This window comes from Rhodospirillaceae bacterium, assembly GCA_002746255.1.
GTDB lineage: Bacteria > Pseudomonadota > Alphaproteobacteria.
This window is the reverse complement of the sequence record NVWO01000001.1, coordinates 57672-173014: the sequence shown is the minus strand read 5'-3', so window position 1 is coordinate 173014 and position 115343 is coordinate 57672. Positions and strand designations below refer to the sequence as shown.

The window sequence follows — 115343 nt, the reverse complement described above, 5'->3', positions numbered from 1 at the left end:
AGCGTTTGCCGCCATTTAGCACGGCATAGCGCATCGCCTCGTAAACGCGCCTTTCCGGCCCGCTGCTGGTCGGAAGCAGGCGCTCAAGCAACACCACCACCGAAGCGGCCATTTCCGCCATAACCGCTTCCAGGGAACGCGTGTCCGGATCAGTCAACGTCCGCGTCTTTCAGACCTGTGGGACCATCGGGCCCAAGCTGTATTTGGCTCACCTTCGCCTGGGCTTCCCGAAGCTTGGCTTCGCAATGCCGCTTCAGCGCCGCGCCACGCTCGTAAGAGCCAATCGCTTCATCCAGCTTCCCTTTGCCGGATTCAAGCCTTTCGACAATTTCCTCAAGGGCCGCCAACGCCTGCTCGAAGCTCATCGCTGGGATGTCCGTGGAAATTTCCTGTTTTATCGTCGCCTGCTTTGCCATCTGCTTTGCCGTGAGATCCATCCGTTTAAAGGAAATTTCAAGGTAGTCCAGGCGGTTCCCCAAAGGCAAGAGAGGCCGCCAGAACCAATTTAATTGCAAAAAAGCATTTAAAACTGCACAGAAACCGGTTAATCTTCGGGCCTTATCGGTGCCCCCCGCCAAGGCCAAAACTCACCACCTCTAGAGTCAGGAAATCGGACGTGTCTGTGGCTTTCTTTTTTTCCCTACCCATCGGCACGGCCCCGTTGCGGGCGTCGCGCACGAACCGAAACCAATKGGACAAAASCAARACRARCKKYCTGKCCGCRCTGCRAKGGGSWGGYCTCCTTCTTTTYCTTGGMTTGGSAARYRCCGSCGYCTCGGCSCAGGAAMGMCCCCCCGCCCCCGTCGYCGTCGACRAGGTGCGCACCGAAMAAATGGCGCAGACCATGCCGGTCATTGGCCGCCTCGTTGCGCTGCGCGCCGGCGACGTCGCAACCCGGATCGACGGTCGCGTCGACCGCTTTCGCGTCGAGGTCGGTGATCGCGTCAAAAAGGGCGACGTGCTGGCCCACCTCGATAGCGACCGGTTGCAGCGTGAACATGCGCGCCGCGTGGCGTCCATAGCCGAAAGCCGGGCCTCGATGGAAAGCGAGAAGGCCTCCCTTGCCATCGACAAACAAGAACTGCGCCGGCTTGAATCCTTGCGCCAATCGGCCATTTTTCCGAAAGCGCGTTACGAGGACAAACAAAAAGAAGTGCTGCGCGCACACACCCGGGTAAGCCGGGCCGAGGCGATTTTGGAAAACACGACCGCCCTGTTCCAGCTTGCCGAACTTGACCTTGCCGACGCAAAAATTCTTGCCCCCTATGACGGGGTCGTCACCACTCGCCATACGGAAGTCGGCGCCTATGTAAAGAAGGGCGATGCCGTCGTCGCAATGGTGAACGATAAAAAYCTGGAGATCGAAGCGGACGTCCCGGCCCAACGCCTGTCCGGCATCAAAYCGGGCATCGTCGTGAAAATCGAACTCGATAAACAAAAAAGTTAYTTTGCAGTCGTCCGCGCCATCGTGCCGGAAGAAAATCCACTGACGCGCACGCGCCGTGTCCGCTTCGTTCCAACATTCGATGCSAAAGCGGGGRAYCTGGCCGCTAACCAGAGCGTCACCATCCAGATTCCCATTGGCGCCGCGCGCCAGGTGGTTACCGTTCACAAGGACGCCGTCATCAAACGCGGCGGCGCGTCCCTTGTCTTCGTGGCCGCCGATGGCGCGGTCCAAATCCGTCCCGTTGCCCTTGGAGAGGCCATCGGCACACGCTTTCAGGTCTTAAGCGGACTAAAACCCGGCGAGCTTGTCGTAACGCGCGGCAATGAGCGGCTCTTCCCGGGTCAGAAAGTCCGCTACCAAGAGACGCCTTGAAGATGGATCTGATCCGTCTTTCCCTGGACCGCCCGACCGCTGTTATCGCGGCGGTGTTGATGATTCTGCTGTTCGGCTTTGTCGCCTTGCAGCTTATTCCCATTCAACTGATTCCAGACCTTCGCAAGCCGATCATCACCATCACCACGCAATGGCCGGGCGCCGCCCCCGCCGAAGTTGAACGTGAAATCATCATTCAGCAGGAAGAAAAACTGAAGGGCCTCGAAGGACTCGAGGAAATGGTCAGCAAGTCCAAGGATGGCATCGGTGAAATCACCTTGGAATTTCACGTCAACCGCAACATGGACCAGGCCCTCCTTCTGGTTGCGAACCGGCTGGACCGGATCGAATCCTATCCGGAAGAAGTGGACAAACCCAGTCTGAAAACCTCCTCGGCCGAAGACAGCCCGATTGCCTGGTTCATTCTCAGCCACCTTCCCGGCAACACAACGCCAATCGCAAGCTATGGCAACTTCGTCGAGGACTTTATCCAGGACCGGCTGGAACGCGTACCCGGCGTCTCCCGCAGCAATGTCTTTGGCGGCAGCGAACGGGAACTTCAGATTATCGTCGATCCGGAAAAAATGGCCCGCTACGGGTTAACGGTACCGGAAATTACCGACAGGCTTCGCCGCGAGAACGCCTCGATTTCGGCCGGGGATATCGATGAAGGCAAACGACGTTACGTCGTTCGCACGGAAGGCGAACTCGTCACGATCCCGCGCATCCGGTCGATCGTTCTGCGCACGCAAACCGACCTGATCTCACAAAGACTGGGCCGAGTGACGATTGGCGACATTGGTGACGTAACCTTCTCGCATCGCAAACCCGTCGCCTATATCCGCCACATGGGAAAACCAGCCATCGCAATCAACGCCATTCGCGAGAAGGGCGCCAATGTTATTGAAACGATGGAACAAATCCGCGCAGTTGTCACCGAACTGAAGCAGGACGTGCTACCAACGCAGCGGCTTTCCCTGACCCAGGTCTATGACGAAACCGTCTATATCAATTCGGCCATCAATCTTGTCACCCAGAATATTTATATCGGCGGCGTCTTTGCCATCATCATCCTGATGCTGTTCCTGCGTTCCGCCATGGCGACGCTGATTATCGCACTGGCCATTCCGGTTTCTGTCATTGGCGCCTTTGTCGCCATGGCGGCAATGGGGCGAACGATCAACGTCGTCTCCCTGGCCGGGATCGCCTTTGCCATCGGCATGGTTGTCGACGCGGCGATTGTCGTGCTGGAAAATATTTTTCGACTCCGGCAAAGCGGCATGAACGCGCGAGATGCCGCCTATCGTGGCGCAAAACAGGTGTGGGGTGCCATTTTTGTTTCCGCACTGACCACCGTTCTTGTCTTCATGCCCATTCTCATCATGGACCTTGAGATCGGGCAGCTTTTCCGCGATATCGCCGTCGCCATTTCCGTTGCCGTCCTGCTTTCGCTGCTGGTCGCCATCACCCTCATTCCAGCCCTCGCAAACTGGCTGCTAAAGGAAATTCCGGACGTCAAAAGCCGGCGCATCCCGCCCCTGGACCGCTTCGCACGACGCTTCGTCACCATCTTCGTCAAGGCCGCCCGGCGCGTCCTGGACCGAAAAGGCCGCGCCCTGGCTGTCATCAGTGGAATTTGCGGCATTGCGTTGACCACCACTTTCCTGCTGCTGCCAAAGCTTGAATATCTACCGGAGGGCAACCGCAATCTTATCTTCGGCATTATGCTGCCACCGCCCGGCTACAATCTCGACACGATGATAAAAATCGCCGCGCGCATTGAAGAACAGATGAAACCCCTTTGGAGCCATTCCCTATGGGAGGACACGGCCTCCGAAAAAGCGCCTGCGGCAGGTGAGAACGCGCCTGCGGCAGGTGAGAACGCGCCTGCGGCAGGTGAGAACGCGCCGACGACGACTGCGATGCCCGAAGCATTCGGCGACGTTCCAAAAATCCGCGATTTCTTTTTCGTCGCCATGCCATCGCAGACTTTCCTGGCCGCCATCAGCGATGAACCAAGCCGCGTGCGTGAATTGATGCCCGTGCTGCAACGCCCAATGCTTCAGGAACCGGGAACCTTTGGGCTGGTGACACAGCCTTCGCTTTTCGGGCGCGGCATCAGCGGCGGGCGATCGATTAATCTCGACATTTCCGGACCAGACCTCGACCAGATTCTCGCCGTTGCCAACCAGGCGACCGGCCTCATCATGCAGGCCCTGCCGATAAGCGAAGGGAACCAGTTCCGCCCCATCCCCGGCCTGGAACAGGGCGCGCCGGAAGTGCGGCTCTATCCAGACCCGGTGCGCCTGGCCGATAGCGGCCTGACGACGCGCGATCTGGGCATGACAATCGATGCCTTCAACGATGGCCTGCGCGTTGCCGAGGTCACCATCGAAGGCCGCCGCGTCGATCTCATGCTGAAGGGACCGGAAAACATTGTTTCGCAAACCCAGGGCATTCGCAATCTGCCGGTCGTCACCGCGTCCGGCATGATCCTGCCGGCAAGCTCGCTGGCCAATATCGAAATCACGACCGGTCCGACGGAAATTCGTCACCTTGAACGCAATCGCACGGTGACCCTGGAAATACGTCCAACGCCCCACCTGCCCCTCGAAGCCGCGCTGGATGTTCTGCAAAAAGACGTCATCGATACCTTGCAGGCCCAGGGCATTCCAAAAGGCATCAAGCTTGGCCTTTCCGGCACGGCCGACAAATTGACGCAGACCTGGAAGGCGATGTCCTGGAATCTCCTGCTTGCGGTGGCCATTGTCTATCTGGTGATGGCCGTCCTTTTCGAAAGTTTCATCTACCCGCTGTTGATTATCTTTTCGGTCCCGCTGGCAACGGCGGGCGGTGTGCTTGGGCTCGCCTTTCTCAATCTTTTTACCTATCAGGCCCTCGACATGCTGACGCTGCTTGGCTTCGTCATTCTGATCGGGATTGTCGTCAACAATGCGATCCTCCTTGTGCACCAAACGCTGCATCATCAGCGCCAGGACGGCATGCGCGCCCGCCACGCCATCCTGCGCGCCACCCAGAACCGCATTCGCCCCATCTTCATGTCAACGCTGACATCGGTTTTCGGAATGCTGCCGCTGGTGCTCTTTCCTGGCGCCGGCTCCGAGCTTTACCGTGGGCTTGGCTCGGTCGTCGTCGGTGGCCTGGCACTTTCAGCCGTGCTGACTCTGGCGATTATTCCGCCATTGCTGGCCCTTGCCGCGCGGGACGAAAAGCCGACCGCCTCAGCCTGACCGGCTTGCTTTTCAAGGCCTTTGCCCTTGAAAAGACTTGGCATGCGCGAATTTTTCCCTTAGAAAGCGCATCAAATCTGCTTAACAAATAAACGAATGCACCATTGTGCATAAAATTTAGGCATACCCCGAGGAAGGATAAGAAGCAGCATCCATTGGATGCTTTTCAAGAAAAAGGCTAACACCTTAATTTTATTGATTTTTTTGAAAATAGATGATTTGGGCTGGATGGCACAACTCTTGCGACAAAGATAAAGCAAATGCAAACGCGCCGGTCGCGCTATGCCATACCGTCTGGAAGGAAAAAATATGTATAGAAAACACCTAATCGCACTCACCGCCTTCTGCATGGCAGCCACCTCGGGTGCCGCCATCGCACAGGAAGACGCGGCAATGGCCGAAGAAACGAAGGCATACAGCCTGTCCGCCAACGTTGCCCTGACCTCGGATTACATGTTCCGCGGCCTGTCCCAAGTGGATGGCGAGCCGACCGTTCAAGGCGGCATCGACTTTGGCTATGACCTGGACGGCCCGGCCGATATTTACCTCGGCATCTGGGGTTCCGGCGTGGACTTCACGGACGCGACAGAAGAATTCGACATTTATGGCGGCCTGACCGGCGAGATCGAAGGCATCTCCTGGGATGCGGGTTTCATCTGGTACCTCTATCCCGGTGCCGACAGCGCCCTCAACTATGACTTCGTGGAAGCCGCCTTCAGCCTTGGCTACGACTTTGGGCCCTACGCGGTTTCCGCAGGCCTCAACTATTCGCCGGAATATTTCGGTGACAGCGGCGATGCCTTTTACTGGGCCGGTGGCGTTGATGTGCCCCTGCCGGAAGGTTTTGGCCTTGGTGTCCACGTCGGCTATCAGAGCATCGACAAAAATGCCAATTTCGGTCAGCCAGATTATCTGGACTGGAGCGTGACGGTCTCGAAGGAATTTGAGGGCCTGGACTTCAGCCTTGCCTACATCGACACAGACATTTCCGAAGGCGCCTGTGGTGACGTCTGCGACACGAAGGTCGTCGGAACGATCTCCAAATCCTTCTAAGTCCCAAAGACCAGGGGGGCACCCCCCCAGGCTGTGGGCCGTAAATAGCAAAACCCCGTCACCCAATCCGGTGGCGGGGTTTTTTGCGCGCCTGTTTCAGCCTTTAAAAACCGACAAACTTCGTAAACTCGGGAACCGGAGCACGTTCCGTCTGCAACTGGTTTTCAGGTGCCGTTTCATCGATGTAGCCAAGGGACATCCCGCAAATGACGGCCTCGTCCTCGGGAATGTTCAAATGCTTGCGAAGGATGTTGTGATAGGAGGCCCATGCCGCCTGCGGACAGCTCTGAATGCCTTTTACCAGCGCCATCAGCATGATGTTCTCGATAAACATGCCGTAATCAAGCCAGCTGCCGATTTCGAGGCGCTTGTCGATCGTAAAGAACAGGCCGACGGGCGCTCCAAAAAATTCATAATTGCGTCCCTGCTGCGCCCGCATACCCGTTTTGTTTTCTTTCTCCAGCCCCAGAATGCCATATAGGTCGATTCCGATCTTTTTGCGCCGCGACAGATAGGGTTCCGGCCAGTCGTCCGGATAATATTTATGTTCCGGCACATGCCGTTCATTTTCCGTATCGCGGCAATGGAGGGTTTCCCGGGTCAGCGCCTCTTTCTTTTCGCCGCTGACCACATAGACTTTCCAGGGCTGCATATTCGTCCCGCTTGGTGCCCGTGCCGAAAGGTCCAGAATCTCGGCGATTGTTTCTTTTGCAATCGGCGTTGGAAGAAACGCGCGCACCGACCGCCTGGTCAAAATTGCTTCAATCACATCCATCTTCAAAATTCCCCGTCTTATTCAGGCCACCTAAACCGTACCCGCCAAAAGCCGGGGGCCAACCGCCCCATCGGTTCTGGCTTCCAGGACTAGCGAATTTTGCGTTTATGGAGCGTGCAGGAAAAGGACGCAAGGGTGATGGCCCGTTTGCCTTCATTCCCTTAAAGTAGCCGGACAAACGCAACCGATGCGCCATGGCAGCAAGGCTCCGTGGCAGCGAGGCGCCATGAACGTTTTTTTCTTCGTCGTCGTCCTCATCTCTTTTCTGGTCGCCGCCTGGCGGGAAGTGGGCTGGACGTCCGCTGTGCCGGATGCCCTTTCCCCAATGGCCACCCTGGCCGCCGGCATGATCGAAAAAGCGGCGGACGCGGTCACCCTCTCAATCGGCCTCGTCGGCGTCATGGCGCTTTTCCTTGGGCTGATGAAAGTCGCCGAGGAAGGCGGCTTGCTGGCCATCATCGCGCGCACGGTGCGGCCCCTGATGGTGCATCTTTTTCCCGATGTGCCCGCCAACCACCCGGCAATGGGGGCGATGATCCTGAACATGTCGGCGAACGCGCTGGGCCTTGGCAATGCCGCCACCCCCTTTGGCATTCGCGCCATGCAGGAACTGGACAAGCTCAACCCCCACAAGGGCACGGCGACAAACGCCATGGCACTTTTTCTTGCCATCAACACGTCCAGCGTGACGCTTCTGCCAACCGGCGTGATTGCGCTTCGCGCCGCCGCAGGCTCGACCGACCCGGCCGGTATCCTGCCGACAACCCTGGTGGCGACCATCTGTTCGACGACAATTGCCATCCTGGCGGCAAAGCTCTACCAGCGCTTTTCCGCAATCCCGGCACCGACGGCCCTGCAAGACCCGGCACCTGAGGCAACGCCTGCGGCAACGCCCGAAGTACTGCCGGAAATGGCGGACGACTCCTATCCCGGATGGGTCTCTGCCCTTGTGCTGGTCGGCATCGCCGGACTTGTGCCCCTGACCATTATCTGGGGCAAGGCGATCTCACCCTGGATTATCCCGGGGCTGATGGTGCTGCTGCTTGGTTTTGGCTTCCTACGCGGCGTGCGTATTTACGAAGCCTTCGTCGATGGCGCGCGGGATGGGTTCAAGGTCGCCGTGCGCATCATCCCCTATCTCGTCGCCATCCTGGTCGCCGTCGGCATGTTGCAGGCCAGCGGCACGATGGCGCTGCTGGTCGACGCCGCCGGCCCCATCACTGCGGCCTTCGGCCTGCCCCCCGAGGCTCTGCCGATGGCAGTGCTGCGCCCGCTTTCCGGATCCGGTGCTTATGGTATCCTAGCGGCGATCATTCAGGACCCGGCCATCGGGCCGGACAGCTACACAGGCTATCTGGTCAGCACCTTCCAGGGCTCGACGGAAACAACCTTCTATGTGCTGGCCGTCTATTTCGGCGCCGTCCAGATACGCCGCGTGCGCCACGCCCTGGCGGCAGCGCTGACAGCCGATATCGCCGGCATCGCCGCTGCCATTGCCATCTGCCTGCTACTTTTCGGATAATCAAGCAAACGACACAGAAAGGAAAAAATCATGTTGCAGACAATCGGGCAAATTCTACCCACAAGCGCTGCGCGTTTCGGCGACAAGACGGCGCTGATCTTCGAGGGCCGATCGTTCAGCTACAACGAACTGGAACAGCTCTCGAACCGGCTTGCAAACGGCTTGCGCGACCTTGGCATCGGCGCGCGCGACTGCGTTTCGATCTATGGCCCGAATTGCTGGGAATGGCTGGTCGCCTACCACGCCATCGCCAAGATCGGCGCCGTGCTGAACCCCATCAACGTCATGCTGACTCCAGAAGAAGTCGTCTTTGTCGTCAATGACTGCAAGGCACGCGCGTTGATCGCGTCCGCCGACAAGGGCGAAGCCGTCCTAGACAAAAAAGGTGCGACACCCCTCGACAATGTCATCCTGTTCGGCGGCAAGGGAAAGGCCCCCGCCGGCACGCTTTGTTTCGAGGACATGATCGCCCAGGGCAAGCCGGATTTCGAGCCCGTCCTCGTCGCCCCGGAGGCACTTTCAACCATCGGCTACACGTCTGGCACCACCGGCCATCCAAAGGGTGCCATGCAAAGCCACCGTTCCGTGCTGATGAACTTGGCCCTGACCGCAAACATGCACGTCAAGACGGCGGCCGATACGGTGGTAACGGCCCTTCCCTGCCCGCATGTTTACGGAAACATCGTTGTCAACGGCGCATTTTTTACCGGCATGACGGTGGTTCTGCTGTCGCGCTTCGATGAAAAAGAAACCCTCGATGCGATTCAGACCCACAAGGCCACCCTGTTTGAGGGCGTGCCGACGATGTACATGTACATGCTGAACAGCCCCGAACTGGCAAAGCACGATGTTTCTTCCCTCACGCGCTGCACGGTCGGCGGCCAGACGATGCCGGTCGCAAAAATGGAAGAAGTCGAGGAACACTTCGGCTGTCCGCTGCTTGAACTCTGGGGCATGACCGAACTTGCCGGGGCGGCCACCACAAATACTTTCTATGGCGAAAACCGCCACGGTTCGATCGGGCTGCCGCTGCCGGGCACCCAAGTCCGCATCGCCGACGTCGAAGACGCCACCAAAAGCCTTGGCCCGGGCGAGGTAGGCGAACTAATGGTCAAGGGGCCGCTCGTCATGCTGGGCTATTATGGGAATGCGCAAGCGACGAAAGACGCCATCGAACCGGACGGTTGGATGCACACCGGCGACGTCGGCAAGATGGATGAAGGCGGCTATCTCTATATCGTCGATCGCCGCAAGGATATGATCCTGACGGGCGGGTTTAACATCTACCCAGCCGAACTCGAACGTGTGATCGCCGCCCACCCCGCCGTCGCCATGGTCGCCGTCGGCGGCCAACCGGACGCGACGAAAGGCGAAATCGCAAAGGCCTATATCGTGCTGCGTGACGGCGTGCAGGCCGATGCCGACGCGATCCGTGCCTATTGCCGCGAGCACATGGCCGCCTACAAGGTGCCAAAACGCGTGCAATTCGTCGATGATTTTCCAAAAACAAGCACCGGCAAGATCATGCGGCGCAAGCTAAAGACCCTCGACCCGCCCGAGGAACGGGAAAGCACCAGCTAGCGAGGCTACCCGCTAACGGGATGAATTCGCCGGACCCACCGGAATTTTCAAGTAAGAAACGCCGTTCGCTTCCTTTGGCGGAAAGTCGCCCGCGCGCATATTGATCTGAATTGCAGGAATCATCAGCCTTGGTGCCGCCAGCGTCTTGTCGCGCGTCTGCCGAAGTTTCACGAAAGCATCCTTCGAGACGCCTTCGCGAATATGGATGTTCTTCTTGCGTTGCTCTGCCAGGGACGTCTCCCAGACAAAATCCTTCCGTCCGGGCGCACCGTAATCGTGGCACAGGAACAGGCGCGTCTCCGGCGGCAGCTCCGTATAAAGACGATGGATTGAATCGTAAAGCGCGCCGGCGTCCCCGCCTGGAAAATCCGTTCGCGCAGTTCCGTAATCCGTCATGAACAGCGTGTCGCCAACAAACGCGGCATCGCCAACGACGTAGGTGATGCAGGCCAGCGTATGGCCCGGCGTGGCAAGGAYRCRGSCTTCCATTTCACCAATCTGAAAAAYCTCGCCATCCTTGAACAGRYGGTCGAATTGCGAGCCGTCCGYCTTGAATTCKGCCTCGGCRTTGTAAAARCCCTTRAAGAAAGCCTGCACTTTCACCGTGCCTTCGCCGATGCCTATCGGGGCGTTTAACTGCTCTTGGAGATAGGCGCTGGCCGTCAGGTGATCGGCGTGGACATGCGTCTCCAATATCCACGCCACCTTCAGGTTCTTTTCGCGGACAAAGGCAAGAATTTTGTCAGCCGAAAGAGTTGAATATTTCCCGAAATCCGGATCGTAATCCAGAACCGGATCGAGGATCGCGGCCCCGCCGGTTTGTGGGTCCGAAATAACGTAAGAGACCGTATAGGTCGCGTCATCGAAGAAGCCCTTGATGTCCGCTTTCATGGCGATCCCCTCTCCGTTTTGTTAGCATTCCCTAAATTAGCAAGGTTGAATATAAAGAAGCCAGAAGTCGCCGCCAACGATATGCTACGGGGCTACTGGGCTACGGACCCTTGGGTCGAAAAGGAGGCAAATCGTGCCGCAAACGAAAGATGAACGCATCAAGGAAATTGACGCTGCAACGATAAAAGCATGGCTTGAAAAAGGCGAAGCAGTGCTGGTTGACGTCCGTGAGGCAGGGGAACATGCGCAAGCCTGCATTCCCGGCGCCGTTCTTCACCCCCTTTCCAGCTTCAATCCCTTTCAACTGCCAAGCCATGAAGAAAAAACACTGGTTCTTCATTGCGCTGCCGGCGTGCGTTCCCTGCAGGCGGCCGAGCTTTGCCTCGCGGCCGGCTTTGAGAAAATCACCCATGTGAAGGGTGGTATCAAAGCCTGGCAGGAAGCCGGTTTCGAAACCGAAAAAGGCTCAAAAACGTAAATAGGACGGCAAGATGCGGGATATCGCGATCCTCCTTCCGATATGGCTACCCCTTTGCCTGCTTTTGCTGGCTCTGGCGTTGCCTTTGCAGCAACGGTTTTTTTCCCAGCCTCCGGCGGCAACGTCCCATGTGACCGCCTTTCCGGTCGCCAGCCTTGGCCTTTTGCTGGCCATCCTTGCCGTCCTCGCTGTGACCTTCAGCCTATGGGCGAGCGGACGCAGCCACCCCAATCTCATCGGCGGGTCGCTTCCATGGAACGATGCCGCGAGCTATTTTCGCGGGGCAAATGCCCTGCTGGACAGCGGCGAGCTTACATCCTGGAGCCAACGCCGCCCGATCTACACGTCGCTTCTCGCCGGCTTTCTTTCCCTTAGCGGACGAGATTTGCAGCTTGCCCTTCTTTTACAAGGCGCGCTTGTGGGTGCGGTGGCCTTTTTTACGGCCCGCGTCGCCACACGCCAGATGGGCGTCGTCGCGGGCCTGCTTGTTTTCGCCCTGCTCTTTTCCTTTGCCCACGAGCATGCACCAATCACGATGACCGAGAACGCGGGCTTTCTTTTCGGTGCTCTTGGAATTGCCTTTCTCTGGATGGCCATTGAAAAAAAGCATGCCGGCTGGTTTGCGGCGGCGGGCCTGCTGTTGATGACAGGCCTGATGGCGCGGGCAGGCGCCTTTCTGGTGATCCCGTTTCTTTTCCTTGCGATCGGCTTTGCCTTTCGACACCAGCGCCGAACGGCCATCACCTGCGCGCTTGGATTTCTCGTCGGCATTCTCCTCGCGATCCTCCTGAACCAGGCAATTTATTGGTATGCCGGTAGCAACGAAACCATGCCCTTTTCGAATTTCAGCTATACCCTCTATGGCCTTGCCGTGGGCGGCAAAGGCTGGCAACAGATCTACACCGACTACCCAGCCATTTTTCAGAGCGGTGAAGGCATTGTATCCCAGAAAATTTATATGCTTACCTTCGAACATATGGTTGAAAACCCCCTCGATTTCGTCATCGGCTATGCAAAAGGCTTGCCGCACATGGCCCAGGTTCTTTTCGGTTTTGTGCCTTATTCCCTGCCCGTGCCGAAGCCATTTGCCATATTTTTTATCCTCCTCTGGCTAACCGGCCTATGGACTGCTTTTCGCAATCGCCAGAAACCCCACGCGCTTTTCCTGCTTGCCGCAACGGCAGGTGCCGTTCTATCGGCACCCTTCCTTGCCGATGTCGATAGCCGTATCTATGCCGCAACGATCCCTTTTGATGCGTTTCTTGTCTGCCTTGGCTTCTCGACAATCGCCGCGTGGCAGATGCGAAATCAAAAAAGAACGCCCCCGATACCAGCAGCAACGCCCGGCCTTTCCGCCCAGTTGATCGGCATGGCGGGCATCTTGCTGGCACTCACCCTTGCCGGCACCTTCCTGTTTCCAAAGCTGAAGGCCGAAGCCCTGCCGGGCCTGACATGCGGCAAGGCGGAAATACCGATCGTGCTTCGCCTGGGCAGCGAATCTCCCCTTGTTGCCCTGCGCGCCAATCCCCCCCTAACCTTTTTTCCACCACAGCCACGCCATCAGGATTTCACAGCCCTGCTTCGTCGCGAGGTCCACCTTTGGGAAAAGCTGAAGCAATTGCCACCAGAAACCATCCTCATTGAAGGCTACGAAAAACAGCGGAAAGGCCATAGCGGCTCCGCCTGGATCGCCTGGCAGACAGAAGACCTGCCGCCACGGGGCAGCCTTGTCGGCTTCTGCCTGAAACCAGGGCCGCATCCACTGCTTGGCCCGACCTTTCGTGAACCGGCAAGCGTCCGGGTGCTGGAGTAAAAACGAAAGCCGTCCCTACGCCAGCGAAAAGCCACACGGGATTTCCCCCGGACAGTCGGATGGTCTAAAATTACCGGATGAGGCAAAATCGGCGCATTGGGCCTGGTGTCTTTCTTCTCTGCTACGCATTCTTGCTTGCAACTTCCGTCGCCACCGCCGAGGAAGATCGCGGCACTTACAACCTTCTGATCGAAAACGACCGCTTCGTAAACACGGACCGGCATTACACGCACGGCACGCGCCTTTCCTGGCTTTCGCCCGCTAATGACGTTCCGGAATGGTCGCGGAAAATCGCCGGACACCTGCCCCTTTTTGCCACATCCGGCACGTTGCGCATCGGCTATGGGCTGGGACAAAGTATCTTTACACCCGAAGACACGAACGCCCGATCGCTTATCCCGGGGGATCGCCCCTATGCGGGCTGGCTTTATGCCTCGCTCTCCCTCGTCTCCGATACGGGTCAACGGCTGGACAGCATCGAACTTGACCTCGGCATGGTAGGGCCGGCGTCCCTGGGACGGCACGTTCAAAACAGCTTCCACGAGTTGATCGGCGTCAGCCGTTCGAATGGCTGGGACAATCAACTCGGCAACGAACCCGGCGTCGTCCTCTATTTCGAGCGCAAGTGGCGGAAACTGAAAGAATTTTCCGCCCACGGCCTGGGCATCGACCTAACACCCCATGTTGGGGGAAGCGTCGGCAACGTGTTTACCTATTTGGCCAGCGGCTTCGCGATCCGCCTTGGCGAAAACCTGCCAAGCGATTATGGCCCGCCCCGCATTCGCCCTTCCCTGCCCGGCACCGGCTTCTTCGTGCCCCAGGATGGGTTCGGCTGGTATCTTTTTGCTGGTGCCGAAACCCGCCTGATCGCGCGCAACATCTTTCTTGATGGCAACAGCTTTTCCAACAGCCACGACGTTTCCAAGAAAACCCTGGTCGGCGATTTCCAGATCGGGGTGGCGCTTACCTTTCGCAGGGCTCGCATTACCTTCAGCCAAATCTTCCGCACGCGTGAGTTTCACGGCCAGTCCCAGGCGGACCGGTTCGGCGCCATCAGCCTTTCGGTGACGTTTTAAAATGTGTCGATGCCACTACTATTTCTGTTTCCACGCGCTAAATATAAGGTGCATGCCTTAGCAATCCCGTATTCTCATAGAAGGTGGTACAATTATCTAAATCTGCCCCAACACAACAGGCCCCGTCTCGTTAAGACATTTTTTGGAGGAAAGAACGCATGGAACTTCCGTTGCAGATTACCTTTCGAAACATGGACCCATCGGAATCGGTGGAAACAAACGTCCGGGAAAAAGCCATAAAGCTCGAACGTTTATCCGATCGCATTACAAGCTGCCGCGTCGTCATCGAAGCGCCGCATCGCCACCATCAAAAGGGCAAGCTCTACAATGTGCGAATCGATATCTCCATTCCCGGCAAGGAACTTGTCGTCAATCATAATGGGCCAAAAAATCATGCGCATGAGGACGTTTATGTCGCAATCCGGGACGCCTTCAGCGCAGCGGTCCGGCAATTGGAGGACCATGTGCAAAAAAACAACCCGAAAAAACAGAAATCGCACACCGCTTCTTGAACCTCGCCGCAATCTAGCGGAAACCGCCTGCGCTTAAGCGTCAGGTGGTGGCGTCAAAATTCGCTGCTCGTTTGGAAGGCCTATCTTGCCAAAATGGCTCAGAAGCTTGTCTGAAGGCTGAAGAAAAACCGCATGCTGTTGTCGCCCTCGGTGAAGACACGTCGCGTCAGCGGTAGCGCAACCTCGAAATTCGCCGTCATGGTTTCATAAATCCATGTCCGGACCCCGGCCCCAGCCGAACTCAGCGAACGCTGGCGCCCATCATTGTCCCAAACCGCCCCAAGGTCATAGAAGCCATAGAGCTGATATCTCTTCACAATATTCCACGCAACGGAGCGGCCATATTGAAGCTCCAAGATGCCCCCCACGCCATCAACCCCGGTCAATTCGGATGGATCATAGGCGCGGCCAAAACGGGTGCCGCCGAGGCGGAATTCTTCGGCTGAGAGAAGGGCATGGGCGGATTTCTGGCCAGCGACGAAGAGGCTCAAGCCCCATCTGTTCGTGATTTTTTGATAACGGTACATGTCCGCCGTTATCTTCGTAAAATCACTGCGTCCGCGAAACCGCGAAAGATTAAGCGCGCCTTCTTTCGATTCGTCAAAGATTTTAAGCCCCTGGCTAAACTCCAGACCGATTTGGTTCGTGCCCCCGTGTTCGCTCCCGAGAAGCGTGTCGCCAAAGTAATAGCGCCCGCCAAGTCGAAGCACCCGAAGATGATCGTCAAAGGTCTCAACGCCCAGCTGTTCCTCGTCAGCGTTCAGATAGTCAAACCGCCCATGAATATAGAGGCTTTCCGCCCGCGAACGGATCAAGGGATGCTGCACTTCGATGCTTAGGCGCGTGCCGGTGCTTTCCAGGCCAAAGATTTCAAGATCGGCACCAGAATCAACAAAACTTTGCGACCCCGAAAGAATGACCTTCGTCCCTTGGGAACCAATCGACTGTTCATGGCGGATCGCGAAATAAAGAAGCTCCTCCGGCGTATCCGGAATCGTATAAAAGGTAAGCTGCGTCCGTTCGAGCAAACCAAAAATCGAGTTGAGATCCACGGTGACGTAGCCCTGCAATCGCCCGACATCTGGCGTGCCTCGATTGTCAAGACCGGCATAGCCCTCCACCGGGTTGTGGTGAAGGGTTAGGTGGAGTTCGTAGGTTCCCGCTTCCTCATCCAGCGGGCGTAAGGCGGAACGCATCCACAACCCCGGCAGATCGTTCAGAAGAAGGATTGTACGTTCAAGCGCCGAAAGGGTCGTGGGGCGAACGTCTGTCAGGTTCGCCGCATGGCGCGCAAGCAAGGCCTCGCCGCCCGGCGCGTCTCCATCAAAGACAACGCGCTCGACATAGCCTTCGATAATACGGACGCGCAGGACACCTTCATCCAGACTTTGGGGAGGGGCCACCGCCCGGGAAAGCACATAGCCCGCCTTGTGATATTTTTCCGTAATCGCCGCAAGAAGGGCTTCGACATCGCCAAGCGAAATCGCGCGCGCCAGGCTGTCCGCGTACAGTTCCGCAAATTCCGAGGGCTCAAACACGGTTGCGCCTGTAACTTCAATTTTTTCAAGAACAAAGGTGTCCACCCCCTCCGCAGGCGCAGGTGCCACCACGATCTCCGGCGTTTCGATCGCATCGATTTCAGTCGGCAGCCGTTTGGGCAGAACCAGCCGTTTTTCGATCTGGCCCACCTCGGAGGAAGGCCGGCTCTGCTGTGCCAGCGCCCCGACAGGCGCAATCAGCACTGCCAAAATGCAAAAAGCGATCAGGCAGCGAGAAAAAAATGATTTTTCTCTGTTAACGAAACATCGCCCATTTTTCCCGGCTTGGTTAACACGCGTTCGCTCCTTGCAGACTTTTCAATGAATTCCAGTCACTAGATATTAACTAGAATTAAAAAAACATTAATAGAAACATTTTTAAATAAATTAGCGAAAAAACACAAATAAATCCGAAACGAAACCTATTGAAACTTTCTCTTAATTCGACGGTTATTGGAGCCAGTGTAAAAGAGATGGAAGTTTAGAGGAATAGGACGATGCAAAATCCGGGACAAAATTCAGGCAAAAAATTCGCGCGCTTCGCCTTCTTGGCGGCCTTCGTATTTGCCGGTTTTGGTGCCATGTCGGGAATTGCTGCCGCTGGCGATCAAAACACCGAAAATCGTGAAGGCGCCCCCACCACCCAGGCGGAGAATATCGCCGGCTTGGCAGGAAGCAATTGGCAAGGACATCTCAAATCCTCCGCGAACGCGGCTCTCGAGAAGGCCGGGCAGATCACGCTCGCCTCCCTGAATGCGCGCCGTGATCCGAACGCGTCGCAGCCAAAAGCCTGGTCGATCACAAATTACATCGGCGATGTCCGGGTTCGAATCGCCACCGGCGCGACCTGGAAACCGCTGGCGAAAACAACAACCCGCATCGCCCCCGGCATGCAGGTGAAAACCGGCGCCAATGGCCGGTTTGTCCTGAAACAGGGCAAGGACGTGATCACCGTTTCGTCGAACAGTGAAATCGAAATTCCGACGAAGGGAAGCGACAGCATTTTCCAATCCCTTGGCAAGGTGCTGTTCGACATGGATCGGCGGCCGGAACGGCGTTTTTCCGTCGGCACCCCTTATCTCGCAGCCGTCATCAAAGGCACCATCTTTACGGTAAATGTCGACGCGCTGGGTAGTTCCGTCGACGTGCACGAAGGGGCCGTACAGGTCGCCTCGTTGAAAGGCGGCAATATCACGATCATTCGTCCCGGCCAAAGGGCGACTGTCGATTCAAAAGGCCGTGGCCAGATTACCGTTGGAAAAGGCAAAGGCAAAATTCATCGAATTAAATCGACGCTCGGGGCCAAACGGATTGACGCTGCTTTCGTAACCGCGGGACTCGTTGCCAATTGGAACCCGAAGGGCGGCTCCGGAAATAGCCGCTCCAGCAAAGGCAGCAAAGGGAAAGGCAACAACGTCAATAGTGGCAAGAACGGCCTCAGCAATAACAATGCCGGCGGCGGCAATCCCGGCGGTGGCAATCCCGGCGGCGGCAATCCCAGTGGTGGAAACGCTGGTGGTGGAAATGCCGGTGGTGGAAATGCCGGTGGTGGAAATGCCGGTGGTGGAAACGCTGGTGGTGGAAACGGAAACGGAAATGGCAAAGGATAAACTTTACGCTGTTGCCTCGTCAGGCAACCCATCTTCCCTTAAGAGCCGGAGGGGGCCTTCATCGCCAAACCCCCTCCGGATTTTTTTCCTGACATCCATGCGTACGCACTTGCAAAAGTGAGAACACAGATGAAACGACGCCTGCCACATCTTCTGGTCTTTGCCCTGGTGGCCCTCGTCTATCTCATAGGCGCCCTCGCGCCGGTTGAAAATGCCCTCATGGACCTTCGGTTTCGCATGCTCCCCAAAGAAGCGAGCGGCGAGCTCATCGTCGTCGAAATCGATGCCAAAAGTCTGGCTACGCTCGACACCTGGCCATGGCCGCGAAGCTATTATGCCACGGTCATTGATCGCCTGTTCAAAGCCGGCGCAAGCACAATCGCCCTCGATATCGATTTAAGCTCCAGCGCAGACCCGGCGGGGGATAAGGCGCTTGCAGCCGCCCTGGAACGGGCAAAGGATCGCGTCATCCTGCCGGTCTTCGAACAGCCCGCCTCACAAGGCATTTTAGAAGCCGACCTTCTTCAAACGATGCCGCTTGAAATCTTTCGGCGGCATGCCCGATTGGGCTCCGTAAACATGTTCCCCGATTCCGATAGCCGTGTTCGTACCCATTCGAGCGTCGAGCCGTGGAACGATTCGTTCCTCGCAACCATGCCGGCACTTCTGGCAGGCGCAGCGCTATCGCCCACCGGCCTGTACTACCTGGATTACGGCATCCGGCCGGCGACCTTGCCCCGTCTTCACTTTGCCGATGTGCTCAAAGGAAATTTCGACCCGAAAGCCGTCGCCGGCAAGAAAATCATTATCGGCACGACCTCCATCCAACTGGGTGACCTCATCCCGACCCCGGTTTACCGGACCCTGCCGGGTCCCATCGTTCAGGCGATCGCCTTCGAATCGATTGTCCAGGGCCGGGCCCTTTACCACAGCACACCGCTGCTTGCCCTTGGCCTGACCTTGCTGCTGGTGCTCCTGCTGGGCCCGAAACTGGCGAAGTGGTCCTGGCGCCAAGGGTTGGGTGTTGTCGTCGGGTCAAGTTGCGGGATCTTCCTGATTTCCCTAATCGTACAGGGAAATTTTCCCTTTAGCCTGGACACGACGCCGCTCATTTTGGGAACGATAGCTTCCTACCTCGTGAGTTTCTTCCGGGAATTCGACAAGCAGGCATTCCGTCTTTTCGAACAACGCATGACGATCCTGCAACGCAACGCCATGATGAAATGCGTCGTCGAAGACAGTTTTGACGGCATCGTGATTGTCGATAAGGAAGGACGCATCGAGATGCTCAATTCCTGTGCGGCAAAGTTGATCGGCTGCAAAGCCGATGCGATGCAGAAGCAACAGATTTATTCGGTCATTCCAGAGCTGAAAGCGATCGATATCACGGGCGGAAAAACAAATCTCCAGGGAGCGATTTTAAGCATCGACCATCTCTCCGGACCTTACGAACTGACCCTTCGCCGCAAGGATGACACCCAGGTCGAAGTCGAAGTCGTCGTTAGCAAATCAAACCTGAGAGTCAATTCATCACTTTTCGGACGTCCGTGCGAAACCCGTGCAGTTTACGTCTACACCTTCCGGGACATTAGCGAACGCAAGAAAACACAAGAGGCTCAGCAACAGGCGATGGAGGAAGCCCTTTCCGCCAACCGCGCAAAATCCGAATTCCTGGCGAATATGAGCCACGAATTGCGCACGCCATTAAACGCCATCATCGGATTTTCAGAAATTCTCAAGAACGAGATGTTCGGCCCCCACGAGGTTTCCCAGTACAAGGAATATTCCGACGACATTTACCGCAGCGGCGAACATCTGTTGGACCTGATCAACGACATCCTGGATGTCTCAAAAATTGAATCAAACCAATTCGAGCTTCGCGAGCAGGCATGCTCGCTTCTCCCGATCCTGAACAGTTCTCTGAAGATCGTCGGTCGCCGTGAGGAATCAGACAAACTGACCATCGAAAAAGTCATTGCACCGGACTTCCCGGAACTGATGATCGATATGCGCGTTTTCCGGCAAATTCTCATCAACCTGCTGGGCAATGCCGTTAAATTTACGGAGCCCGGCGGAACGATTACCGCCGAGGCAAAACTGGACGCGAACGGTGCGCCGGTCATTCGCATCATCGACACCGGAATCGGCATTCCGGAAGAAGCAATCCCCCATCTGACAGAAGCGTTCTATCAGGCGGATGGGGCGCTCGACCGCAACCATGAGGGAACAGGACTTGGCCTGCACCTTGTCAAAAAGTTCATCGGGATGCTTGGCGGAACGATCGACATTCAAAGCCGCCTTGGCAACGGCACGACCGTGACGATAACGCTGCCGAAGGAGCGGGCCATCAAAGGCGAAAACGTCGTGGCCCTGCCAGAGAAACGACGGAAAAGCGCCTAAGCCACGACCGGACCCGTCCTGGAACCAGGCCGTGCATGCATCAAGATGGGCTTTTCAGGCCCCTGCCAATTGGCCTAGAATTTCAGTGAAAGTCCACATTTCCAGAGGAAGGAAAGGCCATGAACCGTATCGCACGCGTCATGATCGTTACACTCGCCCTTATGCTTGGAGGCTTGCTCGAAATATCAACAGCCCAGGCCGAACCGTTGGGACCGAAGGCGACCGTCGAGAAACATCTCACGGCGTTGCAGGATTATCTCTTTGAAGAGGCCTTCGATTACATCTCAAAGGATTTTATAGACGGCAAAACCAGGCAGGAATGGGCCGACACCACCCGCGAGCTTTATTCCAGCGCCAGCGTCAAGGTCATCAAATTCACCCTTTACCCTGCAAAAATCAAAGGGGACAAAGCCATCGTTCCGAACATTCTGAACGCCCGGGACATCTTCAACAAGGACAGCAGCATCGAGCATGAGCTTTACCACCTTGTCAAAGAAGACGGCGTCTGGAAGGTGGACCGTCAACAGCTTCTCTTCGATGACAGCGAGATGCGTATCTGGTTCCCAAGCCTGAAAAATTAGTCGGGGCCGGAACAAAAGACGGCGGAATAAGAAAAGCCTCTACTCAACAGGCAGGCAGGACGCACAGCGGTCCTTGATTGAATCAAGGTTCAGCTTCGCCGGGTCAATCGCAAGGTTGAAGCGCAACCGATTGTCGGTGATAAAGACCGTCGCGTGATTGCGCCGAAAATCGATGATCGTCTGCCATGTCGGCCAGACAATGGCCCGTTCCGGGTCACCCTTCACAGGAAAGGCGCGATACCCCAACACGCTTGCCTTCCAGAACGTCCCACTTCGGGCATAGAACTCGCCGAGATAGGGAATCCAGCTTTTCGCGTCGATGTAGAGGATTTTTCGCCCATACGGGTGAAGCGCCGGCGGCGTCGCTTCAATGACAAAGACCTCGCGCGGTTCCCATTCATCGACCGGGTTCCAGTGAGGCGGATTTTCAAGATCGGTGCCGGGAAACTTTTCGCGAGCCGTCTTCCCGTCCGGGTTCCAGAAGGGATGCACGCTGTTCGCAACAACCAGAACTTTTTTCTTCGCAAGAATTTTAAAATTCGCATACCAGGTTGGGTAGGCATTGAACAAAAACACGTCATCGCCGACAAAATCCGTCATGCCGAGCTGATCCATCCAGTAGCCGCCCTTCCAGCGGACGACTTTTTTTGCCTCATGGGAATAGGTGGTGAGGAATTCATCCTCACCCGTGTCGTAACGGATAAGAACGGCCCCGCTGCCGGGCGCGCCGGTCCCAGGAACATCATCCGGCCCATTGGCAAGGATGAGGCTTTTCTCAAAAAGTCGCCCGCTCCCCAACACCGGCGCATCTTTACCGGTCAGGCGTCCTTTCAGGAAGACCCGGAAAATCTTTTGCCGGCTTAGCGTCTCAAATCCCCGTTCGCCATGAATGCGCGCCGTCGCCACCATCGGAAAAAACTGGGAATCGCCGCGTGGCCGTCCATAGGTCAGGTTCCACATCACCTTCCAGGCGGCCTTGGCATCGCCGCGTTCCACATCTGGGAACGGCACACCCGCCTGCCAGCCGAAAACCAGGCCACTTTCCGGGTCGATGGCAAGACGCCCGCGCGCGCGCGCCGTCGCCGCCATCAATCGCACGTCTCTGGGATGGGCTTTGCTATGGGCGAGCTTGATACGAAGGCCTTTCTCGCGGATCTGCCATTGGAAACGTTCGGGCAGAAGGCTCGAAATAGCCGTCCCCTCGAAGCGGTCTTCAAGATGTTTTTCCAGATTGGCCGCATCTAAAACCATGCCCGCCGCCAGGTCTGCGGCCGCCGCTGGCCAGGAAAGAACCGCCAGCAGGCTGATCGCTGCCACCATCCGGTTCATGCGCCCGCCGCCGTTCCCCAATAATTGAAGCTGACCGGCTTCCACCCGGGAATGTACATGCGGTCCAGATGCGTCATATGGAACCCGCCCTCGGCAATCAGTTCCGGAATTTTCCGGGTCAGGTGGCACCCCCCGGCAAGCCGTTTCCAATAGGGCTCAACACGGGCTTGTGTGCGCCGCACATTTTCATCGGGCGCCAGGCCATGCTCGCTAAAGACCAGGGCACCGCCGGGCTTCAGAACGCGCCGCATTTCCCGCAACGCTTTGACCGGATCGGGGATCGTGCACAGCGTATAGGTCATGACAACCGTATCGACGCTTGCGTTTTCCAGGGGAATGTCTTCCCCGGAAAGACCGATGAACTCAACCGGGAAAGGCATCGCACGCGCAGCTTTCTCGGCGATGCGGCGCATTTCGGCAGAGGGATCAAGCCCGATGACCCGCGCAACCTTCCGTGGGTCGTAAAACGGCAGGTTCAGGCCGCTGCCGATCCCGATTTCAAGCACGCGCCCATGGGCCAGCGGCACAACCTTCTTCCGCTGATAGCGAATGGGCTTCACCCCGCAGGCAAAATGAATGCCCCACGGCAGAATGTATTTCGCATAAAAGCCCATGATCCGCCCCCTTCTTGCACCCGTACCCAAGCCTAACGAAAAGCGCCCCCTCCTTGGAAGCCTAAACCCGTTTCCGGACTGGCACGCACGCGCCCATCCGCTATCATGGCCCCACACATTTAATAGAGGGGGCTTCCATGGGACGGGGATTGAAAATCGCGGGCGGCGTTTTCGCTACATTGGCCATTTTAACCATTGTCGTCATTTACATCGGTGGGTCGATCGATTCCATCGTCGAAAGCGGCATCGAAAAATATGGTTCGGAGATTTTAAAAGCCCGCGTGCGGGTGGACTCGGTTGAAATATCACCACAAAACGGCAAAGGCACCTTGCGCGGTGTGTTTATTGGCAATCCCGATGGGTTCGAGACGGAAAGCGCCTTCGAACTCGGCGAGGTCACGATCACGCTTGACCTCGGCACGGTCACAGGGAACCCGATCGTCATCAAAGAAATCCGCGTGATCGCTCCCCAGCTGACCTATGAGGTGAATGAAAACGGCAACAATCTGGAAGCCCTTCAGAAAAACATCGCCGCCTATACCGGTGGCGGCACATCCAAGGACACCGCAGCGGCCAAAGGCGGCTCGGACGAGGAAGATGCGCGAAAACTCATCATTGAAAAACTGACGATACAGAACGGCACCATCGGTGTCCGCGCGTCCAGCCTCCAGAGCGGAACGACCGAGGTGCCCCTGCCCAATCTGGAATTCAAGAACATCGGCAAGGAAAAAGACGGCGCGACGCCAGGCGACGTCGCGGCAAAACTTCTTGAAGCCGTGACCCAACAAGTCGTTGTGGCCACCGCCGGTCTCGGCCTCAAAGCGGTCCAGGATGCGGCCGAGGAAAGCCTGAAAGGCGTTGGCGACATCCTTGAAGGCGGTGCCGAGGGCATCGGCGATGCGCTCGAAAGTCTCTTTTAACGATTGGCATGGGCAAAACACGGGAAAAAAAGACGCAAATACTTGGCACCGTCGAAGAAATGGCGGCCCGTTGGGGCGTAAAGGAACGGCTTGCCCAGGCCCTTCCTTTAGGCAAGGCCTATGTGGCCTGCCTGGCCGCCACGGTTGCAACAAGCCCGAGGTCAAAGGTGCAGGCAGGGTCCGCCAACACCGCCCTTCGAAAAATCACCTTGAATCTTGCCCTGCTTGAACCCGGTCGCGAAGCGGACCGGAACGCGACCCTGCTGCACGAATGCGCCCATATTCTTGCCGACCTCGCCCACCGCCAAAATTGCCGGCACGGCAAACGGTGGAAACAGGTGATGGAACTTTTGGGCGAAGAACCGCTGGTCAATCACGACCTTGCCTATCTTTCGCCAAAACTGCACGCCCGCGTCACCTGGGCCTGCATGGCATGCGGCCAGGAATACCATTATGTCCGCAAGCCGCGCCGACGCCCCCAGGATTGCTGTTGCCGCTATTGCGGGCCACGCCGGGGCCGCCTTCGCGTCGTCGAGGTGCCGGTGCAACTCGATCTTGGCTTTCCGGTCGCGCCCGAAATTCAGAAAAACAAAAGACAGAGAAAATCAGCCTGAATTTCAGGCCTCGTCCTCGCCCCCGATTTTCGGGTCCATCGGATAGCGCGCGTAAAAAATCGTTGCCGTCGTTTCCGTTTCCAACTCGAATTCTGTGCCGGCAGGCACCCAAAAGACGTCCCCCGGATTTGCCTCATATTCCACACCCTCCGAACGGGACCGATACTGCCCGTCCAGCACAACGATCACTTCGTCGAAATCATTCGACGAGACAATGGTCTGTTTTTCCATCGTCAGTACCCCGGCCCCGATGGTCTCGCTTTCCCGCGTCCCCACCAGACGGCGGATGCGGGTTCCCTTCAGGCCTCGCCATGCCTGCCATGTGCCTTCGCCTTTGCAAAAAAACTTCATACCCGACATGTTTGCCTCCTTAATCGCGGTAAAATGGCACCTTTTCCCGGCACGCACACACCCCCGGCTTCTTCACCGAGTTGTGACCCGTTGTTATTCGCATAACCGGATAATTGCGCCCAGATTATGGTTCAGGCATCTCTTCCGGTCTTCCTGTTTCTAGCCGGGCCAGGCTTTGCCCATCGCTGCCGGTCGATTGCCGCGACTCGTATACCCCCACCAAGGGCTTTTTGAGAGGATTTGGAATGTTGAAATTAAGCAAGGTTCTACAGGCTGGCGCATTTGTTGTTGCGCTTGGTTTTGTGGGCGGCGCAGCGTTTGCGGAGGAAGTTCCTGAGGGGACGGTCCTGAACGCGTCAAACATCACGAAGTTGATGAAAAGCGGCACGTTCAATGGCGTCCCGATCAAGGACATGCTGACGGAGCGCATGCCGGACATGATCAAGACGTATTCGATGACCTATCCGCTTGGTAAGCCGCTTGAGATGCGGTTTGACAAGGGCTGGGTTGCGGAGACGGCTCGCAACAAGGACGTGCTGAAATATGATGCGTCTGCGAAGGATGTTTACGGCAAGGACTGCAACTGCGTTGAAGAGTGGAAGGGTGGCATGCCTTTCTCGGACATCAAGCTGGATGACCCCAATGGCGGGGAGAAGTTCATCTGGAACATTTATCTTGGTGAGCCCAGCGGCAACATCACTTATTACAACAAATTCGCCTTCATCTGGATGAACAACAAAGGCGTTGAGCGTATTCAGCATTGGCAGTGGCTTCGTTGGTACAGCTCTGGCCGGTTTGACGGTCTTGCCATTCCACGTGGCAACATCCGGTACAAGACGATCATCAACTCACGCTTTCCGAAAGACGTGAAGGGAACGGGCGTTTACTTCGTCCGTTACGACCAGAACGGCAAATACGATGACACCTATGCGTACATTCGCTCGGCGCGTCGTGTCCGTCGTCTTTCTGGTGGTGCGTGGATGGACCCGATTGGTGGTTCCGACTGGCTGAACAGCGATGCGGAAAACATCAACGTGCATCCGTCCTGGTACAAATCGTACAAACTGTTGAAGCGTCAGCAGATCATCCAGGTCATTCATAGTAATGCGCTTGGTAGCTGGAAGCTGAACCAGTCGGGAACGCGGTTTGAACATTTCCCTTATTTCGCACTGGCGAATACGCCGCCATGGGATTTCTCGACCGGCATGCCGGGCATGGATCTCTATGCGCCGTATGAATCCTACGTCGTCGAGGCGATTTCTTACGAAGATCATCCTTACAGCCGGATGAAATGGTACGCACCGGTTGCTTTCCCGCGTGCCCAGTTTGTCGAGGCCTATGACCGCAAGGGTGAATGGTGGAAGTTCTCGGACTACCATCTCGGCAACATCCCGGGTGAGGATGGCGAATATGTGATGTCTTCGATGGTTGGCCATTTCTGTGACGTGCAGAACCTGCATTGCACGGGGTTCTACATGAACGAAGGCATTCGCTTTAATCCGCTTGGGGTTAAAGAGAACGACATCTCGGTTGCGCGTCTTGAGAAGGGCGGCGACTGAACCCAAACGTTTTGGGTGACGAAAAGAACGCTGGCGGGGCTTTCGGGCCCCGCCAGTTTTTTATGCGCCAAGGCCAAAAACCCCGGCAGCTTATTTGGAAGGATGCCCCTCTTCCATAGGCGTAACCACGCCTTTACCGTGATGCGCGCACAACTTATCGCCATGCTGGCCATGCATCCAGCCGCCCATATGCCCACGCATCATGCCCGTCCCATGACCAGAGACGACCATGTACCCACCGGCAAGCACCGGCAGGGCTGCCAGTACAAAAAGCCAGATGGCCAGAACCTTGCCGAATTTCTGCAAGCCCCCTTCTGCCTTTCCAGCGACGACAAGAACAAAATAACCAGCCAACATGGCCAGAGTGGCAAAGATCACTATACAAAGGAGAAACATCGGTCCCGCTCCTCTAAAGAAGAATTCCAGAGAATATTTATAACTTGATCAGGTTTATCAGAAAACTGCCGACGATGATATGCGGATGCCGGATAGCCGACGGCAGGACAACCTGCAATATTTTAACCAAAAAGCTACTTTGAAGGCGCAATTTTCTGAAGGATGTTACCCTTACACGCGTTTTTCAGCCCACCCGGCAGGACACACAACCCAGCGCATAAAATTTCACGACACCATTCGGAGATCTCGAAATGAAGACCATCGAAATTACAGAACTGTTGGGGGACGGGATTGGGCCGGAACTGGCCCAATCCATCCACCGCGTCGCCGATGCTTTGCCGACTGATTTTAACTTTCACCAGATCGACTGGTCGCTGGAAACCCGCGAACGCGATGGGGATGCCGCCATCGACCGTGCCGAAGCCTCGATGAAAGAAACCCGCCTGGCGCTCAAATATCCGACCGTCACGCGCACCCGCAGTCCGAATCAGATGATCCGGCGCCGCTGTAATTTCAGCGTCATCTATCGGCCGACAATTTCAATCAAGGGCATTGATTCAAACTTTAAGGAAAACATCAATTTGCACATCGTGCGGATCGCGACGGGCGGAACCTATGACGACCCGGGTCAGCTGGTTGGTAAAAATGCCGCCGTTTCCCTTCGCATGGTTGAACGGGAACCCTGCGAACAGGCGGCGCGTTTTGCCTTTGAACTTGCGCGCACACAAAGTGCCACCAACGGAAACAAGCCCTGCACGGTCACGTCCGCGTCCAAGCACACCATCCAGAAAGTCACCGACGGCCTGTTTGAATCCGTGGTCGCCGACATTGCACAGGAATATTCCGACGTGCCGCATAAGCTGGAATTGTTCGACGCACTTCTGGCCAAGATCATCATGAAACCGAAAGACTTTGAAGTGGTCCTGGTGCTCAACGAATATGGCGACTTTCTATCGGACATGGCCGCCGGTCTGGTGGGCAGCCTGGGCACGGGCGCCAGCGGCAATTATTCCTTCGATAAAAATCAAAAGATCGACATCGCCATGTTCGATCCGGCCGGCGGTACTGCGCCCGACATTGCAGGCAAGAATCTATGCAACCCGGCCGCGATCCTGCTGGCTTTTGCAATGTTGCTGGACCATGTCAACCGCCATGACCTTGCCCACGCGTTGCGCCTGTCCCTGCTGGGCGCAATCGAGGCCGGCGAATGCACCCGCGACCTTGGCGGTTCGCTAACGACCGACGCCTTCACTCAAATTGTCCTTGATCGCCTGCCGGGTCATCTATCCGACAACAGCGGGATGTAAGGTTTAAAGCCACCATGTTTTCTGACCAAACACACTTACGCGCCGCCAGGAATATTTTTGAACATCTGGCCGAACAGCTCGACACGCGCCTTTCCATACGGCTATGGGACGGCTCCATCGTGCCCCTTGGCCGCCACGCCGACCCGGCCCGTTGCATCGCCATTCGCGGACCGGGCGTGCTGGGCTCGCTGCTGCGGCGGCCAACGCTGGAAACCCTGCTGCGCCACTACGCCACCGGTCGCATCGATTTCGAGGGTGGCGATTTGCTCACCTTCATCACCCTGGCGCGCGAGAAGAAAATCAAGATCAAGTGGCAGCATCTGCGCAAAGGCTTCCTGCTGAAACACGCCCTGCCGCTGTTCTTTGCCTTCGAAGACAACCGCCGTCTGGCCCATGCCTATGCCGGTGACGAAACCGGCCGGCAACGGACCCACGGCGAGGAAACCGGCTTCATTCAGTTTCACTATGACATCGGCAATGATTTCTATGCCCTCTTCCTGGATGCGGAGATGCAGTATTCCTGCGCCTATTTCACAGATTGGGGCAATTCGCTGGAACAGGCCCAGACCGACAAGCTGGAAATGATCTGCCGAAAACTGCGCCTGCAACCGGGCGACCGCTTCCTCGACATCGGCTGCGGCTGGGGCGGGTTGCTGTGCCACGCGGCGACGCATCACGGCGTCACGGCCCATGGCGTCACACTTTCCCAGGCCCAGCACGATTACACAGCAGAGAAAATCCGCCGCCTCGGTCTGGAAGACCGGGTGACGGTGGAACTGCGCAATTATGAAAACCTCGACGGCGAATATGACAAGATTTCCTCAATCGGCATGGTCGAACATGTCGGCATCGCCAATTACCCGGCCTATTTCGGCAAGCTGAACCGCCTGCTTCGCGACCGGGGGCTTCTCCTGAACCACGGCATCACCCGGCGCGCCAAGCGCGGCCACCGCAAGGGGCACAAAACCCCGCCGGAAAAGAAGCTATTGCTGAAACATATTTTCCCGGGCTCGGAACTGGACCACCTCGGCCATACCCTCGAAGCCATGGAAACCGAGGGTTTTGAAATCCACGATGTGGAAGGCTGGCGCGAACATTACGCCCAGACCTGCCGGCTGTGGCACCAGCGCCTGGTCGCCAACAGCGACAAGGCCATCGCCCAGATCGGGCTGGAAAAATATCGCATGTGGATCGCCTATCTTGCTGGCGTGGCGTTCGGGTTTAACGATGGCGCGCTTCGGCTTTATCAGATCCTCGCCACCAAACAGAAAGCCAAGGGCCCGTCCGCCATGGCCCCGACACGGGCGGATTTGTATCGCTAGGTGGGCAGCGGCGGTTGCGGCTGCCATAGTGATCCCTACTCAGTGACTTTCAAAAAAACGGCGAGGTCCAAATGGGCAAGAAGAACGCGATAGACTTTGGTCCGCTAACGAACCTGATTGGGGTCTGGAAGGGGGAGGATGGCGTCGATGTGGCACCGGAACCCGATGGCACAGAAACCAATCCCTATTTTGAGACCATTACCTATTCGGCCGTTGGCGACGTGACGAATGCCGAACAGCAAAACCTTGCGGTCGTCCACTACCGTCAAATCGTTCGCCGAAAATCGGATGGCGAGGTCTTTCACGACGAGACCGGCTATTGGATGTGGGACCAGGATGCGGGCATTGTCATGCATTCTTTGGTTATTCCCCGCGCGGTCTGCGTGCTTGCAGGTGGCAAATATGCCGGGGAAAAAGACTCAGACGGCCGCACCATCATCGAAGTCGCGGCAACGGCTGACGATGCCAATTGGACAATCATCCAGTCCCCCTTCATGCAGAAGAACGCCTCCACGACCGCCTTCCGGCAAAAAATCGTCGTTGGAAATGGCCAGCTGTCCTATTTCTAAACAACGACGGTCGATATCTACGGAAAAGTTTTTGAACACACGGACCAGAACAACCTGGTCCTCGGCTGATCGCGCCGATTTCGGTCTGGCATCGGCTGTTTCACGACCCGCTATAGCGGCAAGGGCAAGGCGACGGTCGGCGGGTAGGCGGCGCGGTTTTGGTGTCTCTATAGGGAAGAAAACCAGCCCAATAGCTACGCTTGGTTGATTCTCTTGATTGCCAACTAAGCAGTTATATCAATAGATTATGGTGATATTTGTTTCCTAGATTGGTTGTGGAAATAACGCAGCGGTAGCTAGCTATTGGCACGCAACATTATTACTTTGCCTTTTTTTGCGGCTTTTCTCTTTCCTATAAAGGAAGTTTTATGAATGAGCCAAAACGCAACCATTTTATTGCGCAAATGCTGTCACGCCGGTTCACGGATGAAAATGGGAAACTATACTTTTTTGACAAGCGCTTCCCGGAAAAAGGGGTTCAACCTGTCACCCCAAAGAATATTTTTGTCGTAGGTAATCTTTACACCCAGCACTATGAGGATGGAGATAAGGACACTTCCCTTGAAAAGATGTTTGCTGACCTTGAAGGAACGGCGGACACGATAATCAGGAAAATATTGGGGGCGGCGCGAACCCGAGAATTACCTGATTTAACACCTATTGAAAAATCAAATTGGGACCGGTTTTTTTACTACCAGTGGAAGCGTGTGCCGGATATGCATAACAACGTTTTTGGCCCTGAACAATTCCAGAAACTTATTCATACTAAATTAGAAAACTTCGAAGCAACGAGGCCGCTCACTATCGACGAGCACGCTAAGCTACATTCCCAGAAAACACTAGACAGGCTTATACAGAATGCCAAGGTGCAGGCCATTGCAAGACTGGGTGAAGAGGTGTTGCAAATGTTTCAGAGCAAAGGACTCGTCACTACAATAATCCAGAAGCCGGAAAAGAGCTTCGTTATCGGAAGCAACCCAATTGTAAAGCCAACGTCTCCTAGTCGCTCGCGCACCGCTGACTCGATATGGTTTCCGATTGCTCACGACGTAGTAGTTGCACACGACTCATTTAGCGGTAAAGAAAAGTTGGTTGAGATCACAGAAGACAGCCACATTCGAGCAATCAATAAAGCGACATTTAATCAAAGCACTACCATTGCCGGACGCTCCCCCGCCTTAATCGCATCGTTAGCTAAAGCGCGATAAAAGGACTCCCCGAGCCTTGGGCAGACACGGACTTTATACGAATGAGGCCAGGAAGGAACGTAAGCGCGTTGGCGAGATGATAAAGACAGCAAGAAAGACACTGGCTAAAATAGGCTGACATTCTTGCAAGGGGAGATTTGTTATGAGGGTCGCAATTTATTCTATTGCCGTTTTGGCAGCATTATTTACGCCAGCCTACAGTTTTGCCGGGGGTGTGATGGATATAATAGAGGCTACTTATAGGCCGCTCATGCAAACCAAGGATGGGCGCATCGATGGTTGTGGCGTTCATTTCAATATTGCAGCAACAAAAGATGGGAGAGTTTTTGGAATCCAAGGGTCAGTAAATGAATTTTATTTCAAAAATAAAATACCATCTATTGTGTTCAAGCTTGTAGTCTCCGAAGCACGGCAAGGCTAGGTAGCTAGACATAACTTGACGAACGCATTTCTTCGATATCAAAATTTATCAACGACAAGTTTCTATCTTAATGAGCCATCTCCAGAAAACGATGGTTGGCTCGCAATGACTGATATGACCCGAAGTCCAAACCTATCTTCACAATTCGTTTTATCATTGGCGGATAGGCCATGGGTAGGGTTCAACATTGGTGATGGCATGTCAGATTTCACGATGCAATTGCCAGCCCCGAAAGAATTTAAGGTTTTTAAGGATTCGGCATCGTGTTCACTACAGGCGACTGAGCAAGTTCGGAAGGAGCTTGGCGAATTCGCAAACTAAGCTGCAGTGCAAACAGCGCCACTAAGTTTAAGCAGGCCAAGGGCGATAGATAATGTAAAACGCCTCTAAAGGGGCGGTTTCAACATTTTTCCGCGCCACCTTTTCCGTATAATTTCCGTACAAATGAAAAAAGCCCGCCGGTTGGTGGGCTAGCACGTTGAAATGCTTGGTATCCCCTAGGGGAGAAGAACACCAGCTTTCATGACACAATGAATACAGATGGTTAGCACCCATGCCGCTTCCATGCGGTGCGTCTACTGTAACAGTTTTATGTAACAGTCGCTAGACCAGTGACCTGAGCCTCTTAGGTTTTCTCCAAAAATAGACAAGGTTCAGCGGAGCAGGCTGGTTCTGCACCTATCTATGAATAGCCCCTAGATTGTTAGATGCCTTCTTCCCTAAATTTGAAGCAAGCAGGCCATCATGGGCAAAGTCCATTTCAGCGACGATTTCAAACGGGACGCGGTTCTTCAGATCACCGACCGGGGCTATCCGGTTAATGTGAAATGCCAACTGGCCCGCATGAGAGTTCGCAGAAATTATCCGAGGATAGATGAGGTGACCCGAAGTTTAAGCTTCATGCACAGCAAGAGCGGGTGCCTTGAATCATCGCACTCGGGTCACCCACTCCGCTCATCTTGCTTCTCTGCCTGATCCATTATGAAAACCTGGGACACTATCCCGAACGGCGTAACACCCACTTGGAACCGGCCCTATATACCTTCAGCCATAAATATTAGCGATGGCTTTATTTAAATTAAGCCTTAGGGCCGTTGCTTTTGGCATTATCCCTTCTATAGCCCAATCAAGCCGGCCCAACCGATTGATGTCATCGATAGTGGACAATGCGTTTCCTGAATCGTCTAATTCTTCGTCAATCGCCCTTCTATAATCATTCAGCGGATTAGCTACTACTTCAAATTTCTCATCCAACATAGTTAGTAGCCTGAGATCTTCTCGACAACGCGCAATTTTCCGGCGAATTTCCACAACTCCACCATCTTTTACCGCGTCGCCCCCTGTTTTTCGCCATGCAATGGTCGCCAAGTGGTCTATATCGTCAATGATCATTTTTAGGTCACGAAAAGTATCGAAAACTTCGGCCCGTTTTTGTCTACGCATGGCTAATTTATGGAAAACGTAGAATCCAACACCCGCCATTGCCGTTGGCAGAATTGCCCCCCAGATATCGCCGCCATCCGACTTGCCGCTACAGCACTTATAAACATTCTGAACACGTTCTTCTGGTTTTCTAACAGATGACCTGTGCATATCGTCTAATTCGGCCGAGCATCACGGAAAGCCTTTTTCACATCGGCTATGAGTTCGATTTCCTCGTCCGATTTGATTTTTATACGGCGCAATAAATCTTCAGCATTGAATCCTTCTCTTCGGATCAGCCCCCCAAATGCTTCATCAATGAAAGATGAACCGTAGCCGGCAGTGCCGTCTAGATCGACAATCAACAAGTCGTATTTTTCAAGCGCAGGAATCAGACAAGACGTCCTGAATTTTTCACCGCTGCACGGCCCTTGCTTAATATATCTTGTGCCCGGCGTTTTTGAAAAATCTTTGGGCACCGATATCAAATGTCTATTGCTATCCACCCGTTCACATCCAACTTAGAGTCTATCAGAATTCATTATTGCTGATGCAGTCGCCATTGTACTAACGTTCCGCCAATTGATCCATCGTGATCATCCCTAGTCTCGGCTCCAGCAGACGAATATCTATAAAGGCCACGATTGCTAAATATCTTGAGTTCGCCATCGTCGATGGTGCGAATAAAACGCTTCATCGTCTCAACACCTTTTCCTCTACCGCTATTCCCTGTTGATGTCCGTCGAAACTCAGCTGCACGTTCAATCAATTCAGAATCTGTTGGCGTCGAGCCACGAAACTTTCCGATCGATAACGCTCGTTCAATAAGGGTGGGATCAAGTGTCTTCGGGATACCTACGCCTTGATCTAACACCATGAACATAAGCTCTTTATTTGGAACATCAACGTATCCTGATATCCACGACCTATTACTTAAAAATTGATGCTCTGTTTTAATTTTATAGGCGTGCTCCGATGCATTCCCGATGGCTTCAATTATTGCACCTTGAAGCCTTTTGCTTTCCATATTTGTTAGATTGAAATCGATTTTTTCTAATAGATTGTGATGAAAAAAGGCTATTTGTTCTGCATCTACGTGGTTAAATGTGGCAAAGCCTAAATGGATTGTATTGTCCATCTCTTTTGCATTCAGAACAGAAAGGTTGTTTGGCAGCTGCATGAGCTTGTAAAAGCCCATATCACTAAGGACTTTGCGAGCCTTTTTGTCTGAAGGCCAATTTCCGTTAACGGGCACCAATCCTGCACGGCCGGGTCGCAGATTTCTACACCTATATATTTCAGCGGTCATAAGAAGTGCCGCGGCTGGACTAACTGATGCAACATTATCAAAATGCAGAAAAACTGGAAGCCGCTTGGTCAAGACAGTATTCCGCAGTTGGTTTATAAATTTGATTGTAGGTTCGTAGTTGTTTGCCAGTGAGATTTCCTTCGGCAACTCAATAGACACTCGGTTTTTCTGTGGCACCAAGCTGGCAGAAATTTGATGATGCGAGCGTAGTATCAGTTGGTTCTTTAGATTTTCATGCTCTTCAACAGTTAGCTTCCGGAGAAAGCCCTTCCGTTCTTGCTTTAGGCGAAGTCTTTCAGACTTCGCCATTTCGTCTTTCGTGAAAAATTTCATTGGGCTTCTGAGTTATCCGTATTTTAGTCAGTGGAAGATTGGCGCATTATTTTCCTACAAATATAGCCCGATGCTCCGGAAAAATAGATATTAATGGGGCTCGATATTGTCTCCTGTCATCCAGCGCCGCGCCTCCTCTGTGATCAAGAGCCAACGCCCATTTTGAATGGCTTATGGAGCTTTAGCTAGCTAAAGGATGCTGTCAGCATAATTAAACAAGCCTCATAAACGCCAGGCAACCTCGCTTTCAGGCCGCCAATTGACGCCATTCGGCCAGAGCGGCAGAACGGTTCTGCTTGAAAATATCGCGGCGGTTGAGGCAGCAGTCGTGGTTGAAATGATTGTGGATCAAGGCATGAGCGGCTGCGAACTTTTGCAGGGTCTTTTTCATAGACTTGGAATACCGGGCGTCAGACAGGTTAACTTGCAGACTGATCGCGCAGCGACTCGTAAAGCCCAACGGTGTTCAACAATACGTCCTTCAGTCCGCGCTGGACCTTATCGGAGTTTAGAGCCTGCGTGCTCATTGAATTATGTGCGTCCAGTGCACCCATGATTGCGTTCATCAGCTCGGTTTGGAGGTCCGGTGAGTTGGCGAACTGTTCTTTCGTGTTGTTTGTCGCCTGTTGCCTCAACGTATTCGACTCCAGCAACTTCCCTTTGATCACATCGTTCACATAAATCAGTTTGTCTTGGTCTGTCAGCTCGCCCTCGAAGAGGTCGTTCACCTTCTCGATGATCTCGTTGAGGAGAGCTTTCTCTTTTTCCTGAACACTGCCGCTGCCTGCTTCGGTGATCGGGTCAAGTTTGGGCGTCTTGCCATCGGACAAAGGTAAGTTTCGCTTACCGAGGTCTTTCAGGTGATGATGGGTCAAGGTGACTTTAGAGAGGTCAATACCCTCGCGCTCTCGGCCAAACTCCAGCAGCGGGATCAGGCGCTTGTAAAAGATGGCGCGTTTTTCAATATCGGTATTTCCGTAGTCAAAGATTTGCGACAGGAAAGTGTATAGCCTCAAGTAAGCGCCCATGTCCGCCTTGAACAGGATCAGCGCGTTCTGTTCGTCCTGAGCGACCGTGATGGCTGCGTCATCCCCACTTTCCCTGGCAACCTGCAAGGCTTGCTGAGCGGCCTTGTAGCGCTTCATCAGGCGGTCTTGTACTGGCTCCAGCGCAGCAACCAATTGGCTTTGCTTCGCGTTAGGGTCGAGTTCCACTTCAACAACGCGGTCGACCTCGAAGCTGTCGTAGTGCCCAGCGGCATCGAGCTTGGCACGAAGGTTAAAGACGAGGTTTGGGTCGGTCGTTGCCGAGAGTTCTGCCGTGGTGTGATACGCCTTGAAGGCCTCCAGGACCTCATCTGTATCGTTCACAAAGTCCAGCACGTAGGTCTTGTCTTTATCGGGATAGGCGCGGTTCAAGCGCGATAAGGTCTGCACGGCCTGGATGCCCGCCAACCGTTTATCGACGTACATCGCACATAACAACGGTTGGTCGAAGCCCGTCTGGAACTTGTTTGCCACAAGCAGGATTTGATACTCGCTGCCTTTGAACGCCTCGCGGATGTCGCGTCCCTTCAGGTTGGGATTCAAAATCTTGCCGTTCTCTTTGAAACCATCTGGTCCAGATTCCTTGTCATTCACCTCGCCAGAGAAGGCCACCAGCGTCCCGATCTGGTAACTCTGCTCCTTGATGTACTTCTCGATGGCCAGTTTCCAACGCACCGCTTCCAGCCGACTGCTGACGACGACCATCGCCTTGGCCTGCCCGTTCAGCATCGGGGCCACGTATTCGCGATAGTGCTCGACGACGATTTGTACTTTCTGCGCGATGTTGTACGGGTGGAGCTTCACCCAACCCATAATCTTTTTAAGTGCGGTACTGCGTTCGACCTCTTTCTCGTCGATCTCCTTGCCCCCTTGGGCCAGCTTGAACGCCAAGCTGTAAGGGGTGTAGTTCTGCAGCACGTCGAGGATGAACCCTTCCTCTATGGCCTGGCGCATGGAGTAGACGTGAAATGGCGTCGGCACATTATCCTTCGCCGGTTTGCGCGAGGGGTCGGGCCGGGTGCCGAAGATTTCAATGGTCTTGTTTTTCGGCGTCGCCGTGAACGCTACATACGTGATGCCATCATCATCGGCCCGCGCCGCCATTTCAGCCGCCAGGATATCCTCCGTACTGACCTCTCCGCCGTCGCCCAGTTCCTCAAGCTCCTCTGCGGTCAGCACCGCCTTCAGCTTCGCCGCAGCTTCGCCGGTTTGCGAGCTGTGGGCCTCGTCGGCAATCACCGCAAAGCGTTTGTTCTGAGTGGCCGAAAGTTCGTGCACGGCATTCATGGCAAAGGGGAAGGTCTGGATGGTACAGACGACGATCTTCTTGGTCCCGGATAGGGCGTCGGCCAGGGCGGCACTCTTGCTGCTTTCCTCCGACGTGATCTTTGCCACGACGCCGGTTTGCCTCTCGAAATCGAAAAGGGCGTCCTGAAGTTGGGCGTCAATGACATTGCGGTCGGAGACCACAACCACAGTGTCAAAGACCTTCTTGTTCTCGGCGTCGTGCAGTTCTGCGAGGAAGTGCGCGGACCAAGCGATGGAGTTGGTCTTGCCCGAGCCAGCCGAGTGCTGAATCAGATATTTGCCCCCCGGGCCGTCCTGCAATACGGCGGCCTGTATCTTGCGTGTTGCGTCGAGCTGGTGAAACCGGGGGAAGATGATCTTGTTGATCTTCTTCTTTTTATCCCGTTCGGCGACCATGTAGCGGCCCAGGATTTCCAGCCAGCTATCGCGTTCCCATACTTGCTCCCAAAGATATGCCGTGCGGTGGCCACCTGCCGGGTTCACTGGGTTACCTGCTGCCCCCTCGTTCCCCTGGTTGAACGGCAGGAACACCGTGGCGGGGCCAGCCAGCTTGGTCACCATGTGGACCTCGCTGTTGCTCACCGCGAAATGCACCAGCGCACCATTCGGGAAGGACAGCAGAGGCTCAGCAGCTTGCCCCTTGGGTTTTGGGTTGCGGTCGAAGCGATACTGATCGATTGCGTCATGAATGCTCTGGGTGAAGTCCGTCTTCAGTTCCACTGTCGCCATCGGCAGGCCGTTTAGGAACAGCACGAAGTCAATGCTGTTCTCGTTGTGTAGCGAATATCGCACTTGGCGAACCACCCGCAGACGATTGACGGCGTAACGTTTGAGGATATCTGGGTTGATGGCCAGCGCGGGCTTGAACTGTGCTACCAGCAATGGCTTCTGCAGGCCCAGCAATTCGATGCCGTGGCGCAACACATCCAGTGTGCCGCGCTGGTCGAGCTGATCCCGTAAACGCGTCAACAGCGTCTCACCGGCCTGCGCACCGTGGTTCTTGGTCAGGGTTTCCCAGGCCTTGGGTTGAGCTGCCTGCACCCATGCAAGCACATCCGCCGGGAACAGCGCCCGCGCCCGGTCGTAGGCCTTCGCATCGCCCTCGGCATAGAGCCAGCCGTGCTGGGCGAGATATTCACAAATCTCCGCTTCGAAGCTGATTTCTTTGTGCAGGTTCATGGCGATAGTTTGGCACCTTCGGACCCAACATTTTCCAACGAACTTTTAATTCGAAGGTGCCTCAGTTGCGGCCTGATCGTGTCAACGAGCCTGTTCATGGCATCCGTCATTCGTCCGTGGATTTCGTTCCACTGTTCCTCTGGATTACGGTATCCGCCATCAACACGCGCACGAATCTGGCACGCTCGTCTTCCTTCCAGTCGTTCCCAGCTCAATGGACCGCCAAAAGCTTTCTCAATTTCGTCTTTCTTCGCGTGAAACTGGTCGAAGATCGCAAGATTTTCGTCACGCAACTCCTTGCCCCGGTCTATGTAGACCTCGGCGCCCGATTGTTCTTTGGTGGTTGCGTAGTTGAACCCGACCCCTCGCATTCCTGATCCGAGCCCGATCCAGGCGTACTTACCCGGTGTGATGTGTTTGTGCAGTTTGGCGTTCGGGTGCTGGACCAGTTGTGACCAGAATCGATGACGGATGTCATAACGCTCGCCGCTCTCCTGCTTTCTACGGCCCACGGATTTACCTTCTTCTGACGGACCTACAATCACCGTCAGCAGAGGCGCGGGAGCCGAATCCCCGATACGGATCGCCTCGATCTTTAGTAAGTAGAAATCGGCACTGGAAGACTCGTTCAGCCATACGATTGCGGCCACATGCTCCGGGCGAGGTTCTGAGACAATCCAAATCGCGGTGCGAGCCTGCATCGCCGTCAAATAAGTAATTAGCTTGCCGAGGTGGTCGTGATTGCTCTTCTCTAGCTGGTTCTCAATGATAACGGTCGCGCCGCTTTCATCTTCCGCGACCAGATCAACACTGAAACTACTCTCTGTTTTCTTTTCTCGTTCGGCATTAACAAGCGTCAAGTCTATCGCTTCGCTCAGAATGTCGATGTTTTCTTCAAGCCACTGGGTGAAGTCATAAGCCTCATGCTTCCAGACTTCCCGAAGTGGCACACGTTCAAGCTTGGCAATCATGCGGCCTCCATATCGGCAAGCCCGCGAACATCAATCTTGCCGGTGACGGCGGCAGAAATTAGCGCGGTCCGGCGTTCTTGCAGCAGATCCACAGCGCGTTGAGCTTCGTCTATTAGCTCATCGAGCTTTGCCGTTTCGCGGTCGAGGAAGGCGGCGATGGCGGTTTGTTCTTCGCTTGGCGGTAATGCAATGAAATATCCGTACAAATCTTCCACCCTAAAAGACGCCTGCATGTGATCAGGAATCATGGCTCGCTGATACCGAAACAATGGCTGGAGGTGGTAAAAGAAAAACCGCGTAATGCATCGGCTCGACGTCGGCCAAATGATCATACAGTTTTGCGACAGACTGAACCGTCCAAAAAGTTGCTGCAGATTCATGGCCTTCGCGCCAACAGTCGTCGAAAACAAAACACCCGTATCTTCGAAGTCAAATTCAAACTGATCCCATGTACCCATGACGCCTTCGTTTTCAGTCTGGCCACTATAAACCGGATATTCACCTTCATTGGCGGCGCAATATTCCTTCGTTAGTTTTTGTCCGTTCTTACCTTTTCCTGCGCGAAATAACTGCGAGAGTTTTCGAAGTTCCCAATGCTCCGGCACGTCCCCCAGCCATTCTATACCGGAAGGCTTCATCGGGGCATCGGGGTTCAGGCCTTTGGTGACGGCGTGGGAGATGACGGTGTGGCGTTTTTCTTTCAGCAGGTCAATCAGCCGCCGCTGCTCAGCCACCAGCCCATCGATCTTTGCCGTTTCGCGGTCCAGGAAGGCAGCGATGGCGGTTTGTTCGGGGGGTGAAGGAAGTGGCACCGAAATAGCGACGAGTTCACCGGCGTTGATTGCGGGGTAACTCACGCCCTTTGAGCGGACGATGATCTGTTCGACAAAGTAACTAGCGAAAACCAAAAAACCTAAATAGTTAGGTGTAAGTTCATCTCGCGGTCGTATTACAGCAAAACCAGTCGAGACAATGAGGCTGTCTTCTGGGTCACGAACTACGGCAATTGCCTTGAGATAAGTGCGAACCGTTGAGACGATCACATCGCCATGCCTAACGCGCCGCCGTGCCCTTGAAGGAGCAGCTGAGAATGACATTGTTTCTTTCGTAGCGATTCCGTTCACCCCGTCCACGCTGGAAATATCTACATAGGTAATCTCGTTGTTCGGGTCAGTGCTTTCAACAAGCACATCGTCGTTGTGAGTGGAAATATACTTAAGTGGCACCACCTCCCATTGCCCCGGCACGTCCCCCAGCCATTCCACGCCGCTGTCCTTGTAGGCCGGGTAACGCGGAAAACTCATGCCGTCAGCCCTTTGATCATGGTCAGAATTCTGTCGGTGACGCCTTTTAGCTCGGCATCAATCTCATCAAGCGGACGCGGTGGCTTGAATACATAGAAATGCCGGTTGAAAGGTATTTCGTAACCGATTTTGCTCTTGGCGTCGTCGATCCACGCATCTGGGGCGTGGGGCAGGACCTCGCGTTCAAAATACGTCTCCACTTCCTCGCTAAGCGGCACATTTTCGGTATCACGCAGGCTGGTGTCCGGAACGGGTTTGCCTTTGCCCTTGCCTTTAAGGCCAATCACGACCTCACCTGCCTCATCGCGCTTGGGACGCTCTACAGTGATCGTGCGGTAGCCGAAGTCCTCGTTATCAAATATGCGGCTGATGGGGACGTCGTCGCGGGTAGACTCCTCGAAACCGCCGAACAGGCGGGTAATATCCTCGATATGCTCGGGGCCGAGTTCCCTGCGCTTGCTGCCGAGGCTCTTGCGCATCTTATGCCAGAAGCTGCTGGCGTCGATAAGCTGTAGCTTGCCTTTGCGGGCGGCAGGCTTGCGGTTGCTGACGATCCAGATATAGGTGCTGATGCCGGTGTTGTAAAACATGTCCTTTGGCAGGCTGATGATGGCCTCGACAAGGTCGTTCTCCAGCATGTAACGGCGTATCTCGCTCTCGCCCGATCCCGCACCACCGGTAAACAGCGGCGAGCCATTGAGCACGATGCCAAAGCGGCTGCCGCCATCGACAGCGGGCCGCATCTTTGAGACGAGATGGAGCAGGAACAGTAGCGAGCCGTCACTGATACGCGGCAGGCCGGGGCCGAAGCGGCCATCGAACCCCTTCTCCTCGGCTTCCTTGACGATTTCCTGCTTGATCTTCTTCCACTCCACGCCAAAGGGCGGATTGGACAGCATGTAGTCAAAATGCTGTCCACCCAGGCCGTCGTTGGACAAGGTGTTGCCGAATATGATGTTGGCAATGTCCTGGCCCTTGATAAGCATGTCAGCCTTGCAGATGGCGTAGGACTCTGGGTTCAACTCTTGCCCATACATAACCAGCCGGGCATCCGGATTGTGGCTGGCGAGGTGCTCCTCGGCGACGCTCAGCATGCCACCGGTGCCAGCGGTGGGATCATACAGCGAACGGACCACACCGGGCTTGGACAGCGCGTCGTCATCCTCAATGAACAGGAGATTGACCATCAGGCGAATGACCTCACGGGGCGTGAAGTGCTCGCCGGCGGTTTCGTTGGACAGCTCTGCGAACTTGCGGATCAATTCCTCAAACACAGCGCCCATCTGGGCGTTGCTGACGACGTCCGGGTGGAGGTCGATATTGGCAAACTTCTCCGTGACCAGATAGAGCAGGTTGGCCTTGTCGAGCCGGTCGATCTGGATATGAAACTCGAAGCTCTCAAAGATGTCACGCACGGCGGGCGAGAAGGCCTGCATATAGGCGCGAAGGTTCTCACCGATGTGGTCCTGATCGCCCATCAGTTTTTTCAGGTCAAGCGGTGAGGTGTTATAGAAAAGTTCACCCGCCTTACGCAGCAGGAACGGCTCTGGGTTCAACCCGGCCTTCTCGCGTTTAGCCAACTCGGTCAGGACGTCGACCTTGGTCGGCTCCAGGACGCAATCAAGACGGCGGAGCACGGTAAACGGCAGGATGACCTTGCCGTATTCCGATTGCTTGTAATCCCCGCGTAGAAGATCGGCGACAGACCAGATGAAGGCAGAAAGGTTAGGGTCGCTCATGAGTGCGAATGGTTCCTTGTTGCAGGTGTTCTTGTGAAACGACAAATGGCGACCGGATATGGCCTACACCGTGGATGGTAAAACCATAGCCTGCTGAGGTGCTGTCAGTCTAATGAAACAAGGCTCAGAAATGCGAGGCAACCCCGCTTACAGGCCGCCAAATGACGCCATTCGGTGGGCGCGGTCGAACGGTTTTGCGCCTATCTATTCAGACAAGTCCATCGCTTGTTCATGGAGCTCATTTGCTACAAGAAACCAAGAATGCGGAACTGACATATTCTCAAATTCTATATTTCGATCAGACTGATTCATTGCAAATATTGTTATGTCATTCGTTATTGATCACGATTTTCCCCGAGCCCAAACCATAGATGACCGTCTCGCCAGCTTGCAGAAGCTTCCTTCTTCATCAAAAGACAGCCAGGCACAAAGCCCTGAGCACACTCATAAAATAATCTACAACCTTGCAAACTTGAAGATTGGAACATAGTCACCACGATCAGCAGCCCTCAAAGCGACAATGTATTCGGTTCGGCGTTCGTTCATGGCCTGAAGATCATGACCACCCGACCAGTCAATGGGTTCTTTATCGAATATCTTTTGCAAAACAGCGTCGGTCATGATCCGGGCATGACGGCCATTGCCGTCGGGAAACGGATGAATGAAAACGAGTCGGTGATGGAACCGAATAGCAGCTTCCATCTCCGGATAGGTATCGTGCTCAGCCCAATAGCGCATATCATCCAGAAGTGTCCGCAGCTCAACGCTAATGGCCAGCGGATCAACACCGATATTCTTTCCGGTGCGCCTGAAAGAGCCTGCCCATTTCCAGACCTCGCCAAAGAGCTGCTCGTGAAGCTTGCGAACAAACGCTTCGCTCAAGATATCTTTTTCCCGGCTGTGTGATAACCAAACGAGGCCGTTCTGAATATTGGCCTGCTCCAATTGGTCAAGCTCTCCCCTGGTCGTCACGTGCTTGAATTTCAGACCTTCCATTTCGTCCGGATCAAGCGGCGTCGCCCCTTCTGGATAATCCATTTTCATGATCTATCCCTCCAGAAATCCGAAGGCATATCGCGCATGAGTTCTTGAGCGATGCGCTTTTCCTCTGCGTCCATTTGTTCCGGCGTCAGATTTTGTGCTTCCAGCGCCATGTGTTGGCCTGATTTTTCGACAAGCAGACACGCCTTCTTGCTGGCCTGCGCCGCTAGAAGGTCCTCAATGCTCTTATCAGGCACGATGGCGTAGACAAACCGGCACCCCATGGCCTCGGCCATGCCCTTCATGGTTTTCAACGTCACGCCGCCATCAAGCTCGGCTTTTTCGGTCTTGGATACGAGCGCTCGACTTTTACCAAGCCGCCGCGCCAGCTCTGCGGCAGACATATTCAGCGCTTTTCGTACCGTGCATATCCACCCCTCTGCGGGCATGCCGACCTGGCGCGCAGCCTGCGCTGCCCGGTCCACCTTTTCCTGATATTGCCTTGCGACGACATTCTTGAGAGACATTGTATACCTATATATTTACATTAAATGACATTTCGTCAATATATTAATTGACGACAAGATGTTTTATGTCAATATATTTATTGACGCCAATACTCTAAACGTAAGCATATCCATATACAAAAAAGTGTCGACGAGGACCTGCCTTTAATGTCCAGGCAGAGAATTTATATTGGGCTGATTACAATAAAGCCCCAGAGGCATTATTCACAAACAACTCTCCGGACCGTACGTACCGCGCAAGCATTGCGTCCGATGCATGGCCGGTCTGTTTTCGGATATCGAGGGAGCTAACCCCTGCCATCGCCGCACTGGTAGCAAGGCCCGCCCGCAGGCTATGGCCAGAATAGAGCGTTGGGTCGAAGCCAACTTGCTCGACCCTGGCCTTGATCACATTGGCGACGGCCTCACTTGATAGTCTTTGCGTTCCAACCCGCCCGTACCGGTCCACGGAACGAAAAACAGGGCCATCGGATATGCCCGCGACTTGCAACCACGCCTCCACAGACTTAACCGGGCAGAACCGACCGCGCGCAAACGGAACACCTATCTGCCGCCCCACACCAGCCTGATCCGTTTTGGATCGTTTGATGGTGACGATCATTCCCTGGCGAACGGACTGGATGTCTTCAACGTCGAGCGCAACGAGTTCGGACCGCCTGAACCCACCAGCAAAGCCGAGCAACAACAACGCCCGGTCCCGGGTGTCTTTCATGCCGTCTCCAAGAACGCTCATGATCCGGAGAAGGTCCTCGATAAGAAGGGGCGCTGAGCCGCGCTGGGGAGCCCCGTGAGTGCGTTTGATGCCCCGCATGGTGGCCTTGATCAGGTCAGAGACAGTCGGGCTTTGCAGGCCCCTTGCCCTGTGTGCCTTTGCAATTGATGCAATACGCCGGCACAAGGTTGAAACTGCCAACGCCCCCGCATGAACAGCGAGGTAATCGGCAACCATCACGTCCGTTGCAGGTATAGCGCCTCCCCATTCCAGGAAGTGATTTAAGTCGGCGCGATAGGCTCGTCGCGTATTATCAGCGATGGCCGCCCGCACATAGCCTGACGTAGCTTGTGTGCAGTTAATTGCACCGCCATCCAGGGCGGTTGTTATGGGCTCCGATAAGTGGGTGTTATCAGAGGTTAGAGGCGTCTCATTGGCTGCCTGTCGTTTGTTCGCATACATGGTCATTTCCCCATCCCGGAAACGACCATTCGCCGGGCTTCGTTGAGAATAGGCATATCTGCACGAAGCAGCGTCATGACTTCCCCGATCCTCTTGTGTCTCAGAGCCTCGCATTCAAAATCAGACATGCGGCGCAAATCGTCCCCGACTTTCCAACGGTGCCTGCTTGAAACAAGCCCACTCTCAATCCGGAACAAGACACCGCCGAGAAACTTCGTCCGACCGGTAGGGGGCAAAACGTCGTCAATCCAACGGACTGTTTCGCAATCCGTTTTGAGGAACCGGCTCATGGCCGCATTGCCTTCGCGGACATGCATGTCGAAAGCCCACCCAGGAACGTCTCCAATCATTCCCTCTTCTGGAAAATCATCCGATTTTGCATAATGAACGGATTGTTGCGATGCCTGCGCTAGCAAGACCATGAATGCCGCCAGAACACCGCTACCTTTTCTGAAACCCTCTCGGGCGATTTCCACCACGGTGTCAGGGAACCCAGCCTCACATAAATAATTAAACACCGCTTGAGGGTCGCCGCGTCGTTCCCGCAATACGGGAGAGCGGCAACGGTCAGTCCCCAGGGCATACCATGTTGCCAAAGACTTTTCGGGTATGGAGCCTGCACCCTCTACTACCTTCAATAATTCCAGCATCGGCTTGTAGGTCAATTCCAGGCGCGGTTGTTCGTAATCTGGGTGCCAGTCACAAACAACGGCAAGATCATCCGCTGCCCTGCATTTGTTTGCTTCGCACATGATGCCGATCAGATAGGAGGCAACAGCCCACTCCCCACCAATCTTGGCGCGGTATCGCTTTCCTGCCAAAGCCACTGTAACCAGCGAAACAACTTCCAAGTTACCAACGCCGATGTCTTCAAATGCAGTGACGCCAAGTCTCCGCCAAAGTCGTTCAGGTGAAATTTTAAGAAGTGTTGCAGCACTCCGAAGGGCAAAATCCACCCGACCTCTGCGGATAGCTTTTTGCATCAGGCTCATCGCTAACCACGGAGAGATTTCCAATGGATTGAAGTTGGGAATATCCGTGCCGCGCTTCAGAACTTGGTCGGCAAGCTGGGACCGATAGTGATCAAGAATATGGGTTCCGTTCATCGTCTTCTCCTCCTTGAGATTAATTTCAAGGGGAGGACTGAGATCTTAGGTCCCACCATTATCGTAGGCTTGGGAACGAAGGAGTAAAGTGATAACCGCTATAATAAAAATAGAATCAAAACGTTATTTACCCGCTTTATCAAGGCGCTCCCTACGCCTTGAGTTTAGTAAAAACGAATAGGCTTTGTGAGTTTATGAAGGGGGCCAAACGATGGACCGGCGACTCTTTTGATCCCAAGTTTGGAGACATGTGGAGGATTTAACTTTGACACCAGCATTTTTGTCACAAAGATCGCCACGTCACAGGCGGTCAACGCGGACCCGCCCCTGTCTGTTTCCCGCAAATTATATTTAAAATTACCAATTGCACTCGTGAAAAGCCTTTGATTCTAGCCATTTATTTAACATTGTGACAATCGCCGTAATGTTTGCATGCTGTCAGAAATATTTGTCAAAATATTTGTCAACGGCATGTTTTTTGATGAATTGACACAATTACCAATTCTAGTCGCCATAAGTCCTTTTGAGACTGGGGATGGGCTAATAAAGCTCAGACAATCACAACTTTCCAAGGAACATTTCAATGTCTTGGAACAAATCCTCGTGCTTCCCTGAACCCTTTGTCCTGAGTGACTCGACTTCTTCCAGCGCTGACCCCGCAGTCACCCATTGCACTGACTGTTCGGCATGAATTCGTTCGTGCCGCCACCTATCACGACGAAGGATCACGTCCTCCGGCAATGCATCCGGACGCTCCGTATAGATCAGACGTTCCCCGAGCTCCCCCAATCGATCGTCCGTCAATTGTAAAACGGTCCCCAGTCGCTCTTCCCAAGGCTGCTGGTGAAATTGCTCCATCAGTTTTTGATCCGACCAACTCGGAAAAGCATTGTAAATCTGCTCTTCCACAAGCTTGGAGGGCTCCCGCTCAGGATAACGATTGGCAATGGCATGGGCCACGTTGTCGGCGAAGGTCGGGTGCTCTTTTACCTGACGCGCCCTCTCTTGCAATTGGTAAATTGGCAGGTCATGTCCCGCGACCCCTACATGGCTGAACTCATAGGAAGCAAGGATGGGTTGCTGGTTGGCCTTAACAACGCGGATCGGGCGGGGAGTTGTTCGCAGCAAACTCACCATGTCTTTTTTCGATATGTCCAGATAGTGGACAGGATCGTGGGAGAGATCGAAGACTGCAACTTGAGATGAATTTTCCGGACTGGGCGCTATCTGGGTTGCAAGGACCGAGGATTGCTTGAACATCTTGTCCGTGAAACAAAAGACGTCCGTATCGGCCATAAAACCCTGTACCGAGCGCTTGGCCCGCGTCGCATACATGGCCTCCCATATTTTTGGTGCCTTTGCCCGCACCAGCCTGGCCAGGCCAAGCGTCACCAAGGTGTCCGACATGGCTTCATGGGCGTCTTCGTGAACAAGGCCGTTAGCGGCAGCAAGAAGACCCAGCTTGAAACTTGGTCGCCCCTTATCGTTCAAGGGTATCTGCAAAACGTCCGGTGCATATTCTGAGACGGCATGAGCGACGCGCAACATATCCATGCGGGTGTTGCCGTTCATATTGGTGAGGTAGACGGGATTGAGCGTCTGGTAAAATGCCTGACGTAGCATGCTTTCGTCGTAACTGATGCTGTTGTATCCAACAATTACGGCCGGCGTGTGCTGCTCAATCACGTTCCGAATTTTCCGGACCATCTGATAGTGGGACAGATTGGCCCCTTGGATATCTGACGGGCGCACACCCGTAACCAAGAGGGCCCCTGGCGATGGCACTACATGGGATTGCAACCGGCAGCGCAGATTTACTTCCTCGATAACGTTGAAATCGTCATCGGTTACAAGCGCCGCGAATTGAAGAATTTGATCGAAGCCCGCCGACAGCCCCGTTGTTTCCGTATCGTAGAAAATAAATGTCATATCAGATTATGCGTGAACCTCTGACACATCGACTTCCATATCATATGCCCCAACGATCCAAATAAAACTCTGAGTATCAATTCGGTCTTGTGGACCAAGGCCGGAAATTTTCTGTTCGGTCTTATCAACCAAATCAAGCAAGCTCTCATAAACCCCAATATCAAGCTTGGCTTCATAATTATTGAAAAAAGGATGGCCTATCCGTTCCGAAAAATCTTTGGTGATTGTCGGTTTCAAAAACATATGTTTTGTTGGATTCCATAAAAATGGCAGGTACGTGACAACAGTCCATTTAGCTACATCATGTGGCTTCAGAGATTTCTCCATTTCACGCAGACCATTTTTTATCTCCCCCGATGCCATTCGGGCAGCACCGTTGATAAATTGATCTGCCTGGTCACTAAGCAGAGCGTCATTCAATCGCATCTTCTCGAATGGCGATATTAGGTTTGTTTTATTGAAAACGGCCCTTATGGCCTCACCATGACCTGAGCTATTTAATGCCGCATCAAGAGGCACTGTGTTATCCAGCAATTCTTTGGCTTGAAGCTTATATTGACGTTCCTTGCTCAGGTAATGTTCAGACGCAAACCCGTCTGGAAAGAAAGACAGAAAGCGGTTTTTTGCAGCTTCAAACCCGAAGTAGTTTGGACTGCTCCTTGCGGCGCTGGCTTCTAGTTTTTGCCAAACATCTTCCGGATCAGCCCCTTCAACATGCGAGCTTATCTTGCCCTCTTGAAGGACAATGCCCGCATATGCCTTTCCGGCATCAACCAGCCGCAGGGTAACTTTTCCGATTTTTTTCTCTCTAATTGTTTTCACCACATCTGTCCTGCTTTTTTTAATTGACATTGCTGCGGCTGGATCAGCCCTCCGTGGAAATATTTTGCCTGACATGATCTTGTAATTTTTCAATTGCCCCATGCCAGACGTCTAATTTGTCCACCAGCGTTTCAATACGCGGAGCATGCCCTTCCACAGCGACATATGGAATTTTGTCCTTGCCGATATACATAATTTCTCCCCCGAATATTTCAGCTAGGTCCTCAATGTAAGATCGAGCGAGTTTTTTATCGGAAAGAGACCAACTGGCTGCATCGGTCCACAATTGTCCGGTCCGCTTGATGTATCCAAGATTAATTGGCTTGCCTGATGGCGGGTCCCATTTGAGGTTCAGGGAACGCTGGAATTCCGGATAGACGCCCAGAGCCGATAGCTTGTCCACAAAGGCCTTCAAGCTTTCCGGCAGGCCAGAGGCTCTCTCTTTCATGGCTTCGTAGAATTGTTCGGAACTAATAGATTGAAGGCGACTGGAAGACGCGACTTCTGGTTTTCCTTGAACGGGAACGATCTCAACCTGTCCGTTGTCTATGCGGACGATGCCCCTCTCGATCATGCATGTCTTGGCCAGTGTGCGCGGCACGACGAGAAAATCATCATCATCCATGCCTCGAAATACCGCCAACTCGACGAGGGCGAAGGTGAAGTGAAAACCGGCATGTAACTGGAGCCCGTCAATCAGGGTCTCGATACTTGTTCTGATCCCGTCTCCGGCCACAAGGACGACGATACGGCCATTCTTGAGATTGGTGGTCACAGCATCGACAAAGGCCGGTTCATCGAGCGTGTCAGCGTCGCTGAATATGTCGTACAGGCGAGCAGGCTTCTCCTTGTTATCGAAATCGGCCTTCAGCACTGCTTTTTCAAGCGAATCGTAGTCCATGCCAAATAGGCTGGAGGCATAATCAAGAGCCTGCGCGACGACTTCACGGCGAGCTTCCGGGTTGCGCCAAAGTTTAGCCTCGATGATTACGATGTCCCCATCGGGGGTCATTAGCAGGTTGTCCAGAAAGCCACAGGACAAAGGAAGTTCCATGCAAACAGGGACCAGCGTCGATAGGCCAGGCTCGATCTGATCCATGGGGATGCATGTAGGATGACGGTGAATTAGCTTCTGAAGCCACTTCTCGTTGTGCGCGTTCTCCGTGCCATCCATGCGCAGCCTTCTGAGGGTTCTTGAATCTCCCCCGGATACCAAAATTGGTGTTCCGTCTCTACCCATCGCCACCACTCCCGAAACCAAAGCTTGCGGTACGCCCCCGCAAGTAGGTCCCATCTTGATCCCTGGTGATCGGGGAGTTTGTAAACCGTCTATAGGCGGCCCCTATGGCCTTTAGGCGAGAAGCCCTGGACATACGCCACAGGCTCCCCGACCAAAGAGGTCAAGGACTGTGGCGCTGTTACGGTCAGCACCAACCGCTATAGACGGGGTTACAAAGCCCCAGAGCAGCGCGTACCGCTCCACGGGCAAAGGTATAGGGTCTCTAAGGCAAGATAAAGCCTCGCCACTAACCCATGAAGGGGGCTGTGTCCGGATGGCGTATGATGTTTGTAGAGCCTGGGACGGTTCTAATATTGCAATTGATTGCAATCGGGCCCTGACGATGAAGTTTCTTTCTTGAAGTCCAGCAGCCCCGATTTTTTAAGAACGTCCGGCCAATATGACCACAGCTTTTCCGGGTTCCACATCGTATGAAGCGATTTATTTAACGCGGCTTTGTAGAGTTTGCGTTTTCCGTCCGGCAATATGTCCAGCGCCCCGTCTATACCCCTATGACGGCAACTGTCTACGAAGTGCCACCAATTATGGTCCTTCTCCGGGGGCGCGACAGCAACACAATCAAACACATCCAGCTTGCTTAGTGGGCTGGCAAGCGACGCCAATTTTACTATCGGAACCTGAGTTTTGACCCTGAACTCTACTCGTGTGTGCACGACGCCTTGATAGGTTTGCCCTATTTCATCCTCTTCCTGCTGTAGAGCCTTGTCATAGGCATAAAGGTCGCTGTTCTTGTCCTTCTTCTTTACCCCCATATAGATCGTCTCCAAGGCCCCTTCTTGAGAGTAGTAAGCATGCCTCTTACCCTTCTTCCTCGGTCGGAACAGCAATTCACTTATCTGAGCATTGATTATGTCGCAGGCAACATCAACCCGGGTGACTTTTCCCTGAGTCGCAATCTTCTCATAGGCCATCTCGTCATTGAAAATACTGGTTAATTCATCTTTCATGAAAGACAGTCCTTCCTTCCCCAGAACCGATGGGATGAACTGAAAGCGCATGAATTTTTTTTGTTTCTTGGAGGTAGGACGAGCCTGAACGTCGATATAGCTCCCGGATGGCTCATGGAACAAGCTAAGTTCTATCTCGTAACCCTTAAAAAGATTTGAGGACTTAGGTGGGTCCTTCGCATAGGGGACACCTGCATCTTTCTTAATGCCGACGAGGTTAGATACGATGCCTTCCTGATCATCCTTGTCAGTCACGTCGTAGACTACGCTTAGATAATCTATCTTGGGTCTTAGCAAGTGGACATCGGAACCATCCAGTCTTTCATAGCTATTCCCTATATCGCTTATATCTACCTTATACTTTGTCTTCCCTCCCTTGGGGGGCTTGTTAGGGTGAAGGGTACCTTTGTAATTGAAGATCACCGGCATGAAAGTGCATATCCCTCAAATGTCTTTGGCATTGATAAAGAGGTGGGAAAAGTCGAGATCGTAGTTAATCCGCTCCACGTCCTTCGCTAATACCTTAAGCAAAACCCCAACCCCGTAGATACCAGTCGTGCTTTTTTCGGCATGACCAATCAGCGCTTTAATCCTCGAGTCCTCGGCTTCAGCATTTCGCAGCGCATCAGCGAAGTTGTGACGGAAACTGTGAAAGGTCGTTTTACCCGTCTTGACCCCAACCAGCTTAAGGTAGCGTCCAAAATACTTGCTCATGTTGTGACTATGGTCGCCATTCTTTCCCGTCTTAATCTCGGAAAATACCCTGCCCTTCGGATTCTTTTGTCGCTGTAACGCTACATGATCCATAAACCCCATGCGTATTAAGTCCGGGTGAATAGGAATGCGGCGCACACTGCTCTTGGTCTTCAGCGTCTTCTTGGCGTCACCTTCTCCTTTGTTAACATCGAAGTGAAGCACGTCCTTTTCTTCGCGCACATCGGTTACGAGAAGTTGGACAATCTCGCCCAGCCTCATCCCGGTGTAGAGACCTATCAGGGGTATCCAAAACTTACCGTCCTTGATGAGGAGGCTGCCAGGCGTTGCCCGGTGAGATGGCGAGTTATGGCCGGTAAACTGAGGGGATTTAAAAAGCCGTTTTAGTTGATCGTGGGAAAATGGCTCCCTGGCGTCAAAGCTATTGATTTTATGCCCAATCTTGAGCTTCAGCATCTTCGACGTGTCAATGTCGTACTCGTCCCCACACCAACTAAGAAACCAGCGCACACAGCCAAAATATTTCTGCAATGTGCTTGCACCCAATTTCTCCCCCGCAGGTTTGGCCGCCGCAATCTCAGCAAGCCCCATGCCCTCAAACGCTACTGTTTTTGTGAAGTGTTTTGGGAGTTTGAAGAGCGTGTCCCTAAACTCTCGAACGTCTTCGATATTTATATCGTTAATGTTTTTTGTTGGACCGATTTGTTCGCGGAACCACCCCAGTATTCTTCGGTTCTCGTCGGCTGTTTTCGACGTCCAGTCCTGAACTTCCTTCATGGCACAAAACTTATCGATAACGTTTTCCAATGTAAGTTGTTTGGGCTCCGGCTCGTCCCCGGGAAGAGGCGGCATTCCCGTCGAAGTTACGCCATCAAACAAAGGGTCCTTCGATTTCACTTCATCAAACGCACCGCGCAACATGGCCACGTATATGCGGCGCTGTTCTATTCGTGCACGCAAGACCCCGTTGCAAATTGCCCTGAATTTGTCTGCCGAAACGTTATGGGGCGTGTTCGCTCCCGTGCCGGCTAGTTCTTGGGCCTCTAGCAGAGTGATTTTATCGAATTTTCCCTTGGCTAATTCAGCCTGGAGGCGCTGCCTATCCTCCTCAGCTAAGGTCGCTTCGAACTCTGGGTCGATCGATGGGTCCTGTGGCGTAAGAAAGACGATCTCTTCCGTCTTCGAGAGTAGCCTCTCGAAGTAGCTACGAATCATCGCATCGACCTTGTTCTTGCCGAGCCCAGGCATCCTGTCCACCGCCTCCATCAATTGCTCGAATAGATTCGAACACAATCGACAAAGGAGTCTAGCGGTCGCAACGTCGCGAGTCCGCAGCGAAAGACAGAGTTCACGCCGCCCTACGATGTCACGGAACGGCTCTGGAACGGCTCTGCGAAAGTAGAAGACGCCACTTCGGTGCTTTAAATGTGCAGGGCTTCGCACGGACAAGACAACCTCCTTGCTGTAGCACGTTGTTGTTACAACGCAGGAAGCTGGCAATGTCTTGGATAGCTAAGTCACTGAACTTAAGCGCCGAATAAGAAAATTGGTATCCCCTAGGGGAATCGAACCCCTGTTTTCGCCGTGAGAGGGCGATGTCCTGGACCGCTAGACGAAGGGGACCCGAAAGGCCCGGCAGTCTTGCCCGATCCCAGGCTCGCAATCAAGGCCTTTGACCCCTGGCCCGTCAATCGGCTTCGCGCAGTTCTATGGGGATGGCCGAAAATCCATCCCCCGCCACGATATGGGCCGTGACCGCGCCGGCCCCGTCTTTTGTGACAGCGACGATAACCCAGACAAATTCCTTGTCCCAGGCCATGGCAAGGTCGGTCCGGGACGGTTCCGCCGGGTGATCGGGGTGGGAATGGTAATGGCCGATGATGGCGTCATCTGTCCCCTCACAGGCGCGCATGATTTCAAAGCGAAGTTTCGGGTCAATCTCGAAACGGTCTTTGCGCCCCGTCGCGTCGATGGCGACGTTGCCGCTGGGTACGACGCGGGTCACGTCATAGACGCCGCCCGCCCCAAGGCGGCCAACAAGCAGCCCGCAGGCCTCGAAGGGATAGGCGCCCTCGCCCGCCGCCTTGATCGCGCGCAACCCTTTGCGCGGCAGGCGGATCATGGCTGGGGATCAAGCGCGATCGTACCCAGGAGGGAGCCGTCCTTAAGGCTGAGGATCAAAATCCGCACGGCACCGTCTTCAAGGGCCAGGCGCAGAAAAAGCCTTTCCCCTTCGACCCTGCTTTTCTCAACATACGCGCCTTTCGGGATGGCATGGGTGGCCGTGCCAAAGGACGCAGAAGCCGGAGGATTTGAATCAACCGTCAGTTTTGACGAGGCACGCTTGGCAATCGTCACCCCAAGGACAACCATGCCGCCCAGAATGACAACGCCAAGAAAAATCACCAGAAACTTGAGCCCTCGCATGGTTTCGGCCAATCTCCCTTCATGACAACAAAAAACAAACCCGGCGACACGTCGCCACGCGACACGCTGCCACGCGAGACGTCGCCACGCAACACATCACCACGCCAATTTCAGATGACCGGCGACGGTCGGGACAAAGGCGTTCGCCTCGACAAATTCCTGGCGGATCATGGGCCGGAGCTCTCACGAAGCCATGCCAAGCGCCTGATCGAAGCGGGGCATCTTGTCTCGGACGGGCGGACGATAACGGACCCCAACATGCGGGTCAAACCGGGGCAGCGCTTTGTGCTTACCGTGCCGGCGGTCGTGCCTGCCAAACCGCAAGGCCAGGCCATTCCCCTGGACATTCCCTATGAGGACAACGACCTTCTTGTCATCGACAAGCCCGCAGGCCTGGTCGTGCATCCCGCCCCCGGCAATCCGGACCGCACCCTTGTCAACGCCTTGATCCGCCATTGCGGGAAAAGCCTTTCCGGCATCGGCGGCGTCGCGCGGCCCGGCATCGTCCATCGGCTGGACAAGGACACGTCGGGCCTCCTCATCGTCGCCAAGAACGACACCGCCCACCGGGGCCTGGCCGAACAATTGCAAAGCCGGCAGTTGAAACGCATCTACCTGGCCCTGGTCTGGGGCGTGCCGGTGCCCATCCATGGCCGCATCGAAGCGGCCATCGGACGCAACCCGAAGAACCGCAAGAAGATGGCCGTGCTGACCCGGGGCGGTCGCCCGGCCGCCACCAATTACCGGCTGCGCGCCCGCTTTGGCGACGTGGCAAGCCTGATCGAATGCCGCCTTGAAACCGGTCGCACCCACCAGATCCGTGTCCATCTTGCCCATCTGGGCCACCCGCTGCTGGGCGATCCCGTCTATGGGCGAAGGCGGCCCCCTGCCCGCCTTCCTCCTGCCGTGGCCACCGCCATCGAGGCCTTTTCCCGCCAAGCCCTGCACGCCCATAGAATCGGGTTTATCCACCCCAAAAGCGGCAAGGCCCTAAGCTTTGAAAGCAATTTACCAAATGATTTCAATAGGTTAATAAAGTATTTAGAACTGATTTAAAATTTTTTTTACCCTCTTGAAAAGCAATATTTCTTGACAAATCCCGTGGCAATCGCGTATTTTAGCACTCGGCACATGAGATTGCTAAAATCGCAAGCAAGGGCAAAAGCCCGGGAGGATCCAATCATGACAAGCCTTCCTGTTGTGCTTCCATTTTCACCGGAAAACAACCTCACCCGCTATCTTCAGGAAATCCGGAAATTTCCGATGCTGGAGCGGGAAGAGGAGTACATGCTGGCCAAACGCTTTGCCGAACATGGCGACGCCGAGGCGGCCCATCGCCTGGTAACCAGCCATCTGCGCCTGGCGGCAAAAATCGCCAAGGGCTATCGCGGCTATGGCCTGCCGCTGGCGGATCTTATCTCCGAAGGCAATGTTGGCATCATGCAGGCGGTCAAGCGTTTTGATCCGGAACGCGGCTTCCGGCTGGCCACTTACGCAATGTGGTGGATTCGCGCCTCGATCCAGGAATACATCCTGCGTTCCTGGTCGCTTGTAAAAATGGGCACGACGGCGGCTCAGAAAAAGCTGTTCTTTAATTTGCGGCGTCTGAAAGGCCAGCTACAGGCCATTGATGGCGGCAATCTTCGCCCGGAAATCGTGGCGCAAATTGCCCAGCGTCTCAACGTCAACGAAAAAGACGTGATCGAGATGAACGGTCGGATGAGCGGTCCGGACTATTCCCTGAACGCGCCCCTGCGCGCCGATAGCGAGGGGGAATGGATGGACTGGCTTGAGGACGAGAGTCCCAATCAGGAAAGCCTGTTCGCCGAAAAGGAAGAACGGACGAACCGCCAGCAACTGCTTCGCAACGCGATGACATGCCTGAACGATCGCGAGCGCCACATCCTGACCGAACGTCAGCTGCGCGACGACCCGCCAACCCTGGAGGTGTTAAGCCAGGAATACGGCATCTCACGCGAACGCGTCCGTCAGATCGAGGCCCGCGCCTTTGCAAAGATTCAAAAGGCCGTAAAGAACGCCGCCATTGAACAGCGGGTCGCCCCTTAAACGGCGGCGGCAGGCTTCTAAAGGACCGGCACGCTCATTTGTTTAGTTTTGCTACTGCGCGCCCGATTTCTTCGCCCCACACCTCGATTAATTCTTTTCGCAAAGCGACAAGCTGCGTCTTGCGATGCTCGGCGCGAATTTCGATCACCGCGCCGACAAGATAAGGCATCCCGAAATAGATCAGCCAGCCAATGGCGGCGGTGCCATACATGACAAGCCATGTGACGGGATCCGTAAGAAGAAGAAAGGCCGTATCCATTTCCCCCTGTCCGGCCACCGCCAACAGGCTTACAAGATAGGGGGCAACGCCAGCGATGTTCAGCGGCATGACACATTTTCCAGCGGCCCTGCCCGGCTGGCCATCAACGATGAAGGCAACCCAGGACGGCAGCATGCCGAGCGTCAGAAGAAGAACAACCGGCAGCGCGAAAGTCGAGATGGCCGCAAGCACAAGCAACCCAAGGACCCACCAGAGTCCGATGCCCGTGCTTGCTTTCTGTCTGTGCGCAGCTGCCACTCGCCTTGTCATGAGCCCATCCTAAATATATTTTGAAAGCGCGACACTGATCGCAACCAGCGCGATCAGAAGAGAAACCCGGGCCGCAAACAGATGCCCAAACACAAGCGATGTTATTGACAGCCCCTTCAGCTTGCGATCAATTTGCGCCGTTTCGCCAAGCGACCGCATGAATTGGTTGCGCGCAATCGCGTGGGCGCGGCGATCCGCCTGACGCTTCGCCGGACTGCCAACCAGGTTATAGATTTCAATAAGGTTTCCCTTCGCGGCGATTTTTTCCGCGTCCTGTTCAAGTTGCTTGCGAAGCGCCAGATTGTGATAGCTCGCAAAAACCGGCGGCAGAAGTTTCCACGCCCAGCCGGTAAGCTTTGTCAGCCGCGCCAGTCCAAAGCGATCCTGCAAACTGGCCAACAGGCCCAGGATCGCCAGCACACGCTCGGCAGAACCTGCGGGCGAAGCAAGCGAAAAAAGAAACGGTTCGACCTTGGCAGAGAACCGACTCGCAATGAAGGCGGCGATGTGTTCGTCCATTGGCTCGACAAACTTCTCCAGCTTGCCTGCCGTCGCCTCAAGTGCCGGCAACAGGTCGGAAACTTTCGCGCAATATCCCGGAAGAACAAGCGCGCTTTGACAACGCAGGCCCGGCATAAGCTCGTAAAGGTAACGCGCGAGGCCGAAGCCAAACCCGCGGCGATTAAGAAAATGCTGGAGCCGTTGAAAGCGCTTCAGGGTTTTGCGGTTCTTTGCCACCTCCAAACCCCGGGCGGAAAGCCAAAGCTGGGGAAGATGAAGGCGGATGACATCGGAAAAATCGCGCCGCATCTGCTCGTCGGCATATTGGCTCGCAAGCAGGCCGCCAAACCCGTCAATCAAAGCCGAAAAACCCTTGTAGCGAACGGGCGCCGCCGGATCGAGAAGAATGGCGATCCGCGCCACCAGCTGCTCTGCCGGCACCGGGGAAACGCGGTTTTTCGTAACCTCTTCCGTAACAATGCGCGCAATCTTCTGGTCCGCGAGACTACGCACCGCCCAGGATTCAAACCGGGGCTCGCGAAGCGCCTTGCTCGCCTCCTGGGGGTGTTTCAGAAAGGCGCGAGCCAGCGAGCGGCCCGTTGTATATTGTTCTTTCAGAAAGGTAAAAACATGCTGCTCCGAACTTGGAACACTTGGCATGTTCTGCGCCTGATAGCTATTCAGCCAGCCTTCGAGTTGCTTGAGGCCCCATCGCTTGTCCGCCTTGTCGTGAAGGGTGCCTTTCAAGAATTCCTTCATGCGCAGCGAAAGCCGTGCCGAGGCTAACTTGCCCGTTAAAAAGTCGTAGGAGCCCTTCTCGATTTTCCCCGTCAGAATGGCTTCCGGGTCCGTCTCTTTCACCGGAAGTTCACCTAAAAAAAGCGTAAGCGCCGTAACGCCGAGCGCGTAGATATCGTCAGCAACCGCCCCCCCTCCACGGCCTGCTGGATTGGCCAGCGCGCTTTCGATCGGCTCGAACAGGACCGGCTGGTTATACGCCGCCGGCGACGAAACACCGTCGCCAAGCACAATGCCCGACCTTTCCTTGTCTTTAGACACAAATAAATTGTCCGGTCGAATGCCACGATGGGTGAGGTCCTGAGCCTCCAATCGCCTCAGGGTTTCCACCACCGGCGCAAGAACGGTCGTCTCAATCGCTTTCCCCGTCATCGGCTCCGTGATCGAGAAACGAAGCGGCACGCCCGGTTGCACATAAATAAAAACCGGGCATGCGTTCTCGACGGAAGGCAACGTGACGACCCCTTCCTCGACAAGCTGCAGGACACCGACAATGTTTTGCCGGCGCTGCTGTTCAAGAAACGACCAGTACAACGGCAGGCCTTCGGCGCAGACATGGGCGAAAAGCGACAGGGCCGGATTGACTCTGTCCTTGATGGCATAGGCCTTTGCGGTGGGTGAATCATAGGCAGGCAATGGCATGTCCAAAAGAAGCCCATACCGCCCTTTCAGCAAAATCTCACCCCCGGATGGGGGAGCTGCCACCGCTTCCGTGGCCTCTTCCTTTTCCGCTCTCTCGACCGCTGTCATTTCCGCTTCCATTGTCCTAGCAGAACGCGTCCTGAAAATTTTGCAGCAGGAAGGAAAAGAAACCGTTAATTTCTTCGTAAAAATGACTAAAATTTTAGGTATTTCAAGCGGTTAGAGAATCAATCCGCAAAGGGATCGCGAACCAGAATGACATCCTCCCGCTCCGGACTGGTTGAAACCAGGGCAACCGGCGCCGCGATCAATTCCTCAATGCGGCGAATATATTTGACGGCTGTCGCCGGAAGCGCCGCCCAGGAGCGCGCGCCCTGGGTGCTTTCCTGCCACCCTTGAAGGGTTTCATAGACGGGCGTGACGGAACTCTGAATGGCCGGAAGGGATGGCAGATAATCGTAGGTCCGATCCCCATGACGGTAACCGACGCAGACTTTGATCTCGTCAAGTCCATCGAGCACGTCGAGCTTGGTAAGGGCGATGCCGTTGATCCCGCCAACCTGAATCGCCTGGCGAACAAGGACGGCGTCGAACCATCCGCAACGGCGCTTGCGGCCTGTAACCGTGCCGAACTCCCGGCCACGCTCGCCAAGAAGCTGGCCGGTGGCGTCGTCCAGTTCTGTTGGAAAGGGGCCGCTGCCGACGCGGGTTGTGTACGCCTTCGTAATTCCCAGCACATAACCGGTGGCACCCGCCCCAATCCCCGATCCCGTCGCGGCCTGCCCCGCCACAGTGTTCGAGGACGTGACGTAAGGGTAGGTGCCATGATCGATGTCGAGCATCGCGCCCTGGGCCCCCTCGAAGAGAATGCGTTTGCCGGCCCGGCGTGCCGTATAAAGCTCTCGCCAGACCGTTCCGGCGAAAGGAAGAAGCCGTGGCGCGAGGTCGAGGAGTTCCTTGCAAAGGGCACCACCATCGATCGGGTCGAACCCCATGCCGCGCTGCAGGGCATTGTGATGGACGAGAAGCGCCTCGATCCGCTCTGCCAGATTTTTCGCATCGGCCAGATCGCAAACGCGAATGGCCCGTCGCGCGACCTTGTCTTCATAGGCGGGCCCGATGCCCCGTTTCGTCGTGCCAATCTTCGATACGCCGCTTGCCTCCTCCCTGGCAAGATCCAGACGGCGATGAAGCGGCAGAATCAGTGGCGCGTTCTCGGCAACGCGCAAATTTTCCGGCGTGACATCAACCCCCTGCTTGCGCAGCCCGTCGATTTCATCAAGAAGCGCCCAAGGGTCGATCACCACCCCGTTGCCAATGATCGAAAGCTTCCCCTTCCGCACGATGCCTGAGGGAAGAAGGCTGAGCCGGTAGATTTCGCCATTGATGACAAGGGTATGTCCGGCATTGTGGCCGCCCTGGAAACGCACGACAATCTCCGCGCGCTCCGAAAGCCAGTCCACCATCTTGCCCTTCCCTTCGTCACCCCATTGGGCGCCGACAACGACGACGTTCGCCATACGATCTCCTGTTCCTAGGCTTTCTTCACGGGCCTGGCTTTGCCGGAATGATAGAAATAGGGGCATCCCAGGCGGGCAGCCTCCGTCTCCGGGTCGTCGCCAGCTTCAAGCGCCACGACGGTAATCCAGCCTTCCTGACGAAGCCGCGCGCCATCTTCAGCCCGCGTATCAAAAGGAAGGTAGAGACGCCGTGGCACCGGCGGCGTCGGCACGGCCCGCACCAGCGTGTCGAGAAAAAGCGTGAAACCGGTGGCCGGTTCGCCGGTTTGCGGTTCGCCGGTGGCCGGTTTGTTTCCCCCTGCAAAATAACGTCCGCCACGCCCCAGTGACCCGCGAACGTCGCGGGCAAAGAACGTAAAACCAAGGCCCGCGTGATATTCAAAGCCGCGATTTTCCACCGGGTCCACCGTCAGCCCAAGGCCGGGTGCGGCCACAGTAAGCCGTTCAACAACATTCGCCAGGCATTGCCTATCCGCACATGTCGATTTTGGAAGGTCAGTTTTCGCCAAGAGATCCAGCGCGCGGTCAGCCGGCCCCACAGCCTCTAAAAGAGCGCCCAGAATTTTCGCCGGCTTGCCGCCAAGGGCCGCCACGGCCGTTGCGTCCTTGTGATCCAGCATGCCACGCAGGGCCTTGTCCCGGCCAAGGTCCAGCCCAAGACTTTCACAGACCGCCGGCACAAGCCGCGGCAATGTCAGATCGATCGAAAGCCCCGGAAGGCCGACCTTCCCCAGGGCTTCGACGGCAAGAAGAAGAACCTCAAGGTCGGCGCTCTCCGATGTCGACCCGATCAACTCAACGCCCGCCTGCCCAAACTCACGTTCGGGGCGAAGCTGACTTCCCATCACGCGCAGCACTTGCCCGCCATAACAGAGCCTGAGCGGTCGCGGCACATCCAAAAGACGTGTCCGCGCAATACGCGCCACCTGCAACGTCATGTCCGGACGCACGCCCATCATGCGCTGGGAAACCGGGTCCATAATCCGGAACGTCTTGGACGCCATCGCTGCCCCCGCCCCTTCCAGGAGGCTTTCCTCGAACTCGACGAGAGGCGGCGCAACGCGCTCATAGCCATGCGCCGCAAAGGTGGCAAGCAACGTTTCCATCAGCTGCGTCTCACACGCGGCATCCGGTGGCAACACATCGCGCAGCCCTGCCGGAAGCAGGGATTTTTTCAATTTATCCGTCATGTGGTCTGTCATGGCCTCCCCATCCTCAGGGATCCTCCCATTTCCAGGCGATCCTTCCACGCCAGGAAAATTTGAGCCGGTTTCGTCCTAGCCGGTTTCCAGACCCACGGAAACCCTGGTGCCATCCTACCGGAAACCAATAGAAATTTAGCCCAGTTTCCCTAGAAAGAAAGCGAATAGGCTTGGAGAACTTCCGGGATCGCGTGCACTTCTTCAAGGGTTGCGCTGTCGATCTTTTCGTCCACCTGGATCAGCGCCAGCGCATTTCCATTCGGTGCCTTACGGCCAAGATGAAAGGTTGCGATGTTCACCCCATTGCGCCCAAGCACGCTGCCCAGATTGCCGATGAAGCCCGGCTTGTCCTGATTTATCACGAAAAGCATATGCGGGCCCAATTCGGCCTCAACGGCAATGTCGTCAACCTGGACAACACGCGGTTTGCTGCCACCAAAGAGGGTCCCGGCCACGCTGCGTGTCTCCTTCTCGGTCTTCACGACAAGGCGAATGAGAGTCTGGTAGTCCGCCTCGCGCTCATGGCGTATTTCGGTCACATCGATATCGCGCTCGCGCGCAATCGTCGGTGCGTTCACCATGTTCACCGATTCCATAAGCGGCGCCAGCAATCCCTGAAGCACGAGGGCTGTCAGCGGCCGCGTGTTCAGTTCCGTCACATGACCGGCATATTCGATGGTGACCGCCTCAAGGCCCGTCTGGATCATCTGCCCGGCAAAGCTTCCCAATTGCTGGGCGAGTTTCATGTAAGGGCGCAGTCGCACTGATTCCTCTGCCGTAACCGACGGCATGTTGATCGCATTCGTCACCGCCCCGGTAAGAAGGTAATCCGCAATCTGCTCGGCAACCTGAATGGCCACATTCTCCTGCGCTTCCGATGTCGAGGCACCAAGATGCGGCGTGACAATCACCTTTTCCATTCCAAAGAGAACGTTTTCACGGGCCGGTTCTTCCGAAAAGACGTCAACGGCGGCACCCGCGACCTTCCCGGCCTCAATCGCCGCCTTCAAATCCACCTCGTTAACCAGGCCGCCTCTTGCGCAATTGATAATCCGGACCCCATCGCGCATCTTGGCGATGGCTTCAGCGTTTATCAGGTTCCGCGTCGCATCGTTCAGCGGCGTGTGCAGCGTGATGAAATCGGAACGGGCAAGCAACGTGTCAAGCTCCACCTTCTCAATGCAAAGGTCCGCCGCGCGGTCTGACCCAAGATAGGGATCATAGGCCACCACTTTCATCTTCAGGCCCAGCGCCCGATCCGCCACGATTGCGCCAATGTTCCCGCAACCGATGATGCCAAGGGTCTTGCCGGTGACCTCAACCCCCATGAAACGGGATTTTTCCCATTTCCCGGAGTGCGTCGAAGCGCTCGCTTCTGGAATTTGACGCGCCAGCGCAAGCAGCAACGCAATTGCGTGCTCGGCCGTCGTAATCGCATTGCCAAAGGGCGTGTTCATCACGACGACGCCATGCGCGGTCGCCGCCGGCAAATCAACGTTATCGACACCGATCCCGGCACGCCCAACCGCCTTCAAATTCGACGCAGCATCCAGAATCTCCGGCGTGACCTTCGTTGCCGAACGAATGGCAAGGCCGTCATATTCGCCGATACACGCCTTCAACGCATCGGGCGTCATCCCGGGCTTGAAATCGACGTCAAGGCCGCGCTCACGGAAAATTTCCTCGGCGCGTGGGCTCATTTTGTCAGAAATTAAAACTTTGGGCATGGCATATCCATTTTACGCGTTTGCTTTTGTTTCGGCGAAGGCCCAGTCCAACCAAGGAAGAAGCGCCTCAAGATCGGCCTTTTCGACGGTGCTTCCCGCCCAGACCCGAAGGCCTGGCGGGGCATCGCGATAGCCTCCGATATCATAGGCAACGCCTTCCTTTTCAAGGGCGCTGGTTAATTTCTTCAGGGCCGCAGACTTCCCGTCCGGGTCCAGGGACACAAACCATGGGTCTTCGATTTTAAAGCACACCGACGTCGAAGAACGGCTTGCCGCCGCCTTCGCCAGAAACCCAACCCACGGGGTCTTTTCAACCCAGGCGGCGAGACAGGCAAGGTTGTCACGGCTGCGCGCGACAATCGCGTCCCGGCCGCCAAGGCCGTCCATCCATCGAAGCGCGTCAAGCGCATCTTCAACGCAAAGCATGGAAGGCGTGTTGATGGTCGCGCCCTTGAAAATTCCTTCAATTAATTTACCGCCCTTCGTCATCCGGAAAACCTTCGGCAACGGCCAGGCCGGCGTATAACTTTCCAGCCGCTCAACGGCGCGCGGGCTTAAGACAAGAATGCCGTGGGCCGCTTCGCCGCCCATGACTTTCTGCCAGGAATAGGTCGCAACATCGATTTTTTCCCAGGGCAGCGACATCGCGAAAACGGCCGAGGTCGCGTCGCAAAATGTCAGCCCCTTGCGGTCGTCTGCAATCCAGTCCCCGTTTGGCACGCAAACACCGGACGTCGTCCCGTTCCAGGTAAAGACAACGTCGCGGTCCGTATCCACCTGGGTGAGATCCGGCAATTTTCCGTAATCCGCCTCAAAGGAACGCACATCGTCCAGTTTCAGATGCTTCACAATGTCCGTCAGCCAGCCCTTGCCAAAACTTTCCCAGGCCAGCACGTCAACGCCGCGCGCGCCCAGCATCGACCACATGGCCATTTCAAAAGCGCCGCTATCGGAACCCGGCACGATGCCGATCCGGTAATCCTCCGGCAGGCCAAGCAAATCCCGGCTGCGGGCAAGCACTTCTTCGATTTTTGCCTTCCCCGGCTTCGAACGGTGCGAGCGCCCAAGCGCCGCATCCCTCAAGGCGTCGAGCGACCAACCCGGGCGTTTCGTGCAGGGACCGGATGAAAAACGGGCGTTTTGCGGTCGAGCCGTCGGCTTTGTCATTGTTTTCCTGGTTTTCCTTTTTGAGGCAGATTGCCGGAAGGAATGCGGCCTTCTTTAAAAACAGCAAATTTGCGCGGAGTTTAATTGGGAGTGGTGCAGCGCGTCAACGCCGGATCGGGCACATATTCGCAATTTGCCGCAAACGCGAACGCCGGGTAATCTCTCCCAATCAAGAAGCCCGAGGGGCTCGGAAGATATGGCCAGGGAGACGCCTGCATGACGGTTGACCAAACGGCTCTGTTCGCCATTTTACTGGCGGCGTTAGCCTTGTTTATCTGGGGAAAATGGCGCTACGACGTCGTCGCCATCGGCGCCTTGCTTGCCGCCGTCTTCGCAGGCGTCGTCCCCGCTGAAAACGCCTTTTCCGGCTTCGGTCATCCGGCCGTCATCACCGTCGCCGCCGTTCTGATTATTACGCGCGCGCTGCGCAATTCCGCGATCCCCGACCTGCTGGTTACCTGCATGAGCCCCTTTGCCGGCCACACGACGTTGCAGATCGCAGCGCTCACGATCCTGGTCGCCATCTTCTCCTCGTTCATGAACAATGTCGGCGCACTCGCCCTGATGATGCCGATTGCTCTCCAGATCGCCAACAAGACCGGCCTTCCGTCCTCGGTCGTTCTGATGCCGCTTTCCTTCGGGTCGCTTCTGGGCGGCCTGATGACGATGATCGGCACCCCACCGAACATCATTATCGCCAATTACCGCACTGAATATGGCGGTGTGCCATTCGCCATGTTCGATTTTGCGCCCGTCGGGATTGGCGTGGCCATCGTCGGCATCTGTTTCATCGTCCTCGTTGGCTGGCGGCTGTTGCCACAACGCAAAGGGGCCGTTCATACCGATACGGCCTTCGAACAGATCGAGGATTACATCACCGAGGCCCGCCTGGAACCGGATTCGGAATTCGTGGGTGCCACGCTGCAGGAACTCGAAGCCATCGGCCAGGAGGACGTCGCCATCGTTGGCCTCATCCGGGGCGAGCGGAAATTGCTGGCTCCCTCCAGCTTCCTACGCTTGCAAGAAGGCGACATTCTGATTCTTGAAGGCGACCCAGATGCGCTGCGCACCCTCGTCGATCAGGCGAAGCTTGAACTTATCGGCAGCGAAGGGCTGAGCATGGAAACCATCCGTTCGGACGATGTCAGTCTGATGGAGGCCGTCATTCCGCCCGGCTCAGCGATGGAAAGCCAGACCTCGCGCAACCTTCGGCTCCATGCCCGCCTCGGGATCAACATGCTGGGTGTCGCCCGGCACGGCATTCCGGTAAAGGAAAGGCTGAGCCGGATTCGCTTTCAGGCAGGGGACGTTCTGCTGCTGCAAGGGGAAACAACGGCCCTGGCCGAAGCCATGTCCGAACTTGGCTGCCTGCCCCTCGCCCGGCGCGACATCCGCCTTGGCAAAAAACAGCGGACCTTGCTGCCCGTCGGCATCTTCGCCACCGCCATCGCGCTGACCGCCTTCGGTGTCCTGCCGGCCGCCGTTGCCTTCATGGGGGCCGTCCTGGCCATTGTGCTTTTCGATCTGCTGTCGCTTCGCGAAGCCTATGAAAGCATCGAATGGCCGATCATTGTTTTGCTCGCCGCCATGATTCCGGTGGGAATGGCGTTGCGTGAAACCGGTGGCACCGATCTTATCGGCGGAATTTTTGTTGGCGCATCCAACTATCTGGACCCACCGATCATTCTTGCCTTGGTCATGATCGTTACCATGCTGCTTTCAGACGTCATGAACAACGCCGCGACGGCGGTTCTGATGGCACCCATCGCCGCCAGCGTCGCCATGGGCCTTGGCGTGAACATCGACCCCTTCCTGATGGCGGTGGCGGTCGGGGCCTCCTCGACCTTCCTGACGCCAATCGGCCACCAGTCGAACACGCTGGTCATGGGGCCTGGCGGCTATAAATTCGGCGATTACTGGCGGATGGGATTGCCGCTCGACATCCTGATTATCGCCGTCAGCGTCCCGCTTATCCTGTATTGCTGGCCGCTATAGGACGTCGTCGGCTTTCAGCGCAAGCCCAAGCGGATAGCCATGGTTAAGCGGCCCATGGCCGCGCCCAAAACCAGGGGCCGTGCGGATCGCCTCAAAAACATAGGCGCGTGCGCGAAGAACCGCGTCACGCAGACCAAGGCCCTGTGCCAGGCCGGTAGCCAGGGCCGAAGCGAGTGTGCAGCCCGTCCCGTGAGTGTGACGAGTCTCAAGCCGGGGCCCATCGAAAGTTTCGGTGCCGTCCGGGATCGCCAGCACGTCTCGAATCTTCGCCCCCATAAGATGGCCACCGGTAAGAAAAACCGCGCCCGCCCCAAGGGTGAGCAAAATTTCTGCTGCATGTTCAAGATCATCAAGGCTGGTGATCTTCATGCCGGTCAGGGCCTCTGCCTCAGGCACGTTTGGTGTCATCACCGTCGCCAGCAGAAGAAGCCGGTCCTTCATCGCCTTGATGGCTGTCGCTTCAAGCAGCCGCGCACCGCCCGTTGCCACCATCACCGGGTCCACAACAAGGGGAATATTCCTGGCCTTCGCTTCGATAAAATCAGAGACGGCCTCAACCGTCCCGGCGGTATGCAGCATGCCGGTTTTCAAAACATCCGCACCAATATCGGAAAGCACAATATCCATCTGCAGGCGAACAAAATCCGGCGGTATGCCATGAACGCCGGCAACGCCTTCCGTATTTTGGGCCGTCACCGCCGTCACCGCCGTCGCGGCATAACCGCCAAGGGCCGTGATCGTCTTGATGTCGGCCTGAATGCCGGCACCGCCGCTGGAATCAGACCCGGCAATCACTAAAACCCGCCCACGCATGCTGCCTTACCTTTCCAAAACCACCGGATTAAAATTATTTAGATTTGCGTGCGATGGCCGTCGCGATGTCCGCAACAACGCGGCCAATCAGCGCTTCGTCTTTTCCCTCCGCCATGATACGGATGACGGGTTCGGTGCCGGATTTGCGTATCAGCAACCGCCCATCTTCGCCAAGGCTCGCCTCGCCCTGCGCAATTGCATGCCGGACTTCCGCCTTTTCAAGGGACGTCGGTTCATCAAAACGGACACTGCGAAGAAGCTGAGGCAGGGGGTCAAAACAATGCACAACCTCGCTTGTCGCCCGCTTGGCGCGCACAATTTCCGCCAGCACCTGAAGCGCCGCAATCAGGCCGTCCCCGGTTGTCCCAAAATCCCCAAAGATAATATGGCCGGATTGTTCGCCGCCGACGTTGTAGCCATGGGTGTGCATATGTTCAACAACGTAACGGTCGCCCACCTGCACACGGGCAAGCGAGAGTTCGTACTTCTGCAAATAGTGTTCAAGGCCCAAATTAGACATGACGGTGGCGACGATGCCACCGCCGCGAAGCCGGCCCCTTTCCTGCCAGGACCGGGCAATCAACGCCATCACCTGATCGCCATCCACAAGCCTGCCGGTTTCGTCCGCCAGCACCATCCGGTCCGCATCGCCGTCAAGGGCAATGCCCAGATGCGCCCCGTGGGCGCGAACCGCCTCGCACATCGCCGCCGGCGCCGTCGAACCGCAATCCCGGTTGATGTTCCGCCCGTCCGGCGCAACCCCGATCGGAATGACCTCGGCGCCCAATTCCCAAAGAACGGTGGGGGCCACCTTGTAGGCGGCACCATTTGCACAATCAACGACGATGCGCAGCCCGTCCAGCGTCAGTCCGCGTGGAAACGTCGTCTTGACGTGTTCCGTGTAGCGCCCAAGCGCATCTTCCAGGCGCATCGCACGGCCCAACCCATCCGAAGGCACAAGGTCCTCCTTGGCGCCATTGTCGATGCGGCACTCGATCTCGGCCTCGATTTCGTCGGAAAGCTTGCGCCCGTCCGGGCCAAACAGCTTGATGCCATTGTCCTGATAAGGGTTGTGAGACGCCGAAATCATGACGCCGATATCCGCACGCAGGGACCGCGTCAGCATGGCAATGGCCGGCGTCGGCATGGGGCCGACGAGAATCACGTCCATGCCCATCGAGATGAACCCCGCCGTCAGCGCCGGTTCAAGCAAATAGCCGGAAAGCCGCGTGTCCTTGCCAATAATAGCCCGGTGGCGATGGTCCCCACGAAGAAACTGACGCCCGGCAGCCATGCCGATTTTCAGGGCGGTTTCCGCCGTCATCGGCTCTTGATTGGCTGTCCCGCGAACCCCGTCCGTCCCGAAAAGTTTCCGCATCCCCAAACCCTTCCAAAAACAAAAGCCCTAAACCCAAGATGGAAATTGCAACAGAAGACCCTGAATGGCAAAGAAAATTTAGCGGCCACTGCGCAAAGACAACCAGACATCGATCGCCTGTCGCGTAACCGGCACGTCATGAACCCGAAGAAACTGCACACCCTGATTTAAGGCGGCAAGACCGGCGGCGATGGAGGCCGCAAGGCGCGCACGCGGCAACATGTCGGAGCGTCCCCCGGCAAGAAAGCTTTTGCGCGAAACCCCGACGAGGATCGCCGTGCCAAGGCCGTGAAAAAGAGAAAGCGTCTCCAAAAGAGCCAGATTATGAGCCAGCGTCTTACCAAAACCGATCCCGGGATCGACGCAAAGATCGCCGCGCGGCATGCCCGCGTCCTCACAGGCCGCCACGCGCCCCTCAAGGTAATCAAAGACATCAAGAACAACGTCGTCATAAATGGGCGCGTTTTGCATTGTCTGGGGGGTGCCCTGCATATGCATCAGCACGACCTTGGCGTGGTGCCGGGATGCCAGGGGCAGCGAGGCCGCCTCATGGGTCAAAGCCGTCACATCGTTCAACACGCACGCGCCCGCGTCCAGTGCGCGCGCCATGACATCGGCATGGCGACTGTCGAGAGAAACAACAGCGCCACGCGCGGCAAGGTCGCGGACAACCGGAAGAACACGCCGGCATTCTTCTTCAACGGCGACGGCATGCGCGCCCGGCCGGGTCGATTCGCCACCAACGTCAACAATCGCCGCACCGCCCTCACCAAGCAGACGGCCCCAGGCAATGGCGGCGTCCGGGTCGGCATGCTCGCCACCATCCGAGAAGCTATCGGGGGTGACGTTGAGGACACCGAAAAGATGCGGCGGGTCCAATGGGAAACCAGCAAAGGCCGGACGCGTTGCCGTTACATTTGCGGCAAGCCCGGCAATCCTGTCGGCCACCTGGCCGCCGCACTCATGCGCCCAAGCTTCAATCTCGGCCAAGGGCGCACGCCAACGGCGCGTCGGCCGCCCCCCTTCGCCACGAACCACCAACTCACAGCAACGAAAGGCCATGGGGCCACCGGCCAGGGGAAAAGCAGCCCCCGCCGCAATCGCGGCCCTGGCGCTGGCACCGGCAAGCAGATCGCACGGACGCAGGTAAAGCCTGCCCAGCGCGGCCACATCCGGTCCGGGAGGCCATGGAGCATCTTGCCAATCCGGCATCGAATGAAAAAGACTAGCCGTCCGGCTGGGGCGTCGGCGCCAACCCGCCTTCCGGCCCCTCTTTACCTTCTTCCGACTTTTCATCCCCGCTCGAAGGCACAGAAGACTGCGGCGCATTCCCGTCCGAATCCTCCGCCTCCTCACCAGGACGATGGATGGGCTCGCCCTTCAAAAGGGCTGCAATCTCGTCGCCGCTAAGGGTTTCATATTCCAGCAACCCCTTGGCAAGAATTTCCAGCTTGTCGCGCTGTTCCGAGAGAATTTTCCTGGCTTGCGCCAATGCTTCCTCGACAATTCTACGAACTTCCGAATCGATCAGCGCAGACGTCGCGTCCGAAATGTTCTGGGTTTGCGTCACGGAATGTCCCAGAAAAACCTCTTGTTCATTCGCCTTATAGGCAAGGGGGCCGAGTTTGTCGCTCATTCCCCATTCCGTCACCATGCGGTGCGCCATCTGCGTCGCCATGGCAATGTCCTGAGAGGCGCCGGTTGTCACCTGATCGTGGCCGAAGACAAGTTCTTCCGCCACCCGGCCACCCATCGCCACGGCCAGATCCGCTTCCAGCTTCGCCCGCGACATGGAAATCCGGTCGCCCTCCGGCAGCCGCATAACCAGGCCAAGCGAGCGGCCGCGCGGAATGATCGTCGCCTTATGAATGGGGTCGGATTCTTCCATGTTGACGGCGACAAGCGCATGGCCCGATTCGTGATAGGCGGTCAGCTTTTTTTCTTTTTCGGTCATGACCATGGAACGGCGTTCGGCCCCCATCATCACCTTGTCCTTGGCCTCCTCCATTTCCGCCATCGTGACAAAGCGCTTCATCTTGCGCGCCGCCAGAAGGGCCGCCTCGTTCACAAGGTTCGCAAGGTCCGCGCCCGTAAATCCAGGCGTCCCGCGCGCAATGATCCTCGCATTGGCATCCGGCGCAATCGCCACCTTTTTCATGTGAACCTTCAGGATCTTCTCCCGGCCGACGACGTCAGGAACCGGCACAACCACCTGTCGGTCAAAGCGCCCCGGGCGCAGCAACGCCGGGTCCAGCACATCGGGGCGGTTCGTCGCCGCGATGATGATGACACCCTCATTCGCCTCAAAGCCGTCCATCTCGACCAAAAGCTGGTTCAGGGTCTGTTCGCGCTCGTCATTGCCGCCGCCAACGCCCGCGCCCCGGTGCCGGCCAACGGCGTCGATTTCATCGATGAAGATCAGACAGGGCGCGTTTTTCTTGCCCTGTTCGAACATGTCGCGCACACGGCTGGCACCGACACCGACGAACATCTCGACAAAGTCCGAACCGGAGATCGAGAAGAAAGGCACGTTCGCCTCGCCGGCAATGGCGCGAGCCAGCAACGTCTTGCCCGTGCCGGGGGCCCCGACCAGCAAAACGCCCTTTGGAATTTTTCCGCCAAGACGCTGGTAGCGCTGCGGGTCTTTCAGAAAATCGACAACTTCTTCAAGTTCCTGTTTTGCCTCGTCGATGCCGGCAACATTGTCGAAGGTAACGCGATCGCCATGCTTGGTCAGCATGCGGGCACGGGATTTGCCAAACCCCATCGCCTTTCCGGCGCCGCCCTGCATCTGCCGCATGATAAAAATCCAGACCCCGATCAAAAGCAGCATCGGGAACCAGGAGATAAGGATGCTGAAGAGAGACGGCACACCTTCTTCGCTCGGTGCGGCGGTAATCCGCACATTGTGCAGCGTCAGCCGGTTCACAAGCTGGGGGTCGTCCGGCGCATAGGTCGCGAACGGTCGGCCATCCTGAGAATGGCCACTAATCTGGTGTCCCTGGATCGTAACATCGCGAACCCGTCCGCCATCAACCTCCGCAAGGAAGTCCGAGAAGGCGATTTCCGGAACGGCTTCGTTCGAACTCGGTGCCTGAAACAGGTTGAACAGGGCTATCACCAACAGCACGATGATGACCCAAAGCATCAGATTCTTCCTGAAAATGTTCACGACTTTTTCACGTCTCCGTTGCGCCGGCCCGGTTTCTTAAGGCCTGGTTGCTTACCCTCCCCCGGCACGCACACGCGCACCGCCAGAGGCAAATTCTAACACGCAGGCCACCTTGTCCAACCACATTAAGGCATACCCGTTGTAAAGATAGTGCCTGACCCGGCTTACGCAACCGTAAAAGTGGCGCCGGCCAAAGGCTCGAATGGCTCGAAATCCAGACGTTTCAAAAATTTTCCGCCCCCACGATCGTAGCCAAGATGGGGAACCAGAAACACGCCCCGGCGGTCCCAGATCGCCGGCAGCGTCGACCGGACGGCGACAGGAAGGCGGCTTTGTCGCAAGGCCGGTTCAACCGCCACGATTTCGGCCCAGCCTTGCGCGCCAAGCCGCTGAAGACGCCAGGTCTTCGCCTGCTTCGCCCAGGGGCTTCCCGCCTTTGCCGGTGCCGTCTCGACAACAAAGCGCCCATCCCAGCGAAAACAGGCCCCGGGAAGAACGGGCTGGGGCACTTCTTTCCGCATCTCGCGGCAAATAAGAACGCTTTCCGCCTCGACAAGCACCCGGCAACCGCCAAGCGTACGGCCAGATCGGAATTCCCCTTGCGCAAGGGCTGTCGCAAGACGCGCAATCCGCGCGCGGCGTGGCACATGAACGCCGCCACCAACGACGCGCAACAGCCGGCCAAGGGCGGCGCGCGCACATTCCGGCGATGCCGCCAGAAAGGCCGCCTTGGCTATACGCGCGTAGCCTTCCGGATAAAGCGTTGCCTGTTCCGCCAAAAGGGCCGCCGTCGCCCCTTCAAGTTCGGCGCGCGAATGCGCCAATTGCCGCGTCATTTCGACAAGCCGCTCCACTGTCACCCCTTCTCGGCCCAGAACCGGCAGAACTGCCCGAATGCGCACACGTGCAAACGCGCGATCCTCGTTGGACGGATCTTCGATCCACGGCTGATCTGCCGTCTCAAGAATCTTGCGAAGACGCGCGCGCGGCACGTCCAGCAAGGGGCGAAGCAGGCGCAGATGCGTCCGCTCAGAGATCGACGCCATCCCGGCAAGGCCTTCGAGGCCGCTGCCCCGCGCCAGGCGAAAAAGAAATGTCTCGGCCTGGTCTTCCCTTTGATGGGCCAGCAGCAGATGCAAAATGCCCTCTTTCCGGCAGCGTTCCATCAACAGGGCATAACGCGCATCGCGCGCCGCCGCCTGAATGCCGGTTTTAGGCTTCGCACCCTCCCAACGAAGAATGCGATGCGCAATGTGGTGCGAACGAAGCCAGGTGCCGACCTGGCGCGCTTCCATTGCCGCCTCGGCGCGCAGGCCATGATCCACCGTCAAGGCCAGCACCGCACCGCCGCGCGCGCGCGCCCATGCGTCTGCAAGCAGCACAAGCGCCATGCTGTCCGCGCCGCCGGAAACGGCGACACCAAGCCGGGGTTGCGCTTCGAAGGGCCCCAACGCCCCCATGCGTTCTGAAAATTTTTCTATGTCCATGGGCATCCGTCCGCCGGATATCCAGAAAAAATACTTACGGGCAGCCGTTCCGCTTGCGCTCTGCCTCGGCGCGCTGAAAAACGGCCGAAGGAAGTTTGGGGAATTCTTTTTTGAGCCGGCTCAAGGTGGCGCAGGCTTCTTTCTTATCGCCGATATTTCCCAAGGATTTTGCCAGCTTAAACAGATTGTCCGGTGCCTTGGAACCTTTGGGGTTCTTCTGATAACCCTGAAGAAAAATCACGGCTGCCTGGCGGAAATCGTTCCGCACATAATAGGTTTCGCCAAGCCAGTAGGTCGCGTTCGGTGCAAGCCGATCCTCAGGATAGGCCTCCAGAAAGGCCTTCAATTCACGTTCCGCCTCCACATATTCGCGACGGCCAAGCAGTGAAAAGGCATGGGCATAGGCTTCTTTCGGCGGCAGGCTTACCGCCTTTGCCGCCACGTCGCCGCCGGGCTCGGACGTCGCCGCAACGGCGGACGTCTCGGACGCTGACGTCTCAGACGTCGGCGAACCTTCCATCACGGCCCCCGCCTGGCCAGTGCCGTCTTGTTTGCTGCCAGCGAGCCTGACTTCGATGGCAGCAAGGCGAAGCTCAAGATCGCTGGTTAAAAGGTCGAGGCGCTCGCCAAGTTCGGAGAGCCGGAATTGGACTTCTTCGACCTTGCCTGTAAGGCCGCGAATTTGCGTTTCAATTTCGGCAAAGCGAAGTTCCGCGCGGGCCGCCGGCGGCGGCGCATCCGTATCGTTCACCAGCGAACCTATCACTGGCGAAGAAGGCGTCGCCCCATCGCGGTAAAACTCACGCTGCAAATTTTGCAGGTCACGTTCCAGACGGTCGAGCCGTTCCACAAGGGCACCGGCCCCCAGACCCTGGGCCAGGGCTGGCGTCGCCAAAAGCAACGGCAAGGTAACGAGCATCGCCAGAAGACGGCCATAAAAAAGGGCCGATCCTGCCCCGCCGCACAAATGCCGCGCTATCCCCTTCTCCGTTTTCCGAAACGGCATTTTCATTCCTTAAACACACGTCGTCCGCCAGGCCCAAAAGGTTCTTATCGAACCTGAAGGCCAGACGGACGGTGAATTCAAAAAGGGCGTCGTCGCTTGGGCTAGGATGTTTAGTTGACTTTCGTCACGCCGCGGCGGTTCTGCGTCCAGGCCGCATCATTATGGCCAAGGGCCACCGGCCGCTCTTCGCCGTAACTGATCGTCATAATCCGGCTTGTCGGTACGCCAAGGGCAACAAGATAATCTTTCACCGCATTCGCACGACGTTCACCAAGCGCCAGGTTGTATTCCCGCGTGCCCCGCTCATCACAATGGCCTTCAATTGTAATGTTAAGGCTCGATTGCTGCTTCAGCCATGTGGCTTGCGCCTGCAGAATCTTCTGGGCGTCTGCGCGTATTTTATAACTGTTGAGATTAAAAAAGATCCGGTCGCCAATCTTGGCGACAAGTTCCTGCTGGGAACTCATCCCGCTGTAACCGCCGGAACCTCCGGAACCTCCGGCGCCGCCAGCACCTCTGGACCCCCCTGCACCACCGGTCTGCGTTTCGCAGGCGGTGAGAAGAACCAATGCCGCAATGGTAACAAAAATCCGACGCATCGACGTAATCTCCTGATCGAGAACCTGGGTGTTTAAACCACGTGAGTGGTTTACAAAATCTAAAGAATCTTCCGCCACCCTGTCTCCCGGTGACCTGTGCGCCGCCTTCCAGAAAAATCTGGCGTCCAGCAACCGTTCTCCCGCTATTTCCCGGGAATTTTAACCATACTTGCTCGAAATCACGGAATCAAGGGGGACCAGGCCGGATCGGACGCATCAAGCGGGGTGACCACTTCACGCTCGTTGCGGCCTGTGAGATCGATCGAATAAAGGCGCACACGATCACCGTAACCGTTCGCATCGCCTGGAATTTGCCGGAAAAACATAAGGACCCGTCCGTTCGGAGCCCAAGTGGGGCCCTCGTCGCGGAAGCTCTCCGTCAGCAACCGCTCACCACTGCCGTCCGGTTTCATGACGCCAATGAAGAAGCGGTTTTTATAAATCTTCGTAAAAGCGATCAGGTCGCCGCGCGGCGACCACACCGGCGTGCCGTACCGTCCCTTCCCAAAACTTGTCCGGTGGATGTTTCTGCCGTTCTTGCTCATGACATAAAGCTGCGGCGAACCACCACGATCGGAGTTAAAGACAATCCGATCGCCTTGGGGCGAGAAAGAAGGCGACGTGTCGATCCCCGAATTCGTCGTCAGGCGTTTTGCCTTTCGCGTGTCCAGGTCCATGACATAAATGTCGGAATTCCCGTCCTTCGCATAACTCATGACAACTTGCGAATCGTCGGGCGAAAAGCGCGGCGCGAACGTCATGCCTGAAAAATCACCAAGGCGTTCCTGCACACCGGTTTCAATGTCGAAAAGGTAAACGCGCGGAACGTCGCCATAGTAAGAAAGAAACACGATCTTCTGCGCCGTCTTCGAGAAACGCGGCGTCAGAATAAGCGTTCGTTCATCGGTGAGAAACCGATTGTTTTCACCGTCCTGATCCATGATCGCAAGGCGCTTTATCCGCTGTGTCGCCAGCCCGCTCTCGGCGACATAAACAATCCGCGTATCGAAATAGCCTTTCTCGCCGGTAATGCGTTCATAGATTGAATCTGAAATTTTATGCGCAACGCGGCGCCAGTTTTCCGGCTGCGTGTGATAGGCCAGCCCCTGCATCTGCTGTTCCGCCACAACGTCCCAGAGGCGAAATTCCACCCGCAGCCGCCCATCGCGAAGCAGTTCAACCCCGCCATTGATTAAAGCCTGGGTTCCGATAACGCGCCAATCCGCGAATCGCGGCTGGATGTTGAGCGGGATTTTTTTCTCAATATACGCCCTCGGGTCAACGCCCTGGAAAAGGCCGGAACGCTCCAGGTTGGCGAGAACAACAAACGCGATTTTCTGGCCGACTTCCCCCGCGTGACCCGTTTTCCCCATAAAATCCTGAATGGCGATGGGCAAAGGCTCGACCACGCCTCGCGTGATATCGATCCGAAGCTCCGCATGGGCAGGCGAGAAAAGAAACATGAAAAACAGGGCCGCAAAGGCAAACCGCCAGGCGCACCGTCCTTTTCTTGCTCGTTTTTTCTGACGGTCGGTCATGTTCCAAGCATTTCCTTCGGGTTGAAGCTAAGGGTAAAGATCTTCCACAGCTCGTACTTTTCCGGCGGCAGCCGAAGCGGGCTGCATCGCGGATTGATGACCGCACGATACGCGCTTTCCGCTGCAGTCCGAAAGAAGGGATCGTGTTGCATGCGCTCCGCGTCCAGAATTCTAGMCTTGCGAATGGTGCCGTCCGGATTGACGTGCACCCGGATCTCGACAATCAGGTCCTCGGCGTTCATCGCCCCCACCGGCACGTTCCAACAGCGGCTGATCTGGCTGCGAATGGCGTCCAGTTCACTCAACGTCAACCGGCTCGCCACATCGAAACGCTTTGGTGCCTGCACAATCTCCGGCGTCGGCTTGGCAGCCACTTTCWCTTCAGGCTGGCGAAATTTTTCCACCGTCTTGAGCACCGAAGCAAAGGGATCCGGGGCGGCTTCCTTTGGCTTCGGGCGAAGTTTCGGTTTCGCCACCGGCTTTTCAACCTTTAGTTTCGGTAGGGGTTTCGGCTTCGCAACCGGCTTTTCGACCTTTGGTTTTGGCAATGGCTTTGGTTTCGCCACCGGTTTGCGTGGCAGCGGATTTTCGCTGATCTGGCTTGGCTTTTGCCTTTCGGCGGCAGGTTTACGTTTCGGCTTCAACGACGGCGGCGGCAATTTCGGCAGATTTGTCTTATGGGAAATCTGCACAAAATCGACAACGATCGGGTAGTCATCCTGAAACGCCGGTTTAAACAACGCCGGCACCCCAAAATAGGCAATAAGCACCGCCATCACGTGGAAAATAAACGAACTGAGCAGGCCATCGCGCATATAAAACTACTTTTTCCGGGCCGGACCTTGTCCCTCGCCAGGCGTGCGGGCGACGAGGCCGACACGGCTAAACCCGGCGGCGCTGATTGTGCTCATCACGTCCATGACACGCCCGTAGTTGATTGCCTGATCCCCACGGATGAAGATCCGCGTTTCCGGGTTGTTGCCGCTGATTGCGACCAGCCGTGGTGCAAGATCCACAATGTCAATTTGCGTTTCCTGAAGAAAAACATCGCCATCCGCGTTCACGGAAACAACCAGCGGCTCTTCCTGGCCGCTCAGATTTCCGGCTTCGGATTTTGGCAGTTCGACCGGCACGCCCACCGTCATCAATGGCGCCGTGACCATAAAGACGATGAGCAGAACGAGCATGACATCAACCATCGGAGTGACATTGATTTCGCTCATCGGACGAAGGGACCGGCGCCCGGCGCGTCTGCCGCCCGCACCGCCACCCGCACCGCCACCCATCGCTAGCTTGTCCCCTCGGCTTCGCGCGCCAAAATGGCGCTGAATTCGTCGGAAAAACCATCGATGCGGTTCGCATAGCCGTTCAGCCCATTCGAAATCTTGTTATAGGCAACCACCGCCGGAATGGCGGCGACCAACCCCATCGCCGTCGCAAACAGGGCCTCGGCAATGCCGGGGGCCACAACCGCCAAAGACGTGTTCTTCGAAATTGCGATGGATTGAAAGCTGTTCATGATGCCCCAGACCGTGCCGAAAAGACCGATGAAAGGTGCCGTCGAGCCGACGGAGGCAAGGAAGGTCAGGTGGCGCTCCAACGCCTCCAGCTCGCGACCAAGAGTCAGGCGCATGGCGCGATCGACCCGTTGCAGCACGCTGCCGGTTCGCGTTTCCGACATCGCCGCCTTCCCTTCGGAGCCAAGCTTCCATTCCCGCATGCCGGCACCGAACACCGCCGACATCGGGTCCTTCGGGTTGACACCAACACGCTCGTAAAGATGAAGCAGCGATCCGCCCGACCAGAAAGCTTCCTCAAAACTATCGGCAATCGCGCGCAACCGGCGCAGCTTCATCAATTTGTCAAAGATGATTGCCCAACTCCAAAAAGACGCCGCCAGCAGCAGCAGCATGACCGCCTGAACAATCGGGTCGGCCTGCATAAACAAGCCCCACGCCGACATGTCCGTCGACGCGACCGACTGCCCCACGGCAACAGATTCGATAATCTCATTTTCCATCAAGCACTCCGTCTCGTCTTGGATGCGCGCACCTTCGGTGCACTCACCTTGAATGGGGAACGCAACAGCCCTGCCTTCAGGGCGTCACGCAATTCCGTCGGCATGCGGACAACTTTACCATCGCCATCCATACAAGCCATGCGCACCGTCAGGTGGACAAGCGTTTTTCCATCCCGCCGGATCGTTTGGACAACCTCAAGGCTGGCACCTTGAAGGTTAATAAGCTGCGTTTCAATGTCGAGCCAGTCATCAAGACGGGCCGGCGCAAAATAATCGACGGCACAACTGCGAACGGCGAAGGCGACCCCATGGGTCTGGTCCGTTCGCGCAAAGCCGAGGCTTCGCAGAAGTTCCGTGCGCGCCCGTTCGGCAAAATGCAGGTAATTCGCGTAATAGACAATCCCCGCCGCATCCGTGTCTTCGTAATAGACGCGAACGGAAAAACAATACCCCCCATCGCCGAATGGCGTTGAAGCCTGGGTCATCGCCCCTCCCCCTTGCCGCCGCCTTCAAGAAGGTCAAACTGGGTAAGGGTTTTCGGCGCCTCCAGCCCAAGGTGGCGGTAAGCAATCGCGGTCAGCATCCGCCCGCGTGGCGTACGCTGGATAAAGCCCTGCTGAATAAGGAAAGGTTCAATCACTTCCTCGATCGTATCGCGCTGTTCGGAAAGACCGGCGGCAAGGGTATCGACGCCGACAGGACCGCCGGCATAATGCTCGGCAATACGGGAAAGGTAGCGCCGGTCCATCGCATCAAGGCCAAGCACATCGACGTCAAGCTGGCATAACGCCGCGTTCGCAGCCTTGGCATTGATCGATTTTACCTTCCCAACGGAGGCAAAGTCGCGCACGCGGCGGAGAAGACGCCCGGCCACTCTTGGCGTGCCGCGGGAACGCCGGGCAATTTCAGCGGCCCCGTCTGCCGTCACATTCATTTCCAGAAGAGCGGCGCCCCGGCGCACGATCGTTTCAAGTTCGTCGGGCTGGTAAAATGTTACGCGCATCGGAATGCCAAACCGCTCGCGAAGCGGTGACGTGATCAACCCCGATCGCGTGGTGGCCCCCACCAGGGTAAAGGGAGGCAGATCGATGCGCACGGAACGCGCCGCCGGACCTTCGCCGATCACCAGGTCCAGTTGAAAATCTTCCATCGCCGGATAGAGAACTTCTTCAACCGCCGGGTTCAGCCGATGGATCTCATCGATAAAGAGAACGTCCCGTGGTTCCAGGTTTGACAGAATCGCCGCCAAATCGCCCGCACGCGCAATCACCGGCCCCGATGTTGCCCGAAACCCGGTGCCAAGCTCGCGGGCGACGATCTGGGCAAGCGTCGTCTTGCCAAGGCCCGGCGGCCCATGGAAAAGAACGTGGTCCAGGGCCTCCCCCCGGGCGCTGGCCGCTTCGATAAAGACACGGAGATTTTCGCGCAGGCTTTCCTGGCCGATAAAATCCGCAAGTTTTTTCGGTCGCAGCGACACATCCGGCACATCCGCCGTCACACGGTCGCCTTGCACAACCCGCTCCTCCGTCACGACGCCAGCTCCTTCAGGCCCGCCTGAATCAAGGCTGCAACCGGCGCCTCTGCACCCAAATCACGCTGCGCCCTGACAATGGCGCCAAAGGCTTCATCCCGCCGGTAGTTCAGATTGACAAGCGCCGAAACCGCGTCCGCTGCAACGCCATCCGCAACACCGCCACCTTTCACCGCAACGCCGCCAAGGACCAGCTTGCCGGCCTTGTCCTTTAATTCGCTGACAACGCGCCCGGCAAGCTTCGCACCCACACCCTGGGCCTGGGTGATCGCAGGCGCGTCGGCGGCGGCAATGGCCTGGGCCAGTGCGTCCGGCTCCAACACAGAAAGAACGGCCAACGCCGCCTTCGCACCAACCCCCTGAACGGTCAGCAGAAGCCGGAACCAGGCGCGCTCGCCAACATCGGCAAAGCCRWACARRTGGATRTGGTCTTCGCGCACATGGGTGTCGATAAACAGAGACRCTTGCACGCCTGCACCCGGCAGGGTGCGAAGCGTACGCGCAGACGCATAAACAAGATAGCCGACGCCACCGACATCAACGACGATGCCGTCCCCATCGGCTTCATTGAGAATGCCGGTCAATTTGGCARTCACAGGCGCGCCTCCTTTTTTGCCCCATCCGTCCAACGCTGCCAGGTCGCCCGATGATGGGCGTGACAAATTGCTACGGCCAGCGCATCGGCGGCATCTTCTGTTTCCGGCCGGGCGCCGGGAAGAAGGGTCCCAACCWTCATGCCGATTTGTTTTTTTGTCGCATGGCCAGTGCCGACAACGGATTTCTTGATGAGAGTCGTCGAATATTCCGCAACGGCAAGGCCCGCTTTCGCCGGTGCCAGCAACACAACCCCGCGCGCAAAGCCAAGCTTTAACGTCGTCGCCGGGTTGCGATTGACAAAGATGTCTTCGACCGCCGCCGCATCGGGCTGGTAGGCCGCAATCACTTCACAAAGGCCATCATAAAGCTGGACCAGACGTTCGGACATCGGCGCGGCGTCATCAGAGCGCACGGCACCGTCCCCCACATGGCGCAATCGATTGCCATCAACATCGATCACACCCCACCCTGTTCTTCGAAGACCCGGATCAAGACCGAGAAGTCGCATGCCCCTACCCTTGGAAATTTTGCCTGCTCACGCACTTAACTTTGCGAGCGCGGCATCGGAAATTTCATAATTCGCCGAAACCGTCTGCACATCGTCATTGTCTTCCAGCACTTCAATCAGGCGAAAAAGGGTTTCCACGTCGTCATCGCTTACCGGCGCCGTCGTCTTCGGCTTCCAGACCAAGGCGGCGCTATCCGGCGCCCCGAATGTTTTTTCAAGGGCCTCGCGAACCGCATTAAAATCGTCCGGCGCACAAGTAACCTCGTGCAGCGTCGCGTCCGTCTCAACATTTTCCGCACCGGCTTCCAGGGCCGCTTCGAAAAGAACCGCTTCGGCAACCTTATCCACCGGATATTGAAGCATGCCGACGCGCTCAAACTGGAAAAGCACGCTGTTGATTTCGCCAAGACTGCCGCCATGCTTGTTAAAGGCGGTCCGGATTTCGGCTGCCGAACGGTTGCGGTTGTCCGTCAACGCCTCGACGATCAGGGCCGCCCCGCCCGGGCCATAGCCTTCGTAGCGGATTTCCTCGTAATTGACGCCGTCATCGTCACCGGCACCGCGCCGGATCGCACGTTCAAGGGTGTCCTTCGGCAAATTCGCCGCCCGCGCCGTCATCACGGCCGTGCGCAGCCTGGGATTGCCGTCCAGATCGCCGCCGCCGGCACGTGTCGCCACGGTCAGTTCACGGATGATTTTCGTGAACAATTTGGCGCGCTTCGCATCCTGCGCGCCCTTGCGGTACTGGATGTTCTTGAATTTGGAATGGCCTGCCATTCGAATCTACGCTGGGCTTGAGGGACAAGTGTCCCCTTCTATATCAGATGATGGGGGCCAATGCACGAAAGCCGTAGGCGTTGCCGCCTTTTTCAGGCATCGGACCCGGTGGCGTCCGCCGCGCCATCAAGGGGCCAGGCCGGGGCTTAAACTTCCTCAATTCGCAACTGGCCATCCCCAACCCATATTTTGCACTGAAACTCGCAATACGCTGCGTCCGGCGTGGTTGCCCTCAACGTCACGGCGTATTTTTCTTCAGCGTCCAACCACGGCAATTGCTCTGCCGTACCCATCGTCATAAAGCTGTCGTGACATTTAAATTTGCTAGGCTCCCGTGATTCGCCATAGGTCACAAGCGGAATGAAAATATGCTCTCCTGCCGCAAGCGATACCCCCTCTTTCAGCACCCACGGACCGTCGTATTCGGTAGGAGGCATCACGGATAATATTTTAACGGAGCAATTAGAAATCGGCTTGCTTCGGTCAATGTTTTCTAGCTTCAAATTTAACGTCCGTCTGATCTCATATACATTTGGCCCGATATCACAATAAGGCCCGCTCTCGCTGATTGTCATCTTGATGGCTGGCGTTTCATCCTTAAGGGCCAATGAAGAGGTGGGAGTGTACTTGGGGCGTATGAGGTGCCAAACCCACCTCCCGATGAATATGAGTACTATAACCCCGACAGTCCCGGCAGCTACGATAACCGCGTTTTCTAAAGTCTCGAATTTCCCGATAAGCGTAGCTGCTATAGTCCCGACAAACCCGATAAGCGCAACTGCTATAGTAGGATTCAAACTCATAGCCCTATTAACAAGTTAGGGTGCCAAAGTTTGATTATACTAAACAGCTATGCTGCCATCAACCGATTGAAAATAAATGATTAATTAGCCTCGCCTGTAGATAGGCCAGATGATGGGGGCCAATGCACGAAAGCCGTAGGCGTTGCCGCCTTTTTCAGGCATCGGGTCCGGCGGCTTCCTCCGCGCCATCCAGCGGCCAGGCCGGGGCCAGGCGACCGCCGATGCGAAGGGGGGCCACGCGCGTTGCCAGACCGGTTTTCGGGTCCGTCTCGACGAAGACGCCGCAAAGGCTCGCCTCGCCGTCCGCCGGGCTGAAGGGTTCCGTGCGAAGCGGGCGGAGGAAGCGCTTGATCGAGATTTCCTTTTTCATGCCGATCACCGAATCGTAATCGCCGCACATGCCAACGTCGGAAATATACGCCGTGCCGTTGGTAAGAATCTGGGCGTCCGCCGTTGGAATATGGGTGTGGGTCCCGGCAACCAGGCTTACCCGCCCGTCCAGATATTGGCCCATGGCCATCTTCTCGCTCGTCGCCTCGGCATGCACGTCAACGAAGATGGCGGCAACGGTGGCGCCCAGACGATGGTTGGCGAGAATTTTTTCCACCGCTGCAAACGGGTCGTCGACAGGCTCCATGAAAAGACGGCCCATGACTTGTAGGACAAGCACACGCTCTCCCTTCGCCGTCGTATAAAGCCCGCTGCCGACCCCCGGCGTCGATTCCGGATAGTTCAACGGCCGCAGCAATTTCGGGTCCGAATCGATATAGCCGACGATTTCACGTTGCGCCCAGGCATGATTGCCAAGGGTCAGCACATCGACCCCGCCCGCATAAAATTCCTCACAAAGCCGTTTCGTAATGCCAAAGCCGCCAGCGGCGTTCTCGGCATTCACAACAACCAGATCCAGTTGCAGCTTCTCGCGAAGCTCCGGAACATGCGCGAGGATCGCTTCGCGCCCGGAACGCCCCACCACATCGCCGCAAAAAAGAATTCGCATCCCCTGTCCTCAACCTATCCGTATGGCTTCACATTCCGTCACGACCCAACCCAGGGCTACATCGTCCCCCGCCGTAGGAACGGCGGCAAGCTCCTGGCCGGCATAGGCGAGACCGACTGCAAGCAACGCGCCTGCCCCACGCAGGGCGGCAATCGACCGGTCGTAATAGCCGCCACCATAGCCAAGCCGGTGGCCCGTCCTGTCAAAGGCCAAAAGCGGCACCAGCAACAGGGTTGGCGTCACCATCGCCGCCGCCGCCAGCGGCGCCGGAATGGCGTGCGCCCCGGGTTCCAGCACGTCGCCCGGTCGCCACGCCCGAAAACAAAGCGGCGATCCCACTTTTTCCACGACCGGAAGGGCGCATTGCCAGCCCGCTTCGTCAAGGGCCTTCAGCAAAGGCCGGGGATCTATTTCGTCCCCAATCGGCCAATAACCACCGACAATTTTCGCGCCAGCATCTGCGCCGCCCGCCTTCCCGGCAACGCGCCAGGGAACGCAATCGAGAAAACACGCCGCCATGGCGGTTGCCGCGCCCGCGCCCGCCGCCACGGCCACATGCCGACGACGGGCCTTCGCTTTTTCCCGAACGGCTTTCTTGTTTTGCTTGTCGATGGGCGGATTCAAAGGCTGGAACTTTTGCCGCAGGCTGAAATTTTTACCGAAAAAGGTGGGTAAAGCTGCGCTGGCCGTCGGCGCCTGATATCCTCTGTGGCCTGCAAGTGCAGGTGGGCACCATGTACCGGGACCACGATCCCGGCAGGGACAGCTCCCTAGAGGTGTGTATTGGCCCCAGGGATTTCAGCACCTTACGCACCGCGAAGCCTTACCCGAACGTCCACTCTAGGCAGAAATCAGCCGGTCGGCAATGCCCTCGATCCGTGCTGCCAAAGCATTGAGCTTTTCGGCGGCGCGATCCGCGCCTCCCGAGGTCTTGTTTTCGTCCTTCAGCTTCGCCAGATCCCCATAGGCCTCGGCCAGCTCATCGGCGATCAACAGCGATGCCATGACAAGAAGCCGCGCATCCCCCGCCTGACCGACCGACGTTACAAGCCCCGCAACCCGTTCATCGACGACGGTGGCAAGCCGCTCAAGATGTTCTTCCTGGCCATTGTCGCAGGCAATATCATAGGCCCGCCCGTTGACCGATATGCTGACCTGGCCCATTTTATTCCCCCAATACCCGGCGCAGATTGCCAATCGCGGAATCAACACGTCCCGTCACGTCACGCAACGTGCTGTCGCGCAACGTGCTGTCGCGCGGCGTTTTGCCGTCTTCGGTTTGCGAGACGCCCACGGTTTGCGAGACGCCCACATCCGCTGCGGGGGCCGTCTGGGCGCGAGCTTTTATCGCCGCTTCGAGGCGAGCGATGGCGTACTCCAGCCGCTTCTCTGCTGCCTCCACATCCGACATGGCCGATCCCCCGAATTTTGTGGCTTTTTGCTGTGCGCCCTTGACGCAACCGTGGCAGAATACGCCTTGCCTCCTTTTGACGTCAACCGCGCCCGGTTCCGGTTGACGTACGCGCGAGAGAACGGCATTTTCCAGACTGATTGCAGGATTGGAATCAACAGTGGAACCTGGAATCAACAGACTGGCCGCCGAGGGCGTGGCCGGAAAACGCCCGGAAAAGGAAAAGAAGCAAGCATGACAATTCGGATTGGGATCAACGGATTTGGGCGCATCGGTCGGCTCGCCCTGCGCGCAATCGTCGAAAGCACCAGAGACGATCTGCACGTGGTCGGCATCAACGATTTAGGCCCTGTGGAAACGAACGCGCATCTCCTGCGCTATGATTCCGTCCATGGGCGCTTCCCGACCGACGTAAAAACAAACGGCAACATGATTGACGTCGGCCAGGGGCCGATGCGCGTCACCGCCGAGCGCGAACCAAAAAATCTCGCCTGGGGTGACTTAAACGTCGATGTCGTCATGGAATGCACCGGCCGTTTTCTCAAACGCGAGATGGCGGCACAGCATCTTGAAGCCGGCGCAAGAAAAGTCCTGCTTTCCGCGCCGGCGGGCGATCCGGACCTGACGGTCGTCTATGGCGTCAACCACGAACGCCTTGAAGCCGGCATGACGATCGTCTCAAACGCGTCGTGCACAACAAACTGCCTGGCACCCGTCGCCGACGTTCTGCACAAGACCGTCGGCATCGAAAAGGGCTTCATGACAACCGTTCATTCCTATACGTCGGATCAGCACGTCGTCGATGGCCTGCACAAGGATTTGCGCCGCGCGCGCGCAGCCGCCACCTCGATGATCCCGACCTCGACAGGCGCGGCACGTGCCGTTGCCCTTGTGTTGCCGGAGTTGAAGGGAAAGCTCGACGGCACGGCCATTCGCGTGCCCACCGCGAACGTCTCGATGATCGACCTCACCTTCCTGGCCGCCAGGGAAACCACCGTCGACGCGATTAACGCCGCCATGCGCGACGCGGCAAACGGACGGCTGAAAGGCGTTCTGGCCGTTACCGACGAACCCCTCGTCTCGACCGATTTCAACCACGACACACACAGCAGCACCCTTGACCTGCTTGAAACCCAAGTGGTCGGCGGCACCCTCGTCCGCGTCCTTTCCTGGTACGACAACGAATGGGGCTTTGCGAACCGGATGCTGGACACGGCAGCCCATATGGGGAGCCTCGGCTAGGCATGGCGCGTGACACCGTCACGCGTAACACCACCCTGCGTCGCGCCGTCATCGTCCATGACCTCCCCCAGGCCCTCGCCGCGCTTGCCGCCGCGCAAAAGCTGAACCGGCCGATCCGCCTGCACACGCCTCACGGTGCTGCGAGTTGCGCCGGCGCTGGCTATTTTCAGAAAATTGCCGAACTCGCGCACCGGCAATATCCCGATGTCGATGCGGTCTTCGTGCTGGACTGCGGCGCCTCCCCGGGCCAGGCCCTTGGCGCAATTCGCACCGGCTGGAAACACATTCGCCTCGACGCCAAGCGCGCGGCCCTTGCCAAAGTCGCCGACATCGCCGAACAGGCCAGCGCGACCCTCGATACCGGGACGACACCGACCCTCGATCTGCTGGAAACACCGGACCCGGAATCCGCCGCCATTGCGTGGCTGAAACGCCGCCGTTAGGTTATATATGTGCGCCCTTGGTGCAATCGAACCCGAACCATTTTCAGGAAGCGACCGTCCCACCATGAAGCTTAGCCCCCGCGTTCAAAAAATTCTCTCCGCTTACGAAGGCGAAAGCCGCGACGCAAAAGAAAACCTGGCGCGCATCCTGATGCATGGCCGCCTTGGCGGCACCGGCAAACTTGTCATTCTGCCGGTCGATCAGGGGTTCGAACATGGCCCGGCGCGAAGTTTTGCGTCCAACCCGGACGCCTATGATCCGCACTACCATTATCAATTGGCAATCAATGCCGGCCTTTCGGCCTATGCCGCCCCGCTCGGCATGCTGGAAGCCGGCGTGGACAGCTTCGGCGGTCAGGTGCCGACCATCCTGAAGATGAACAGCGCCAACAGCCTCAGCCGCGCCAAAGAGGGGGCCAATCAGGCGGTGACGGCGTCCGTCGAAGACGCGCTGCGGCTCGGCTGCGCGGCCGTGGGCTTTACGATCTATCCAAGCTCGGACAAGGCCTATGCCATGTTTGAAGAACTGCGCGACGTTGCCCGCGAAGCCAAAAAAATGGGCCTGGCCGTCGTCGTCTGGTCCTACCCGCGCGGCGGCGAGCTTTCGAAGGAAGGCGAAACGGCGGTCGATATCATCGCGTATGCCGCCCATATGGCCTGCCTTCTTGGCGCACATATCGTAAAGGTGAAACTGCCCACCGATTATCTGGAACTCGACGCCGCAAAAAAGGTCTACGAAAAAGAAGCCATTGATATTTCAACGCCGGCCGCACGCGTGCGCCACATCGTCCAGTCCTGCTTCCAGGGCCGTCGCCTCGTTGTCTTTTCCGGCGGTTCGGCAAAAGGCCTCGACAGCCTCTATGACGATGCGCGCGCCATCCGCGATGGCGGCGGCAATGGGTCGATCATCGGACGCAACACCTTCCAGCGCCCGCGCGAGGATGCCTTAAAGATGCTGGACCGCATCATCGGCATCTATCAGGGGAACGACTGATTTCAAATCATCCGACCCGCCTTTACCTTTTGACCCCGCCGCAAATCGATCCAAAGAAATTCGCTGAAACCTTAGCCGAAGCCCTGGATGGCGGTGATGTCGCCTGCGTTCAGCTGCGCCTGAAAGCGGCTTCGAACGATGCCGCTCACATGGACGCAATCCGCATGGCGGCCGAAGCCCTTCTCCCCATCTGCCACGCCCGAGACGTTCCCCTGCTGATCAACGACCAGCCCAAACTGGCAAAGGAAGTGGGCGCGGACGGGGCCCATATCGGCCAGCAGGACACCCCCTATGCCGAAGCCCGCGCCATCCTTGGAGAAGACGCCATCCTCGGCGTGACGTGCCACGATCAGCGCCACCTGGCGATCGAGGCCGCCGAGGCCGGTGCCGATTACGTCGCCTTCGGCGCCTTCTATCCAACGCCGACAAAGGCGACGGAATCCCACCCAGACCCCGAAATTCTGACCTGGTGGCACGAAACGACAACCGTTCCCTGCGTCGCCATCGGCGGCATTAACGTCGAAAATTGTGCGCCCCTCGTGGCGGCAGGGGCTGATTTTCTAGCCGTGCTTCACGGAATTTGGGCGTATGAAGACGGCCCTGGGCAAGCGGTYCGTGCCTTTAACMGCGTCATTTCCAAAGCCGCCCAAGCCGGGCCGCCGCCAGCAACACCATGAAGCGATTTCCCACGCGCGCCGTTGCGTATAGATTGACGACCTGATAGCTTCCGCGCCGCTTTTCCAGAACAAATGGGCAGGACAAATGAAGATCAGCGGCAACGCCATACGCCCCGGCATGGTGATCGAACACAAGGGACGGCTTTGGGCCGCTGTGAAAACCCAGCACACCCAGCCCGGCAAGGGGGGTGCCTATCTACAGGTTGAACTCCGCGACATTCGCAACGGCACAAAGCTGAACGAACGCTTTCGTTCCAGCGAGAATGTCGAACGCGCCCGCCTCGACCAGCGCAATCACCAATACCTCTACCGCGAGGACGAGAACCTCACCTTCATGGACACCAAGACCTTCGACCAGGTCACGCTCCACCAGAATCTGGCGGGCGAAGCAATCGACTTTCTTCAGGACGACATGATCGTCATCATCGAATCCTACGAAGGGGAGCCGGTGGGCGTGAAATTTCCGGACTCGACCATCTGCACCATCGCGGAANCCGATGCCGTTGTGAAAGGACAGACGGCAGCGGCATCCTTCAAACCAGCCCTGCTCGACAACGGCGTGCGCATCTCCGTACCGCCGCATATCGAGGCAGGCACGCGCATCCTCGTCAACATCGCCGAACGCGCTTACGTCGAACGGGTCAAAAACTGATGGCCATCCGCTCCGCACTCATCAACGTGATGGAAGGTGCCGCCCGCAAGGCGGCACGCTCGCTCGTGCGCGACTTTGGCGAAGTTGAACAACTGCAGGTTTCAAAAAAGGGGCCGGGTGATTTCGTCACAAACGCCGATTTGAAATCCGAGCGCATCCTGCGCCGGGAGTTGACCCACGCACGGCCCGATTACAGCCTGCTGCTTGAGGAAAGCGGTGCCACGGAAGGAAAGGACCCGAGCCATGTCTGGCTTGTCGATCCCCTGGACGGCACGTCGAATTTTCTTCACGGCATCCCGCATTTCAGCATCACGATCGCGTTGCAGCACGAAGGCAAAATCGTTGCCGGGGTCATCCTCGACCCCATCCATGACGAATTTTTCTGGGCGGAAAGGGGCTGCGGCGCGTTTTTGAACAACCACCGGCTGCGCGTTTCGGCCCGAAAAAAACTGTCAGACTCCCTGCTCGCCTATGGCGAACCCTTCGGCGGACGGCCTGGAAAAGACGCCTTCGCAAGGGTTCTCCCCATCATGATGGAACAGACGGCTGGCATTCGCCGCTCCGGCGCTGCCGCGCAGGATCTGGCCTATGTCGCGGCCGGGCGTTTCGACGGCTATTGGGAGGAAGGTCTGAAACCCTGGGACATGGCCGCCGGAATTCTGCTTGTCCAGGAGGCGGGCGGCTATGTGACGGAAATCAACGGCGGCAGAAACATGCTGCAATCGGGCAGCATCCTTGCCACGAATGACGCCCTCTATTCCAGCGTCGCCACCCTCCTGCGCACGGCGTATAAAGACCCTGGAAGTATGGTAACGGATTGATTAACGACAGGAATCTTTTGGACCCCATTGTCTGATGGCAGCCGCTGGGCTAAGGTTTCGACCATGTTCCACCGTCCCCGTTTTCATCGCCCCCTCTCGACCGGCCTTTTCCTCGCTAGTGGGTTCGCCTTTATTGGTGCAACCGCCATCGGCGCAAGCGCCCTTGCGGAAACCGTCATCGTCGGCGGCACCGGCAAGCCAAGCGTTACCGTCGATCTGAGCGTGCTTGAGGAACTTGGTGCAGCGCCAATGGTGCCCAGGCTTCTCATGCCGGGACCCGGCGGACCGACGCGCAACGGCACCATCACCTTGCGCCGGCCTGGCACCACGACGCAAACGACAGCGCCGGTGGCCGCGCCAAAACCAAAAATTGTGCTGACACCGCCGCCCCTTAAAAAAGCGCCGTTGGTAGCGAAGAAAGCACCGCCGGCACCCGTTGTTGCGATGCCGGAAGCGCCTGCGGCAGTCAAAGAAGCGCCTGCGGCAGTCAAAGAAGCGCCTGCCCTTAAGAAAACACCGCTGGTGGCCGCGCCAAAACCAAAAATTGTGCGGACACCGCCGCCCCTTAAAAAAGCACCGTCGCCAATGGCTGAACCCGGGCCCAGGATTCTGCTGACGCCGCCGCCCCCGGTGCGCCCAGCGTCCCCAGCGTCCATTATCACGATGCCGGACGCGCCACCGCCGCCGGTTGTTCTAATGGAGCCAAAGGCCCCGCCGCCACCGGTTGCTCGAACCGAGCCAAAAGCCCCGTCCAAGAAATCAGCAGCATCGGCCACGCCTGCCAAGAAAGCCGCCTTCGAGGAGACGGCAAAACTGCCCCCGGCAAGCGCGCCGCTTGAACCCGGCAAACCCATTCAGGTCGTCTTTGGAAGCGAAAGCGCGCTGCTTTCTGACAAGGCGAAGGCAAAACTCGAAAAATTTGCCGTGCATTTAAAAAGCAATCCTGGCCTTCGCATCCAGCTTTTGGCCCATGCCAGCGGCACCGAAGAAGCCGCAAGCCAGGCACGCCGCTTATCCCTTTCGCGCGCCCTTGTCGTTCGCTCCTTCCTGATCGAACAAGGCCTTCCCAGCATTCGCATCGATGTCCGCGCGCTCGGCAATAAGGGAAGCGGAAAACCGGCCGACCGCGTCGATCTCGTCTTTACCGACGGCTAATCACGCCGGCCACGGGAACGCCCCAGCCCTACGCTAAAACCTGCCCTGCCTAAGCCGAAGAACGGATAAGCTCCGGTTCGAACTGAAGTTCGGCCAGCCGCGCATAAAGCGGCGAGCTTTTCAGAAGCTCGCCATGGGTGCCGATGGCAACGATCCTGCCCTCATCCAACACGACGATGCGGTCCGCGTTTAAAACCGTCGAGAGACGGTGGGCGATAACCAGCGTCGTCCGTTCGGCCATCAGCCTTTCCAGGGCCACCTGCACAACGCGTTCGCTTTCCGAATCCAGCGCGCTGGTCGCCTCATCCAGCAACAAAACCTCCGGATTTCGTAAAATTGCCCGGGCAATTGCAATCCGTTGCCGTTGCCCGCCGGAAAGGCGTACGCCGCGCTCGCCCAGAAACGTAGAAAAGCCATCGGGAAGACGGTCGAGAAACCCCGCCGCATTCGCCGCTTCCGCCGCCGCGCGAACGTCGGAATCCGTAGCTTTGGGGCGGCTGTAGCGAATGTTTTCCCAGGCGTCCGCCGAGAAAATCACCGGATCCTGAGGAACCAGGCCAAGATGGGCGCGCACGTCGCCCGGGGCTGCGTCCCGCACATCAACACCATCCAGGGTCACCTTCCCTGCCTGCGGATCGTAAAAGCGCAGCAAAAGCTGAAAGACCGTTGATTTACCGGCACCCGATGGGCCGACAAGGGCCAGATGTTCCCCGGGCTTCACGGCCAGGGTAAAATCCAAAAGCGCCGGCCGTTCGGGGCGCGAAGGATAGGCGAAGGTCAACCCCTCGAACGCCACCCCGCCTTGCAACGGTGCCGGCAGGGGCACGGGGTTTTCCGGCGCAACAATTTCCGGCTCGGTGGCAAGAAGATCCATCAGGCGTTCCGCCGCGCCAGCGGCACGCTGAAGATCGCCAACCACTTCGCTGATCGCGCCGGACGCCCCGGCGACAATCACCGCGTAAAAAACAAACGCCGCCAAATCCCCGGCGCTGAACGTCCCGGCAAGCACATCGTGACCGCCCACCCAGAGGATGCAGCCGACTGCACTGAAGGCAAGCACGATCACGATCACCGTAAGCACGGCGCGGACACGCACGCGACGCATGCCCATGGAAAACGCATCCTCGACGCGTTTTGCGAAACGTGCCTGATCTATTTTTTCATGCCCGAACGCCTGAACCGTACGAACGGCGTTGATGCTTTCCTCGACATAGGCGCCGACATCGGCCACGCGATCCTGGCTTTCCCGGGACAGACGCCGCACGCGCCGACCGATGACCAGAATCGGGACAACGACCAGCGGAATGACAAGCACGACGAGAAGTGTCAGCTTCGGACTTGTGATGGCAAGAAGCGCGATTCCGCCCACAAGCATCAACACATTGCGAAGCGCCATCGAAAGGGAAGACCCGACAACGGTTTGCAGAAGCGTCGTATCCGCCGTCAAACGCGAAAGCAGTTCGCCGGTTTTCGTGGTCTCAAAAAAACTTGGGCTAAGCCCGAGAATGTGGTTGAAAACGTCCCGGCGAATGTCGGCGACGACGCGCTCGCCCACCCAGGAAACCAGGTAGAACCGCCCATAGGTGGCGATCGCCAGCAACAGGATGACGCCAAACAGCACCATCAAGGCACGGTCAAGAAGGGCCGCGTCGCCGGCGCTAAACCCTTCATCGACAAGGGTGCGCAACCCAAGGCCAAGAGCCAGCACCGTGCCCGCCGCAAGGGTCAGCGCCGCCACCGCCCCAAGAATGCCGAGCGTATAGGGCCGAAGGTAGGGCAGGATTCGCCGGAGGGGCTTAAAATTCCGGCGACGGCCTTTCTCCACAGCGGCGGAAGCCTGTACATTCGGGTCAGTCAAGGCAGGATGCTCCTTTTAAATTGGCAGCTTGGCCGCCGCTTGGTGGCGGCTTGGCGGATAATCTGTGGTTTGGCAGGCAAAAACCCAATGCCCTCGGCAACCGGCAGGCCGAAGTCAAACCCGGCCCTTGTTTCAGCACACGGCCTTCGCTATAACAGCCCCCGTCGTTAGGAGCGAGAAATGAAAAAAGACCTGCACCCAGATTACCACACGATCAACGTCGTCCAAACCGACGGCAGCTCGTTTACGACTCGCTCCACCTGGGGCAAGGAAGGCGATACGCTGAAGCTGGACGTCGATCCGCTTTCGCATCCGGCATGGACGGGCGTTCACCGCCTGATCGACAGCGGCGGACAGCTTGCAAAATTCAAGAAGCGCTTTCAGAATTTTGAGATCAAAACCTAGGCTGCGTTCCGCTAAAACATCCCGCCATTCGAAAATCCATTTTTTCCTTTCAGGAAGCCGTCCCGGCACCTGCAGCCAGCCCTTGCTTGGAAGTCCTGATCCGACTACACCCGGACCTGTTCCCTGCAACGGAAGGCCGCGCCAACCATGCCAAACCTGCCTTTGATGATGAACGCGATTGAAATTGCCGAACCCGGCGGGCCTGAAAAAATGGCCCTCGTCCGCCGCGCCGTGCCTACGCCCGATGTGGGCGAGGTGCTGATCAAAGTCGCTGCCGCCGGCATCAACCGGCCGGACATTCTGCAACGGGAAGGAAATTACGCGCCGCCGCCCGGCGCTTCGGATATTCTCGGTCTTGAGGTCGCAGGCCGGGTGGTCGCCCACGGGCCGGATGTGTCCGCGCCGAAAATCGGCGACGACGTGATGGCCCTTCTCGGCGGTGGCGGGTACGCGGAATATTGCACAGCCCCCGCCGTCCTCACCCTGCCCGTGCCCGCTTGCCTGACCATGGTCGAAGCCGCCGCCATTCCGGAAACCTTCGCAACCGTCTGGACAAATGTTTTCGATCACGCCGCCTTAAAGGCGGGCGAGGTCTTTCTCGTTCATGGCGGGACCAGTGGCATCGGCACAACCGCCATTCAGCTTGCCCGGTATTTCGGCGCGACGGTTTTAACGACGGCGGGAAGCCCCGAAAAATGCGCCTTCTGCGAAGATCTCGGCGCGGCGCTGGCGGTGCCCTACCGGGAACAGGATTTTGTCGCCACTGTAAAGGAATTCACGAAGGGCCGTGGCGTTGATGTAATCCTCGACATGGTTGGCGGCGATTATATCCAGCGCAACCTCAACTGCCTTGGGACGGAAGGCCGCCTTGTGCAGATCGCCTTTCTGAAGGGCGCCCGAGTCGAAATAAATCTGATGCGCCTGTTGCTGAAACGGCTGACCCTTTCCGGTTCCGTGTTGCGTTCGCGCACAATCGAAGAAAAGGCCGCCATCCTGGCCACCCTTCGCGAACGGGTCTGGCCGCTGTTTGAAACAACGCAGCTTCGCCCGGTTCTTGACCAGACCTATGCGCTTGGCGATGCGGCAGATGCCCACCGGCGCATGGAAAGCAGCCAGCACATCGGAAAAATCGTACTGATCCCTTGAATTCAGCCAAAAATTCCGCTGAAGGGGGCTTTGATTTTCAGCCTTAGGGTCGCTATAGTCCCGCCGACACGTTATTTCCTGACAATGGATTGTTGAACCTGCGACCCACGGCGCTGAACGTCGATCGGGTCGGCTCCGGAGGCCCTATGCCAAAACCTCTAATGCCAAAAGCCACCGTCGTGTGGCTGGTTGATAATACGACGCTCACCTTCGAACAAATCGCCGATTTCTGCGACTTGCACCATTTGGAAGTGCAGGGCATAGCGGATGGCGAAGTGGCAATCGGAATAACCGGCGTCAGCCCAATCAAAACGGGCGAATTGACCGTTGAAGAAATCGACCGCTGCCAGAAGGATCCCTCCGGCCGGATGAAAATGTCCCAACCGGATCTGCCCGTGCCCGTCGCGCGGACAAAGGGGCCGCGTTACACCCCGCTTTCAAAACGTCAGGACCGCCCGGATGCCATCTCATGGCTGGTCACGCAGCATCCAGAGCTAAGCGACGCCCAGATTTCTAGGCTCGTCGGCACAACGAAGCCGACCATCAATGCCATTCGCGAACGCACCCATTGGAACGCGAAGAACCTAAAGCCGCAAAGCCCGGTAAAGCTTGGGCTTTGCACCCAGGTTGAATTGATGACCGACATCGAAAAAGCGACCCGCGCGGCAGAACGCCGCGAAGCACGCGCAACGGCAAAGGAAAAATCCCTGGCCAAGATAGGGTCGGATACGCCGGTTCCGGAAACGACACAGGAAACAGCTGCCGACCTTCCGGTCGCGTCCGACAAAGAAAATGGGTGAACGGTTTTTTTCTAGGGCTCAATCCGCGTGAGCGCATCTTTCGTGAGAGCGTCTTTGACGCGGAGTTTTTCGCTTTTCAGCTTATGCAGGTAAAGCTCGTCAGGAAGGGGCCGTCGGTTTTCTTTGTGGATGATCGTTTCTAGTTCCGCGTGGCGTGTCTTTAATTGATTAGCCTGACCTGTGCCCATATCGTCGAACCTCGCAATCTAGCCAAAACAAACGTCCAAACTTTCTCAAGCGTACCCCTTCCGTGGACCCTTGACCAGAACGCCGCGCAACCGCCTCAATCGCCAAAGGAAATTCCAAGGCCACGGGCGGTTTTCGCCAGGGCTCCTTCGGGGTCCACGCCACAATAATGTTCCAAAACTTCCCGGATCGGAAAATCGACAACGCGGCGATTTTGCCAGGCGACCATGTGCCCAAACCTGCCTTTCGCGATCAAATCAACCGCATGCACACCAAAGACCGACGCCATTAACCGGTCACGCGGTGTCGGCGTTCCGCCCCGCTGCAAATGGCCAAGAATGGTGACCCGCGTCTCGTCCCCGGTCAGCTCCGAAATTCGGTCCCCCAAATAGTGCCCGATGCCGCCATAACGAACGCCGCCGGATTTTTTCCGGACCCCAACCGTTTCGCCGCTTTCCGTCTTGACCGCCTCGGCAACGACAATCAGCGCATGCGAACGGCCTTGACTGCGAAGGCTCGCAATCTTGGCCGTGACATTTTCCATCCGGTAGGGAATTTCAGGAATAAGAATGACGTCAGCGCCGCCGGCAATCCCGGAACCCAGCGCAATATGTCCGGCATCCCTTCCCATCACTTCAAGAATAATGACGCGGTTGTGGCTGGCCGCCGTCGGTTGCAGGCGATCCAGCGCCTCCGTCGCCACGCAAACGGCGGTGTTGTACCCAATGCAGGTTTCGGTCAACCCGATGTCGTTGTCGATCGTCTTTGGGATGGCAACGACGTTTAAATTTCCCTTCTCGGCAAGCGCCTGTGTAATCCGCAGGCTGCCGTCGCCACCAATGACGACCAACGCGTCCAGGCCAAGCTCACGATAGCCCTCGATGATCTCATTGGAACGGTCTTTTACGCTGCCATCGGGCATCGGAAAGGCAAAGGGATCCCCCGCACTCATCGCGCCAAGAATGGTGCCGCCCATGCGCAGCACATTGCCCGTAAAGATTTTGAGGGTGAGCTCTTCATAATCAAGGGGCCGGCGAAGCAACCCCATTGTGCCTTCACGAATGCCGAAGAGCCGCCAGCCATAGCCACCGATTGCCCGGCGCACGACGGCCCGAATGACCGCGTTCAGGCCGGAACAATCGCCGCCGCTGGTCAGAATGCCAATTCGTTTTTGATCGCCGTTCTTTTTATCGCCCATCGTCCACGGCCTGGCTGGTACCGCTGTCCGGGTTGCCCTTCGCGGCCTTGCGCGCACGTTTCTGTGCGTACATCTCCTTGTCGGCGGCCTCAAGGGCGGAGTCAATATCTTCCGCACTTTCGAAAAGATAAACGCCATAAGAAACCGAAAGCGACAGGGTTTTTTCCTTCCATTGGAAGGGACTGCTCTCGATCTTCTGGGCAAGAATAGCGGCTTTTTCTCTGCCGGATTTCAGCCCCGTCTGGGCAAGCAGAACCCCGAACTCGTCCCCGCCGAGCCGGCCTAAAACATCGGATTCGCGAATGTTGTTCAGAAACAGTTGTGCCACATGCCCAAGCGCCGCGTCGCCTGCGGCGTGCCCTTCCGTATCGTTTAACGTCTTCAGACCATCCAGATCGAAATAAAGAATACAGCCACATGCCCCATAACGTTCCGCGTAGGACATCATACGCGCAAGATGGCGGACGAAGGCCCGCCGGTTGGCGATCGCAAGCAGGGGGTCGTGATCCACCTCATGTTCGAGAAGCAAAACACGCTCTTTGAAAACCAAAAGCTCTTGACGCAACCGGTCCACTTCCGCCATCAGATCAAGAAGCGCCGAGCGGACCTTCGGGGTCAATTCCGTTTCAGGTATCCCCATCACGGAGGTGACGTCCTCAATCTCCGCCGGTGCCGCCGCCTGGCCCGGCACGCCTCTGGCGGTGGACGTCACACCTGAAGCGCGGCGAAGCGGGTTCGTCTTTTCAACCTTCATTCGGGGCTTTCCCACCCATCCGGAAAAGATAACAAAGCCAAGCCAAACAGCCTGGCGACCCGGAAAGCCTAGCATGAAAGCCCCCTCCCAATCCTTAACGACGCACCCTTACTTGCCACCCGTGGGTCCCTCCCTTACATTGGCGCCCTTTCCAAGCCAAAGCCGAACGCGCCACAGGAGCGCCGCACCACATGGAATTAAAGAAACCGGCAGCAAAGAAACCGCTCGTCGGCATCCTCATGGGAAGCCAGTCTGACTGGGAAACCATGCGCCATGCTGCAGAAATTCTGGACACACTCGGCATTTCCAACGAGACGAAGATCGTTTCGGCCCATCGGACGCCGAAACGGCTTTACGCCTATGCCGCCGACGCGCGCCAACGGGGCCTGAAGGTCCTCATCGCTGGCGCCGGAGGCGCGGCGCACCTTCCTGGAATGGTCGCCGCCTTGACGCCGCTACCGGTTTTCGGCGTGCCCGTCGAATCAAAAAGCCTGAAGGGCCTCGACAGCCTGCTGTCAATCGCCCAGATGCCCGGCGGCGTGCCCGTCGGTACGCTCGCCGTAGGCAAGCCCGGCGCAAAGAACGCCGGCCTTCTCGCTGCGGCGGTGATTGCCCTGTTTGATCCGACAGCAGCGCAAGCGCTGGATGCCTGGCGTGAAAAACAGACGGCAAGCGTCGCCGATCTTCCAAGCGATTAAAGCTGGCGAAATGACGGACACGCCCCTGCCACCTGGTTCAACCATCGGCATTTTCGGCGGCGGTCAGCTTGGCCGCATGACGGCGCTGGCGGCGGCGGAACTTGGCTACCGCGTCCATGTTTTTGACCCGCAAGCCGACCCGCCGGCAGCCCAGGTCGCCAATCTTCACCTTGCCGCCGCCTATGACGACCAAAAAGCAGTGGCGGAATTCGCCGCCGGGATCGATGTCGCAACCTTCGAATTCGAGAACGTGCCAAGCGCGACAGTCGCCCGGCTGGAAGGCGTCGTGCCGGTGCGCCCAAGCGGCAAAATTCTGCACATCATCCAGGACCGCCTCCGGGAAAAGGATTTCCTGCGCGGCATCGAGGTTGCAACCACGGCCTATGCGCGCGTGGAAAGCCTGGCCGATCTGGATCGGCTGACACCGGAAATCGGCCTGCCTGCGGTCCTGAAAGCGGCGCGCTTCGGCTATGATGGCAAGGGCCAGCGCAAGCTGGAGCCCGGCACAGACCTAAAAACCACCTGGCAGGATCTGGGCGCAGATCTTGCCATTCTTGAAGCCTGGGTCGACTTCGCCTGCGAGATTTCTGTCATCGTCGCGCGCGGCATTGATGGCAAGATGGCGGCATACGCACCATCGGAAAACCGCCACCAGTATCATATCTTGCGGCAAAGTCGCGTCCCGGCCACCATCGACGCCAACATCGGTCTTGCCGCTGAGGCCAGCGCGAAAAAGATCGCCGCAGCCCTTGATCTGACCGGCCTGCTGGCGGTCGAATTTTTCGTCACCCGCGACGGCGGCCTGCTGGTCAACGAATTGGCACCGCGCCCCCACAATTCCGGCCACTGGACGATGGATGCCTGCGTCACCAGCCAGTTCGAACAATTCGTCCGCGCCGTTGCCGGCCTGCCCCTGGGCGCAACGGACCGCCATTGCGACGCGGTGATGACGAATTTACTTGGCGAGGAATGGGAAAACTGGCCGAACATCGCCGCCGAACCGGGCGCAAGCCTGCATCTTTATGGCAAGAAAGAAGCCCGCCCCGGTCGCAAGATGGGCCACGTCACGCGGCTTTCGCCAAAAACCGGGCGCTAAGCACCGGAGCCGCTAAACGCCAGAACGCCCAGGAAAAAACCGGCGCAACGGCGTTGCAAGCGCGCCAAGCCGTTTTTTTACCTCGCCGCGCAATTTGGGAATTTTCAGGACGTTGGCAATCCGCCGGTCCAGAAATTCCCAACTGTCGGCAAAGCCTTCCGAATCGTCGTTCAGCCAGTAAAAAAATGTCGAGACGTAAACGCCGGCCAGCAGGCTGCGCTTTGAATAAAAATTGAAATCCGTCGACCGGTCGCCAATGGCACGCCAGATGGCGTCAACCGTCCGCCAGGTTGCCCGCGCCGCAACGCCGGCATTCTGGGGCAGCATGAGATAGCCCGCCGCGCGACGCGACGCTTCGCGGTAGGGCGTGTTTTGTTCAAGACGCAGACGCACAGCCAAGGCAATGCGGTCGCGGATGCGCAAACTTTCCAAATCATGGCCTTCCAGAGCCACCTCCATCCGGCGGTTCAGAATGACGGAAAAACAATCGAAAAGATCGGCAACGCCTTTCGGGCAGGCGCGGGCCACCTGGGCCGGGGCAAGCCCGGCATCCTTCGCCCCGGCGGCCATGGCCATGTCCGTCCAGCCATCGAAAGGAATGTGGCGCAGGCTGGCTTCAAGAAGCCCCTCGCGCAGGGTTTCGATCTCTGTCTTTGCGTCCATGGCCGCTCATCTCCTCGCTTTCCTAAAGTTCCGGAAGCGTTTTCTCCATTTCGTCAACATAACCGAAGGTCGAAAGATCCCTCATGCGCATCGGATAAAGAATGCCATCCAGATGATCCACCTCGTGCTGGACAACCCGGGCATGAAAGCCGCTGACCTCGCGCTTGATGACGCCCCCCTCCGGCGTCACCCCACGGTAATGCAAGCGCAGAAAACGCGGCACCATGCCAGCCATGCCGGGAAGGGACAAGCAACTCTCCAACCCCGTTTCCATCGCCTCGCCGACCGGCTCCAGAACCGGGTTAATCAATATCGTCAGCCCAACTGGCGGCTCTGGGTCTGTCACCCGTGCCGCCGGCACCTCGAAAATAACCACGCGTTTCGACACGGCAATCTGGGGCGCTGCCAGACCGACGCCTTCCGCCGCGCGCATTGCCCCAAGCATGTCGGCGACAAGCGCTGCGATTTCTGGTGCCGTCGGGTCCACCACCGCTTTCGCCACCGCGCGCAGCGCCGGGTGCCCCATACGGACAATTTTACACAATGCCATGGACCCATCATGAAGCCCCGGCACCGCCAGTTCCAGCCAGATTTCTTGAAATTGGCAGCACAGCACTCTTTGCAGCTGCTGCTTCCCCTTTTCAAGGGGCAAGCATTGTGTTATGTAGCGCCCCTCTTTGTGATTAAAATCTTTGCTTGGGAAACCGGATTGGCCGTTTCTTAAGAGGACTGCGGGAGAGAAGTTTGCTAGTCACCGTTCGCGACAACAACGTCGATCAGGCGCTTCGGGCGCTAAAGAAAAAGATGCAGCGCGAGGGCATTTTCCGCGAGATGAAGATGCGTCGCGCTTTCGAAAAGCCATCCGAAAAGAGGGCCCGCGAACGCGCCGAAGCCATTCGGCGGGCACGCAAGCTGGCCCGCAAGCGGCTGGAGCGCGAGCTCTAGAAAAACCGCATCTGCGACGCGCCGGGCACAAAAGCCACCGCGATTTTTGCGGCAATTTTTGCTTTTTTCGGAAAACCCCTCAGGCCCTGTCGGAGGGGTTTTTTATTGGCGTGACGCCCGGCACCTGAATTTGGCCCCCGACCTGGGCTACATGGCCTTCACGATGGCCTCGACCATCTTTTTGGCATCGCCGAACAGCATCATCGTGTTGTCCCGGAAGAAAAGTTCGTTCGCAACCCCCGCATAGCCCGGCGAGAGAGAACGCTTTATGAACAGGATGGTTTTGGCGTTCTCAACATCTAGAATTGGCATGCCATAGATCGGACTTGCTGGGTCTTTCTTTGCGATCGGGTTCGTCACGTCATTCGCGCCGATGACGAAGGCCACATCCGTCGAAGCAAAATCGCGGTTGATCTCGTCCAATTCAAACACTTCGTCATAGGGCACGTTCGCTTCCGCCAGCAGCACGTTCATATGCCCAGGCATGCGACCGGCAACCGGATGAATGGCGTATTTAACCTTGACGCCTTCCGCCTTCAGCAAATCGCCCATCTCGCGAAGCGCGTGCTGGGCCTGGGCGACCGCCATCCCATAACCGGGAACGATGATGACGGACGCGGCGTTCTTGAGAATAAAGGCGGCGTCGTCGCCGCTGCCCACCTTCACGGGCTTGTCGCCCCCCGCTTCGGTTGCTGACGACGCCTGCCCCTCGCCACCGAAACCGCCGAGAACGACATTAAAGATCGAACGGTTCATCCCCTTGCACATGATGTAGCTGAGGATGGCACCCGAAGAACCAACCAGCGCGCCGGTGATAATCAGCAGGTGGTTGTCGAGGGTAAAGCCGATGCCGCAGGCCGCCCACCCCGAATAGGAGTTCAGCATCGAAATCACCACCGGCATATCGGCGCCGCCGATCGGCACAATCACCAGAAAGCCAATCAGAAAGGCGAGCGCCGCCAACGTCCAGAAGACACCGACCGACTCACTTTCCCCGAAAAGGGCGACCAACCCGATGATGGCCAGCCCGATCAACGCGTTCAAAAGATGCTGGCCGGGAAAAACCATCGGCGATCCGGAAACCAGCCCCTGCAGCTTCGCAAAGGCCACAATGGAGCCGGAAAACGTGATCGCGCCGACAACCATGCCAATGCCCATTTCGACCCGATTGGCCATGGGAATCGACCCGATTTCACCGATCCCAAAAGCCGCCGGCGCATAAAGAGCGGCGGCGGCAACAAAGACGGCGGCCAGGCCGACCAGGCTGTGAAATGCCGCCACCAGTTGTGGCAACGCCGTCATCTGAATGCGAAAGGCGATGACGGCACCAATCGTGCCACCAACCAGCATGCCGATGATAATCAGCGTATAGCTCTCGACTTGTGGTGAAAGCAGCGTCGTCACGATGGCGATCGTCATGCCGCCGATGCCATAGAGGTTCCCGACTCGCGCCGTCACCGGCGAGGCCAAACCCCGCAACGCCATGATGAAACAGATGGAGGCGGCGAGATAGGCAAGTACCGTTGTGGTTGCGGTCACGCGTCGCTCCTCCCGCTAACTTTTTTTCCTGAACATCTGCAACATGCGCTGGGCGACGAGAAACCCACCAAAGATATTGATGCTCGCCAGGACCACCGCCGCAAAGCCGATCACCTTCGAAAAGGTCGTTTCCAACGGCCCTGCCGCAATCAACGCGCCAACGATAATCACGCTGGAGATGGCGTTCGTTACGGCCATCAGCGGCGAATGCAATGCCGGGGTGACGCTCCAGACAACGTAATAACCAACAAAAACGGCAAGCACAAAAATCGTCAGGGCAAAAACAAACGGGTCCACATGTGCCGCGCCACCAATCACTGCCGAAGCACTTTCAACCATTTTTTGCATGCCTTCCATGTCCTAGTCTCCCGTGTCCAGGAAGGCGGGGTGAATTTTTGCCCCGTCCCTCGTAAGCTGGGTGCCCTGGATGATTTCGTCTTCCGGATCAAGTTTGAGCAGCTTCGTTTCTTCGTCGATCAGGGGCGCGAGAAAGTTCAGAAGGTTCCTCGCATAAAGAGAACTCGCGCTTTCCGCGATGCGGCTTGGCAGATTAGGGTACGCAACAATCGTCACACCGCCTATCTCGACAATCCCTTCTTCGCTAAGCTCGCAATTGCCACCCGCCTCAATCGCCATGTCGAGGATCACCGAGCCCGGCTTCATGTCCAGAACCATCGCTTCCGTAATCAGGATTGGCGCGGCTTTGCCGGGGATCAGCGCCGTGGTAATGACGATGTCCTGTTTTTTGACCGTCGCGTGAACAAGTTCGGACTGCTTGCGTTTGTAATCCTCGCTCATTTCCTTCGCGTAACCGCCGGCCGTCTCGGCATTTTCTGTTTCTTCCGATGCAACTTCGATAAAGGTCGCCCCAAGGCTTTCCACCTGTTCCTTCACGACCGGGCGAACATCAAAAGCGGAAACGATGGCACCCAGGCGCCGCGCCGTGGCAATCGCCTGCAACCCGGCAACGCCGGCCCCCATGACAACCACCCGGGCCGGTGCCACGGTGCCGGCCGCCGTCATCATCATTGGCATCGCCCGGCCAAAAATGTTGGCCGCTTCAAGGACGGCGTGATAGCCCGCAAGGTTGCTCTGGGAAGAAAGCACATCCATGCCCTGCGCCCGGGTGATGCGCGGCAGCAATTCCATTGCGAAGGCATCTACTTTTGCGTCCGCATAGGCCTGCACCAGCCCCGGATCGGCGTAGGGCGACAGCAGGCCAATCAATTTTGCGCCCGCCTTCAGATAGGAAAGTTCGTCCGGCCCGCCTTCCGCTTCCGTAAGCGGACGTTGAACTTTCAAAACGATGTCGGCGTCCGCAAGCGTGGCAGCCGCATCGTCACCACGGGATGCCCCCGCCGCCTGATAGGCCGCGTCAAGAAAGGCGGCATCGGCACCGGCGTCACGCTCGACCACAACGTCAAAGCCAAGCGCAATCAATTTCTTTACCGTGTCTGGAGTTGCTGCAACGCGACGCTCATGTTCGCGTCGCTCCCTTGGAACGCCAATTTTCATTATCCCCTGCCCCGCTTCTTCTTAGCGATCGTGTGATTTGGCAGCAAAGCTCCGCAAGCCTGCCGCATTCGCCCAGCTTTGCCAAGGGCGAACAGGGCATGATCAATGCTTATTCGTTACGAAAGACTTTCCAAGTCGTCGATCAGCCCCGAAATCATGCCAAGCCCCCGCTCCCAGAAAGCCGGGTCCGACGCATCAAGACCGAAGGGGGCCAGCAATTCGCCATGCCATTGTGTGCCGCCGGCGCGCAACAAATCGAAATATTTCTGCACAAAGTCCGCCTCGCCGCTTTCATAAACCGCGTAAAGGGAATTCACCAGGCAGTCCCCAAAGGCGTAGGCATAAACGTAGAAGGGCGAATGAATAAAGTGCGGGATATAGGTCCAGTAACAACGATAACCCTCATCGAAACGGATGGCCGGGCCCAGACTCTCTCTCTGAACCTCCATCCAGATATCGGACAGACGTGCGACGGAAAGCTCGCCGCCGCGCCGTTCGTCATGGACGCGTTCTTCGAAAGTATGAAAGGCGATCTGACGAACAACCGTGTTCAACATGTCCTCGACCTTCATGGCGATCAAATTGCGACGGTTTAACCGATTGTCTTCCTTTGCCAACAGGCACCGGAAGGTCAGCATCTCGCCAAAGACCGACGCCGTTTCGGCCAGAGTCAGAGGCGTGTCCGATAGCAACAGGCCTTGTGGACCTGCCAGAAGCTGATGAACCCCGTGGCCCAGCTCATGGGCCAGCGTCATGACGTCGCGCGGTTTTTCCTGATAGTTGAGAAGCAGATACGGGTGATGGGAGGGCACCGTCGGATGGGCAAAGGCACCGGAAGCCTTGCCCGGCCTTGGCCCGGCATCAATCCAGGGGGCGTCGAAGAAACGCTGGCCAAGGCTCGCCATCTCCGGCGAAAAATTGCCATAGGCTTCCAGCACTGTGGCAACCGCCTCCGTCCAGGGGATCGGACGCGTTTCCTGATCGGGCAAAGGCGCGTTGCGATCCCAGTAATCAAGGGCCTCAACCCCGAACAGCCGCGCCTTCCACGCGTAATAGCGGTGCGAAAGCTGTGGACAGGCGTTGCGCACGGCGGTGGCCAGGGCCGCAACCACGTCATCGCTGACGTGATTTTCCAGGTTTCGCGACGAGACGGGACGGGCGAATTTGCGCCACACATCTTCGATCGCCTTGTCCTTCGCCAGCGTGTTTGTAATCAACGCAAACAGGCGGGCATTCTCGGCAAAGACCTTTCCCAATGCCTTCGCCGCTTTTTTCCGCACCGCCGCGTCCGGACTTGTCAAAAGGTCCAGCACCTCGGTTTCCGTCAGCGCCTTGCCATCGACGTCAAAGCGGAGCGCTGCCATCGTCTCGTCGAAAAGCCGTGTCCAGGCCGCACGGCCCGAAAGCTGCTTCTCGTGAAGTATTTTTTCAAGATCGTCGGACAATTGGTGGTCACGAAAAACACGGACATCGCGCAGCCAGGGGCCATAGGCGGCCAACGCCGGCGTGCGCAGCTTTTCGGCCAGCGCGTCCTCGGCAAGGCGGTTGATCTCAAGGGTGAAAAAGAGAATCTGCGTGCCGATCGCATTTGTCTTTTCCTGCATGTCCTGCAAGAAGGTGCCGCGCGCCGCGTCGCCAATTTCGGCGGCATAGCGAAGATAGGCATAGGCCAGCACACGGCCAAATGTCTCCTGAATGCGCTCATATTCCGCGACCGCGCGCGCCAGCTCGACCCCCGTCTTCTCGGCCACGTGGCCGGCATACGCGTCATGAAACGCTGCGACCGCTACTGTTGCGTCACGAAGGTCGGCGTCGAGTTCCGGCGCGTCGGGGCTTGCGTAAAGATCGCTTAAATCCCATTCCGGCAAATTGCCCGCGTGACCATCGGGGGTGACGTTCATTCAGCTATTCCTTCCTGTCTATTCTTGTTCGTCTTCTTATTCGTAGCATGGCACCCATATTCTGGCAGAATTGGCGCAAGGTGTTTGCCACCGACGCCATCTTCGCATTAAATAATAAATCGAAACCTGACAATCAGCCAGCAATCAGCCAGATGGTCCCCATGCAATCTTCCTACGAAACCTGGCAGAACCTGCCGCAGATGTTCTTCGACAAGGCCGAGGAGAAAGGCGACACGCCCTTCCTCTGGGCAAAGCGCGATGGCAAATACCAATCCGTAAGCTGGCAGGAATGCGCCAGCGCCGTCCGCGCGCTGGCCAATGGGCTGCGCGCCCTTGGTGTGCATCCGGGGGACCGGGTGGTCATCGTCTCGGAAAGCCGCCCGGAATGGCTGATTGCCGACATCGCCATCATGGCCGCCGGCGCCGTGACGGTGCCAGCCTATGTCACAAACACGCTTGGCGACCATCGCCACATCCTCACCAATTCCGGCGCCAAGGCGGTCATCGTCTCAACCGCCAGACTTGCCGGACAGGTTTTCCCAGCGGCCATGGACGCCCCCACGATTGAAACCTTCATCACGATGGAACCGGCCACACCGGACCCGGTAACGCCGGAAAAAACGGCAAGCTTCAAGATTCTGCTTTGGGAAGAGGCCCTTGACGCCGGACGCGGCAAGCCCGACGCGGGCGTCGAAACGGCGGCACAGGCCACGCGCGGCGACCTTGCCTGCCTGATTTACACGTCCGGCACCGGCGGCGCGCCAAAAGGCGTCATGCTGAGCCACGGGGCCATCCTTCACAATTGCCGGGGTGCCCACGACCTTCTTCTGGAACTTGGCCTAAGTCAGGAGCGCTTCCTGTCTTTCCTGCCCCTTTCCCATTCCTACGAACACATGGCGGGCCAGTTCTTTCCGATGTCCATTGGCGCGGAAATTTATTACGCGGAATCAATCGACAAGCTCTCGACGAACATGGCCGAAGCAAGCCCCACCATCATGACAGCGGTGCCACGGCTTTACGAAGTGCTCTACGAACGCATTTCCAAAGGCGTCGCAAAAGCGGGCGGGCTGAAAGCAAAACTGTTCGCGCGCGCACTCGCCCTTGGGCAGAAAGCCTATGAACATCCCGGCACGCTCACCTTTGGCGAACGCGTGGAAAACCGCGTTCTCGATGCCCTGGTCCGCCGCAAGGTAGCCAAACGCTTTGGCGGCAAGCTAAAAGTTCTGGTTTCAGGCGGCGCGCCGCTCAATTACGAAGTCGGCCTGTTCTTCACGGCGTTGGGCTTGCGGATTTTACAGGGCTATGGCCAGACCGAAAGCGCCCCGCTCATCAGTTGCAACCCGCCGTCCAACAACCAGATTGATACGGTCGGCCCCACAATCAACGCAACCGAAGTCCGGATTGCCGAGGACGGCGAAATCCTCGTGCGTGGGGAGCTTCTGATGCTTGGCTATTGGGGGGATCAAGCGGCAAGCGACGCCACCATCCGCGACGGCTGGCTGCACACCGGCGACATTGGCCAAGTCGATGGCGACGGGTTTATCCGCATCACGGACCGCAAGAAAGATATCATCGTCAATTCCGGCGGCGACAACATCTCGCCCCAGCGCGTCGAGGGCATCCTCGAACTGGAACTCGAAATTTCCCAGGCCATGGTCCATGGCGACCGCAAAGCGCACCTGGTAGCGCTCCTCGTACCAAACACCGAAGCCGCCTTTGAGTGGGCGCACGCGCACAAAAAACCGCCTGAGATGGGCGCTCTTGTTACCGATGACGCCTTTCGCAAATGGCTCGGCGACGCGCTGGAACACGCCAATGCCAAGCTGTCCTCAATCGAAAAGGTAAAGCGTTTTTCCCTGCTGGCGGAACCCTTCACCATCGAGAACAGCCTGATGACGCCGACCATGAAAATCCGCCGCCACAAGATCAGCGAACGCTATGGCGACATCCTCAAAGGGCTGTATGGGGCAAAGAAAGCCCCCTAAAGCGCGTGATAGCCGCGAAACCAGTCGACAAAACGCGGAATGCCCACATCAATCGCCACGCGCGGATGAAAGCCAAGGTCGCGTATTGATTCCGTAATGTCGGCGTAGGTTTCCTTTACGTCGCCCGGCTGCATCGGCTGAAAATCAATCACCGCTTTCTTGCCGACCGCCGCCTCGATCAGGCCAATAAACCGCATCAAGGGCTCGCCCTTGTGATTACCGAGGTTGTAAAGGCTGTGGGGTGCCGGTCTATTCGCTGCCACCACCGGCGGACGATCCAGAGTGGCCAGCACGCCGGCCACAATGTCGTCGACATAGGTAAAGTCGCGCCGCATCTCGCCCTTGTTGAAAACCGGAATCGGGCGGCCTTCAAAAATCGCCTTGGTAAAGATATAGGCCGACATGTCGGGCCGGCCCCAGGGGCCATAGACGGTAAAGAAGCGAAGCCCCGTCGCCGGAATGCGGTAGAGGTGGCTGTAACTGTACGCCATCAGTTCGTCCGCCCGCTTCGTCGCGGCGTAAATGGAAACCGGCGTTTCAACCGGATCGGTAATGGAAAAAGGCAGCTTGGTATTGCCGCCATAAACCGACGACGAACTTGCATAAACGAAATGCTTCACACCATCCATATGGCGGACCAATTCCAGCATGTTGAGATGGCCGGTTACATTCGTATCGATATAGGCGCCCGGATTTTCAAGGGAATAGCGCACGCCCGCCTGGGCAGCCAGGTGAATGACGCGATCAACGCCCGCCAAGCCTTTGGCAAAGGTTTGCATTCCCGGCTTGTCCACGATGTCGAGTTTGTGAAATGCAAAGCCCTTCTTCTGGGTCAACTCGGCAAGGCGCGCTTCCTTCAGTTTGACGTCGTAATAGGCGTTTAGATCATCAATGCCGATGACCTCTTCGCCGCGCGCCAGCAGCGCGCTGGCGACGTGAAAACCGATGAAGCCGGCCGAACCGGTCAGAAGAATGGCCATAAAGCGTCCGTTCCTTTACGTGAAGCCGTGCGTGAAGCAGGGCTTTCTATAGCGCGCCTCGCCGAAAAAAGCACCTGCTAGAACCCCGTCCCACCCCCTTCGCCGGCGTTCCGATTGCAAAAAAGGCGCTGCGAAATTACGTTACTAGAGGAAGGACGGAACACAGCGATGGCCCTTGCCACGGTTTCCCTTGACGACAAATACGCCCTTGCGAGCGGCTGGATTTRTCTTTCCGGCATTCAGGCCCTTGTGCGCCTGCCCCTCATGCAGCGCCAGCGCGACCACGCCCAGGGCCTGAACACGGCGGGCTTTATCTCCGGCTATCGCGGCTCCCCCCTTGGCGGCTTCGATACCGAGCTCTGGAAGGCACAGAAATTTCTGGACGCGAACGCCATCCATTTCCGCCCCGCCGTGAACGAAGATCTGGCGGCCACCTCCGTCTGGGGAAGTCAGCAGGTGAATTTGTTTGAGGGCGCGCGTTACGACGGCGTCTTTTCAATCTGGTATGGGAAAGGCCCCGGCGTTGACCGGTCCGGCGACGTTTTTAAACATGGCAATCTGGCCGGCACCTCGCCCCATGGCGGCGTGCTGGTGGTGGTCGGCGACGACCACGCGTGCAAATCCTCGACCATCCCCCAGCAAAGTGAATTTGCCTGCATCGATGCCGGCATCCCGATCCTGAACCCGGCCAGCGTGCAGGACGTGCTCGATTTCGGGCTCATCGGCTGGGCGATGTCGCGCTATTCCGGCTGCTGGGTCGCCATGAAGGCCATCTCGGAAAGCATGGACAGCACAAGCGCCTGCGCCGTCGCGCCGGACCGCGTGCAGATTGCCCTGCCGGAAGATTTCGAGATGCCCGAGGGCGGCCTCAACATCCGCTGGCCGGACCAGCCCATGACCCAGGAACGCCGCCTGCACCGCCACAAACTGTATGCCGCACGCGCGTTCGCGCGCGCCAACGGCGTCGATCGCCTGTTGATCGACAGCCCGCAGCCCCGCCTTGGCATCTTCACGACCGGGAAGGCCACCCTCGACGTGCTTCAGGCGCTGACTGACCTTGGCATCACCGATGCTGATGCCGCCGAAATCGGCCTTCGCGTTTTCAAGGTGGGGTTGAGCTGGCCCCTGGACCCGATGAGCACCCGGGGCTTTGCCGAAGGCCTGGACGAAATCCTCGTCATCGAGGAAAAGCGCGCCGTGCTCGAAAACCAGTTGAAAGAACAGCTTTACAACGCGCGCGCAGACACGCGGCCCCGCGTCGTCGGCAAGCACGACGAAAATGGCGCATGGCTTTTGCCCTCGGATGGTGAACTGACCCCGGCAATGGTGGCGCGCGCCATCGCCAATCGCCTGGCGCCTTTCCACACCAGCCCGGAAATCGAAGAACGGCTCGCCTTCCTCGAAGCAAAAGAAAAAGCCCTTGCAACGCCGCCAGCCGGTGTGATCGAACGCGTCCCCTATTTCTGCGCCGGCTGTCCCCACAACACTTCAACCCGCGTGCCGGACGGCAGCCGGGCGCTGGCGGGGATCGGCTGTCATTACATGGCCCAGTGGATGGACCGCGCGACGGACACCTTCACCCAGATGGGCGGCGAAGGGGCCAACTGGATTGGCCAGGCGCCTTTTACAGAAACGCCCCATGTCTTTCAGAACATCGGCGACGGCACCTATTTTCATTCCGGCCTGCTGGCCATCCGCGCCGCCGTCGCGGCCGACGTCAACATCACGTACAAAATTCTCTACAACGACGCCGTCGCCATGACCGGCGGCCAGGCGGTGGACGGGCCGCTGTCGGTGGCGCGCATGACCCATCAGCTTTATGGCGAAGGCGTGCGCCGCATCACCGTCGTCACCGACGAACCTAAAAAATATGGCAAGCGCCCCGATTTCGCAGCCGGCGTCACCGTCCACCATCGCGACAATCTCGATCACCTGCAACGCCAGCTCCGCGAAGAAAAAGGCGTTTCCGCCCTGATCTACGACCAGACCTGCGCCGCCGAAAAACGCCGCCGGCGCAAGCGCGGCCTTTTGGAAGATCCGCCGCTTCGCGTCTTCATCAATTCGGAAATCTGCGAGGGCTGCGGCGATTGCGGTGTGCAATCGAATTGCCTGGCCATCGTGCCTTTGGAAACGGAACTGGGACGCAAGCGCGCCATCGACCAATCCGCCTGCAACAAAGACTATTCCTGCCTGAACGGCTTTTGCCCAAGCTTTGTCACCATCCACGGCGGCCGTGCGCGCAAACGCAGCCCGCAACGCCTTGACGGCCTGCCCACACCACCGGAACCGGCACCACCGGAACCGGTGGTGCCATCCAGCCATACCCCTTACAACATCGTCATCGCCGGCGTCGGTGGCACCGGCATCGTAACGCTCAGCAATCTTCTGGGCATGGCCGCTCATCTCGAAGGCAAGGGCATCACCGTGCTGGATCAGGCAGGCCTGGCCCAGAAGGGCGGCGCTGTGTGGAGCCATGTGCGCATTGCCGAACACCCAGGCGACCTGCACGCCGTGCGCATCCCGGCTGGCGGCGCGCAGCTTCTCCTTGGCTGCGATCTGGTCGTGGCCGCAGGGTTTCAATCCCTCGCCAAGACCAGCCCGGAAACGACGGCGATTGTAAACAGCCACGAAACGATGACCGGCGAGTTTACCCATGCGCCCGATGCCCCCTTTCCCGAAAACGCCATGCGCGCCGCCATTGAACGGGCAACGGCAAACGCCATTTTCCTGGACGCCAGCCAGCTGGCAACACGCCTGATGGGGGATTCCATCGCAACCAATCTTTTTCTTTTGGGCGTCGCCTATCAACGGGGCCGGATTCCCCTTTCGGCAGCGGCCATCAGGCGCGCGATCGAACTGAACGCCATAGCCGTTACCGCCAACCAGAACGCCTTTCTCTGGGGACGCCTTGCCGTCACCAACCCCGACCTTGTTCGCCAGACGGCCGGAATCGAAGAAAAAACGAAACGCGCGCCAACGCTGGACGCGCTGCTCGCGCACCGATGCGACCTTCTGGCGGCTTATCAGAATCGCGCATTGGCAGATCGCTACACCGTCCTTGTCCGCCGCGTGCAAACGGCGGAAGAAGCCATCGGCAGGCAGGGCCTGGCCGAAGCCGTCGCCAGAAGCTATTTCAAGCGCCTCGCCTGCAAGGACGAATATGAAGTCGCCCGGCTTTATACAAACGGTGCCTTTGAACGCGATTTGCGCGATCGGTTCGAAGGCGATTTCCGGCTTTCCTTCCATCTGGCACCGCCGCTTTTTGCACGCCGGGACCGGGACACTGGCGTGCCGAAAAAAATCCGCTTCGGCGGCTGGATGATGGGTGGCTTCCGCGTTTTGGCCGCGTTGCGTTTCCTGCGTGGCACCCCGTTCGATCCGTTCGGCTATGGCACGGAACGCCGGCGCGAACGCCGCCTGACAGGCGATTACGAAGACGTTCTGGAAGAGCTGCTCGCAGGCCTGCGGCCGGAAAACCACGACCTGGCCGTCGAAATTGCCGCCCTTGGCGAACAAATTCGCGGTTTCGGCCATGTGAAGGAAGCGAGTAGGATAAAGGCGCAACAACGAGAGGCAGCGCTGTTGGCGAATTTCCGCAATTCCGGCCCTTACGTACCGGTAGAGGACTAGGCATTCGTCAGAAGGCAACGAACGGGGGCGTTCGCATAAAAGAAAAAAGAACGACGAAAGGAAACATCATGCGGTTTATCGGTTCCCTGTTCATCCTTCTTCTGGCCCTTGGCGTTACCGCCTGCGACGAGGAAAAAGCACGCACATTTCCGGAACTTCTCACGCACGCAGAAACGGGTGACAAAGACACGCAATACAGCCTTGCCCTTGCCTATCAGGAAGGCCGCGGCACCGACGTCAACATCGATCAGGCAATCGTCTGGTACGAAAAAGCGGCAGCAGGGGGCGAACCCAACGCGCTTTATACCCTTGGCCATCTGCACCACCACGGCATCGGCATGGAACGGGATTTCGACGCAGCGGCGAAATTCTATCGCGCTGCCGGCGAAAAAGGGCATCCGAAGGCGATGTTCAACCTGGCCCGGTTCTACATGCGCGGCCTTGGTGTAGACCGCAGCTTTTCGGAAGGCGTGGCATGGATTGAAAAAGCCGCTAATCAGGGCATGTTCGAAGCCCAGTGGCGATTGGGCGAGATTTACAAATCCGGCGGCATCGGCGTTGAAGGCGACATCGAAAAAGCAAAAATGTGGTACGCGCGCGCAGAAAAATCGGGCAATCTCAACTCCGATTACGATCCCGATTACCGCTACACGCCGTAAGGCGCAGCCTTCCTACAGGCCCTCTCTGGTTTCGGCAACAAGGGCATCAACGACGGCGCGAAGCGCCTCCATGGGCTCAGCCCCTTCCGCCAGCGCCGCGCGATAGACGGCCAATTGCCGGTGCGCGCTGGTACCGCGCCGTAAAATGTCGCGCGTGGCCTGCACCTCTGCCGTGCAGCCTAGAATTTCCGCGTCCTCGGCCAGCAATTCCAGAAGTTCCTCGAAAAGTTCCGCCGTAGGCACAATCCGGCCCTTGCCAAAATCGACAAGGCCTTCATCAATGCCATAACGCTGGGCGCGCCAGCGATTCTCGCTAATCAGCGCACGGGAATAAAGCCGCCAACGCTGGTTCGCACCGCGCAGCCGATAGAGCATATGCAGGATGGAAAGGTAAAGCGCGGCGATGGTCACCGCGTCGTCCAGAGATGTGCAGACATCCGTGATCCGCATTTCCAGTGTCGGGAATCGGACCGATGGGCGAATGTCCCACCACAGCTTCGTGCCGTCTTCGATCAGGCCGGCCTGGGCCATAACGGCGAGAAGCCGCTTAAACTCCGCGTCGCTTTCAAAATATTCCGGCAGCCCCGTTCGCGGCACTTCGTCGAAGATGCTGAGGCGATAGGATTTCAGGCCCGTATCCTCGCCCTGCCAGAACGGCGAAGACGTGCTGAGCGCCAGCAGATGCGGCAAAAAATACGCGGCCTGATTCATCAGATCGATCCGCAAATCCGGGTCCGAAATGCCTACATGAACGTGCATGCCGCAGATCAACAGGCGTCTGGCCACGCCTTGCAGATCACGCGTCAGCACGTTGTAGCGTTCCTTGTCCGTGTGTTTTTGCGCGCCCCAACTGGCAAAAGGGTGGGTCGAGGCGGCGATCAACGCCAGGTCGTGGCTTGCCGCCACGCCGCTTACGGTGGCGCGCAGCCGCGCCAGATCGGCGCGGATTTCCTGTACCGTGCCGCAGACGCGCGTTTCGACTTCAATCTGCGAGCGCAGAAGTTCCGGGGAAACCTGCCCTTTCAGAAGCTCGCCACATTCCTCGATCACGCCCGGCGGCGGATCGCTGACCAGGTCCCGCGTTTTAAGATCGACGAGCAGATATTCCTCCTCGACCCCGATTGTAAATTCCGGCTTTTTCCCGCTCATGTTTTTTTGGTCCTATTTTTTGGTCCTATTTTTTGGTCATGGGAACCACGCCTGACAGTAAAGCTTCGGATCGTCGAAAATTCCCCCAAGGGCAGGCACCAGAATTTTCAGCATGGCCTCGATGCCATGATGGGTGTCGATCCGATCCTGACGCAGTTCCAGCAAGACCTGGGGAAGCCCGGCTCCAACCACATGATGCTCCATCGTGTAGCCATAATTGTCGCGCCCGGCATAGGGCTCGTTGTCGCCAACGACGACACCATATTGGTCGCGCAGAATTTCCATAAGGGGACAGGCGATGCGCGGATCCCGATCCCACAGGACGCCAATTTCCCAGGGGCGTTCAAACCCCTCGAAGACCGGCGTAAAACTATGAATGGAAAGAACGACCGGAACGATCCCCCGGTCCAGAAATTCCTGAATGCGTCGCGCAATTTTCTGATGATAGGGCCAATAGAAGGCATCTGCCCGGGCGGCGCGACTTTCCGGCGTGATGTCCGCATTGCCGGACACAAAAACGCCGTCCGCCTCAACGACGATGGCCCCGGGCGACTCCACAGGGCGGTTGCAGTCGATAAGAAGACGGGAATAGCCGGAAAGAATGGCCGGCGCATCGAATTTGCGGGCCAGCGCGCGCACCATTTCACCGGCGCCGATGTCCCAGGTGACGTGGCGAAGCAGCGCACTTTCATCAAGGCCAAGCCCGAAAAGCGCTTTTGGGATTGCCGGGCTTGCATGATCGCAAGTCAGCAGGATCGGAGCCCCGCCGCCCTCATTGAATGTTTCAAAAGGGGGCGGGTCTTCCGGCCCGATCCATGCAGGCGTCAACGACCCTGTTTTTTCCGAAAGGCGCGACATGAAAGCAGCATAGCCGAAAACCGCCCGCCACTGGGCAGAGGAATTGTCTGCCACGCCAAAGCTGGCCCCCCATCGGGGGACGTCATCAATCCGTAACCTTCCCGTCACAAGGCTGACATGGCGTGGGATTAGACCGTATACAATTCATTTTGCACCGCCAAAAGGCGGCTTAGGGAAATTGGAGAACCGAATGAAACCCCCACGCTTTTTTACCGGAATTTTGGCCGCGTCCATTGCCGGCACGCTTGCGGCAACGCCGGCCTTTGCCCAGACGACTCAGGAACAGTTAAGCCAGATCTTGCGCCAGCTTGAGACGCAAAAGCAGATCATCAGCAGCCTGAGCAAAGAGGTTGAGCGCCTGCGCAACGGTCAGAAGAAACAGGCTGAAAAAATTGCATCCTCGGATGGTGGCCCGGATGGTGGCGACATCAAAATAAGCGTCAAGGAAGGCCTGAAACTAAAATCCAGAGATGGGAATTTCAAATTCCAGCTGGGCGGGCGCATCATGACCGATTACGCCCATTACGAAGACGACAGATCCAGACTGGGCGATGGCAC

At 57.1% G+C, this 115343-nt stretch carries 107 protein-coding genes, 1 tRNA gene, 1 other RNA gene and 2 pseudogenes (2 of these 111 cut by a window edge); 40 read left to right on the top strand and 71 right to left on the bottom strand.

The features are described 5' to 3' along the window. Both COA65_00845 and COA65_00840 read right to left on the bottom strand, forming a co-directional pair. Positions 1-121 carry the start of a farnesyl-diphosphate synthase gene (locus COA65_00845; GenBank protein PCJ61538.1) on the bottom strand. The gene continues 746 nt to the left of window position 1, outside the view, so 121 of the gene's 867 nt are visible here — the first part of the coding sequence; its start codon is at positions 119-121; its stop codon lies off the left edge, out of view. 28 nt (positions 122-149) lie between these two features. Continuing rightward, the gene (locus COA65_00840) at positions 150-416 is read right to left on the bottom strand and encodes an exodeoxyribonuclease VII small subunit (GenBank protein ID PCJ61753.1); all 267 of its coding nucleotides are present in this window, start codon (positions 414-416) and stop codon (positions 150-152) included. Between the two features lie 245 nt (positions 417-661). Here COA65_00840 and COA65_00835 point away from each other — a divergent pair. Then, a pseudogene (locus COA65_00835) lies at positions 662-1819 on the top strand (efflux transporter periplasmic adaptor subunit). A 2-nt stretch (positions 1820-1821) separates the two neighbouring features. Beyond that, positions 1822-5070, top strand: coding sequence for an acriflavin resistance protein (locus tag COA65_00830; protein PCJ61537.1), 3249 nt, complete (start codon positions 1822-1824; stop codon positions 5068-5070). Between the two features lie 71 nt (positions 5071-5141). Here the strand turns inward: COA65_00830 and COA65_00825 are convergent, their stop codons facing one another. Then, a complete protein-coding gene (locus tag COA65_00825; protein PCJ61536.1) occupies positions 5142-5336 on the bottom strand; it encodes a hypothetical protein in 195 nt (64 codons plus the stop codon). Positions 5337-5352: 16 nt separating this feature from the next. On the opposite strand from COA65_00825, the gene COA65_00820 reads away from it, so the two are divergent. Next, positions 5353-6123, top strand: coding sequence for a hypothetical protein (locus COA65_00820; GenBank protein PCJ61535.1), 771 nt, complete (start codon positions 5353-5355; stop codon positions 6121-6123). Between the two features lie 103 nt (positions 6124-6226). Here COA65_00820 and COA65_00815 read toward each other — a convergent pair whose 3' ends face one another. Next, entirely contained in the window at positions 6227-6898 is a 672-nt protein-coding gene (locus tag COA65_00815; protein ID PCJ61534.1) for a nitrobenzoate reductase, read from the bottom strand. 226 nt (positions 6899-7124) lie between these two features. Between COA65_00815 and COA65_00810 the strand changes: the two genes are divergently transcribed. Further along, positions 7125-8420 carry a spore maturation protein gene (locus COA65_00810; GenBank protein ID PCJ61752.1) on the top strand — a complete coding sequence of 432 codons (1296 nt, stop codon included), beginning with the start codon at positions 7125-7127 and terminating at the stop codon, positions 8418-8420. Between the two features lie 30 nt (positions 8421-8450). Continuing rightward, positions 8451-10001, top strand: a complete 1551-nt coding sequence (locus COA65_00805) for an acyl-CoA synthase (protein ID PCJ61533.1) — start codon at positions 8451-8453, stop codon at positions 9999-10001. A gap of 12 nt (positions 10002-10013) precedes the next feature. On the opposite strand, the gene COA65_00800 is transcribed toward COA65_00805, so the two are convergent. Then, positions 10014-10892 (bottom strand): MBL fold metallo-hydrolase, encoded by an 879-nt coding sequence (locus tag COA65_00800; GenBank protein ID PCJ61532.1) that lies wholly within the window; start codon positions 10890-10892, stop codon positions 10014-10016. Between the two features lie 79 nt (positions 10893-10971). On the opposite strand from COA65_00800, the gene COA65_00795 reads away from it, so the two are divergent. The 4 genes from COA65_00795 to COA65_00780 all read left to right on the top strand — a co-directional run bounded on the left by COA65_00795 (position 10972) and on the right by COA65_00780 (position 14771). Further along, positions 10972-11370 carry a hypothetical protein gene (locus COA65_00795; GenBank protein PCJ61531.1) on the top strand — a complete coding sequence of 133 codons (399 nt, stop codon included), beginning with the start codon at positions 10972-10974 and terminating at the stop codon, positions 11368-11370. 85 nt (positions 11371-11455) lie between these two features. Next, on the top strand, positions 11456-13183 hold the full coding sequence (locus COA65_00790) for a hypothetical protein (protein PCJ61530.1): 1728 nt from the start codon (positions 11456-11458) through the stop codon (positions 13181-13183). Positions 13184-13260: 77 nt separating this feature from the next. After that, positions 13261-14259 carry a hypothetical protein gene (locus COA65_00785; GenBank protein ID PCJ61529.1) on the top strand — a complete coding sequence of 333 codons (999 nt, stop codon included), beginning with the start codon at positions 13261-13263 and terminating at the stop codon, positions 14257-14259. A gap of 158 nt (positions 14260-14417) precedes the next feature. Continuing rightward, the gene (locus COA65_00780; GenBank protein ID PCJ61528.1) at positions 14418-14771 is read left to right on the top strand and encodes an RNA polymerase subunit sigma-54; all 354 of its coding nucleotides are present in this window, start codon (positions 14418-14420) and stop codon (positions 14769-14771) included. 98 nt (positions 14772-14869) lie between these two features. Here the strand turns inward: COA65_00780 and COA65_00775 are convergent, their stop codons facing one another. After that, a complete protein-coding gene (locus COA65_00775) occupies positions 14870-16537 on the bottom strand; it encodes a hypothetical protein (GenBank protein ID PCJ61527.1) in 1668 nt (555 codons plus the stop codon). Between the two features lie 269 nt (positions 16538-16806). Here COA65_00775 and COA65_00770 point away from each other — a divergent pair, with 269 nt between their 5' ends. The 3 genes from COA65_00770 to COA65_00760 all read left to right on the top strand — a co-directional run bounded on the left by COA65_00770 (position 16807) and on the right by COA65_00760 (position 20900). After that, the gene (locus COA65_00770; protein ID PCJ61526.1) at positions 16807-17919 is read left to right on the top strand and encodes a hypothetical protein; all 1113 of its coding nucleotides are present in this window, start codon (positions 16807-16809) and stop codon (positions 17917-17919) included. A 129-nt stretch (positions 17920-18048) separates the two neighbouring features. Continuing rightward, entirely contained in the window at positions 18049-20319 is a 2271-nt protein-coding gene (locus tag COA65_00765) for a hypothetical protein (GenBank protein ID PCJ61525.1), read from the top strand. Between the two features lie 119 nt (positions 20320-20438). Beyond that, on the top strand, positions 20439-20900 hold the full coding sequence (locus COA65_00760; GenBank protein PCJ61524.1) for a hypothetical protein: 462 nt from the start codon (positions 20439-20441) through the stop codon (positions 20898-20900). A 39-nt stretch (positions 20901-20939) separates the two neighbouring features. On the opposite strand, the gene COA65_00755 is transcribed toward COA65_00760, so the two are convergent. After that, the gene (locus tag COA65_00755; protein ID PCJ61523.1) at positions 20940-22250 is read right to left on the bottom strand and encodes an outer membrane lipoprotein-sorting protein; all 1311 of its coding nucleotides are present in this window, start codon (positions 22248-22250) and stop codon (positions 20940-20942) included. Beyond that, on the bottom strand, positions 22226-22843 hold the full coding sequence (locus COA65_00750) for an SAM-dependent methyltransferase (GenBank protein ID PCJ61522.1): 618 nt from the start codon (positions 22841-22843) through the stop codon (positions 22226-22228). The genes COA65_00755 and COA65_00750 overlap by 25 nt, the downstream gene beginning before the upstream one ends. 137 nt (positions 22844-22980) lie before the next feature. Here COA65_00750 and COA65_00745 point away from each other — a divergent pair, with 137 nt between their 5' ends. Together COA65_00745 and COA65_00740 are read left to right on the top strand one after the other, a co-directional pair. Beyond that, positions 22981-23763, top strand: a complete 783-nt coding sequence (locus tag COA65_00745) for a hypothetical protein (GenBank protein ID PCJ61521.1) — start codon at positions 22981-22983, stop codon at positions 23761-23763. An 8-nt stretch (positions 23764-23771) separates the two neighbouring features. Further along, positions 23772-24377, top strand: a complete 606-nt coding sequence (locus COA65_00740) for a hypothetical protein (protein ID PCJ61520.1) — start codon at positions 23772-23774, stop codon at positions 24375-24377. A gap of 3 nt (positions 24378-24380) precedes the next feature. Here COA65_00740 and COA65_00735 read toward each other — a convergent pair whose 3' ends face one another. After that, positions 24381-24737 (bottom strand): hypothetical protein, encoded by a 357-nt coding sequence (locus tag COA65_00735; GenBank protein ID PCJ61519.1) that lies wholly within the window; start codon positions 24735-24737, stop codon positions 24381-24383. A 236-nt stretch (positions 24738-24973) separates the two neighbouring features. Here COA65_00735 and COA65_00730 point away from each other — a divergent pair, with 236 nt between their 5' ends. Further along, entirely contained in the window at positions 24974-26287 is a 1314-nt protein-coding gene (locus tag COA65_00730) for a hypothetical protein (protein ID PCJ61518.1), read from the top strand. Positions 26288-26377: 90 nt separating this feature from the next. On the opposite strand, the gene COA65_00725 is transcribed toward COA65_00730, so the two are convergent. After that, positions 26378-26644: a hypothetical protein gene (locus COA65_00725; GenBank protein ID PCJ61517.1), complete on the bottom strand. Its 267-nt coding sequence runs from the start codon at positions 26642-26644 to the stop codon at positions 26378-26380. Between the two features lie 290 nt (positions 26645-26934). Between COA65_00725 and COA65_00720 the strand changes: the two genes are divergently transcribed. The 5 genes from COA65_00720 (at position 26935) to COA65_00700 (ending at position 31510) form a co-directional block, all read left to right on the top strand. After that, the gene (locus tag COA65_00720; GenBank protein PCJ61516.1) at positions 26935-27990 is read left to right on the top strand and encodes an isocitrate dehydrogenase; all 1056 of its coding nucleotides are present in this window, start codon (positions 26935-26937) and stop codon (positions 27988-27990) included. Positions 27991-28004: 14 nt separating this feature from the next. Next, the gene (locus COA65_00715) at positions 28005-29312 is read left to right on the top strand and encodes an SAM-dependent methyltransferase (protein PCJ61515.1); all 1308 of its coding nucleotides are present in this window, start codon (positions 28005-28007) and stop codon (positions 29310-29312) included. A 71-nt stretch (positions 29313-29383) separates the two neighbouring features. Further along, the gene (locus COA65_00710; GenBank protein ID PCJ61514.1) at positions 29384-29881 is read left to right on the top strand and encodes a hypothetical protein; all 498 of its coding nucleotides are present in this window, start codon (positions 29384-29386) and stop codon (positions 29879-29881) included. Positions 29882-30249: 368 nt separating this feature from the next. Continuing rightward, positions 30250-31089: a hypothetical protein gene (locus COA65_00705; protein ID PCJ61513.1), complete on the top strand. Its 840-nt coding sequence runs from the start codon at positions 30250-30252 to the stop codon at positions 31087-31089. 142 nt (positions 31090-31231) lie between these two features. Next, entirely contained in the window at positions 31232-31510 is a 279-nt protein-coding gene (locus COA65_00700) for a hypothetical protein (GenBank protein PCJ61512.1), read from the top strand. Between the two features lie 1044 nt (positions 31511-32554). On the opposite strand, the gene COA65_00695 is transcribed toward COA65_00700, so the two are convergent. From COA65_00695 to COA65_00600, 20 genes and pseudogenes are all read right to left on the bottom strand, one after another. Further along, entirely contained in the window at positions 32555-33103 is a 549-nt protein-coding gene (locus tag COA65_00695) for a hypothetical protein (protein ID PCJ61511.1), read from the bottom strand. A 5-nt stretch (positions 33104-33108) separates the two neighbouring features. Then, the gene (locus tag COA65_00690; protein PCJ61510.1) at positions 33109-33438 is read right to left on the bottom strand and encodes a hypothetical protein; all 330 of its coding nucleotides are present in this window, start codon (positions 33436-33438) and stop codon (positions 33109-33111) included. Between the two features lie 35 nt (positions 33439-33473). Next, positions 33474-34574 (bottom strand): hypothetical protein, encoded by a 1101-nt coding sequence (locus COA65_00685; protein ID PCJ61509.1) that lies wholly within the window; start codon positions 34572-34574, stop codon positions 33474-33476. Positions 34575-34821: 247 nt separating this feature from the next. After that, positions 34822-34956: pseudogene (locus COA65_00680) on the bottom strand (IS6 family transposase). 37 nt (positions 34957-34993) lie between these two features. Further along, complete coding sequence (locus tag COA65_00675; GenBank protein ID PCJ61508.1) at positions 34994-38107, bottom strand: type I restriction endonuclease subunit R; 3114 nt, start codon at positions 38105-38107, stop codon at positions 34994-34996. Then, positions 38104-39078 (bottom strand): hypothetical protein, encoded by a 975-nt coding sequence (locus COA65_00670; protein ID PCJ61507.1) that lies wholly within the window; start codon positions 39076-39078, stop codon positions 38104-38106. Before COA65_00670 ends, COA65_00675 begins: the two co-directional genes overlap by 4 nt. Continuing rightward, positions 39075-40382 (bottom strand): type I restriction endonuclease subunit R, encoded by a 1308-nt coding sequence (locus COA65_00665; GenBank protein PCJ61506.1) that lies wholly within the window; start codon positions 40380-40382, stop codon positions 39075-39077. The genes COA65_00670 and COA65_00665 overlap by 4 nt, the downstream gene beginning before the upstream one ends. Beyond that, positions 40379-42121, bottom strand: coding sequence for a restriction endonuclease subunit M (locus tag COA65_00660; GenBank protein ID PCJ61751.1), 1743 nt, complete (start codon positions 42119-42121; stop codon positions 40379-40381). The genes COA65_00665 and COA65_00660 overlap by 4 nt, the downstream gene beginning before the upstream one ends. A gap of 456 nt (positions 42122-42577) precedes the next feature. Then, positions 42578-43165, bottom strand: coding sequence for a cell filamentation protein Fic (locus tag COA65_00655; GenBank protein PCJ61505.1), 588 nt, complete (start codon positions 43163-43165; stop codon positions 42578-42580). Beyond that, positions 43162-43629, bottom strand: a complete 468-nt coding sequence (locus tag COA65_00650) for a transcriptional regulator (GenBank protein PCJ61504.1) — start codon at positions 43627-43629, stop codon at positions 43162-43164. The genes COA65_00655 and COA65_00650 overlap by 4 nt, the downstream gene beginning before the upstream one ends. A 178-nt stretch (positions 43630-43807) precedes the next feature. Further along, positions 43808-44803: an integrase gene (locus tag COA65_00645; GenBank protein ID PCJ61503.1), complete on the bottom strand. Its 996-nt coding sequence runs from the start codon at positions 44801-44803 to the stop codon at positions 43808-43810. 2 nt (positions 44804-44805) lie between these two features. After that, positions 44806-45909: a hypothetical protein gene (locus tag COA65_00640; GenBank protein PCJ61502.1), complete on the bottom strand. Its 1104-nt coding sequence runs from the start codon at positions 45907-45909 to the stop codon at positions 44806-44808. Positions 45910-46467: 558 nt separating this feature from the next. Further along, complete coding sequence (locus COA65_00635; protein ID PCJ61501.1) at positions 46468-47838, bottom strand: hypothetical protein; 1371 nt, start codon at positions 47836-47838, stop codon at positions 46468-46470. 6 nt (positions 47839-47844) lie between these two features. Further along, on the bottom strand, positions 47845-48690 hold the full coding sequence (locus tag COA65_00630; protein PCJ61500.1) for a hypothetical protein: 846 nt from the start codon (positions 48688-48690) through the stop codon (positions 47845-47847). A gap of 13 nt (positions 48691-48703) precedes the next feature. Beyond that, positions 48704-49834, bottom strand: a complete 1131-nt coding sequence (locus COA65_00625) for a hypothetical protein (protein ID PCJ61499.1) — start codon at positions 49832-49834, stop codon at positions 48704-48706. 413 nt (positions 49835-50247) lie between these two features. Beyond that, positions 50248-51336, bottom strand: coding sequence for a hypothetical protein (locus COA65_00620; GenBank protein ID PCJ61498.1), 1089 nt, complete (start codon positions 51334-51336; stop codon positions 50248-50250). A gap of 15 nt (positions 51337-51351) precedes the next feature. After that, positions 51352-52887: a hypothetical protein gene (locus COA65_00615; protein ID PCJ61497.1), complete on the bottom strand. Its 1536-nt coding sequence runs from the start codon at positions 52885-52887 to the stop codon at positions 51352-51354. Between the two features lie 281 nt (positions 52888-53168). Beyond that, positions 53169-53244 (bottom strand) — tRNA-Glu (locus tag COA65_00610). Between the two features lie 64 nt (positions 53245-53308). After that, positions 53309-53743, bottom strand: a complete 435-nt coding sequence (locus COA65_00605) for a hypothetical protein (protein PCJ61496.1) — start codon at positions 53741-53743, stop codon at positions 53309-53311. Next, entirely contained in the window at positions 53740-54060 is a 321-nt protein-coding gene (locus tag COA65_00600) for a hypothetical protein (protein ID PCJ61495.1), read from the bottom strand. Before COA65_00600 ends, COA65_00605 begins: the two co-directional genes overlap by 4 nt. Before the next feature lie 9 nt (positions 54061-54069). On the opposite strand from COA65_00600, the gene COA65_00595 reads away from it, so the two are divergent. Together COA65_00595 and COA65_00590 are read left to right on the top strand one after the other, a co-directional pair. Continuing rightward, complete coding sequence (locus COA65_00595) at positions 54070-55104, top strand: RNA pseudouridine synthase (protein PCJ61494.1); 1035 nt, start codon at positions 54070-54072, stop codon at positions 55102-55104. A gap of 126 nt (positions 55105-55230) precedes the next feature. Next, positions 55231-56115, top strand: coding sequence for an RNA polymerase factor sigma-32 (locus tag COA65_00590; protein PCJ61750.1), 885 nt, complete (start codon positions 55231-55233; stop codon positions 56113-56115). Between the two features lie 34 nt (positions 56116-56149). Here the strand turns inward: COA65_00590 and COA65_00585 are convergent, their stop codons facing one another. From COA65_00585 to COA65_00560, 6 genes are all read right to left on the bottom strand, one after another. Then, on the bottom strand, positions 56150-56632 hold the full coding sequence (locus COA65_00585; GenBank protein PCJ61493.1) for an acyl-CoA synthetase: 483 nt from the start codon (positions 56630-56632) through the stop codon (positions 56150-56152). 21 nt (positions 56633-56653) lie between these two features. Further along, the gene (locus COA65_00580) at positions 56654-58705 is read right to left on the bottom strand and encodes a hypothetical protein (protein PCJ61492.1); all 2052 of its coding nucleotides are present in this window, start codon (positions 58703-58705) and stop codon (positions 56654-56656) included. A 107-nt stretch (positions 58706-58812) separates the two neighbouring features. Further along, a complete protein-coding gene (locus tag COA65_00575) occupies positions 58813-60105 on the bottom strand; it encodes an adenylosuccinate synthase (protein ID PCJ61491.1) in 1293 nt (430 codons plus the stop codon). Between the two features lie 14 nt (positions 60106-60119). Next, complete coding sequence (locus COA65_00570; GenBank protein ID PCJ61749.1) at positions 60120-61295, bottom strand: ATP phosphoribosyltransferase regulatory subunit; 1176 nt, start codon at positions 61293-61295, stop codon at positions 60120-60122. A 161-nt stretch (positions 61296-61456) separates the two neighbouring features. Then, a complete protein-coding gene (locus COA65_00565; protein ID PCJ61490.1) occupies positions 61457-63034 on the bottom strand; it encodes a phosphoglycerate dehydrogenase in 1578 nt (525 codons plus the stop codon). 12 nt (positions 63035-63046) lie between these two features. Beyond that, on the bottom strand, positions 63047-64201 hold the full coding sequence (locus COA65_00560) for a phosphoserine transaminase (protein ID PCJ61489.1): 1155 nt from the start codon (positions 64199-64201) through the stop codon (positions 63047-63049). 216 nt (positions 64202-64417) lie between these two features. Here COA65_00560 and COA65_00555 point away from each other — a divergent pair, with 216 nt between their 5' ends. Beyond that, on the top strand, positions 64418-66196 hold the full coding sequence (locus COA65_00555) for an SLC13 family permease (GenBank protein ID PCJ61488.1): 1779 nt from the start codon (positions 64418-64420) through the stop codon (positions 66194-66196). Here the strand turns inward: COA65_00555 and thiD are convergent. The 22 genes from thiD to COA65_00445 all read right to left on the bottom strand — a co-directional run bounded on the left by thiD (position 66191) and on the right by COA65_00445 (position 84836). After that, complete coding sequence (gene thiD, locus COA65_00550; protein ID PCJ61487.1) at positions 66191-67009, bottom strand: bifunctional hydroxymethylpyrimidine kinase/phosphomethylpyrimidine kinase; 819 nt, start codon at positions 67007-67009, stop codon at positions 66191-66193. The two genes, COA65_00555 and thiD, sit on opposite strands and share 6 nt — an antisense overlap. Positions 67010-67043: 34 nt before the next feature. Beyond that, the gene (locus COA65_00545; GenBank protein ID PCJ61486.1) at positions 67044-68387 is read right to left on the bottom strand and encodes a phosphoglucosamine mutase; all 1344 of its coding nucleotides are present in this window, start codon (positions 68385-68387) and stop codon (positions 67044-67046) included. Positions 68388-68465: 78 nt separating this feature from the next. Continuing rightward, positions 68466-69599 (bottom strand): dihydropteroate synthase, encoded by a 1134-nt coding sequence (folP, locus tag COA65_00540; protein ID PCJ61485.1) that lies wholly within the window; start codon positions 69597-69599, stop codon positions 68466-68468. A gap of 13 nt (positions 69600-69612) precedes the next feature. Beyond that, positions 69613-71559 (bottom strand): cell division protein FtsH, encoded by a 1947-nt coding sequence (locus COA65_00535; protein ID PCJ61484.1) that lies wholly within the window; start codon positions 71557-71559, stop codon positions 69613-69615. A gap of 164 nt (positions 71560-71723) precedes the next feature. Beyond that, complete coding sequence (gene tilS, locus COA65_00530; GenBank protein ID PCJ61483.1) at positions 71724-73052, bottom strand: tRNA lysidine(34) synthetase TilS; 1329 nt, start codon at positions 73050-73052, stop codon at positions 71724-71726. Between the two features lie 28 nt (positions 73053-73080). Further along, positions 73081-74058: a tol-pal system protein YbgF gene (gene ygbF / locus COA65_00525; GenBank protein PCJ61482.1), complete on the bottom strand. Its 978-nt coding sequence runs from the start codon at positions 74056-74058 to the stop codon at positions 73081-73083. A gap of 104 nt (positions 74059-74162) precedes the next feature. Continuing rightward, on the bottom strand, positions 74163-74651 hold the full coding sequence (gene pal / locus COA65_00520; protein ID PCJ61748.1) for a peptidoglycan-associated lipoprotein: 489 nt from the start codon (positions 74649-74651) through the stop codon (positions 74163-74165). Between the two features lie 179 nt (positions 74652-74830). After that, positions 74831-76189 (bottom strand): Tol-Pal system beta propeller repeat protein TolB, encoded by a 1359-nt coding sequence (gene tolB / locus COA65_00515; protein ID PCJ61481.1) that lies wholly within the window; start codon positions 76187-76189, stop codon positions 74831-74833. Beyond that, positions 76186-77004 (bottom strand): energy transducer TonB, encoded by an 819-nt coding sequence (locus COA65_00510; protein ID PCJ61480.1) that lies wholly within the window; start codon positions 77002-77004, stop codon positions 76186-76188. Before COA65_00510 ends, tolB begins: the two co-directional genes overlap by 4 nt. Before the next feature lie 6 nt (positions 77005-77010). After that, entirely contained in the window at positions 77011-77475 is a 465-nt protein-coding gene (gene tolR / locus COA65_00505; GenBank protein ID PCJ61479.1) for a protein TolR, read from the bottom strand. A 2-nt stretch (positions 77476-77477) separates the two neighbouring features. After that, positions 77478-78209 (bottom strand): protein TolQ, encoded by a 732-nt coding sequence (tolQ, locus tag COA65_00500; GenBank protein ID PCJ61478.1) that lies wholly within the window; start codon positions 78207-78209, stop codon positions 77478-77480. Beyond that, the gene (gene ybgC, locus COA65_00495; protein ID PCJ61477.1) at positions 78209-78694 is read right to left on the bottom strand and encodes a tol-pal system-associated acyl-CoA thioesterase; all 486 of its coding nucleotides are present in this window, start codon (positions 78692-78694) and stop codon (positions 78209-78211) included. Before ybgC ends, tolQ begins: the two co-directional genes overlap by 1 nt. After that, positions 78691-79740, bottom strand: coding sequence for a Holliday junction branch migration DNA helicase RuvB (locus COA65_00490; GenBank protein PCJ61476.1), 1050 nt, complete (start codon positions 79738-79740; stop codon positions 78691-78693). The genes ybgC and COA65_00490 overlap by 4 nt, the downstream gene beginning before the upstream one ends. Next, complete coding sequence (locus COA65_00485; protein PCJ61475.1) at positions 79737-80336, bottom strand: Holliday junction branch migration protein RuvA; 600 nt, start codon at positions 80334-80336, stop codon at positions 79737-79739. Before COA65_00485 ends, COA65_00490 begins: the two co-directional genes overlap by 4 nt. Then, positions 80333-80845: a crossover junction endodeoxyribonuclease RuvC gene (locus COA65_00480; protein ID PCJ61474.1), complete on the bottom strand. Its 513-nt coding sequence runs from the start codon at positions 80843-80845 to the stop codon at positions 80333-80335. Before COA65_00480 ends, COA65_00485 begins: the two co-directional genes overlap by 4 nt. Before the next feature lie 27 nt (positions 80846-80872). Next, positions 80873-81622 carry a YebC/PmpR family DNA-binding transcriptional regulator gene (locus COA65_00475; GenBank protein PCJ61473.1) on the bottom strand — a complete coding sequence of 250 codons (750 nt, stop codon included), beginning with the start codon at positions 81620-81622 and terminating at the stop codon, positions 80873-80875. Between the two features lie 146 nt (positions 81623-81768). Further along, positions 81769-82425 (bottom strand): hypothetical protein, encoded by a 657-nt coding sequence (locus COA65_00470; GenBank protein ID PCJ61472.1) that lies wholly within the window; start codon positions 82423-82425, stop codon positions 81769-81771. 154 nt (positions 82426-82579) lie between these two features. Beyond that, complete coding sequence (locus tag COA65_00465; protein PCJ61471.1) at positions 82580-83425, bottom strand: TIGR00282 family metallophosphoesterase; 846 nt, start codon at positions 83423-83425, stop codon at positions 82580-82582. A gap of 9 nt (positions 83426-83434) precedes the next feature. Next, the gene (locus COA65_00460; GenBank protein PCJ61747.1) at positions 83435-84070 is read right to left on the bottom strand and encodes a 5-formyltetrahydrofolate cyclo-ligase; all 636 of its coding nucleotides are present in this window, start codon (positions 84068-84070) and stop codon (positions 83435-83437) included. Between the two features lie 25 nt (positions 84071-84095). Continuing rightward, a non-coding RNA gene (gene ssrS, locus COA65_00455) (6S RNA) lies at positions 84096-84252 on the bottom strand. Positions 84253-84265: 13 nt separating this feature from the next. Then, a complete protein-coding gene (locus COA65_00450) occupies positions 84266-84589 on the bottom strand; it encodes a cell division protein ZapA (protein ID PCJ61470.1) in 324 nt (107 codons plus the stop codon). Between the two features lies 1 nt (position 84590). Next, positions 84591-84836, bottom strand: a complete 246-nt coding sequence (locus tag COA65_00445) for a hypothetical protein (GenBank protein PCJ61469.1) — start codon at positions 84834-84836, stop codon at positions 84591-84593. Between the two features lie 234 nt (positions 84837-85070). On the opposite strand from COA65_00445, the gene gap reads away from it, so the two are divergent. The 7 genes from gap (at position 85071) to COA65_00410 (ending at position 90820) form a co-directional block, all read left to right on the top strand. After that, entirely contained in the window at positions 85071-86078 is a 1008-nt protein-coding gene (gene gap, locus COA65_00440; GenBank protein ID PCJ61746.1) for a type I glyceraldehyde-3-phosphate dehydrogenase, read from the top strand. Between the two features lie 2 nt (positions 86079-86080). Further along, positions 86081-86521 (top strand): hypothetical protein, encoded by a 441-nt coding sequence (locus tag COA65_00435; protein PCJ61468.1) that lies wholly within the window; start codon positions 86081-86083, stop codon positions 86519-86521. A gap of 64 nt (positions 86522-86585) precedes the next feature. Further along, positions 86586-87515 carry a fructose-bisphosphate aldolase gene (locus COA65_00430; protein PCJ61745.1) on the top strand — a complete coding sequence of 310 codons (930 nt, stop codon included), beginning with the start codon at positions 86586-86588 and terminating at the stop codon, positions 87513-87515. Beyond that, positions 87515-88192 carry a thiamine phosphate synthase gene (locus COA65_00425; GenBank protein PCJ61467.1) on the top strand — a complete coding sequence of 226 codons (678 nt, stop codon included), beginning with the start codon at positions 87515-87517 and terminating at the stop codon, positions 88190-88192. The genes COA65_00430 and COA65_00425 overlap by 1 nt, the downstream gene beginning before the upstream one ends. Before the next feature lie 85 nt (positions 88193-88277). Then, positions 88278-88844, top strand: coding sequence for an elongation factor P (efp, locus tag COA65_00420; GenBank protein ID PCJ61466.1), 567 nt, complete (start codon positions 88278-88280; stop codon positions 88842-88844). Beyond that, a complete protein-coding gene (locus COA65_00415; protein ID PCJ61465.1) occupies positions 88844-89665 on the top strand; it encodes an inositol monophosphatase in 822 nt (273 codons plus the stop codon). The genes efp and COA65_00415 overlap by 1 nt, the downstream gene beginning before the upstream one ends. 63 nt (positions 89666-89728) lie before the next feature. Continuing rightward, positions 89729-90820, top strand: a complete 1092-nt coding sequence (locus COA65_00410; protein PCJ61464.1) for a hypothetical protein — start codon at positions 89729-89731, stop codon at positions 90818-90820. A gap of 49 nt (positions 90821-90869) precedes the next feature. Here COA65_00410 and COA65_00405 read toward each other — a convergent pair whose 3' ends face one another. Next, positions 90870-92645 carry an ABC transporter gene (locus COA65_00405; protein PCJ61463.1) on the bottom strand — a complete coding sequence of 592 codons (1776 nt, stop codon included), beginning with the start codon at positions 92643-92645 and terminating at the stop codon, positions 90870-90872. A 213-nt stretch (positions 92646-92858) separates the two neighbouring features. Between COA65_00405 and rpmE the strand changes: the two genes are divergently transcribed. From rpmE to COA65_00390, 3 genes are all read left to right on the top strand, one after another. Further along, positions 92859-93083 carry a 50S ribosomal protein L31 gene (rpmE, locus tag COA65_00400; protein ID PCJ61462.1) on the top strand — a complete coding sequence of 75 codons (225 nt, stop codon included), beginning with the start codon at positions 92859-92861 and terminating at the stop codon, positions 93081-93083. 147 nt (positions 93084-93230) lie between these two features. Continuing rightward, entirely contained in the window at positions 93231-94229 is a 999-nt protein-coding gene (locus COA65_00395; GenBank protein PCJ61461.1) for an NAD(P)H-quinone oxidoreductase, read from the top strand. Positions 94230-94375: 146 nt separating this feature from the next. Beyond that, entirely contained in the window at positions 94376-95029 is a 654-nt protein-coding gene (locus COA65_00390) for a cytoplasmic protein (GenBank protein PCJ61744.1), read from the top strand. Between the two features lie 11 nt (positions 95030-95040). Here the strand turns inward: COA65_00390 and COA65_00385 are convergent, their stop codons facing one another. The 3 genes from COA65_00385 to COA65_00375 all read right to left on the bottom strand — a co-directional run bounded on the left by COA65_00385 (position 95041) and on the right by COA65_00375 (position 97242). After that, on the bottom strand, positions 95041-95217 hold the full coding sequence (locus COA65_00385) for a DUF465 domain-containing protein (GenBank protein PCJ61460.1): 177 nt from the start codon (positions 95215-95217) through the stop codon (positions 95041-95043). A 95-nt stretch (positions 95218-95312) separates the two neighbouring features. After that, positions 95313-96413 carry a 6-phosphofructokinase gene (locus COA65_00380; GenBank protein PCJ61459.1) on the bottom strand — a complete coding sequence of 367 codons (1101 nt, stop codon included), beginning with the start codon at positions 96411-96413 and terminating at the stop codon, positions 95313-95315. After that, positions 96403-97242 (bottom strand): GGDEF domain-containing protein, encoded by an 840-nt coding sequence (locus tag COA65_00375; GenBank protein PCJ61458.1) that lies wholly within the window; start codon positions 97240-97242, stop codon positions 96403-96405. Before COA65_00375 ends, COA65_00380 begins: the two co-directional genes overlap by 11 nt. A gap of 116 nt (positions 97243-97358) precedes the next feature. On the opposite strand from COA65_00375, the gene purE reads away from it, so the two are divergent. After that, a complete protein-coding gene (purE, locus tag COA65_00370) occupies positions 97359-97865 on the top strand; it encodes a 5-(carboxyamino)imidazole ribonucleotide mutase (protein ID PCJ61457.1) in 507 nt (168 codons plus the stop codon). A 10-nt stretch (positions 97866-97875) separates the two neighbouring features. After that, complete coding sequence (locus COA65_00365) at positions 97876-98961, top strand: 5-(carboxyamino)imidazole ribonucleotide synthase (protein ID PCJ61456.1); 1086 nt, start codon at positions 97876-97878, stop codon at positions 98959-98961. A gap of 12 nt (positions 98962-98973) precedes the next feature. Here the strand turns inward: COA65_00365 and COA65_00360 are convergent, their stop codons facing one another. Beyond that, the gene (locus COA65_00360; GenBank protein PCJ61455.1) at positions 98974-99624 is read right to left on the bottom strand and encodes a COQ9 family protein; all 651 of its coding nucleotides are present in this window, start codon (positions 99622-99624) and stop codon (positions 98974-98976) included. 22 nt (positions 99625-99646) lie between these two features. Then, positions 99647-100174, bottom strand: coding sequence for a peptide deformylase (def, locus tag COA65_00355; GenBank protein ID PCJ61743.1), 528 nt, complete (start codon positions 100172-100174; stop codon positions 99647-99649). A 194-nt stretch (positions 100175-100368) separates the two neighbouring features. Here def and rpsU point away from each other — a divergent pair, with 194 nt between their 5' ends. Beyond that, positions 100369-100569, top strand: coding sequence for a 30S ribosomal protein S21 (gene rpsU / locus COA65_00350; protein ID PCJ61454.1), 201 nt, complete (start codon positions 100369-100371; stop codon positions 100567-100569). 147 nt (positions 100570-100716) lie between these two features. Here the strand turns inward: rpsU and COA65_00345 are convergent, their stop codons facing one another. The 4 genes from COA65_00345 to COA65_00330 all read right to left on the bottom strand — a co-directional run bounded on the left by COA65_00345 (position 100717) and on the right by COA65_00330 (position 105524). Then, on the bottom strand, positions 100717-102108 hold the full coding sequence (locus tag COA65_00345) for an NAD synthetase (protein PCJ61453.1): 1392 nt from the start codon (positions 102106-102108) through the stop codon (positions 100717-100719). 15 nt (positions 102109-102123) lie between these two features. Further along, positions 102124-102465 (bottom strand): NAD(P) transhydrogenase subunit alpha, encoded by a 342-nt coding sequence (locus COA65_00340; GenBank protein PCJ61452.1) that lies wholly within the window; start codon positions 102463-102465, stop codon positions 102124-102126. A gap of 3 nt (positions 102466-102468) precedes the next feature. Further along, positions 102469-103623: an NAD(P)(+) transhydrogenase (Re/Si-specific) subunit alpha gene (locus COA65_00335; GenBank protein ID PCJ61451.1), complete on the bottom strand. Its 1155-nt coding sequence runs from the start codon at positions 103621-103623 to the stop codon at positions 102469-102471. A 116-nt stretch (positions 103624-103739) separates the two neighbouring features. Then, on the bottom strand, positions 103740-105524 hold the full coding sequence (locus COA65_00330) for an oligoendopeptidase F (GenBank protein PCJ61450.1): 1785 nt from the start codon (positions 105522-105524) through the stop codon (positions 103740-103742). A 152-nt stretch (positions 105525-105676) separates the two neighbouring features. Between COA65_00330 and COA65_00325 the strand changes: the two genes are divergently transcribed. Further along, on the top strand, positions 105677-107509 hold the full coding sequence (locus tag COA65_00325; protein PCJ61742.1) for a long-chain fatty acid--CoA ligase: 1833 nt from the start codon (positions 105677-105679) through the stop codon (positions 107507-107509). Here COA65_00325 and COA65_00320 read toward each other — a convergent pair. Beyond that, complete coding sequence (locus COA65_00320) at positions 107506-108489, bottom strand: protein CapI (GenBank protein ID PCJ61449.1); 984 nt, start codon at positions 108487-108489, stop codon at positions 107506-107508. The genes COA65_00325 and COA65_00320 overlap by 4 nt on opposite strands. 168 nt (positions 108490-108657) lie before the next feature. Between COA65_00320 and COA65_00315 the strand changes: the two genes are divergently transcribed. Continuing rightward, positions 108658-112119, top strand: a complete 3462-nt coding sequence (locus COA65_00315; protein PCJ61448.1) for an indolepyruvate ferredoxin oxidoreductase — start codon at positions 108658-108660, stop codon at positions 112117-112119. 68 nt (positions 112120-112187) lie between these two features. After that, positions 112188-112778: a hypothetical protein gene (locus COA65_00310; protein ID PCJ61447.1), complete on the top strand. Its 591-nt coding sequence runs from the start codon at positions 112188-112190 to the stop codon at positions 112776-112778. A gap of 12 nt (positions 112779-112790) precedes the next feature. On the opposite strand, the gene COA65_00305 is transcribed toward COA65_00310, so the two are convergent. Together COA65_00305 and COA65_00300 are read right to left on the bottom strand one after the other, a co-directional pair. After that, positions 112791-113927, bottom strand: coding sequence for a carboxylate-amine ligase (locus COA65_00305; protein PCJ61446.1), 1137 nt, complete (start codon positions 113925-113927; stop codon positions 112791-112793). Positions 113928-113963: 36 nt separating this feature from the next. Then, the gene (locus COA65_00300) at positions 113964-114785 is read right to left on the bottom strand and encodes a hypothetical protein (GenBank protein ID PCJ61445.1); all 822 of its coding nucleotides are present in this window, start codon (positions 114783-114785) and stop codon (positions 113964-113966) included. 178 nt (positions 114786-114963) lie between these two features. Here COA65_00300 and COA65_00295 point away from each other — a divergent pair, with 178 nt between their 5' ends. Continuing rightward, positions 114964-115343: the start of a porin gene (locus COA65_00295; GenBank protein ID PCJ61444.1), read on the top strand. It continues 1018 nt past the right edge of the window; the window shows 380 of its 1398 coding nt (coding positions 1-380); it begins with the start codon at positions 114964-114966; the stop codon falls past the right edge of the window.

What these genes read in the sequence shown, in the direction of transcription:
- COA65_00830 (PCJ61537.1), top strand. Translation starts at nt 1,822, where the DNA reads ATGGATCTGATCCGTCTTTCCCTGGACCGCCCGACCGCTGTTATCGCG.
- COA65_00715 (PCJ61515.1), top strand. Translation starts at nt 28,005, where the DNA reads ATGTTTTCTGACCAAACACACTTACGCGCCGCCAGGAATATTTTTGAA.
- COA65_00375 (PCJ61458.1), bottom strand. Translation starts at nt 97,242, where the DNA reads ATGCTAGGCTTTCCGGGTCGCCAGGCTGTTTGGCTTGGCTTTGTTATC.
- COA65_00840 (PCJ61753.1), bottom strand. Translation starts at nt 416, where the DNA reads ATGGCAAAGCAGGCGACGATAAAACAGGAAATTTCCACGGACATCCCA.
- COA65_00725 (PCJ61517.1), bottom strand. Translation starts at nt 26,644, where the DNA reads ATGTTGGCTGGTTATTTTGTTCTTGTCGTCGCTGGAAAGGCAGAAGGG.
- COA65_00430 (PCJ61745.1), top strand. Translation starts at nt 86,586, where the DNA reads ATGAAGCTTAGCCCCCGCGTTCAAAAAATTCTCTCCGCTTACGAAGGC.
- COA65_00770 (PCJ61526.1), top strand. Translation starts at nt 16,807, where the DNA reads ATGCAAAATCCGGGACAAAATTCAGGCAAAAAATTCGCGCGCTTCGCC.
- COA65_00710 (PCJ61514.1), top strand. Translation starts at nt 29,384, where the DNA reads ATGGGCAAGAAGAACGCGATAGACTTTGGTCCGCTAACGAACCTGATT.
- COA65_00450 (PCJ61470.1), bottom strand. Translation starts at nt 84,589, where the DNA reads ATGGGCCAGGTCAGCATATCGGTCAACGGGCGGGCCTATGATATTGCC.
- COA65_00410 (PCJ61464.1), top strand. Translation starts at nt 89,729, where the DNA reads ATGTTCCACCGTCCCCGTTTTCATCGCCCCCTCTCGACCGGCCTTTTC.
- thiD (PCJ61487.1), bottom strand. Translation starts at nt 67,009, where the DNA reads ATGCGTGGGCGGGTTTTAGTGATTGCCGGGTCTGATTCCAGCGGCGGT.
- COA65_00395 (PCJ61461.1), top strand. Translation starts at nt 93,231, where the DNA reads ATGCCAAACCTGCCTTTGATGATGAACGCGATTGAAATTGCCGAACCC.
- COA65_00435 (PCJ61468.1), top strand. Translation starts at nt 86,081, where the DNA reads ATGGCGCGTGACACCGTCACGCGTAACACCACCCTGCGTCGCGCCGTC.
- COA65_00470 (PCJ61472.1), bottom strand. Translation starts at nt 82,425, where the DNA reads ATGAGTTTGAATCCTACTATAGCAGTTGCGCTTATCGGGTTTGTCGGG.
- COA65_00415 (PCJ61465.1), top strand. Translation starts at nt 88,844, where the DNA reads ATGGCCATCCGCTCCGCACTCATCAACGTGATGGAAGGTGCCGCCCGC.
- COA65_00655 (PCJ61505.1), bottom strand. Translation starts at nt 43,165, where the DNA reads ATGAAAATGGATTATCCAGAAGGGGCGACGCCGCTTGATCCGGACGAA.
- COA65_00390 (PCJ61744.1), top strand. Translation starts at nt 94,376, where the DNA reads ATGCCAAAACCTCTAATGCCAAAAGCCACCGTCGTGTGGCTGGTTGAT.
- COA65_00750 (PCJ61522.1), bottom strand. Translation starts at nt 22,843, where the DNA reads ATGGGCTTTTATGCGAAATACATTCTGCCGTGGGGCATTCATTTTGCC.
- COA65_00745 (PCJ61521.1), top strand. Translation starts at nt 22,981, where the DNA reads ATGGGACGGGGATTGAAAATCGCGGGCGGCGTTTTCGCTACATTGGCC.
- COA65_00785 (PCJ61529.1), top strand. Translation starts at nt 13,261, where the DNA reads ATGAGGCAAAATCGGCGCATTGGGCCTGGTGTCTTTCTTCTCTGCTAC.
- COA65_00810 (PCJ61752.1), top strand. Translation starts at nt 7,125, where the DNA reads ATGAACGTTTTTTTCTTCGTCGTCGTCCTCATCTCTTTTCTGGTCGCC.
- tilS (PCJ61483.1), bottom strand. Translation starts at nt 73,052, where the DNA reads ATGCCCATGGACATAGAAAAATTTTCAGAACGCATGGGGGCGTTGGGG.
- COA65_00300 (PCJ61445.1), bottom strand. Translation starts at nt 114,785, where the DNA reads ATGTCGCGCCTTTCGGAAAAAACAGGGTCGTTGACGCCTGCATGGATC.
- COA65_00385 (PCJ61460.1), bottom strand. Translation starts at nt 95,217, where the DNA reads ATGGGCACAGGTCAGGCTAATCAATTAAAGACACGCCACGCGGAACTA.
- COA65_00330 (PCJ61450.1), bottom strand. Translation starts at nt 105,524, where the DNA reads ATGAACGTCACCCCCGATGGTCACGCGGGCAATTTGCCGGAATGGGAT.
- COA65_00740 (PCJ61520.1), top strand. Translation starts at nt 23,772, where the DNA reads ATGGGCAAAACACGGGAAAAAAAGACGCAAATACTTGGCACCGTCGAA.
- purE (PCJ61457.1), top strand. Translation starts at nt 97,359, where the DNA reads ATGGAATTAAAGAAACCGGCAGCAAAGAAACCGCTCGTCGGCATCCTC.
- pal (PCJ61748.1), bottom strand. Translation starts at nt 74,651, where the DNA reads ATGCGTCGGATTTTTGTTACCATTGCGGCATTGGTTCTTCTCACCGCC.
- COA65_00675 (PCJ61508.1), bottom strand. Translation starts at nt 38,107, where the DNA reads ATGAACCTGCACAAAGAAATCAGCTTCGAAGCGGAGATTTGTGAATAT.
- COA65_00595 (PCJ61494.1), top strand. Translation starts at nt 54,070, where the DNA reads ATGACAACAAAAAACAAACCCGGCGACACGTCGCCACGCGACACGCTG.
- COA65_00565 (PCJ61490.1), bottom strand. Translation starts at nt 63,034, where the DNA reads ATGCCCAAAGTTTTAATTTCTGACAAAATGAGCCCACGCGCCGAGGAA.
- gap (PCJ61746.1), top strand. Translation starts at nt 85,071, where the DNA reads ATGACAATTCGGATTGGGATCAACGGATTTGGGCGCATCGGTCGGCTC.
- COA65_00625 (PCJ61499.1), bottom strand. Translation starts at nt 49,834, where the DNA reads ATGGATGGCACGGAGAACGCGCACAACGAGAAGTGGCTTCAGAAGCTA.
- ybgC (PCJ61477.1), bottom strand. Translation starts at nt 78,694, where the DNA reads ATGACCCAGGCTTCAACGCCATTCGGCGATGGGGGGTATTGTTTTTCC.
- COA65_00735 (PCJ61519.1), bottom strand. Translation starts at nt 24,737, where the DNA reads ATGTCGGGTATGAAGTTTTTTTGCAAAGGCGAAGGCACATGGCAGGCA.
- COA65_00575 (PCJ61491.1), bottom strand. Translation starts at nt 60,105, where the DNA reads ATGGCGAACGTCGTCGTTGTCGGCGCCCAATGGGGTGACGAAGGGAAG.
- COA65_00465 (PCJ61471.1), bottom strand. Translation starts at nt 83,425, where the DNA reads ATGCGAATTCTTTTTTGCGGCGATGTGGTGGGGCGTTCCGGGCGCGAA.
- tolR (PCJ61479.1), bottom strand. Translation starts at nt 77,475, where the DNA reads ATGGGTGGCGGTGCGGGTGGCGGTGCGGGCGGCAGACGCGCCGGGCGC.
- COA65_00560 (PCJ61489.1), bottom strand. Translation starts at nt 64,201, where the DNA reads ATGACAAAGCCGACGGCTCGACCGCAAAACGCCCGTTTTTCATCCGGT.
- COA65_00305 (PCJ61446.1), bottom strand. Translation starts at nt 113,927, where the DNA reads ATGAGCGGGAAAAAGCCGGAATTTACAATCGGGGTCGAGGAGGAATAT.
- COA65_00650 (PCJ61504.1), bottom strand. Translation starts at nt 43,629, where the DNA reads ATGTCTCTCAAGAATGTCGTCGCAAGGCAATATCAGGAAAAGGTGGAC.
- COA65_00445 (PCJ61469.1), bottom strand. Translation starts at nt 84,836, where the DNA reads ATGTCGGATGTGGAGGCAGCAGAGAAGCGGCTGGAGTACGCCATCGCT.
- COA65_00365 (PCJ61456.1), top strand. Translation starts at nt 97,876, where the DNA reads ATGACGGACACGCCCCTGCCACCTGGTTCAACCATCGGCATTTTCGGC.
- COA65_00590 (PCJ61750.1), top strand. Translation starts at nt 55,231, where the DNA reads ATGACAAGCCTTCCTGTTGTGCTTCCATTTTCACCGGAAAACAACCTC.
- ygbF (PCJ61482.1), bottom strand. Translation starts at nt 74,058, where the DNA reads ATGAAAATGCCGTTTCGGAAAACGGAGAAGGGGATAGCGCGGCATTTG.
- folP (PCJ61485.1), bottom strand. Translation starts at nt 69,599, where the DNA reads ATGCCGGATTGGCAAGATGCTCCATGGCCTCCCGGACCGGATGTGGCC.
- COA65_00700 (PCJ61512.1), top strand. Translation starts at nt 31,232, where the DNA reads ATGAGGGTCGCAATTTATTCTATTGCCGTTTTGGCAGCATTATTTACG.
- COA65_00780 (PCJ61528.1), top strand. Translation starts at nt 14,418, where the DNA reads ATGGAACTTCCGTTGCAGATTACCTTTCGAAACATGGACCCATCGGAA.
- COA65_00360 (PCJ61455.1), bottom strand. Translation starts at nt 99,624, where the DNA reads ATGGACGCAAAGACAGAGATCGAAACCCTGCGCGAGGGGCTTCTTGAA.
- COA65_00670 (PCJ61507.1), bottom strand. Translation starts at nt 39,078, where the DNA reads ATGATTGCCAAGCTTGAACGTGTGCCACTTCGGGAAGTCTGGAAGCAT.
- COA65_00820 (PCJ61535.1), top strand. Translation starts at nt 5,353, where the DNA reads ATGCCATACCGTCTGGAAGGAAAAAATATGTATAGAAAACACCTAATC.
- COA65_00580 (PCJ61492.1), bottom strand. Translation starts at nt 58,705, where the DNA reads ATGGAAGCGGAAATGACAGCGGTCGAGAGAGCGGAAAAGGAAGAGGCC.
- COA65_00760 (PCJ61524.1), top strand. Translation starts at nt 20,439, where the DNA reads ATGAACCGTATCGCACGCGTCATGATCGTTACACTCGCCCTTATGCTT.
- COA65_00320 (PCJ61449.1), bottom strand. Translation starts at nt 108,489, where the DNA reads ATGGCCATTCTTCTGACCGGTTCGGCCGGCTTCATCGGTTTTCACGTC.
- COA65_00605 (PCJ61496.1), bottom strand. Translation starts at nt 53,743, where the DNA reads ATGATCCGCCTGCCGCGCAAAGGGTTGCGCGCGATCAAGGCGGCGGGC.
- COA65_00545 (PCJ61486.1), bottom strand. Translation starts at nt 68,387, where the DNA reads ATGCGGAAACTTTTCGGGACGGACGGGGTTCGCGGGACAGCCAATCAA.
- tolB (PCJ61481.1), bottom strand. Translation starts at nt 76,189, where the DNA reads ATGACCGACCGTCAGAAAAAACGAGCAAGAAAAGGACGGTGCGCCTGG.
- COA65_00555 (PCJ61488.1), top strand. Translation starts at nt 64,418, where the DNA reads ATGACGGTTGACCAAACGGCTCTGTTCGCCATTTTACTGGCGGCGTTA.
- COA65_00620 (PCJ61498.1), bottom strand. Translation starts at nt 51,336, where the DNA reads ATGCCGGTGATCTTCAATTACAAAGGTACCCTTCACCCTAACAAGCCC.
- COA65_00310 (PCJ61447.1), top strand. Translation starts at nt 112,188, where the DNA reads ATGCGGTTTATCGGTTCCCTGTTCATCCTTCTTCTGGCCCTTGGCGTT.
- COA65_00380 (PCJ61459.1), bottom strand. Translation starts at nt 96,413, where the DNA reads ATGGGCGATAAAAAGAACGGCGATCAAAAACGAATTGGCATTCTGACC.
- COA65_00570 (PCJ61749.1), bottom strand. Translation starts at nt 61,295, where the DNA reads ATGACGGATAAATTGAAAAAATCCCTGCTTCCGGCAGGGCTGCGCGAT.
- COA65_00645 (PCJ61503.1), bottom strand. Translation starts at nt 44,803, where the DNA reads ATGTATGCGAACAAACGACAGGCAGCCAATGAGACGCCTCTAACCTCT.
- COA65_00665 (PCJ61506.1), bottom strand. Translation starts at nt 40,382, where the DNA reads ATGAGTTTTCCGCGTTACCCGGCCTACAAGGACAGCGGCGTGGAATGG.
- COA65_00635 (PCJ61501.1), bottom strand. Translation starts at nt 47,838, where the DNA reads ATGACATTTATTTTCTACGATACGGAAACAACGGGGCTGTCGGCGGGC.
- COA65_00335 (PCJ61451.1), bottom strand. Translation starts at nt 103,623, where the DNA reads ATGAAAATTGGCGTTCCAAGGGAGCGACGCGAACATGAGCGTCGCGTT.
- COA65_00475 (PCJ61473.1), bottom strand. Translation starts at nt 81,622, where the DNA reads ATGGCAGGCCATTCCAAATTCAAGAACATCCAGTACCGCAAGGGCGCG.
- COA65_00705 (PCJ61513.1), top strand. Translation starts at nt 30,250, where the DNA reads ATGAATGAGCCAAAACGCAACCATTTTATTGCGCAAATGCTGTCACGC.
- COA65_00695 (PCJ61511.1), bottom strand. Translation starts at nt 33,103, where the DNA reads ATGCACAGGTCATCTGTTAGAAAACCAGAAGAACGTGTTCAGAATGTT.
- COA65_00720 (PCJ61516.1), top strand. Translation starts at nt 26,935, where the DNA reads ATGAAGACCATCGAAATTACAGAACTGTTGGGGGACGGGATTGGGCCG.
- def (PCJ61743.1), bottom strand. Translation starts at nt 100,174, where the DNA reads ATGGCATTGTGTAAAATTGTCCGTATGGGGCACCCGGCGCTGCGCGCG.
- COA65_00660 (PCJ61751.1), bottom strand. Translation starts at nt 42,121, where the DNA reads ATGAGCGACCCTAACCTTTCTGCCTTCATCTGGTCTGTCGCCGATCTT.
- COA65_00765 (PCJ61525.1), top strand. Translation starts at nt 18,049, where the DNA reads ATGAAACGACGCCTGCCACATCTTCTGGTCTTTGCCCTGGTGGCCCTC.
- COA65_00615 (PCJ61497.1), bottom strand. Translation starts at nt 52,887, where the DNA reads ATGGAGGCGGTGGACAGGATGCCTGGGCTCGGCAAGAACAAGGTCGAT.
- COA65_00640 (PCJ61502.1), bottom strand. Translation starts at nt 45,909, where the DNA reads ATGAACGGAACCCATATTCTTGATCACTATCGGTCCCAGCTTGCCGAC.
- COA65_00730 (PCJ61518.1), top strand. Translation starts at nt 24,974, where the DNA reads ATGTTGAAATTAAGCAAGGTTCTACAGGCTGGCGCATTTGTTGTTGCG.
- COA65_00630 (PCJ61500.1), bottom strand. Translation starts at nt 48,690, where the DNA reads ATGTCAATTAAAAAAAGCAGGACAGATGTGGTGAAAACAATTAGAGAG.
- COA65_00685 (PCJ61509.1), bottom strand. Translation starts at nt 34,574, where the DNA reads ATGAAATTTTTCACGAAAGACGAAATGGCGAAGTCTGAAAGACTTCGC.
- COA65_00325 (PCJ61742.1), top strand. Translation starts at nt 105,677, where the DNA reads ATGGTCCCCATGCAATCTTCCTACGAAACCTGGCAGAACCTGCCGCAG.
- rpmE (PCJ61462.1), top strand. Translation starts at nt 92,859, where the DNA reads ATGAAAAAAGACCTGCACCCAGATTACCACACGATCAACGTCGTCCAA.
- COA65_00805 (PCJ61533.1), top strand. Translation starts at nt 8,451, where the DNA reads ATGTTGCAGACAATCGGGCAAATTCTACCCACAAGCGCTGCGCGTTTC.
- COA65_00815 (PCJ61534.1), bottom strand. Translation starts at nt 6,898, where the DNA reads ATGGATGTGATTGAAGCAATTTTGACCAGGCGGTCGGTGCGCGCGTTT.
- COA65_00340 (PCJ61452.1), bottom strand. Translation starts at nt 102,465, where the DNA reads ATGGAAGGCATGCAAAAAATGGTTGAAAGTGCTTCGGCAGTGATTGGT.
- tolQ (PCJ61478.1), bottom strand. Translation starts at nt 78,209, where the DNA reads ATGGAAAATGAGATTATCGAATCTGTTGCCGTGGGGCAGTCGGTCGCG.